The organism is Mesorhizobium sp. B2-4-6 (assembly GCF_006442775.1).
Classification (GTDB): domain Bacteria; phylum Pseudomonadota; class Alphaproteobacteria; order Rhizobiales; family Rhizobiaceae; genus Mesorhizobium.
Genome location: NZ_VFVI01000002.1, coordinates 222981 through 334790, shown reverse-complemented (window position 1 = coordinate 334790; position 111810 = coordinate 222981). Strand labels below are relative to the sequence as shown.

The window sequence follows — 111810 nt, the reverse complement described above, 5'->3', positions numbered from 1 at the left end:
TGCGTCGGCGGCACCAGCACCGGCGGAACCGACGACATCGCAGCGGTGGCCGCGGTCGCGAAGCGGCACGGGCTTTACCTGCATGTCGACGCCGCCTGGGCCGGATCGGCGATGATCTGCCAGGAACACCGGCATTTCTGGACCGGCATCGAGGGCGCCGATTCCATCGTCTTCAATCCGCATAAGTGGCTGGGGGCGCAGTTCGACTGCTCGACCCAGTTCGTGCGCCAACCGGAAGACCTGGTGCGCACGCTGGCGATCAAGCCGGACTATCTGAAAACCCGAGGCCATGACGGCATCATCAACTATTCGGAATGGTCGGTGCCGCTCGGGCGCCGTTTCCGGGCGCTGAAGCTCTGGTTCCTGCTGCGTGCCCACGGCCTCGAAGGGTTGCGCAACATGATAAGAAACCATGTCGCCTGGAGCGAAGGGCTTGCCGCGCGGCTGGCCAGGGAGGCGGATTTCGAGCTCAGCAGCGAACCGATGCTGTCGCTTTTCTCGTTCCGGCATCGCGCGGCACCAGGCATCGATCCGGACGAGCACAATCTTCGCCTCGTCGATGCCATCAACACCGATGGCCGCATTTACCTGACGCAAACGCGGGTCGATGGGCGTGTGGCGATCCGCTTTCAGGCGGGGCAATTCGAGGCGACGGCAGCCGATGTCGACGCGGCGTTCGACGTCATAATCGAGATTGCGCGGCGTCCATCCTGAGGCGGCAGGCGTGTTCCGCACTGGGTTTGCCTTTTGCAACCAGGTGATTTTCGTTAGCCGGCTTATCCCTTTTCTTCGCTTTCGTTTTCCGATATAGACGAAAAAAACGAAAATGGAGGACGCGCGATGTTTCTTTCGCCACGCCATGCCGAGATCATCCAGATGGCGAAAGACCATGGTCGGGTGCTGGTCGACGACCTTGCGACGCATTTCAATGTGACGCCGCAGACCATCCGCAAGGACCTCAACGATCTGTGCGATCAGCGGCTGCTCACCCGCATCCATGGCGGTGCGCTATTCCCGTCCGGCATCGAGAACATGGAGTACGAGGCACGGCGCAAGATTGCCGCCGACGAGAAGGAGGCGATCGGCAGCGCGGCGGCGCGGCTGATTCCCGACAATGCCTCGCTGTTCATCAATATCGGCACCACCACCGAGGCCGTCAGCAAGGCGCTGCTCGACCATAACGGGCTTATGGTCATCACCAATAACATCAACGTTGCCAATAGGATGCGCATCTATCCCACGATCGAGGTTGTGATCGCCGGCGGCGTGGTGCGCGGTTCCGACGGCGGCATCGTCGGCGAGGCGGCCGTCGATTTCATCCGTCAGTTCAAGGTCGATTACGCCGTCATCGGCGCCTCGGCGATCGACCATGACGGCGCTCTGCTCGACTTCGATTTCCGCGAGGTGAAGGTTGCGCAGGCCATCATCGCCAATGCCCGCCACGTTATCCTGGTCTCCGACCGGACGAAATTCGAGCGCACGGCGCCGGTTCGGATCGGCCATCTTTCGCAGGTGAATACCTTCATCACCGATCGTTGTGAAATCCCGTCGATCCGCAAGATTTGCGAGGAGACCGAGGTCCGGCTTATCGAGACGGCGCTCGAATAGCCGCATATTACGGCCGACTCACGCATCTGCGATATTTCGTTTGACATTCGGTTTGAGTTCGAAATAATTCCGCTGCGGTTTCGTAAAACACAAAAATGGTGCAATGCGAAATCGTTGGAGGATTCTTTGGACGCATCTCCGATCCATGACATTTTCGTCATCGGCGGCGGCATCAATGGCTGCGGCATAGCCCGCGACGCCGTTGGTCGTGGGTTTTCGGTATACCTCGCCGAGATGAACGATCTCGCCAGCGGAACCTCGTCGGGCTCGACCAAGCTCATCCATGGCGGTCTTCGCTACCTCGAATTCTACGAATTCCGGCTGGTGCGTGAAGCGCTGATGGAGCGCGAGGTTCTGTGGAAGAACGCGCCGCACATCATCTGGCCGATGCGCTTCGTTCTGCCTTATGCCAAAGGCCTCAGGCCCGCTTGGCTGATCCGGCTGGGATTGTTCCTTTACGATCATATCGGCGGGCGCAAGCTGTTGCCGGCGACGAAGACGCTGGACATGACGCGCGACCCGGCAGGCAAGCCGCTCAAGCCATTGTTCCGCAAGGCTTTCGAATATTCGGACGGTTGGGTCAACGACGCGCGCCTGGTGGCGCTGAACGCCCGCGACGCGGCAGACCGGGGCGCCATTGTCCGCACCCGCACCAAGGTCGTCAGCGCGCGGCGCGACGGTGCGCTTTGGACCCTAAAAGTGCAGAATGTGCTTACCGGTGAAATCGAAGAGGTTCGCGCGCGGCTTCTCGTCAACGCCGCCGGCCCCTGGGTCGACCACGTGCTCTCGACCGCCGTCGGCCAGAACGACGTCCACAATGTCCGCCTCGTGCAAGGCAGCCACATCGTCATCCATAGGAAGTTCGACGATCCGCGCGCCTATTTCTTCCAGAACAAGGATGGCCGCATCATCTTCGCCATCCCTTACGAGGAAGAATTCACGCTGATCGGCACCACCGACCGCGATTATCCGGGCGATCCGCACGACGTGAAGATTTCCGACACCGAGATCGACTATCTGTGCGCCGCGGCAAGCGAATATTTCGCGCAGCCGGTGAAGCGTTCCGACATCGTCTGGACCTATTCGGCGGTGCGCCCGCTCTATGACGACGGCGCCTCCAAGGCGCAGGAGGCGACGCGCGACTATGTGCTGAAGGCCGAGGGCGGGGAGGGCGCAGCGCCCTTGCTCAACGCTTTCGGCGGCAAGATCACGACCTTCCGCCGGCTGGCGGAATCGATGCTTGAGAAGATCGAAGGTTTTCTCGGCAAGCGCGGCAAGCCTTGGACGCATGACGCGCCGCTGCCTGGCGGCGATTTCGCCGCGACCGGCTTCGATGCCCAGGTCGCCAGGCTGAAGAACGCCTATCCGTTCCTCGACCAGCGGCTGGCGCGCCGGTTTACGCGGCTCTACGGCACGCGGGCGGAGAAATTGCTCGGGCTCGCCAAGTCGAATGCCGATCTCGGCCGCAATTTCGGCGCCGACCTTTTCGAGGCCGAGGTGCGCTATCTGGCCGAAAACGAATGGGCGGTCACCGCCGAGGACGTGCTGTGGCGCCGCACCAAGCGCGGCCTGCATTTCAGCCGCGAGCAGACGGCGGCGCTGGAAGAATTCATGCGCGGACTGAGCAACCGTCACGTCGCGGCGGCGGAATGAGGATCGGCCGCTGATGCGCAAGGCCTGGGAGGAGGCGTGATGCTGGAACTGAGGAACGTGACGAAGACCATCGGCGCGCAGGAGCATATCCGCGACGTGTCGCTGACGCTCCAGCACGGCTCGCTGAACGTGCTCCTCGGGCCGACGCTTTCCGGCAAGACCAGCCTGATGCGACTGATGGCGGGCCTCGACGCGCCGACTTCCGGCTCGGTCTGGTTCGACGGCAAGGATGTCACCGGACAGAAGGTGCAGAAGCGAAATGTCGCCATGGTCTACCAGCAGTTCATCAATTACCCGGCGATGACCGTCTACGAGAACATCGCCTCGCCGCTGCGGGTGGCCGGCCTCGATCAGGCGAAGATCGACAAGGAGGTGCGCAATGCGGCGGCGCTTTTGAAGCTCACGCCCTATCTCGACCGCACGCCGCTCAACCTGTCCGGCGGCCAGCAGCAGCGCACCGCGCTTGCCCGCGCCATCGTCAAGGATGCCAGCCTGGTGCTGCTCGACGAGCCTTTGGCCAATCTCGACTACAAGCTGCGCGAGGAATTGCGCGCCGAGCTGCCGAAAATTTTTGCCGCCGCCGGCACCATCTTCGTCTATGCGACGACAGAGCCGCACGAGGCGCTTTTGCTCGGCGGCAACACGGCGACGCTTTCGGAAGGCCGCGTCACGCAATTCGGCCCGACGGTCGAAGTGTTCCGCAAGCCGGTCGATCTGGTGACGGCGCGGACCTTCGCCGATCCGCCGCTCAATACCATCGTGCTCTCCAAGAAGGGATCGGATTTTCTGTTGGAAGGCGGCGTCAAGCTGCCGGTGCCGACGGAACTCAACGGCATTCCCGACGCCAGCTACACGATCGGGTTCCAGCCGCATCATTTGTCGCTGGAGCGGCCGAACGCTTCCGCTGCGCCGGTGCGGGCGAAGGTCACCATCACCGAGATCACCGGCTCGGAAAGCTTCGTCCATCTTGATTTCGCCGATGCGCGCTGGGTCATGCTTGCGCATGGCATTCTCGATTTCGAGACGGACGACGAGGTCGAGGTGTTCATCGATCCGCGCCACATCATGGTGTTCGACCAGAACGGCCGCGCCGTGACGGCGTCGAAGCTGGCGGCGTGAGGAGCAAACGATGGCGCGCATCGAGGTCAATCATATTCGTCATTCCTACCTGCCCAACCCGCAGAAGGATTCCGATTTCGCGCTGAAGGAAGTGCACCACACCTTCGAGGAGGGCGGCGCCTACGCACTGCTCGGGCCGTCGGGCTGCGGCAAGACCACTCTGCTCAACATCATTTCCGGCCTGCTGCATCCCTCGCACGGCAGGCTTTTGTTCGACGGTCGTGACGTCACCAACCTGTCGACGCAGGAACGCAACATTGCGCAGGTGTTCCAGTTCCCGGTCATCTACGACACCATGACCGTCTACGACAATCTGGCTTTCCCGCTGCGCAACCGCCGCGTGCCGGAGACGGATGTCGACCGCAAGGTGCGCGAGACGCTCGACATGATCGATCTCGCTTCGCTGGCGAAAAAGAAAGCGCGCGGGCTCACTGCCGACCAGAAGCAGAAGATCTCGCTTGGACGCGGCCTGGTGCGCTCGGACGTCAACGCCATCCTGTTCGACGAGCCGCTGACGGTGATCGACCCGCATATGAAATGGGTGCTGCGCTCGCAGCTCAAGCAACTGCACCGCCGCTTTGGCTACACAATGGTCTATGTCACGCACGATCAGACCGAAGCGCTGACTTTCGCCGACCGTGTCGTGGTGATGTATGATGGCGAGATCGTCCAGATCGGCACGCCGGCGGAGCTGTTCGAACGGCCGCGCCACACTTTCGTCGGCTATTTCATCGGCTCGCCGGGCATGAACGTGTTGCCGGTCGCATTCGAGGGCAGAACGGCGACGCTCGGCGCGCAGCGCATCGAATTGCCCGGCGTGCCCAAGGCCGAAGCCGGCGCCGTCGAGCTCGGCATCCGTCCCGAATATGTGCGGCTCGGCCGCGAGGGCATGGCGGTGCAGGTCTCCAAGGTCGAGGACGTCGGCCGCCACAAGGTCGTGCGCGCCAATCTGGAAGGCAGGGAGATTGCCGCGGTGATCGGCGAGGACGACGAGGTGCCTGCCGAGCCGAAAGTCCGCTTCGATCCGGCCGGCATCAACATCTATGCCGATTCCTGGCGCGTCGAGATGGGGGCGTAGATGGACAAGACCTGGAACAACAAGGCCTGGTTCCTTGTGCTGCCAATGCTGGTGCTGGTGGCGTTCTCGGCCGTCATCCCGCTGATGACCGTCGTCAACTATTCGGTGCAAGACACGTTCGGCAACAACGTCTTCTTCTGGGCCGGGACCGAATGGTTCGAGGAATTGCTGCACGCCGACCGCTTCTGGGAAGCGATGGTGCGCAACCTGATCTTCTCCTTCATCATCCTGGCGATCGAGGTGCCGCTCGGCATCTTCATCGCGCTCAACATGCCGAAGAAGGGCTGGGGCGTGCCGGTCTGCCTGGTGCTGATGGCGCTGCCGCTGTTGATCCCGTGGAACGTCGTCGGCACGATCTGGCAGGTCTTCGGCCGCAACGACATCGGCCTGCTTGGCTATTACGTCAATGCGCTTGGCATCGACTACAACTACGTTCAGGATCCGATCGACGCCTGGGTCACCGTCATCATCATGGATGTCTGGCACTGGACCAGCCTGGTCGTGCTGCTTTGCTATGCCGGGCTGGTCTCGATTCCCGATGCCTTCTACCAGGCGGCCAAGATCGACGGCGCCTCGCGCTGGGCGGTGTTCCGCTACATCCAGCTGCCCAAGATGCAGCGTGTGCTTCTGATCGCCGTGCTGTTGCGCTTCATGGACAGCTTCATGATCTATACCGAGCCCTTCGTCGTCACCGGCGGCGGCCCCGGCAATTCGACCACTTTCCTGTCGATCGACCTCGTCAAGACTGCCCTCGGTCAGTTCGACCTCGGTCCGGCGGCGGCAATGTCGCTGGTCTACTTCCTGATCATCCTGTTGTTGTCGTGGGTGTTCTACACCGTGATGACCAATTACGACGCGGAGCGCTGAGATGGCGGGCGCCAACGAGACGACGCGCGTGAGCGAGACAGCGGTCACCGAGGTGGGCAGCGCGCTGTCGCAGGACGAGGTGGCGAGGCTGATGCGCCGCCGCGGCGAGGAATCGCGCTGGTGGTGGATCGTGCCGACGGTCTACATCATCGTTATCCTGCTGCCGATCTACTGGCTCATCAACATGAGCTTCAAGACCAACGCGGAGATCGTGTCGTCCCTGACGCTGTTCCCGCATAATCCGACACTGGCGAACTATCGCACCATCTTCACCGACCCGTCCTGGTATTCGGGCTACATCAACTCGATCACCTATGTGGTGATGAACATGGTGATATCGGTGGCGGTGGCGCTGCCGGCGGCCTACGCCTTCTCGCGCTACCGCTTCCTTGGCGACAAGCATTTGTTCTTCTGGCTTTTGACCAACCGCATGGCGCCGCCGGCGGTGTTCGCGCTGCCATTCTTCCAGCTCTATTCGGCGTTCGGCCTGATCGACACCCATATCGCCGTGGCGCTGGCGCACTGCCTGTTCAACGTGCCGCTGGCGGTGTGGATCCTCGAGGGCTTCATGTCCGGCGTGCCGAAGGAGATCGACGAAACCGCCTATATCGACGGCTATTCCTTCCCGCGCTTTTTCGTGAAGATCTTCATGCCGCTGATCGCGAGCGGCATCGGCGTCGCCTGCTTCTTCTGCTTCATGTTCTCGTGGGTGGAGCTCCTGATCGCGCGCACGCTGACCACCACCGACGCCAAGCCGATCGCCGCCACCATGACCCGCACCGTCTCGGCCGCCGGCATGGACTGGGGCCTGCTCGCCGCCGCCGGCGTGCTGACGCTGATCCCCGGCGCTTTGGTCATCTGGTTCGTGCGAAACTATATCGCCAAGGGCTTTGCCCTGGGGAGGGTCTAAGCCATGAACCTCGACTTCTCCTGGATGGCGTGGACGTGGCCGACGGCTGCTTTCTTCATCGTCATCGCGCTGATGCTCTGCGGCATGGGCGTTTGGGAATATGTCTCGCCCGGCGGCAATCCGCGCGTCGGCGTGCTGCGCTTCGAGACGACGCGCGGCGATCGTTTGTTCCTGTCGCTGCTTGGCAGCGCCTTCATCCATCTCGCTTGGCTGGGTCTGGTAGGACCCAACCTGTGGTGGGCTCTCGCTCTCTCCGTGGTCTACGCCGTTGGCGTGTTCCGATACGTATAGAGGGGGAATAGCCGGAGCGGCCGCGTGCTGGCGGCCGCCCCGGAATGCACTTGAAACCTAAGACTGGAGGAGACACATGCGACGGCAACTTCTAACATCGACGACCGCCCTTGTCCTATTGCTCGGCGTGGGCAACGCCTATGCCGGTATGGACGAGGCAAAAGCCTTTCTCGACAAGGAGATAGGCGACCTTTCGACGCTTTCGCGCGCCGATCAGGAAAAGGAAATGCAATGGTTCATCGACGCAGCCAAGCCGTTCGCCGGCATGGACATCAAGGTCGTTTCGGAAACCATCGCCACGCACCAATACGAGTCACAGGTGCTGGCGCCGGCCTTCTCCGCCATCACCGGCATCAAGGTCACGCATGACGTCATCCAGGAAGGCGACGTCGTCGAAAAGATCCAGACCCAGATGCAGACGGGACAGAACCTCTATGACGGCTGGGTCAACGATTCCGACCTGATCGGCACGCACTGGCGCTACCAGCAGGTGCGCAACCTGACCGACTGGATGGCAAATGAAGGCAAGGACGTCACCAATCCGAACCTCGACCTGAAGGACTTCATCGGCACCTCGTTCACGACGGCGCCCGACAAGAAGCTCTATCAGCTCCCCGACCAGCAGTTCGCCAACCTCTACTGGTTCCGCTACGACTGGTTCAATGACGAGAAGAACAAGGCCGACTTCAAGGCCAAATACGGCTACGACCTAGGCGTTCCCGTCAACTGGTCGGCTTATGAGGACATCGCCGAATTCTTCACCGGCCGTGAGATCGACGGCAAGAAGGTCTACGGCCACATGGACTACGGCAAAAAGGACCCGTCGCTCGGCTGGCGGTTCACCGACGCCTGGCTGTCCATGGCCGGCAATGGCGACAAGGGCATTCCAAACGGCCTGCCCGTCGACGAATGGGGCATCAAGGTCGACGAGAATTCGCGCCCAGTCGGCTCCTGCACGGCGCGTGGCGGCGACACCAACGGCCCAGCGGCGGTCTACTCGATCCAGAAATATCTCGACTGGCTGAAGGCCTACGCTCCGGCGGAAGCCCAGGGCATGACCTTCTCTGAATCCGGCCCGGTGCCGGCGCAGGGCGCGGTCGCGCAGCAGATCTTCTGGTACACCGCCTTCACCGCTTCGATGGTCGACGCCGGCGCCAAGGCGGTGCTGAACGACGACGGCACGCCGAAGTGGCGCATGGCGCCGTCGCCGCATGGCGTCTACTGGAAGGACGGCATGAAGCTCGGCTATCAGGACGTGGGTTCCTGGACGCTGATGAAATCGACGCCGGACGATCGCGCCAAGGCCGCCTGGCTCTATGCGCAGTTCGTCACCTCGAAGACGGTCGACGTGAAGAAGAGCCATGTCGGCCTGACCTTCATCCGCGAGAGCACGATCCACGACAAGAGCTTCACCGAGCGCGCTCCGAAGCTCGGCGGCCTGATCGAGTTCTATCGTTCGCCGGCCCGCGTCCAGTGGTCGCCGACGGGTACCAACGTGCCTGACTATCCGAAGCTGGCCCAGCTCTGGTGGCAGGCGATCGGCGATGCCTCGTCCGGCGCCAAGTCGGCTCAGGAAGCGATGGACTCGCTCTGCGCCGAGCAGGAAAAGGTCATGAGCCGCATCGAGAAGTCGGGCGTCCAGGGCGACATCGGCCCGAAGATGGCCGAAGAGCACGACCTAGCCTACTGGAACGCCGACGCGGTCAAGAAAGGCAATCTCGCTCCTCAGTTGAAGATCGAGAACGAGAAGGAAAAGCCGATCACCATCAACTACGACGAACTGGTGAAGAGCTGGCAGCAGCAGTAACTGCATGACGCGGGCGTGTTTGCCCATGTAGGAAGTGCGGGGGAGGCGGCTTTGCCGTCTCCCCTGTTGCATGAGAAGTGGGAGGATGCGGAATGAGCGGTTTTGTGCTGGCCATCGATCAGGGGACGACGTCGACCCGGGCCATCCTGTTCGACGACAAAATGAAGGTCGCTGGCACCGGCCAGCAGGAGTTCATGCAGCATTATCCGGCTTCCGGCTGGGTCGAACATGACCCGGAAGACATCTGGGCGAGCGTTCTCGCCACGGTGAAATCGGCGTTGAAAGCCGCCGGCCGCACGGCATCGGATGTCGCCGCGATCGGCATCACCAACCAGCGTGAGACCGTCGTCATCTGGGACAAGGCGACCGGCAAGCCGATCCACAACGCGATCGTCTGGCAGGACAGGCGCACCGCGCCGCTCTGTCAGAAGCTGAAGAAGCAGGGATTGGAGAAGACATTCATGAAGAAGACCGGCCTGCTGCTCGATCCCTATTTCTCCGGCACCAAGATCGCCTGGATGCTGGACAAGGTGAAGGGCGCCAGGAAGCGCGCCGAGAAGGGTGAGCTGCTCGCCGGCACCATCGACAGTTTCCTGATCTGGCGGCTGACCGGCGGCCAGATGCACGCTACCGATGCGACCAACGCCTCGCGCACTTTGGTCTACAATATCGAGAAGAATGTCTGGGACGACGAGTTGCTTTCCATCCTCAACATACCGGCAGCGATCCTGCCGCGGGTGAAGGATTGCGCCGACGATTTCGGCGTCACCGAGAAGAGCCTCTTCGGAGCCGAGATGCGGATCCTCGGCGTCGCCGGCGACCAGCATGCGGCGACCATCGGCCAGGCCTGCTTCGAGCCCGGCATGATGAAATCCACCTACGGCACCGGCTGCTTCGCGCTGCTCAACACGGGCGCCGACCTGGTGCGTTCGAGGAATCGCCTGCTCACCACTATCGCTTATCGGCTCAACGGCAAAACCACCTACGCGCTGGAAGGCTCGATCTTCATCGCGGGCGCCGCCGTGCAATGGCTGCGCGACGGCATCAAGGTGATCGGCAAGGCCGAGCAAAGCGGCGCCTTGGCGGCGGCCGCGGACCCGGCGCAACAAGTCTATCTGGTGCCGGCCTTTGTCGGCCTCGGCGCGCCGCATTGGGACGCGGACGCGCGCGGCGCTATCTTCGGCCTGACGCGCAACTCCGGCCCGGCCGAGTTCGCGCGCGCCGCACTTGAATCGGTCGCCTTCCAGACCCGCGACCTGCTCGACGCCATGCGCAAGGACTGGAAAGGCGCCTCGGCCAAGACGGTGCTTCGCGTCGACGGCGGCATGGTGGCGTCCGACTGGACCATGCAGCGGCTCGCCGATATTCTCGAGGCGCCGGTCGACCGTCCGACGATCCTGGAGACGACGGCGCTTGGCGCCGCCTGGCTCGCCGGTTCGAAGGCCGGCGTATGGCCGAAGGCAAGGGAATTTGCCAAGAGCTGGGCGCTTGAACGGCGCTTCATGCCGCAGATGGATGCGGCCGTGCGCGGGGCGAAGCTGGCCGGATGGCGCGATGCGGTGCGCAGGACGTTGAGTGGGCAATAAGGAGCTGTCAGTCAGCGTGCAGGGTGAGGGGAATGGACCCAGACTGGTATGCTGCCTGGCGTGAAGAGGCGTTCGAACAACTTCGAGCGAAAAATAGGCGCCTGCAGGATGACTTCCGCCTTGGCAGTTGGTCTCGCTATAATTACGACCTGAAGGCTGGAAAGCTCCTTTTCTCAGAAGAAGGCGTCGTCAAGGTCGTCTCGGACATCCAAATTGCTGGGTCAACGAGCGTTAAAGCTGGCAATTGGCTCTGGGCTTGGGCCAATTCGAATTGGCCTTCGGAATTCATAACTGACGCCCAGTCAGCCCGATCTTTCGGTAAGAAGCACGGCATCGGCGAGTTAACTCGGGACTATGTGACGGACGAAGATCTTGATGCGCTCGGCTGGAAACTGACCTCAGCAGTGACTCGGATTTGCAACGCTTGCGGAGCCTATCGCTCTCCTCCAGATGACGGCGTAGGTCTTTATCTGATTCTCAAAAGCATTAGCTGGGCAAGCTGACCTGTGGGTGCGCTGTTGAAATCCGGCTGACTAACACAACGAGAGAGCCCGTGCCTCGAGAGGCACGGGCTCAGTCAACGACCCTGGGTACTGACTGGAGGCCGTCAGTAGGGCGACATGCACTGCTGACGCGGGCCGTTGTAGGGTTGGAAGGTGTTGTCCGAGGCGCGATACGAACGATAACGGTCGTAGCACCACTGCACGTGCGAGTTGCCGCGATAGACGCGGTTGTTCTCGCTGTTGACGATGGCGCCGGTGATCAGCGCGCCAGTGGCGAAAGCAGCCAACGGGAACCAGTAGTCGCCATGACGACGATAGCCGTGGCGATATTCACGATAGCCGCGATGGCCGTTCCAGTACATGCCGTTATTGCGCGAGAAACGCTGGCCGCCGCGCCAATGACCGCCATGCCTCCATCGGAAGTCGCGTTCTGCTACCTTCTGGACGTCGGACGAGGCCGGCGAAGCCTGCGGCACGAACATCTGCGCGGCATTGGCGGGGACTGCCGCGGCGGCGCCGAACGAAACCGACAAGGCGGCGGCAAGCAAGCCCGACACGATCTTTTTCATTGTTCTTCTCCTTGAGAGGATGGTTTGACGTCCCTGTGCCGGAGAAACGGAAAATGACCGCGATGGTTCCCCTTTGAATCTCAAACCATTGTTATTTCAGGAGCTTCTGAGATACCGAGGCAGATCGAAGCGAGCCATCGGACTCGGCACCCCGGATGCTTGATCGCCAGTCGCCAGAATTCGCCAGACCCGTTGATAACTCCGGCTGGCGGCCATCTTTTTCCGGTTGACCGGCCGCGGCACTCTCCCTATGTTCCGCGCAATTTCGAGGGCGGCGTTTCGAGCCCGCGGGAGCGCGTAGCTCAGCCGGTAGAGCAACTGACTTTTAATCAGTAGGTCATGGGTTCGAATCCCATCGCGCTCACCAAATTTTCAACAACCGAATAGATGCCGGAGCAAACCTACCGACGCTTCCATATCCGGGGCGATCGACGCAGGGAATGTCGTCTGCGCCCCGGCAATCGGAACAAAAACTTATGCGCGGCTGTTTCCCTGTTGAAGGGACTGCAATTCGGGATGCAGAGAGTGGACGTATTAAATCTGGAAATGGATAGAGCCAGGCTGCGTGTCAAGCGCGCAGAGACTTCGCTCAATCATGCAAAAGAAATGCTGGATGAAGAATGTGGCGTCGGGATCAATCTCGCGCTGTGCGACCGCATAAGGTCGGAGAAGAAGCGAGTGGCGGAGGCCAGAAAGCGGCTGATGAAGATCGCTTCGACCGCCTCAGCCTGATGGGGTGACTTCCCCAAGACAAGGGTGATACTGCCGTGTTGCCTTGTCCCTGGATAAGGTCGTGGTTAAACTCGGCGCCTCCGAGGGAGGCTCCAGGATGACACTCGACCTTTCGGTAGACGCTGAGGCCCCCAAGGCGACGACGCCGCCTGGCAAATATCTTTTCGGTCCGGTCGCCGACTTCCTCATGCTGGGCGGCAGCGCGTTTCTGATCCTGCCGGTGCTGTTCTTCGTGCCTCGCGCGTATGAAGGTCCGCTGGCCGCGACGATGGTCGTCGTGGCCTATCTGGTGAACTATCCGCACTTCGCCCACTCCTACCAGATTTTCTACCGCAATTTCGGCCGCAAGGCGCGCGGCGACGGCTACGACAGGAGCCTGCAGCTTCGCTATATTTTCGCCGGCGTCATCGTTCCGGCGATCATGGCGCTGTTCTTTGCCTATGGCGCGGCGACGTCGAACACGCGGCTGCTGGGCTTCGCGGCCAACGCGATGTTCTTCTTCGTCGGCTGGCACTACGTCAAGCAAGGCTACGGCATGCTGATGGTCGACGCCGTCCTGAAACGCAAATTCTTCGATGACCGGGACAAGAAGGTGCTGCTTGTCAACAGCTACGCGGTGTGGATCCTGGCCTGGCTGCAGACGAATACGGCTGTGACGCAGGGACAGTATTACGGCCTTCAATATTACACCTTCGCGGCGCCGTCCTGGATCACCGACATTGCCGTGCTGGCGGCCGTCGGATCGACGGCGGCCACGCTTTTGATGCTGGTCAACCGCTGGCGAAGGAATGGCGGCGGACTGCCTTACAACGGCATCGTGGCCTATGTCGCGTCACTCTATCTCTGGATCCTGATCGCCAGGGTTAACCCGCTCTGGCTGCTCGTGGTGCCGGCGCTTCACTCGCTGCAATATCTGGCCGTGGTGTGGCGCTATCAGACCAATGTCGAGCGTGACGTCTCGGACGCCGCGCGGGATCCGGAGCCGAAGATACTATCCGTGCTTGGGCCCCGCTACAGGTTGCGGGTGCTGGGGTTCATCATCGGCGGTGGCGCTCTCGGCTATCTCGGCTTCTGGCTGATCCCCTTCGTGCTGACCGCCCTGATCCCGTACGACAGCCAGGTCCTCGGTTCCTCGCTGTTCTTCTTCATCGTGCTGATCTTCATCAACGTGCACCACTACTTCCTCGACAATGTGATGTGGCGCCGCGGCAATCCGGAAGTGTCTAAATACCTGTTCCGGTAGCGTGATCGCGCGGTATCCCGATAGGCGAAGCCGAATGCCTGGAAGCCATATTGGATGCGGGCCTGCAGCAGTCTATCGGCGCTTTCCTGGTGGAGACCCATGACAGAATAGCGACCGACATTGCGCGCCGGCTCGATCGCATCAGGCAGCGCATTGCCGAAGACGACATCCGCGACATCAATCTGGAGTGGATTTGACATTCATCTGCGCCGCGGCAATCCGGAAGCGTCGAAGTAACTGTTCCGGTAGAAGCACGGTCAGGTTAGATCTCAGCGGTTCCCTGTGGCGCCAAGCGCTGGTCGCGGTCCATGACTATCGATCCGGCTGTGACATCAGGAGGCGAACGATCGGCTGGACATTGTCCTTGTACGTGATGCAGCGATCATAGATCCCCTTTGACACCCGATCTTGTCCGATCCGCTCCCATTCGGGCGTCTGGGCCGTCCAGTCGGGCTGCTGTGCTATGAGGCGCTCACGATGGAGACAGTCGGGGTCGCGAGCAAGAATCAGGCGCGCTTCATCGGCCAATGGAATGTAGTCCTCGATCGCGGCTTTCTTTCTTGCCTGAGCTGTTCGGTCCAGCTTGATTTCCAGCTGAACCGTGCCGGGCACGTTGGGTACGGCGGCCGAGCAAAGCTGCGGATGCCCCTTGCGTGTCTTTTGCAGCAGCATGTTCACGGCGCTGCCAAACACGAAGGCCAAGTCGTGCACCGGGTTATAGCCGTCAATGGCGTCTGATACGACCTGGACTTCCTCAGCGCTGTCAATGTCCGCGCTGATCCTGGCAAATATATCGAGAAAGAATGTTTGGTCGCCGGCCAAAAGAGCGCTGTACCAAGCTGCATCGGTTATTTCGCCGAAGACCGAGCCCGGCGTTCCCCCGGACGCCTCGACGATCTGGCGGGAATATTCGGTCCTGGCGCTCTGGCGGCCGCCGGACCCGTCGGTCAGAAGATAAACCCTCGGCTTGGCGATTTCGAGCCAGTGATGAATCCTGAGCTCGTGTCCCGGATGCGCGAGGATCAGCACATTTTGGAGTCTGCTACCCATGGAGTTGCTCCAATTTTTTGGTTGCCACATGCAATCGATATCGGCGTTCTGCACCAGTGACACGCCACCGGGGAACTTGTTGGGCCGAATTGTTCTCACTAAGACATTGACCGCATTTGCTGTCATCGACGATGGCGATCAGCCGGCAAGGAGCCTATCTTGCGTGTTCTCATCACCAACCTGTCAGTGGCACAAAATAGCGGAACGGAATCTGTCGTTGAATTGCTTGCCGACGGGTTACGCGCCGCCGGCCACCAAACGATGCTGCTCACTACAAATCTCGGCGATATGGCCGACAGAATGCGGCGGCGAGGCCATCACGTCGTCGATCGGGTTGCCGAGATCGTCGACAAGCCCGACATCATCCACGGTCAGCATCTGACGCCTTGCCTGACGGCCCTGGCAAGATTTCCCGACGTGCCCGCGGTCTTTTCCTGCCACAGCTCGTTCTTCGAAATCGAGGCGCCGATACCTCATCCCCAGATTTGCCATTGGATCGCAGTAGACGAGGCCTGCAGGGCGAAGTGCCTGTCCAGAGGAATTCCAGAAGACAAACTTGACCTCATCTACAACGCTGTTGATCTTGAGCGGTTCAGGCCTCGCCCGCCGCTTCCGGCTAGTCCCAAGCGCGGTCTGCTGTTGACAAAAAACTTTGATCATCAGCAAGCGGTGCGGGTGGCCTGCGCCAGAACAGGTGTCCAACTCGACGAACTAGGCCCCGCCACAAACCGGTATTCCAATCAGATCGAAAAGGACCTTCTCGCCTATGACGTCGTGTTCGCCACCGCGCGCATGGCCATCGAGGCCGCGGCGGTGGGCTGCTCGGTCGTGGTTTGCGATGCACGAGGTTTTGCCGGGATGCTCGATACCGGCAACATGGAAAGGTGGCGGCGGGCCAACCTTGGGGTGAGTCTACTCGACAGGCCGACCACGGCAGAAAATTTGATGGCTGCGATCTGCAGCTACAATGCAGATGATGCTGCGACCGTCTCGGCCTACTTCCGCGACATGGCGGGCTCGCCCCACTTCATTGACGAGCATCTGCGCGTCTATGATCAAGTTTTGCATGCGGGGCTTCGCGCGACGTCCGAAGAGGTGGCTCTGGGAACTGCGTCCTGGATCGAAGAAATTGCCGTGTCCATCCCGCATCGCAAATGGTTGCGAATCGTCAAGGAGATGCATGGCTGGCCGGACGCAATCGACCAACTGACGATGAGGGAGCTGTTGCGTGCAAACACGAAGACGTTGGAAGGCAATTCCGCCTTGTTGACGGCACTGAGCCAATCGACTGCAGACCTGATCCAGGGCGGACCGGGCAATCATGCAATCCTGCGCCAAATAGACGATCGAGTTTTCCGGCTCTCGCGCTTCGTTGACGAAGTGAGCGGTCTCTACAACGGCATGGTGCCACTGTTCATTCGCAAGATGCTCCTCAGAATTCGTATGCGGGGCTGATCACCAAGCGTTCTGTGACAATTATCGCAGCCAGTTCAGTTCCCTCCCGGAACCAGCGAGACATTCCCGCCAGCATGGCGTTCCAACCTTCCGGCGAGGTCGAGCTCCAGAAGCACCATGGCGATCTGCGCGGCGCTCAGTCCGGTATGGCGGATGATGTCATCCACGGCGGTCGGCGTCGGCCCAAGCGCTTCCAGCACATCGGCGCGGTCGTTTTCGCCGGGCGGCGGCATGGCGGATATGTCGGGCGCCTCGGCAATCGGCGCGGTTCTTGGAGCCCGGGTGCCGGCAAGCGGCGCCAGCGCGCCGAGCACATCGGCGGCCTCGGTGACGAGCGTGACGCCGTCCTTGAGCAGCGCGTTGCAGCCGGCGGCGCGCGGGTCGAGCGGCGAGCCCGGCACGGCGAAGACCAGCCGGCCCATTTCATTGGCGAGGCGGGCGCTGATCAGCGAGCCGGAGCGCTGCGCGGCCTCGACCACCACCAGTCCAAGCGCCATGCCTGCGACCAGGCGGTTGCGGCGCGGGAAATCCTGGGCGCGCGGCTGCCAGGCGAACGGCATTTCCGAAACGATGGCGCCGCCACGATCGGCGATCTCGTCGCACAGGCCGGCATTTTCGGGCGGGTAAGGGACATCGAGACCGCCGGCCAGCACGCCGATGGTGCCGGTCGAAACGCTGCCCTTGTGCGCGGCCGTGTCGATGCCGCGCGCCAGGCCGGAAACGATGACGTAGCCTTCGCGGCCGAGATCGGCTGCCAGCATGCGCGCCATCTTGATGCCGGCCAGCGAGGCATTTCGGGCGCCGACGATCGCCACCGCCGGCAGGCGGAAGACCGCGCCTTCGCCTTTCACCGCCAGCAGCGGCGGCGGATTGTCGAGGGTCTTCAGCAAGGGCGGATAATCGGCCTCGCCGATGCCGACGAAGCGGGTGCCGGCGCGCCGGGCGGCGTCCAGCTCGGCTTCGGCCTCGGCGACGGAAGGGATGCGGAGGATACGATTGGCGCCGCCGGATATCATCAGCTCGGGCAGCATTTCAAGCGCGGCTTCGGCCGAGCCGAAGCGGTTGATCAACTCGCGAAACGAGGCCGGGCCGACATTGGGCGTGCGGATCAGGCGAAGCCAGGCAAGCCGCTGCCGGTCGCTGAGGCGCGGGCCGGCGGCCGGCGCGCTCATCCCTTCGCCCCGATTTTGCCTTCGGTGCCGGCCAGCAGCCGCGAGATGTTGGCATGATGCTTGACGATGACGATCAGGCTCATCACGGCGAACAGGCCGGCGATCTGCGGCGTGCTTATGAAATAGAGCGCGATCGGCACAATGACCGCCGCCGCCAGCGCCGCCAGCGAGGAATAGCGAAACAGGAAGGCCATAGCGAGCCAGACGACGGCGAAGACGAGCATGCCTTGCCAGGCAAGGCCGAGCAGCACACCCAGATAAGTGGCGACGCCCTTGCCGCCCTTGAAGCCGAGCCAGACCGGGAAAAGATGGCCGAGGAAGGCGCCGAAGCCGGCCAACAGGCCGAGGTCCGGCGAAAAATGCCCGGCGACCAGCACCGCGGCCGTGCCTTTCAGCGCATCGAGCAGCAGCGTGGCCGCAGCGAGCCCTTTATTGCCTGTCCTCAGCACATTGGTCGCGCCGATATTGCCGGAGCCGATCTTGCGAACGTCGCCGAGCCCGGCCGCGCGGGTGATCAGAAACCCGAACGGGATCGAGCCGAGCAGATAGCCGAAGACGAGCGCGACCGCGTAACCCATTGTTCCCCCTTATTTCCTGTCGCTCCGGTTGCTCGCTCCAGGATTGAGATACTGTGCGTTATGCAACCGTGATTTGCAAGAGCTAGGCCTGCTCAGGCATCAGTTGGTCACAATGGTATAATGGTAGAGTCGGGAGGGTTCGCCAAGCAACTCTGTGCAGGGGCAGGCCAGGCAGGGTTCAAAGCGATGGATGGTCTATGCGGAAAACACCGAGCGTCCCGCAACCATCGTTTGCAAGACCTTGCCCTGCAGGCGCGCGCCTTCGAAACAGGTGTTCTTCGAGCGCGAGCGCAGACCGCTTTCGCTGACGATCCACGGCTCGTCGACGTCGACAAGTACGAGATCGGCCGGCGCGCCCGGCTTCAGCGTGCCGCCCGGCAGGCCGAACAGTCTTGCCGGCGCCGTGGACAGCGTCTCGATCAGCCTCAGCAACGGCACGTCGGCATTGTGGTAGAGCCGAAGTGCTACGCCAAGCAGCGTCTCCAGCCCGATGGCGCCGGCGGCGGCATCGGCAAAGGGCAGGCGCTTGGTGTCGACGTCCTGAGGGTCGTGCGAGGAGACGATGATGTCGATCGTGCCGTCCTTGATCGCCTCGATCATCGCCAGCCGGTCGTCCTCGGCGCGCAAGGGCGGGGTCAGCCGGAAGAAGGTGCGGTATTCGCCGACGTCGTTCTCGTTGAGCGACAGGTTGTGGATGGCGATGCCGGCCGTGACATTGGCGCCGTCGGTCTTGGCCCTGTTCACCGCGCCGGCCGCCATCGCCGACGAGATCTTGGCGGCGTGGTAGGCGCCACCGGTCAGCCGGGCCAGTGCCAGGTCGCGTTCAAGAGGAATGAGCTCGGCCTCGCGCGGGACGCCAGAGAGGCCAAGCCAGCTTGCGTAGAGCCCCTCGTTCATCACACCGGACGAGGCGAGGTCGGCATCCTGGGTTTCATGCGCGATCACACCGCCGAAATCGCGGGCGTAGGTGAGCGCGCGGCGCATCACCAGCGCATTGGCGATCGTGTGGCGGCCGTCGGTGTAGGCAACGGCGCCGGCTGCGCGCAGCAGGCCGAATTCGGTCATTTCGCGGCCTTCGAGGCCCTTGGTGATCGCGGCCGCCGGAAAGATATTGACGCTTGCGGTGTCACGTGCCGTGCGCAGCACGAATTCGACCAGCGCCACATTGTCGATCACCGGATCGGTGTCCGGCATCATGACGATGGAGGTGACGCCGCCGGCGGCGGCCGCCACGCTTGCCGAGGCGATGGTCTCGCGATGTTCGCCGCCTGGTTCGCCGATGAACACGCGCGCGTCGACAAGGCCCGGAATGATCGTCTTGCCGGCGCAGTCGACGACGGCGGCACCTTCCGGCACGCCCTGGTTCAATGCCGCCTTTCCGGCCGCGACGATTCTGCGGCCGTCGACGATGACGCTGCCGATCTCGTCGACGCCGCGCGACGGGTCGACAATATGCGCCTTGCTGAAGACGGTCACGCTCATGCGCCGCGCCCCTCATGGTTGCGGCGCGGGTCGAGCAGGGCTTCCATGACCGCCATGCGTACGGCGACCCCCATCTCCACCTGTTCCTGGATGACGCTTTGCGGCCCATCGGCGATTTCGGAGGCGATTTCCACGCCACGGTTCATCGGACCGGGATGCATGACCAGCGCATCGTCCTTGGCGGCCTTCAGCTTTTCGGCATCCAGGCCGAAATAGTGGAAATATTCGCGGATCGACGGTACGAACGCGCCTTCCATGCGCTCGCGCTGCAGGCGCAGCATCATGACGACGTCGGCATCCTTCAGGCCCTCGGCCATCGAGCGTGCGACGATCACGCCCATCCTGTCGATGCCGGACGGCAGCAATGTCGAGGGCGCGACGACGCGCACCTGCGCGCCAAGCGCGTTCAAAAGCATGATGTTGGAGCGGGCGACGCGCGAATGCAGGATGTCGCCGCAGATCGCCACGATCAGCTTCGACAGCGGCCCCTTGGCGCGGCGGATGGTCAGCGCATCGAGCAGCGCCTGCGTCGGGTGCTCGTGCGCGCCGTCGCCGGCATTGACCACTGAGCAGCCGACCTTCTGCGCCAGGAGCGCCGCCGCGCCGGCCGACTGGTGGCGGATGATGAGGATGTCCGGGCGCATGGCGTTGAGGGTCATCGCCGTATCGATCAGCGTCTCGCCCTTCTTCACCGAAGAGCTTGCCACCGCCATGTTCATGACGTCGGCGCCAAGCCTTTTCCCGGCCAGTTCGAAGGACGATTGCGTGCGGGTCGACGCCTCATAGAACAGGTTGATCTGGGTTCGGCCGCGCAGCGTCGAGGTCTTCTTTTCCGATTGCCGCGAGATCGCCACGGCCTGGTCCGCCCGATCGAGCAGCAGCTCGATATCGGCGGGGGAAAGATCGCGGATGCCCAGAAGATGGCGGTGGGGAAAGAGCGGCAGGGACGAAGCGTCGGTCATCTCAAGGCGCTGCTATAGGGTGCGGTCCGGCCTGCCGCAAGCGCCAGCTTTGGATTGCGAGCGTTCTCCCCGGTATTTTCGTCGCGCGCCTTGCATGGCTTGGGCTATAAGGCCCAGTGGCTTCGGATTCGCGACCGCGGCCTTGAAAATGATAGGACCTCCCTGCCAAACGAAGGATTGGGCTTGACCGACGAGGTGATCAACCAGCCGCCGCCGTTGACGGGCGGCAACGCATGGCGGGGCGATCCGTTGCTCATCCAGCTTGCCGAGCGTTTTTCCGACCCCGTGCGCAAGGATCTCGACGGGCTTGGCCGGTTCGTCATGACGCAGGAGGCGCAGGAACTCGCACGCCTCGCCAACACCGACACGCCGAAATTGCGGACGCATGACCGCCAGGGCCGCCGCCTTGACCTGGTCGAATACCATCCGGCCTATCACGCCTTGATGCGCCGCTCGGTCGCTGGCGGGCTGCATTCTTCCGTGTGGGAAAACGGCGATGCCGAGATCGGCCGTCGCCATCAGGTGAGGGCGGCGCGCTTTTATCTGACCGCCGAGCTCGAGACCGGGCATCTTTGTCCCATCACCATGACCAGCGCCTCGCTGGCGGCCTTGATGGCAAGTCCGAAGCTTTTCCGCGAATGGGCGCCGCGCGTGACGACGCGCAAATATGACCAGGCACAGAAGCCTCCGGTGCAAAAGACCGGACTGACGCTCGGCATGGGCATGACCGAGAAGCAGGGCGGCACCGATGTGCGCGCCAACACCACCAGGGCGGAGCGCACGGGAAGCGGGTTCTACCGGTTGACCGGCCACAAATGGTTCATGTCGGCGCCGATGTCGGATGCCTTCCTGGTGCTCGGTCAGGCGCCGGAGGGACTGTCCTGCTTCCTCGTGCCGCGCATCCTGGGCGACGGCTCCGGCAACGGCTTCCGCTTCCAGCGTCTGAAGGACAAGCTCGGCAACCGCTCGAACGCCTCGTCTGAGGTGGAGTTCGTCAACGCGATCGGGGAGATGGTCGGCGACCCGGGCGCCGGCGTGAAGACGATCATGGACATGGTGACGCTGACCAGGCTCGACTGCGCGGTCGCTTCGTCGGCGCTGATGCGGGCGGGCCTCGCCGAGGCCGTCCATCACACGCGTCATCGCCAGGTGTTCGGCTCCAGCCTGATCGACCAGCCGCTGATGCAGCGGGTTCTGGCCGACATGGCGCTCGATGTCGCCGCGGCCACGGCGCTGTCGTTCCGGCTGGCGCGCTCTTTCGACGAGGCGGCAAGCGATCGCGGCGAAGCGGCCTTTGCCCGCGCCATGACGCCTGTCGTCAAATACTGGGTCTGCAAGATCGCGCCGCAGCTGCTTTATGAGGCGATGGAATGCCTTGGGGGCAACGGCTATGTCGAGGAAGCGCCGCTTGCCCGCTACTACCGGGAGGCGCCGGTCAACGCGATCTGGGAGGGCTCGGGCAATGTCATGGCGCTCGACGTGCTGCGCGTGCTTGGCCGCGCGCCCGGCCTATTCGAGGAGGTGCTAACCGGCATCGACCGCGATCTCGGCACCGGCGGGCGCGGCACCATCGGCGTGCTGAAAGCCGCCATGCAGGTCGCCGCGACCGATCAGGGTTCGGCGCGCCTGCTCACCGAACAGCTGGCGCTTTCGGCCGCCGCGGCGGAGCTTCGCAGGCTGGGGGCAGGGCGGATCGCCGACGCCTTCGTCGAAACCCGGCTCGGCGGCCAGTGGCGCACCACCTACGGTATGCTCGATTCGCGCCACGACGCGCGCATGATCATCGACACGCTTTATCCGCCGGTGACCTGATCCGGCTTTTCGGCATCATGCCCCAAAGCCGGATTGCCGATCTGTGGATAGCTGTTAACCTTAACAAATGGTTTCCGTTGCGGCGAACCGTTGCAAAGCCCAATCTCCGCTTGCTGGAGTAGGGAACGGTTAACCATGACCCCCCGAGCTCCGCCAGCGGGAAGCGTATGCGGCACGTGTTGAGCTCAGTTCTGGCCTTGCATTGGGCGGTGGTTTTCGCCCTGCTTGCCTATATCTGCATGGACGGCAGCCGCGGCATAGCGGCGGCGCTTGGTGTGCTCGGCCTCTCAATCCAGGGGAACCGGTTTCCGCAGTTCGAAAATGCCGTCGTGGTCGCGCCGCTTTCGGTCGCGTTTTTGACCGTCGCGGTGCTGTTCTGCTGGACCTTCGTCGAAACGCTGCTGAACGCGGCGGCAAGGCCGGACGCGGGCGAGAGCGTGGCGCGGATCGCCTTCATCTCGGCATCTTTCCTGCTCTCGGTGATTCTCATCGGCGGCGTGGCGCAAGGCATTGACGGCCTGTTCATGATCGTCGCCATCCAGATGACGGCGCTGCTTGCTTCCTACGTCGCCGTGCTGGCCGAACGGCGCTCCACCTTCGCCGCAATGAATTTGCCGGAGGGCGATGTTCGCGCCGCCTCGCGCATGGCGATGGGCGCCGCGCACAGCTCGCTCCTTTCCCGCATATCCGGCCGCCCGGAGCGCAAGCCAGGGGGCAGCCGCTGATGCGCACGCTGTTCGCACTCTGGGCCGCGCCGATGGCGATCTTCTGGGGATGGTTCTTCCTGTCGCTCAACGACATGAATTTCGGCTATGTGATGCTGAGCCGCCAGCTGCATGATTTCGTCTTCGAGCTCTATGGCCAGATGCTGGGCATCGATCCGGCCATTATCCCGGGCATGGTGGCGCGGACCTGCATTTTCGACTTTTTCCTGCTCATGGGGCTTTGGGCCTTCCGCCGCCGGCGCAACATCGCCGAATGGATCAGGCAGCGCCGGTTGGGCGATATCAGCTCCGATCCGCTCGGCCGAGCGACTGAAGCCGGTCCAACGCTCCCTGCAGAATAAAGGCGGCGGCCGCCGAATCGATCTTGCCGGCGCGCTTCTTGCGCGAGAAATCCATCTCGATCAGTGTGCGTTCGGCAGCGACCGTCGACAGCCGCTCGTCCCACAGCACGAAGGGCAGGTCAGACAGCGGCGCCATGTTGCGGACGAAGGCGCGCGATTTCTGGGCCCGCGGCCCTTCCGAGCCGTCCATGTTGACCGGCAGGCCGAGCACGATGGCGCCGACATTGTCCTTCTCGAACTGAGCGAGCAACTGGGCGGCATCGAGCGAAAACTTCCTGCGTAGGATGACCGGGCGCGGATGGGCGAAGGACAGCCCGCGATCGGAAACCGCCACGCCGATCGTCTTGTCGCCGAGATCGAGCCCGGCGAGCGTCCTGCCGCCGGCAAGCCGTTCCGGCAGTTCCTCGATTGAAATAATGCCCAACGGCTTTTCCTGACATCCGGGCGTCACACATTCTTTTGACGGTGAGAAGCGCCGCGCTACTTTCAATTTGCCGGGAGCGTTCTATCTTCCGGCAACGGAAAAATCGAGGAAGTATTCATGAAACTGACCTGGTACGGACATTCGGCATTCCGCGTCGAGACCAAGGACGCCACCATTCTCATCGACCCCTATCTGGTCGGCAACCCGTCCTGGACGGGCGGCTGGGAAGGGCCGGCTGAGGGCGTGACCCATGTGCTCCTGACCCACGGCCACAACGACCATGTCAGCGGCGCGGTCGAAGTGCTGAAGAAAAGTGGCGCCATGCTGGTCGCCAATTTCGAGATCTGCATGTATCTCGTCGGCCAGGGCGTCAGCGGCGACAAGATCAATCCGGGCAATCTCGGCGGCACGGTCGATTGCGGGCCGTTCACCACCACTTTCGTCCAGGCCCTGCATTCGTCCTCCTTCGGCGGTGAGGGCGGCACGAACACCTATCTCGGCAATCCGGGCGGGCTCGTCCTGCACTTTCCCGAGGACAAGACGCTCTACCACATGGGCGACACCGACATCTTCTCCGACATGGGGCTGATCAACGAACTGCACGAGCCGAAGATCGGCATCGTGCCGATCGGTGACCGCTTCACCATGGGCGGCGCGGTGGCGGCGCTTGCCTGCCGCCGCTTCTTCGGCTTCGACACAGTCGTTCCCTGCCATTTCGGCACTTTCTCGATGATCGACCAGACCGCCGACAAGTTCGTCACCGGCATGGAAGGGTCGGGCGTCAAGGTGGCGTTGCCGGAAATAGGCAAGGCGATCATGATCTAGGTTCCTCCGTCAGGAATCTCGAATAAAATCACGGTCTTGAGACAGACTCTTTGCGTTTCGATGCTGGTCGCGGCAACGCCGGCGCCGGCGGCCGACGATTTCATCGAGGGCGTCTACCTGCAATCCGAGGAACTCTGCTACAAGGCCAAGAACGAGACGCTGCAGACCGTGATCGACGCCGGCAACATCGTGCTGACGGCTGAGGGATTGCGAGGGGTCGAGTACAATTGCGAGTTCCTCCAGCTCTGCAAGGCACAGAGCGCGCCGAGCTAGGCCGTGACCGCGATCTGCCGGGAACCCGACCATGTGTTTCCGGAGGTGCTTTCACCCAGGTAAGCGCAAAACAGATCGACCTTGTCTCGGTCCGGCCGGTCGACGATGAGGGCGGGCGGTCCGGCAACGGCGGCAGCTACTATCGTTGCGAAGGCGTGGCGCTGCCTCGGTAGCCGGGCGGGCGGCCGCGTGCCGATCGCTCCGGCATCATCCATGTTGCGCGCTGAGCGCGGCGCCGCTATAGCCCGCACTGGTTTTCCCGAGGCGAAAAGAACATGTCCGTTGATCTTCAGACCGTGAAGCGCGTCGCGCACCTCGCCCGTATCGCGGTAAGCGAGGAGGACGCCGAGCGCATGACCGGCGAGTTGAACGCCATCCTCGGCTTCGTCGAGCAATTGAACGAGGTCGATGTCTCGGGCGTCGAGCCGATGACCTCGGTCACGCCGATGGAGATGAAGAAGCGCCGGGATGCCGTGACCGACGGCAACAAGGCCGCCGACATCGTCGCCAACGCGCCGGCCACGGAAGAGAACTTCTTCCTCGTTCCGAAGGTGGTGGAGTAGGCTGTGGCTGTCGAGATCGCCATCGAGACGCCTTTGCAGGACGACGTGCGTGCGCTGGTCGCCGAACTCAACGCCGCGCTGCTCGAGCTGACGCCGCCCGAGCATTGCTATCATCCCACTGTCGATCAGATGGCGGGTGAGGATACGACCGTATTCATCGCCCGCGACCACGGCCTTGCCGTCGGCTGCGGCGCGCTCAAGCGCCATGACGATGCCACCGGCGAGGTCAAGCGCATGTATACGCGGCCTTCGCATCGCGGCAGAAAGATCGGCGCCGAGATCGTCGGACGGGTCGAGGCGCTTGCCCGGCAGGAAGGGCTGACGCGCCTGGTTCTCGAAACCGGCGACCGGCATCCTGCCGCCTGGACCGTCTATGAGCGCGCCGGATTCTCGCGTTGCGGACCGGTTCTGGATTATCCCGACTCCGAGTGGTCGGTGTTTTACGAAAAGAGCCTTGCCTGATGAGCGATCTCACACATCTCACCATTTCCGAGGCCCGCTCCAAGCTGCGCGGCAAGGAGATCACCGCGGCCGAGATCACCGAGGCCTATCTCGCGGCGATCGATCGCGCCAATCCCGTGCTCAACGCCTATGTGGCTGTCACCGCCGACAAGGCGCGCGACATGGCAAAGGCTTCCGATGCCAGGCTCGCCACGGGCGAGGGTGGCGCGCTGGAAGGCATTCCGCTCGGCATCAAGGACCTGTTTGCCACCCAAGGCATCCACACCCAGGCCTGCAGCCATGTGCTGGACGGCTTCAAGCCGCGCTACGAATCGACCGTGACCAGCAATCTGTGGGCCGACGGCGCCGTCATGCTTGGCAAGCTCAACATGGACGAGTTCGCCATGGGCTCGTCGAACGAGACCTCCTATTACGGCCCGGTGATCAATCCGTGGCGACGCTCGCGCCTCGACACGGTCGTGATGCCGACGACGCATCAGGGTGACGGTGGCTTTGTTTCCGCCGGCGGCACGAAGACGGCGCGGACCTTGGACAATGCCCAGTTGGTGCCGGGCGGCTCGTCGGGCGGCTCGGCATCGTCCGTGGCCGCCTTCCTCTGCGCGGGCGCCACCGCCACCGACACCGGCGGCTCGATCCGCCAGCCAGCCGCCTTCACGGGCACGGTCGGCATCAAGCCGACTTACGGGCGCTGCTCACGCTGGGGCGTCGTCGCCTTCGCTTCCTCGCTCGACCAGGCCGGACCGATCGCGCGCGACGTGCGCGATGCCGCCATCCTGTTGAAGTCAATGGCTTCCGTCGATCCGAAGGACACGACCTCGGTCGACCGTCCGGTGCCGGACTATGAAGCGGCGGTCGGCAAGCCGGTCAGGGGCATGAAGGTCGGCATTCCGAAGGAGTACCGCGTCGACGGCATGCCGGAAGACATCGAGGCGCTCTGGCAGAAGGGCATCGCCTGGCTGAAGGATGCCGGCGCCGAGATCGTCGATATCTCCCTGCCGCACACCAAATATGCATTGCCGGCTTACTATATCGTGGCGCCCGCCGAGGCTTCGTCGAACCTCGCCCGCTATGACGGCGTGCGCTACGGCCTGCGCGTGCCCGGCAAGGACATCATCGACATGTATGAGAAGACGCGCGCCGCCGGTTTCGGCCGCGAGGTCAAGCGCCGCATCATGATCGGCACCTATGTGCTGTCGGCCGGCTATTACGACGCCTACTATCTGCAGGCGCAGAAGGTGCGCACGCTGATCAAGCGCGACTTCGAGAACGTCTTCGCCGCCGGCGTCGACGTCATCCTGACGCCGGCGACCCCGTCGGCTGCCTTCGGTGTGGCCGACGAGGACATGGCTTCCGATCCGGTCAAGATGTACCTCAACGACATCTTCACCGTGACGGTGAACATGGCGGGCCTTCCCGGCATTTCCGTGCCGGCCGGCCTCGACGGCAAGGGCCTGCCGCTCGGCCTGCAGCTGATCGGTCGCCCGTTCGACGAGGAAACGCTGTTCCAGACAGCGCATGTGATCGAAAAGGCCGCAGGCAGATTCCAGCCGGAGAAATGGTGGTAGGATGTCGGCCCCGTCTCGCATATCCATTGTCGAGACGGCAGGCGAACTGATCATCGGCAACCCGCCGCGGCGTTCGACCATAAGAACAGGCTTTGTTCTGCTTTCTGTCGGGATTGTCGCCGTCACCGCGTATTGGGGGCTCTTCGACCGGTCGCCGGCGACGATCGCGATGGGCCTGGTTGGTCTTCTCTCATTCCTGGCTGTCGTCGGGTTGTTCGCCTATTTCCTCGGCAAGGAATTGCTGTGGCTGGCCTCCGCCGGAGAGGAATTGCGCGTCACAAGAACCGCCGTGCTCCGCGAATCCGGGGGCAGCCCGCTTTCCAACCGCGCTTCCCTGACCTTCAGCGGACCGCTTTCGGTCGAAATCCTGGATCACGCCTATCCGACGGACGAGGCCGGACTGAAGGAAGTTGTCCGTTTGACCGGCGCAACAGGTTCAATCTCCTTTGGCCGGGAACTGAGCCGGCCCGAAGCTGAAGCGGTGGCGGAAGCCGTTAGGCGATTTACCGCCACCAACCATTCCTCTGCGCGGTAGGTGCCAAGCGTGTTCTACTATCTTTCCAAGATTCTCTGGTTCTTCATCCAGCCGATCAATCTGGCCGTCTTCCTGCTGCTCGCCGGCCTGCTTGCGGCGCTGTTCGGGCGCCGGCGGCTGGCTGCAACCGGCAGCGTGCTGGCTTTTCTGATCCTGATGCTTTCGGGCTGGACGTCGATTGGCGCGATGATGTTGACCCCGCTCGAAGAACGCTTCCCCAAGCCGCCACTACCGGAAAAGGTCGACGGCATCGTCGTGCTTGGCGGCGGCTTCGAGGGCGCCATCAACCTGGCGCGCGGTGGCTATGAGTTGAACAGCAGCGGCGACCGCATGGTCGAGACCGCGATCCTGGCGAGGCACTTTCCCCAAGCGAAGATCGTGGTGTCCGGCGGCAACGGTTCGCTTTTCCTCGACGGCGAGGGCGACGCCGACACGGCACCGCGGCTGCTCGGCGCTTTAGGCGTTTCGGCCGATCGCATGATCCTCGAGGACAAATCCCGCAACACTTACGAGAATGCCGTCTTCTCGCGGAATCTCGTCGAGCCGAAACCGGGCGAGACCTGGCTGCTGGTCACCTCGGCTTTCCACATGCCGCGCGCCAAGGCGCTGTTCGACAAGGCGGGTTTTGCGACCATTCCGTGGCCGGTCGATTATCGCACCTCGGGCAGGGAAGGCGTCGGCTTCTACCGCGACAATCCGGTCGACTCGGTGCAAGCGAGCACCATTGCGGTGCGCGAGTGGATCGGGCTTTTCGCCTACAGGCTGTCCGGCAGGATCGATCGGTTCTTCCCCGGGCCGGGCGGCTGACCGAGCACCGCCTGCCGGGCCGCGAAGAAGAACTGACGGCGCACCGGCACGGCAAACAGCACCAGCGTCGACACCACGAACACCACCGGATCGACGAACCAGCCGAGATAGCCGACCGAGAAGAAGACGGCGCGCAGGCCCGAGTTGAAGTGATGTCGCTGGCGGAGCAAACAAGGTCGGCAGCCGCCGCGCCGCGGCATGCAAAACAGCGGAAACATCCCGGGAATTCCTATATGTAGGTTTCAAGCGACCCTCAGGAGACAACGACCCCGTGTTCCTTTCGGTTTTCGACCTGTTCAAGATCGGCATCGGCCCGTCGAGCTCGCACACGATGGGGCCGATGACGGCCGCGCGCCGGTTCCTCGACGAGATACTGGCCGATGACTGGCCGCGCCCCGCCGGCGTCAAGGTCGATCGCATCGGCGCCAGCCTGCACGGCTCGCTTGCCTATACCGGCATCGGCCATGGCTCGGACCGCGCCGTGATCCTGGGCCTGGCAGGCCAGACGCCGCAGACGGTCGATCCGGACGAGGCCGACGGCATAGTCGCCCGCATCGGCGCGGAGAAGCGCATTTCGCCGCCCGGGCATCCGGCATACCGCTTCGACCCCGCCAAGGACCTCGCGCTCGACCGCAAGACGCCGCTGACCGGTCATGCCAACGGTATGGCCTTCTATGCCTATGACGCATCCGACCGGCTGCTGCTCAAGCGCATCTATTATTCGATCGGCGGCGGTTTCGTCGTTTCGGAGGAAGAGCTGCAGCGCATGAAGGCAAAGGGCTCGGTGACGACCGAGGGCAAGAACGTGCCGTACCCCTTCAAGAATGCCGTCGAAATGCTGGCGATGGCAGCCAAGAGCGGGCTTTCGATCGCCGAGATGAAGCGCGCCAACGAGGAAAAGCATATGTCGCGCGAGGAGCTGGACGAAGGCCTCGACGCGATCTGGGGCGCGATGAAGGGCTGCATCGATCGCGGCCTGTCGCAGGACGGCATCATGCCGGGCGGTTTGAAGGTGCGCCGCCGCGCGCGGCAGCTGCACGACAAACTGCAGGAACAGTGGCAGCAGAACAGGCCCAATCCCTTGCTCGCCAACGATTGGCTGTCGATCTACGCGATGGCGGTCAACGAGGAGAACGCCGCCGGCGGGCGCGTGGTGACCGCGCCGACCAATGGCGCCGCCGGCACCTTGCCGGCAGTGCTGCGCTACTGGCTGCATTTCCATCCCGAAGCCGACCAGCCGAGCATCCGCGACTTCCTGCTGACGGCCGCCGCCGTCGGTGGCATCATCAAATCCAATGCCTCGATCTCGGGCGCCGAGGTCGGATGCCAGGGCGAGGTGGGTTCGGCTTCGGCGATGGCCGCCGCCGGCCTGTGCGCCGTCATGGGCGGCACGCCCGAGCAGGTTGAGAACGCCGCCGAGATCGCGCTCGAGCATCATCTCGGCATGACTTGCGATCCAGTCGGCGGCCTGGTGCAGGTGCCCTGCATCGAACGCAACGCGCTGGGCGCGGTGAAGGCGGTGACGGCCGCTTCCTTGGCCATCAAGGGCGACGGCACGCATTTCGTGCCGCTCGACGCCGCGATCGAAACCATGCGCCAGACCGGCCTCGACATGAACGAGAAGTACAAGGAAACCAGCCTCGGCGGCCTGGCGGTCAACGTCGTCGAGTGCTGAGGTCTCATCGAGACTCCCAGGCTGGCCCTGTGGAGAAGTCGCTCAAGGCGTTGACGCGTCGACCCTTGCGGCTAAATCTTGGGGCATGTCACTCAATCTCATCAAACTGTGCGTCGGCTGCGACAGCGTCGAGGACCTCGAGGAGTGGATTGCCTTCCGCCTCGATGAGCGGCGACGCGCCGGCGAGCCGGCCGAGCATTGGCACACCACCCGCATGGTGCCGACGCGCGGCGGCGAGATCACCGACGGCGGCTCGCTCTATTGGGTGATCAAGGGCAGCGTGCAGTGCCGGCAACTGATCACGGAGATCCGGCCCTTCACCGACGATGAAGGTATCGGCCGCTGTCATCTGATGCTCGATCCCGAGGTCGTGCGCACCGACTGGCAGCCGCGCCGCGCCTTCCAGGGCTGGCGCTACCTGAAGCCTGCCGATGCGCCGGCCGATCTCGGCAAGGGCGGGCCGGCGTTGGCCGAGATGCCGCCGAAGCTGAGGCTCGAACTCGCCGAGCTCGGTCTGCTCTAGCGCGGCTTTGTTTACCGCCCGCGGCGCTGGCCCTTCGGCTCGCCCGGTGTGGGACTTGCAAGCGCCGGACCTTGGTCCCATCCTATTTCTATGCTCGGTCGTCCCTATGGCGGTGCTAATCGATGGGCGTGATCCTTGCTTTGGCAGCGATGCTCGTGGTGCTTTTCGGCGCCGCGATGCTATTTGTGCGCGCGGACGCGGCAAGGATGGCCGACGGTCTCAGATCGCTTGGGCCGGCCTTCCTGGGGCTGGTCGGCGCGCCCATGCTGATCTTCGGCCGCAGCCTTATCGGCGGATTGCTTTTGCTCGCGGCGCTGGCCTGGGTCGGATGGATACGCACGAGGCGGCCTCCGGCGCGGGCGGCCGCCTCCAAGCATTCGACGGTGCGCACCGCCGCGCTCGAAATGGACCTCGACCATGACAGCGGCAGGCTCGAGGGGCTTGTCCTGGCCGGGCGTTATGAAGGCAAGATGCTGGGGGCCATGGGACTGACGGACCTGCGCCAACTTCATGGCGAACTCAGTCCCGATCCGGAGAGCCGCCAGCTCCTAGAGACGTATCTTGACGGCCGTTTTTCCGTCTGGCGCAAGGACGCGCAGCCTCACGGTGGCGAAGGGCTGGGTGTTGCGCCAGGTGCGGGCGCCATGACTAAGGAGGAGGCCTACAAGGTCCTTGGTCTTGAAGCGGGGGCTGCCGCGGCGGATATCCGCAAGGCGCACCGCCGCCTGATGCAGCGCCTGAACGCCGATGTCGGCGGCACGTCTGTCCTGGCGGCGCGGATCAATGAAGCCAAGGACGTCTTGCTCTCCAATCACGATTAGTCTCCTTCGACGCCGGTACCTTCCGGGAGATTCAACAGCCGCCTATTGCTCGACGGCGTAGCACGAGATTTTCTTGCGCTTCAGGGCATCGCAGGCCTTCCAGGCGGCGCCCTTCGAGCCGAAGCCGCCGAAGCGGGCGCGGTAGTAGGTGGTGCCGTCCTTGTCGAATGCGACGGTGAAGCCCGATGCGTCGGCAAGGATCCCCGGCGCCTGCTTAGCGGTCTGATCGAGCAGCGCCTGGGCCCCCGTTTTCGTCGGCGAGGAGGCAACCTGGACCACCCAGCCGGACGGCACCGACGACGTCTTTACCGGATCGATCGCGGGCGCTGCCGGCGCGGGTTCGGCATAGGCGGTGACGACCTGGGGCGAGGTCTCTTGGGATTCAGGGGCAGGCGCCATGGCGGCGACGGCAACCGTCTTCACCTTCTTGACCTTGATGACCGGCTTCATCTCCTCGGCCACCTGCTGGGCGTCGTCCTGGACATCATCGCCGGCTGAGGCAACGACAGTGTCATCCGTTACCGGCTTGGCGTCCGGAGTGGGCGCGTCATGCTTGGGCAAAAAGACCTTGGCCAAGGTCTGGATCGGATTGTTGCCGCCCTTGGCGATGAGATCGCCACCGCCGCGCGTCGAGGCGCGCGGCAGATAGGTGTTGATCAGCGCGGCCATCTGGTTGTCGCGGCTGCGGCCGGAAGCGCCGCCCATTACCACCGCGACGAGGCGGCGATCGCCGTCGGCGACGGAGGAGACGAGGTTGTAGCCCGAGGCGCGGGTGTAGCCGGTCTTGATGCCGTCGACACCCTTGATGCGGCCAAGCAGGCGATTGTGGCCGTTGATGCGCTGGCGGCCATACAGGAACGAGCGCTGCGAGAAATAGCCGTAATATTGCGGGTAGTGCTCGCGCAGCGCGATGCCAAGCATGGCCATGTCGTGCGCCGTGGTGAACTGGCCGGGATCGGGCAAGCCGTTGGCGTTGCGGAAGACGGTGCCGTTCATGCCGAGCTGGCGTGCCTTGGCCGTCATCATGCGGGCGAAATTGTCTTCGCTGCCGCCGAGCATTTCGCCGAGCGCGGTTGCCGAGTCATTCGCCGATTTCGTTACGATCGAGAGAATAGCGGTCTCGACCGGAACCGAGCCGCCGGGCCGAACGCCGAGCTTGGTCGGCGCCTCGGCGGAGGCATGCGCGGAAAACGGAACCGGCGTGTTCTTGCTGATCCTGCCTTTCGCCAACGCCTCGAAGGTCAAATAGAGCGTCATCATCTTGGTGAGCGAAGCCGGATAGCGCCGGCCATTGGCATCGGCCGAATAAAGCACCTTGCCGGTCTTGGCGTCGACGACGATGGCCGCGGACCTTGCCGCAAGAGCCGAAGCGACATCGGCGGCGACAATCGTCACCGCGAGCGCGGCAACCATGATTGCCTTGAAGGAGAGAGAAGATTTGGAGACGAAGCCCGACAACGCCTGACGCACCGTTACTTACCCTGAATTTTCGTTGCCCCGGAGGCGGCAAAGGGAGTGCCTGCCTCGCTTCCGGCCAAGCTATCGCGCCCAGCGTTACCAATCCGTTTATGGTAACCGCAGCGTTCACCATTTTTCGGCAAATCGAGCTTCTCTTTAATCGAATTTTACCGGCCGCCGGCGCTGGACCCTTGTTTACCCAAGGGATTCTTGACCTTTTGTGCATTGCACAATATATTGAGGTGCATTGCACAAGGGCGCCCGGGGCCAAAAGGGCGTTTCAACCAAAGGGAAGCATGAAATGACCCAGACCTATGAGGACTTCTCGAAATACGGCAAGGAATTTGCCGACACCGGGCTGAAGAGCTTTGCCTCGCTCACCAAGGGCGCTCAGGCGATCGCCACCGAAGCCGGCGAATACACCAAGAAGAGCTTCGAAGCCGGCAGCGCTGCCTTCGAGAAGCTGTTCGCGGCCAAGTCGATCGAGAAGGCCGTCGAGATCCAGACCGACTATGCCAAGCAGAGCTATGAGAGCTTCGTGGCCGAGGCCAGCAAGATCGGCAATCTCTATGCCGAACTCGCCAAGGAAGCTTACAAGCCCTTCGAATCGGTGGTCGCCAAGGCGAAGTAATTTCGCCCGATCACACCCGACAAGGCCAGCCGGCCAGTCGAAAAGGCCCGGTCGCGGAAACGCGGCCGGGTTTTTTCATGCGCGATCGCAACTCGATGCACATTAACCGCATTCACGATTGAGAAATTCGCTGAGGTTTGCCCACCTAGCCATATTGTCAGCTAAACAGAAGGGCTTAAAATCGTTCATCGAGAACCTACATGTTGAACTCGCATGAGGATTCGAAAAGGCTGGACTACGTGACGATCGGTTTGACTGCCACGGCAGGCGTGGTGCGAATGCAAGGTGACGGAGACCGCAACGATCCCGGTCGCGGCACCGCTGTCATCACGCGCACCAAAACCAAGACCAAGAAGCCCAGTCTCTACCGGGTCCTCATTCTGAACGACGACTACACGCCGATGGAGTTCGTCGTTCACGTCCTGGAGCGGTTTTTCCAAAAGGACCGCGAGGCCGCCACACGCATCATGCTTCATGTTCACAATCATGGAGTGGGCGAGTGCGGTGTCTACACATTCGAGGTGGCCGAGACCAAAGTGTCCCAGGTCATGGATTTCGCCCGACAGAATCAGCATCCGCTGCAATGCGTGATGGAGAAGAAGTGAGGTAACATGCCGGCTTTCTCCCAAGGCCTGGAAAAGGCGCTACATCAGGCGCTGACATTCGCCAACGAGCGGCATCATGAATATGCGACGCTCGAACATTTGCTGCTCGCCCTGATCGACGACACCGAGGCGGCCGCCGTCATGCGTGCCTGCAACGTCGATCTCGACGAGCTCAAGCATACGGTTCTCACCTATATCGACACCGAGCTCGACAACCTCGTCACCGGTTACGACGAGGATTCGAAGCCGACGGCAGGTTTCCAGCGCGTCATCCAGCGCGCCGTGATCCATGTGCAGTCGTCCGGCCGCGAGGAAGTGTCCGGCGCCAACGTGCTCGTCGCCATCTTCGCCGAACGCGAGAGCCATGCCGCCTATTTCCTGCAGGAACAGCAGATGACCCGCTACGACGCGGTCAATTACATCTCGCATGGCATCGCCAAGCGCCCGGGCGCTTCGGAGTCGCGCACGCCGCGCGGCGCCGAGGACGAGCAGGGCGGCCAGAATGGCGCCGAGCCGCAGGAAGAGGGCGGCAAGAAGAAGCAGCAGGACGCGCTGACGGCCTACTGCGTCAATCTCAACAACAAGGCGCGGGCCGGCAAGATCGACCCGCTGATCGGCCGCGACAGCGAGATCAACCGCACCATCCAGGTGCTGTGCCGCCGTTCCAAGAACAACCCGCTCTATGTCGGCGACCCCGGCGTCGGCAAGACGGCGATCGCCGAAGGCCTGGCCAAGCGCATCGTCGAAGGCGACGTGCCTGAAGTGCTGCAGGATGCCACCATCTTCGCGCTCGACATGGGCACGCTCTTGGCCGGCACCCGCTATCGCGGCGACTTCGAGGAGCGGCTGAAGCAGGTCGTCAAGGAGCTCGAGGATTATCCGGGCGCTGTGCTGTTCATCGACGAGATCCACACGGTGATCGGGGCGGGCGCCACTTCGGGCGGCGCCATGGATGCATCGAACCTTCTGAAGCCGGCGCTGTCGTCCGGCGCCATCCGCTGCATCGGCTCTACCACCTACAAGGAATTCCGCCAGTTCTTCGAGAAGGACCGCGCGCTGGTGCGGCGCTTCCAGAAGATCGACGTCAACGAGCCGACCATCGAGGACGCCATCGAGATCATGAAGGGCCTGAAGCCCTATTTCGAGGAGTTCCACAAGGTCCGCTACACGAGCGAAGCCATCAAGGCCTCGGTCGAGCTGTCGGCGCGCTACATCAACGACCGCAAGCTGCCGGACAAGGCGATCGACGTGATCGACGAGACCGGCGCCTCGCAGATGCTGGTGCCGGAAGCCAAGCGCAAGAAGACGATCGGCATCAGGGAGATCGAGGCGACGATCGCCACCATGGCGCGCATCCCGCCGAAGACGGTCTCGGCAGATGACGAGAAGGTGCTGCAGGGGCTCGATATCGAGCTGAAGCGCGTCGTCTACGGCCAGGATACGGCCATCACCGCGCTGACCTCGGCGATCAAGCTGGCGCGCGCCGGCCTGCGCGAACCGGAGAAGCCTATCGGCTCCTACCTGTTCTCAGGGCCAACCGGCGTCGGCAAGACGGAAGTCGCCAAGCAGCTTGCCGCCTCGCTTGGCGTCGAGCTGATCCGCTTCGACATGTCGGAATATATGGAACGCCACACCGTCTCGCGGCTGATCGGCGCGCCTCCCGGCTATGTCGGCTTCGACCAGGGCGGCTTGCTGACCGACGGCGTCGACCAGCATCCGCACTGCGTGCTTTTGCTTGACGAGGTCGAGAAGGCGCATCCGGACCTGTTCAACATCCTGCTGCAGGTGATGGACCACGGCAAGCTGACCGACCACAACGGCAAGCAGATCGACTTCCGCAATGTGATCCTGATCATGACGACGAATGCGGGCGCGTCGGATGCGCAACGCGCGGCGATCGGTTTCGGTTCGACCAAGCGCGAAGGCGACGACGTCGAGGCGATCAACCGGCTGTTCACGCCGGAGTTCCGTAATCGCCTCGATGCCATCATCCCGTTCGGCTCGTTGCCGGTGCCGGTCATCCATCAGGTGGTGCAGAAGTTCGTCATGCAGCTCGAGGCGCAGCTGTCCGAGCGTGGCGTCACCTTCGACCTGTCGCCGGACGCGATCGCCTGGCTGGCCGACAAGGGTTACGACGAGCGCATGGGCGCACGTCCGCTCGGCCGCGTCATCCAGGAGCACATCAAGAAGCCCCTGGCCGACGAGGTGCTGTTCGGCAAGCTCAAGAAGGGCGGCACGGTGCGCGTCACTGTCGAGAAGAAGGAAACCGGCGAGTCCGGCCTGAAGCTCGAATCGCTCGCCGACGAGTCGCCGGTGCAGCCAAAGAAGGAAGAGCCGGAAGACGCGCCGAAGCCGAAGAAGGCGGTCGCCAAGAAGCCTGCGCCCAAGAAGGCGGTGGCGCAGAAGCAGGAGCCGAAAGGCAAGGACGGCAACAAGCGCAGCCTTGTGCCGCAACTGCCGCGCAAGGGCTGACAGGCCCTCGCTTGAAATACAAAAGGCCCCGGAAACGGGGCCTTTTTCGTTGAAAGGAGCACCGCTTGGAAGCCGGACAGATCATCATCCTCAATGGCGCGCCACGCTCGGGAAAATCGAGCGTCGCCGCGGCGATCCAGGAGACATTCGAGGGTGTGTGGATCAATCTCGGCGTCGACGCCTGCGCCCAAGCGACGCCGCCTCGGCTGCGCCCGAGAGGCTCATCGCGGGACCGGCGCCAATGACTTTCCACACATTGGCGAATTTGCCGACCGCCTGAGCGTCGGTCCGTTCAGCTTCCCAGCGCTGCCCGGATCTTGCCGGCGTTCTCGGCCAGCACCTCCGGCTTCTCCATCTGGCCCGAATGCGGCTTCAACGGTACGCCCTCGAAGCGCGGGACGACGTGGACATGGAGATGGTAGACGGTCTGCCCGGAAGCCGGTTCGTTGAATTGCATCAGGGTGACGCCGTCGGCGTTGAAGGCCTTTTTCACCGCGACCGCAACTTTCTGCGCCACGCCGAACAATGGGCCGAGCGTTGCCGGATCGGCGTCGAGCATGTTGCGCGACGGCGCCTTGGGCACCACCAGCGTGTGGCCCATGCCTTGCGGCATCACATCCATGAAGGCGACGACCGCGTCGTCCTCGTAGACGCGGTGCGAGGGAATCTCGCCGCGCAGGATTTTCGCGAAGATGTTGCCGGGATCATAGGCTTCGGCCATGGGGTGACACTCCCAATTGCATTCTCCATCCGGTGTAGCGAAGCCGCCGATGGGCGGCAAGGCGCTCAGGCGAGATGCCGATGATGGCCGTCAGCATGAGCGTCATCCAGAGCGCGACGATCGCGCCTGGAAAAAACAGGTGCAGGAAAGCAAAGAGAAGGAGGAAGGTGGAGAAGCCGAGAGGCCAGGTTCCCGGCTTGCCTTCGAGCCGGACGGTCAACAGCAGCGCGCCCGCAAGCCCCGCCACATCGAGCCATTGCCCGACGCCCCAAGATGCCCAAAACAGCATGCCAACCTCAAGGTGCTCGCGCACCAATGCCCCTGGCGATGACTTAGCGGATTCCACCAATTCGGTAAACGGCAGGCGTTGAGCCGGCTTCGTTGCTTGGCCAATATTATAGGCAGCTCTCGACGGCAGGCTCTGCTATTGCTTGAGAACCGACATTTGTCGTCTGATGCGGCAATCTAGGACGGAGCAATCATGAAGTGGGTCGTCGCCGGTTGGCTGCTGTTCATCGTATCGGCAATGTTTTTCATCGCCGCAGCATGGCGCGCCGGCGATTTGCTGGCGCTTGCCGGCGCGGTGCTGTTCCTGGTCGCCTGCTTTTCGTTCCTGGTTCCGATCGCCGCCCGAAAGCCGCACTGACCGCGAGACCTTATTCTGCGAGGTCCTTGCGGAAGGGTGTGTGCTCTTCGAGATATTCGCCCATGCGCTCGACTTCGCGCCGCTCCCGCCTAAGATAGTCGGCGACGGCATTGCGCAAACCGGGATGCGAAATGTAGTGCGCCGAATGCATGGTCACGGGCCGGTAGCCGCGCGCCAGCTTGTGCTCGCCCTGCGCGCCGGCCTCCACCACCTTGAGCTTGCGCTCGATGGCGAAGTCGATTGCCTGATGATAGCAGACCTCGAAATGCAGGAAGGGGTGGTCCTCGATGCAGCCCCAGTTGCGCCCATAAAGCGCGTCGGAACCGATGAAGTTGATGGCGCCGGCAATGTAGCGGCCGTTGCGCTTGGCCATCACCAGAAGAATGTCATCGGCCATGCGCTCGCCGATCAGGGAGAAGAACTGCCGGTTGAGATAGGGCCGGCCCCATTTCCTGCCCCCGGTATCCGTGTAGAAGGCGAAGAAATCGTCCCAGGCGCTTTCGGTGATGTCCTTCCCGGTCAACCAGTCGATCGAGATGCCGTCGGCAAGCGCCTCGCGACGCTCCTTCTTCATCGCCTTGCGCTTGCGCGAGGCAAGCGTGGCGAGGAAGTCGTCATAGTTCGAAAAACCTTCGTTGAAGAAATGGAACTGCTGGTCGGTGCGATGCAGGAAGCCTGCCGCTTCCAGCGTCGCGACATCAGGCTCGTTGGCGAAGGTGACATGCGCGGAAGAGACGCCGAGCTTGTCGGTCACGAGTTTCAGGCCTTCCGCCAGTCCGGCTCTCACGGCACCTACATTCTCGCCTTTGCCGACCAGAAGGCGAGGGCCGGTGACCGGCGTGAACGGCACCGAGCATTGCAGTTTGGGATAGTAGCGGCCACCGGCGCGCTCGAAGGCGTCCGACCAGCCATGGTCGAAGACATATTCGCCCTGGCTGTGCGACTTGAGATAACAAGGGACGGCGCCGAGAAGCCTGCCTTGCGCGGTTTCGAGTCGCAGATGGTGGCCTTGCCAGCCGGTGCGCCGCACGGCGCAGCCGGAATCTTCCAGTGCGCTCAGAAAAGCGAAAGAAACCAGCGGGTTGTAGCCGTTTTCTTTGTCGCCGCGCGTGGTTCCGGCAAAGCTGTCCCACTCGTTGCAGGTGAAGGCGCCGATGCCCGCCGCGACGCGGATCGCATAATCCGCGTTCGCTGCCCGTCCATCGTCGTTGTCGCCTTGATCCATGCGGCTTATTTAAGCGTCCTCAAGGCTGCTACAAGTCACGTTTCAGGCACCGCCTCATGCGACCTTGACCAGATCGGGTTCGAAGCCCTCGAAGGTCATCTGGTCGGCATATCTGAAAGTGAGGTCGACCGCCGGCTGGTCGTGCACGGTCCAGGTGATGACCGGCATTTTCAGCTTTTCGCGCACGAAGCTGACAAAGGGGTTGGGCAGGTCGCCAGCGGCGTAAGAGGTGAAGGCGAGGCCGTGCGCGAGCATGGCGAAATGCGCCTCGATCGACTGATTGTCCCTGCCATAGGCGGTCAGCCCGCCGGGGATGCCCGGCGCGTCCTTGGCGAAGTCGCGGATCAGCCAGTGATCGAACGACATGATCGCCACCTTGCCCTTGTAGCGCTCGAGCAGCCGACCGACGGTCGCCACCAGCCCGGCATCGTGGCCGGGAACGCCTTTCAGCTCTACCACCAGCGGCACGCGGCCGTCGATCAGGTCGAGCGCTTCCTTGAGTGTCGGCACGTGGTCCTTGGTGCCGCCGATCTTGAGCGTCGCCAGTTCGGCCGCGGTGCGCTGCCAGACGAAGCCGTCCTGGCCGGTCAGGCGTTTCAGATCGCCGTCATGGATGATGACCGGAACGCCGTCCGAAGAGATATGCACGTCGCATTCGATGGCATAGCCGCGCTCGGCCGCCGCGGCGAAGGCCGACAGCGTGTTTTCCCAGCGCGTCTTGTTCATGTCGTGGAAGCCGCGATGTGCGACAGGCTGCGCGATCAGCCAGGAAAGATCGGTCATCTCGAACCTCACGCGACTTCGAAGATCGCTTCGATCTCGACCGCGGCGTTGAGCGGCAGCGAGGCGGTGCCGACGGCGGAACGGGCGTGCTTGCCGCGCTCCCCGAGTGCCGCGACCAGGAAGTCGGAGGCGCCGTTGGCGACAAGATGCTGTTCGACGAAATCCGGGGCGGAGGCGACGAAGACGGTGATCTTGACCAGGCGGCTAATTTTTTCGAGGTCGCCGAGTGCTGCCTTGGCCTGCGCCAGGATGTTGATGGCGCAGAATTTCGCGCCTTCCTTGCCGGCGGCCGTGTCGATGTCGCGGCCGAGCAGTCCGCTTGCCTGCAACTTGCCGTCCTTCAGCGGCAGCTGGCCGGCGGTGAACAGCGTGTTGCCGGTGCGGCAATAGGGCACGTAGTTGGCGGCGGGCGCGGCGGCGGCCGGAAGGGTGACGCCAAGATCGCTTAGCCGCTTTTCGATTGTTTCGCTCATTGGTTTTCCCTATTGCTGGAAGACGCCGCGTTGGCGGGGCCGAAATTGCTATTTTTGCCTCGCTTCCGCCACGACTTTTTTTAAGCTGGACCATCTTTCCCTGCGGCCTGCCCCCCGGCCGCGACGATCGGAGCAACGCATGCGCGCAACGCGCCTTTTCCTCGCCGCCGCCTGTTTCTCGGCGGCGCTTCCGATGGCGCCGGCCTTTGCGGTGCCCGCGCTGCAGGCGCATCGCGCCGTCTACGATCTCACGCTCAGCAAGGCCTCCGACCGTTCAGGCATTACCGGCATCACCGGCCGCATGGTCTACGAGTTCAACGGCTCGGCCTGCGAAGGTTATACGGTCAAGTTCCGCTTCGTCACGCAGATCGTCACCAGCGACAACACCAGGCTGACCGACCAGCAGACGACGACTTTCGAGGACGCCGAAGGCAAGACCTTTTCCTTCGTGACGAAATCCTTTGTCGACCAGAACCTCGACAAGGAAGTCAAGGGCACGGCGACCAGGGAAGCGAAGGGCCTGAAGGTCGATATCGACAAGCCGGAGAAGAGCAGCCTCGATCTCGCGGCGACGCAGTTTCCGACTCAGCATCTGGTCGAGCTGATCGGCAAGGCCGAGAAGGGCGAGAATTTCTACCAGACCAATCTGTTCGACGGCTCAGAGGATGCCAACAAGGTGATGACCACCACCGTCATCGTCGGCAAGAAGACGGACGCAGAAAAGACGGATCCGGAAGCGCCGGCGCTGGCCAAGCTCGCCTCCGACAAATACTGGCCGGTCGACATCGCCTATTTCGACGATACCGACAAAAGCGGCGAGGAGGTGCCGGAGTACCGGATCAGCTTCAAGCTGCACGAGAACGGCATTACTCGCGACCTCGTCATGGACTATGGCGACTTCTCGATGACCGGCAAGCTGGTGAACCTGTCGTTGTTCGACCAGACCAAGCCTTGCCCGGCGTCGAAATAGCAGCGCTTCGACGGTGGCCGACCCGGCTTGCACGCCTGGCCTGCGAACGCCATGTGTGAGGCTCACCGAATGCGGCGAGCATGATGGCGGTCTATGTCGATGCGGCGATCTGGAAATGGGCCGGCCACCGCTGGTGCCATCTCCTTGCCGACGACACGGACGAGCTGCATCGCTTCGCCACCGAACTCGGCCTCAAGCTTTCCTCCTATCAAGGGCCGCCCAAGACGTCGGCGCCGCATTACGACATCACCGGCTTCGAGCGCGATCGCGCGGTTCGGCTTGGCGCCATCGAATGCAGCCGCGAGGAAATCGTCGCGATCTTTCGCCGCGTCAGGGTGCCGAACGGCAAGCTAAAACGCTGAGATTTGGGCGGATCGCCGCAGGTAAGGGCGTTTTCCCGGCTTGCGTTTATGAGACTTCCCCTCTATATGCGCGCTCATTCCACACACGGACTTTGGTGTCTGCCCGGGAAAAATCCGGCTGAAACCTCCGGTGGCATCAGGACATACGTCCGAAATGCCTGTGTCCGTGGAGGCCAACCGGAAAGGAACTAAAGAATGGCTCTGCCAGATTTCAGCATGCGCCAGCTTTTGGAAGCTGGCGTTCACTTCGGCCACCAGACCCACCGCTGGAACCCGAAGATGGCGCCTTACATCTATGGCGCCCGCAACAACATTCACATTATCGACCTGTCGCAGACGGTGCCGCTGCTGCATCAGGCTCTGAAGCAGGTGTCCGACACTGTCGCCAAGGGCGGCCGCGTGCTGTTCGTCGGCACCAAGCGCCAGGCGTCCGACATCGTTGCCGACGCCGCGCAGCGTTCGGCCCAGTACTATGTCAACTCGCGTTGGCTGGGCGGCATGCTCACCAACTGGAAGACGATCTCGAATTCGATCCAGCGCCTGCGCAAGCTCGACGAGACGCTCGCCGGCGAGGCCCAGGGCCTCACCAAGAAGGAGCGCCTGAACCTCGATCGCGAGCGCGAGAAGCTCAACAAGGCTCTCGGCGGCATCAAGGACATGGGCTCGACGCCGGACCTGATGTTCGTCATCGACACCAACAAGGAAGCGATCGCGATCCTCGAGGCCAAGCGCCTGGGCATTCCGGTCGTGGCCATCATCGATTCGAACTGCGACCCGGACAAGATCGACTTCCCGATCCCCGGCAATGATGACGCGGCCCGCGCCATCCAGTTCTATTGCGACCTGATCGCCAAGGCCGCCATCGACGGCATCGCGCGCCAGCAGGGCGCGCTCGGCGTCGACATCGGCGCTTCGGCCGAGGCTCCGGTCGAGCCCGCGCTCGACACTCCGGCCGCCCAAGCTCCGGAAGCTTGATAAGGAAGGCCGGGTCCCGGCCTTCATCTTTCCAATAAATTGGCGCGCTAAAGCGCTTTTGCCGAGCGCATCATCGAGTCCCGATGGTGCGTCGGCGCATTTGAAACAAAGAGGCGACAATGACGATTTCGGCTGCACAGGTCAAAGAACTCCGCGACTTGACCGGCGCGGGCATGATGGACTGCAAGGCGGCGTTGAACGAGACCAACGGCGACATGGAAGCGGCCGTCGACTGGCTGCGCAAGAAGGGTATCTCGAAGGCCGACAAGAAGGCCGGGCGCACCGCCGCCGAGGGCCTGATCGGCGTCGATGCCGGCGTGCGTGAGGCCGCGGTTGTCGAAGTCAATTCCGAGACCGATTTCGTCGCCCGCAACGAGCAGTTCCAGGAACTGGTCCGCAATGTCGCGAAGGTCGCGCTCGCCTATGGTGCGACCGAGGCGGTTGCCGCGGCCAAGTATCCGGGCTCGGACAAGACGGTCACCGAGACCGTCAAGGACGCGGTCGGCACCATCGGCGAGAACATCAATTTCCGCCGCTCGGCGAAGCTCACCGTGCCGCATGGCGCGGTGGCGACCTATGTGCACAACGCGGTTGCCGATGGGCTGGGCAAGCTCGGCGTGCTGGTCGCGATCGAGACCACCGGCAACGAGCATGCGGCCAACGCCTTTGCCCGCCAGGTGGCGATGCATGTCGCCGCCAGCAACCCGGTCGCGCTGAGCGCCGAGGAAGTCGACCCGGCGCTGGTCGAGCGCGAGAAGGCGATCTTCTCCGATCAGGCGCGCCAGTCGGGCAAGCCGGAAGCGATCATCGAGAAGATGGTCGAGGGCCGCTTGCGCAAGTTCTATGAAGAGGTCGTGCTTTTGAAGCAGGCCTTCGTGCTCAATCCCGACATCACCGTCGAGAAGGCGTTGAAGGATGCCGAAAACGAGATCGGCGCTCCGGCGAAGATCACCGCCTATTTGCGTTACGCGCTGGGCGAAGGCATCGAGAAGGAAACGACCGACTTCGCGGCGGAAGTCGCGGCGGCGGTCAAGAAATAGCTCCGATCCGAGGGGAGCGCTCGGCGTTTCCCTTAAGGTGAAGAGCTCACGAGCTCAGGCAACTCGGCCGGGTGTCCGCATGGATGCTCGGCCGATTTCTTGTGCGGTGTCGATAAAGGCCCTGAGCTTCGGCGCCATCGATGCGCGACGCGGGAAGTAAAGGAAAAGGCCGGGCTCCTCGATCGCCGTCTGCGGCAGGATCTGGACGAGACGACCGGCTGCCAGGTCGGCGCGCACCAGCGGCTCGAAGACGTAGGCGAGCCCGAGGCCGGCCAGCGCCAGATCGATGGCGCCAAGCGAATCCGTGACGACGGCCGTGCCGCGCGTTTCGACGACGACATCCTTGCCGCTGTCGTTCAAATCCCAGCGGTAAAGCGCGCCCGATCGGACCAGCCGGTAGCCGACGCAGTTGTGATTGGCGAGATCGGCCATGTCGCGTGGACGGCCGTGCTTGCCGACATAGGCGGGAGAGGCGACGATCACGGCCTTGAACGGCGGCGTCATCCTGACGGTGACCATGTCCTGTGCGATCATCTCGCCCAACCGGATGCCGGCGTCGAAACCTTTGCCGACGATATCGATAAGTCCCTGGTCGGCAACGATCTCGACCGTCACGTCGGGATAGCGTTCGGCCATGGCCGCGACCACCGGCGTCACCGCCAGGGGGATCGCTATGTTGGAAGCGTTGATCCTGAGCAGGCCGGCCGGCCTTCCCTTCACGCCGCGGATCCGGTCCATCCGCTCGGCGATGTCCTGCAGGGCGGGGGCCGCCGTCTCCACCAGCGCCTTGCCTGCCTCGGTCAGCGAAACGCTGCGCGTCGTACGCGCAAACAGCGGTTGGCCGATGCGCTCTTCCACCAGCCGCACCGCGTGGCTCACCGCCGAAGCGCTCATGCCGAGCTCGGCCGCGGCAAGCGCAAAGCCGCCGCGTCGCGCGACAGCGACGATGACCGGAAGATGGCTAAGCAGGTCGCGATCCATTCATGAATGACATCGCACAGTCTTTGCGAACAATGCAATCTTATCGATGCTCCCGAGCCGGCTCATATTGGCGTCAACACATCGGCGGCGGGCTGATTGGCCAAGGAGAGACGAAATGAACCTGTTGAGACATGTAGCTTTTGCTGCAGGAATAGTGCTGGCGCCGGTGGATGCTGGCGGTGCCGAACCGGCCGGCTGGCAGGCCCTGGCCGACGAGCGTGCCGTCATCCGCATCGCCGACGCCATCGACCGCGCGGTGGATGCGCAGGACTGGAAGCTGGCGCGCAGCTATTTCGCCGAGCGTGTCACCGCCGATTTCAGCACTCTGTCTGGACAGCCCGCGGCCAACATCGCCTCGGACGACCTGATCGGCGCCTGGGCGGGCAACCTCAAGGGCAGCAAGACCAGCCTGCATCTGCGCACCAACCATCAGGTGTCCTTCGACGCCGGTGCGGCGACGGTTCGCTCCAACGGCTATGCCTGGAACCGGATGGAAGGCAACGGCGACCCGCTCTGGGAAGTTTGGGGCACCTACGAGCACCACCTGACGCGTTCCGGCACCGGCTGGAAAGTCGACGGCTTCGCGTTCCGGATAACGCATGAGCGCGGCAATCCCTGGGTCAAGGCGACCCCCGGCTCATAACGCGCCGTCAATCGGACCCGGATTGGAGAGACGTCCATGACAATGACCTATTACACGCTCGGCAACAGTGGCCTGAGAGCGAGCCGGCTGGCGCTGGGCACGATGACTTTCGGCACCGAATTGGGCTGGGGCGCTGACAAGGATACCGCCCGCGCCATGTTCGACGCCTATGTCGAAGCGGGCGGCAATTTCTTCGATACGGCCGACCTCTATACGGGCGGCACCGCCGAGACCTGGCTCGGCGAGTTCGTCGCCGAGCGCGGCCTGCGCGACAAGGCGGTGATCGCCACCAAATTCACCATGAGTTCGGATCCCGGCAATCCGAATGCAGGCGGCAATGGCCGCAAGAACATCTTGCGCGCCGTGGACGCCTCGCTGAAACGGCTCGGGACCGACTATATCGACCTTTATCTCCTGCATGTGTGGGACAGGCTGACGCCGGCCGAGGAAGTCCTGCGCACGCTGGACGACCTGGTGCGTGCGGGCAAGGTGCGCCACATCGGCCTGTCGAACGTGCCGGGCTGGTATGCCGGCCGGGCGCAGGTGATCGCCGAACTGCGCGGCTATGAGCCGATCTGCGCCCTGCAGCTCGAATATTCGCTGGCCCAACGCGACATCGAGCACGAATTCGTGCCCTTCGCCATGCGTCACGGCGCCGGCATCATGGTGTGGAGCCCGATGGCGAGCGGGCTGCTCAGCGGCAAATACCGTCCGACACAAGCGGGCAATGCCGGACGGCTTGACGGCTTTCGCAACACCACCCATCCGAGTTTCCAGAAATTCAGCGAACGCAACTGGGCGATCGTGGCCGAACTCGAAAAGGTGGCCGCCGAGCTCGGCCGCAGCATGGCTCAAATTGCGCTGAACTGGGTGGCGACACAGCCCGGCGTCGCCACGGTCATCCTCGGAGCGACGAAGGTCGCTCAGCTGCGGGACAATCTAGCGGCGCTGGATTTTTCTATTCCCGTTGAGCTTCGCCAGCGGCTCGATAAGGTGAGCCGCGTTCGGGCGCCGTACCCGTACTCCTATTTCGGTCCCGAGATACAGGTCAGGGTGGCCGGCGGGGGGGTGATCGGCGACAAGCCTTCCGGCTTTGCACCACCGGTGACGATCGAGGGCGAGGCCGTCAGCATCAGCAGCAGCTGACCGAAAAGCCCGGGATTTTGCACGAGGGCGCGGCGTGACATCGCCGCGCCCTTCGTGTATCGGGTCAACCCGTCATGACCGCATCGCCGGATGAAGCGGGGCGGTTTTGCCTCCAAAATTGCCGCGCCGAAATATTCGAGGAATGAGATGACGGTGAAGCCCCTCTATCGACGTGTCGTGCTGAAAGCTTCCGGCGAAGCGTTGATGGGCGAGCAGCATTTCGGCATCGATGTCTCCGTGGTCGACCGTATCGCCGCCGACATTGCCGAGGCGCGCGCGCTGGGCGTGGAAGTGGGTGTCGTCATCGGCGGCGGCAACATCTTCCGTGGTGTCGCCGTGGCCTCGAAGGGTGGCGACCGCGTCACCGGAGATCACATGGGCATGCTCGCCACTGTCATCAACTCGCTGGCGCTGCGCACCTCGCTCAACAAGATCGGCGTCGACGCCGTCGTGCTTTCGGCGATCGCCATGCCGGAACTCTGCGAGAGCTTTTCGCAGCGCCAGGCAACCGCCTATATGAACCAGGGCAAGGTCGTCATCTTCGCCGGCGGCACCGGCAATCCGTTCTTCACCACCGATTCGGCCGCGGCCCTTCGCGCCGCCGAGATCGGCGCCGATGCGCTGTTCAAGGGCACGCAGGTCGACGGGGTCTATTCGGCCGATCCCAAGAAGGACCCGAACGCGGTCCGTTTCGACCGCATCAGCCACGCGGAAGTCATCAAACGCGGGCTTGCGATCATGGATACCGCCGCGATTGCACTTGCGCGCGAAAACAACATTCCGATAATCGTCTATTCGATCCACGAAAAAGGTGGTTTCGGCGATATTCTGAGGGGCGGCGGCCATTGCACGGTCGTCGCGGACAAATAACCGAGGCCGGGATCCGTCAGACGGAACCGCGGACGGGACGACGGCACAAGCAGTGAACCCGGCGAACGGGTCGAGGAGATGATCATGAATGGCGAGTTCGAAGACCTGAAGCGACGCATGGACGGGGCGATCGCCGCCTTCAAGCACGACCTGGCCTCGCTGCGCACCGGCCGCGCGTCCAGCAACCTGCTCGACGCCGTCCAGGTCCAGGCCTACGGCACGACGATGCCGATCAACCAGGTGGCCAATGTGACGGTGCCGGAGCCGCGCATGATTTCGGTCTCGGTCTGGGACAAATCGATGGTCAGCGCCGTCGACCGCGCCATCCGCGAAGCCAATCTCGGCTTCAACCCGATCGTCGACGGCACCAATCTCAGGATTCCGCTGCCGGAACTCAACGAGCAGCGCCGCAAGGAACTGGTCAAGATTTCGCATGGCTACGCCGAGAACGCCCGCGTCGCGGCGCGCCATGTGCGGCGCGACGGCATGGATTTCTTCAAGAAGGCGGAGAAGGACGGCACCATCAGCGAGGACGATCAGCGCAAGCGCTCCGACCAGGTGCAGAAGCTGACCGACGAGACGATCAGCACCATCGATCACCTGCTTTCCGATAAGGAAGCTGAAATCATGCAGGTTTAGGGTCAGGTTTTCCGGCCCGAAAGCGAGACCATGGCAACGCCCGCGCATGTCGCGATCATCATGGATGGAAACGGACGCTGGGCCAAGGCGCGCGGCCTGCCGCGCCTTGCCGGGCACCGCGCCGGCGTCGAGGCGCTGCGCAAGACGGTCCGCGCCGCGCCCGGGCTCGGCATATCCTACCTGACCGTCTACGCCTTTTCCTCGGAGAACTGGTCGCGGCCGAAATCCGAGGTCAGCGACCTCATGGGGCTTTTGAAGCTGTTCATCCGCCGCGATCTCGCGGAACTGCATCAGAACGGCGTGCGGGTGAGGGTGATCGGCGACAAAGAGGGGCTGCAGCCCGATATCAGGGGGCTGCTGCAGGAGGCCGAATCGCTGACCGCCGGCAACGAGTCGCTGACGCTGGTGATCGCCTTCAACTATGGCGGCCGCGACGAGATCGTGCGCACTGCGCGCAAGCTGGCGGATGCCGTCGCGCGCGGCGACATGGCGAGCGACGCGATCACGGCGGAAAGTTTTGCCGCGTCGCTCGACACAAAGGGCATTCCCGATCCTGAGCTGGTGATCCGAACCAGCGGCGAGCTCAGGCTGTCGAACTTCCTTCTCTGGCAGGCTGCCTATAGCGAGCTCATCTTCCTGCCTTGCTATTGGCCGGACTTCAGCCGCGAGCATCTGGCCGACGCCTTGCGCGACTTTGCCGGGCGCGAACGACGCTTCGGCGGGCTTGCCGCCCGCGACGTCGCGCTTTAGACGCCGCCACGCATGAGCAATCTCAAGCAGCGCGTCATCTCGGCAATCGTGATGGCGGCGCTGACGCTTGCGCTCACCTGGCTCGGCGGATTGCCGTTTCGGCTGTTCTGCGCGGGAATAGCGGCGCTGATCTTCTATGAATGGACGCGCATGGCGCGCCCCGCGAGCGGGGCGGCTCTCGGCTTCCTGCCGGAAGCACTGATTCTGGTTTTCATCGGCGCGCTGATCGCCGGCGTGCCGGCTTTGTGGCTGCTCTTGCTTGTCGCGATTCTTGTGGCGGTCGCGGCCATTGCCGCCCGCGTCGGAGGGCCTGCGCCGTGGGAAGCCCCTGGACTGGCCTATGCGGCTCTTTCCGGCTTTTCGCTCGCCTATGTCCGTGACGACAGTCATTCCGGGGTGATTGCGATTCTCTTCCTGTTCGCCGTGGTCTGGGCGACCGACATTGCGGCCTATTTCGTCGGCCGCGCGGTCGGCGGCCCGAAGCTCGCGCCGTCGATCTCGCCCGGCAAGACGCAGAGCGGCGCGCTGGGCGGCGCGGCCGGCGGCGTTGTCGCCGGATTGCTGCTGGCGGTTGCGGCCGGGGCCGGCAATCTCGTCCAGCTTGGGCTTGTCGCCCTGGTGCTTTCGATCGTTTCGCAGATCGGCGATCTTTTCGAATCATGGGTCAAGCGCCGGCACGGCGCCAAGGATTCCAGCAATCTCATTCCCGGCCATGGCGGCGTCATGGACAGGGTGGACGGGCTTGTCGCGGCCGCGTTCGCGCTGTACGTCATGGGCTGGATCGCGGCGGGCGCCGAGCATCCGGCACTGGGGCTGTTTCCGAACTGAACGACGCAGCAGTAAGGCGAAAAATGGCGCGCGCCACGGATTCGCCCGGATTGATGCCACAGTCGCGGTGGAGTGTCGCGTGCGGGCGAACTTGAGGGCATGACTTGAACGACATCTTTCACGCGGTGTTCAGCACACAAGGCTTCGTCCTTGGCACGCTGGTGCCGTTCCTGTTCGTGCTGACCGTGGTCGTGTTCGTCCACGAGATGGGCCACTATCTGATCGGCCGCTGGTGCGGCATCGGCGTGAAGGCTTTTTCCATCGGCTTCGGCCCTGAGATCTTCGGTTTCTACGACCGCCGCGGCACGCGCTGGAAGCTCTGCGCCATTCCGCTTGGCGGCTACGTCAAATTCGTCGGCGACATGAACGCGACATCGAGCCAGCCGAGCACGGAAGAGCTCGAATCGCTGACGGAAGCCGAGCGCGAGGTCGCCTTCCACACGCAACCCATCTGGAAGCGCGCCGCTACCGTCGTTGCGGGGCCGCTGTTCAATTTCCTGCTGACGATCGTCGTGTTCGCGGTGCTGTTTTCGCTCTATGGCCGTCCGGTCCTGGAGCCGACAGTCGCCGAAGTCACCAAGGGCAGCCCAGCGGAAAAGGCTGGAATCCAGCCAGGCGACCGATTCGTCAAAGTCGACGGCAGCAAGGTGGAGACCTTCGCCGACGTGCAACGGCTGGTTTCGGGCCGGGCGGGCGACGCCATCGCCTTCACCATGCTGCGCGACGGCAAGGAAATCGACGTTACGGCCACGCCGGAGCCCATGGAGCAGCAGGACGCGCTGGGCAACAAGATCAAGGTCGCGGTGATCGGCGTCGTCAACAACGCCGAGCTCGGCCAGCCGCGCCTGATCTCCTATACGCCGGCCGGCGCCGTGGTGGCGGCAGTGCAGGAAACCGGGCATGTGATCGAGCGCACCGGCCAGTTCCTGCAACGTTTTGCGCTTGGACGCGAGGACAAATGCCAGCTGGGCGGTCCGATCAAGATCGCGAAAATGTCGGGTCAGGCGGCCAAGCTCGGCTTCGAGTGGCTGGTGCAGCTTGTTGCATTTCTGTCAGTCGGGATAGGATTCCTCAATCTCCTGCCGATTCCCCCTCTCGACGGCGGCCATCTCTTGTTCTACGGCGTGGAGGCCGTCATACGGCGGCCCGTTTCGGAGCGAACGATGGAGATGGCCTACCGGACCGGGCTGTTCCTGGTGCTCGGCTTCATGGGCTTCGTGTTTTGGAACGATCTGTTTGGGTGCTGAAATCATGAAGAAATTTGGCTTCAGCTCCGGTCATATTGAGATGCCGTTTACCATGCGTGGGGATATGCGTGACGCGAAAGCCACGCGATACGGTTAAGTAAATACAAATTAACCGGGAGCCTTGCGTGTAGGGAAAATCCGGTTAATACGGTAAGGGAAATACCGCACGTCCGGTTTTCTCGCCGTGGGGACTACGAGAAAAAGGTACAAAAGCCCGATGAAGGCAGCATCCAAGTTTCTGAGCGCCGCTTCCGCGGCGGCTTTGTCCGCCGCTCTGGTCGTGCCAGGCGCGCTCGCAGTGCAGTTCGCCGCCACGTCGGTGGCCGAGGCCGCGGTCATTTCGCGTGTCGAGGTCAGCGGCAACCAGCGCGTCGATGCGGAAACCATCCGCAATTACATCTCAATCAAGCCGGGCAAGCCTTTCTCCAGCTCCGATATCGACGACGCCGTCAAGGCGCTGTTCGGCACGGGCCTGTTCTCGGACGTTCAGATCAACCAGGTCGGTTCGAGCCTGGTCGTCAAGGTTTCGGAATACAAGGTCGTCAACCAGGTCCTGTTCCAGGGCAACAAGAAGCTGAAGGACAACGCGCTCCAGGCCGCCATCCAGCTGAAGCCGCGCGCGACCTTCTCGCAGCAGGCGCTCGATGCCGATGTCGAATCGGTCAAAGCCGCCTACAAGCGTATCGGCCGTGACGACGCCGCGGTGACCACGCAGATCATGGATCTCGGCGACAACCGCGTGAACGTGGTCTTCAACATCAACGAAGGCGGCCGCACCCAGATCGCGGCGATCAATTTCGTTGGCAATCACGCCTATTCCAGCCGCCGCCTGTCGGACGTCATCAACACCAAGCGCTCGTCGTGGCTCTCCTTCGTGCTGCGCGACGACGTCTATGACGAGGACAAGCTGCGCGCCGACCAGGAGTTGCTGCGCCGCTTCTACTACAATCACGGCTATGCCGACTTCCAGGTCGTCTCGGCCGTCGGCGAGCTCGACGATACCACCAACAAATACACGGTCACCATCACCGTGCAGGAAGGCGATCGCTATACGTTCGGCGACGTCAGCGTTGAAAGCACCATCCCCGAGGTCGACTCGAAGTCGCTGGAATCCGCGGTCGAGACCCGCAAGGGCGACGTCTACAATGCCAAGGACGTCGAGGATTCGATCGTCGCCTTGACCGAGAAGGTCGCGGGCTCGGGCTATGCCTTCGCCCAGGTGACGCCGCGCGGCGACCGTAATTTCGAGAACCACACCATTTCGGTCGTCTACACCATCGACCAGGGCACCAAGGCCTATGTCGAGCGCATCGAGATCCGCGGCAACGACCGTACGCGCGACTATGTCATCCGTCGCGAATTCGATGTCAGCGAAGGCGACGCCTTCAACCAGGTTCTCATCCAGCGCGCGAAGAAGCGCTTGGAAAACCTTGATTACTTCCAGTCCGTGGACATTTCGACGGTTCCGGGCTCTGCCCCTGACCAGGTCGTGCTCGTGGTCACCGTGGTCGAGAAGTCGACCGGCGAGTTCTCGGTCGGCGCCGGCTATTCGACCGGCGGCGACACGCCCGGCCCGTCCATCGAAGGTTCGATCACCGAGCGCAACTTCCTCGGCCGCGGCCAGTACATCAAGCTGTCGGCCGGCGGCGGTAAGAATTCGCGCGACTTCGCCCTTTCCTTCACCGAGCCCTACTTCCTCGGCCGGCGCATCGCGGCAGGCTTCGACATCTACAAGTCGACCCGCGAGTATGATCACTACGATACGGACACCACCGGCGCGACCGTTCGGTTTGGCCTGCCGATCACCGACAACATTTCGACGCAGCTGGCCTACAATATCTCGCAAGAGAAGTATGATTACCCAGACAATTGCTTGACCAGCGGTGTGCTAGACCCTGGGAAGTGTAATGTTTCGCCGGCAATCCAAGCTGGCATCGCGGAGAGCCCCTGGCTGAAATCATCTGTCAGTCTGGGTTTGGTGTACAATACCATCGACGATATGAAGAACCCGCATGAGGGCCTTTATATCACCGGTACGACCGAGTTCGCCGGTTTGGGTGGCGACGCCAAATGGGTCAAGTTTACGGGTCGCGCAAGCGTCTACCAGACTTTGTCCGAGCAGCTTGATATCGTCGGCCTGGTTTCCGGCGGCGCAGGCTACCTTGCGGGCTACGGCAGTGGCGATCTCCGTATCTTCGATCTCTTCCAGAGCAATGATCGCATGATCCGCGGCTTTGAGTATGGCGGCATCGGTCCCGTGGCTAGTGGAAGTAGCGGTGACCATCTCGGCGGCACGACGTATTTCAACGCCTCCGCAGAAGCCCAGTTCCCGCTTCCGGTCATTCCTGAGAGCTTCGGCCTGCGCGGCGCCGTCTTTGCGGATGCGGCCACGCTTTATGGCAACAAGCTTGTCGGTGTCGACACGGATTCGGCTGGTATGAAGCTGCGCGCCTCGGTCGGTGTCGGCCTGATGTGGGCCTCTCCGTTCGGCCCGATCCGCATCGACTATGCGATCCCGGTCAAGAAAGAGTCGACCGACAACGTGCAGGAATTCAACTTCGGTATCGCCACCCGCTTCTAATTTCGTGGTTGCGATGGTTCCGGGCCGGCTGACGGCCCGGGGGTGGACCGATCCGACCCAGCTGGATATAGCTTCTGGAATGACCGATCCGGTGTTCTTCGCGCCTTCACGCCGGTATACGGCCGGCGAGGTCGCGAATCTGACCGGTGCCAGCCTGCTCGATTCCGATCAGGCTGAAATTGCCATCGAGGCGCTGGCTCCCGCCAACGAGGGTGGCAGCGGCGCGCTCGTCTTTGTCGACGGCAAGCGCAATTTCGCCTTGATGCAGTCGCTCAGGGCAGCCGCGGTGCTGTGCCCTGCCGATTTTGCCAGCAAGGCGCCGCCGGGTATCGCCGTGCTCATGCATCCGCGTCCGCAGCAGGCTTTCGCAATGGTCGGGCGCCTGTTGTTTCCGCAGGCCGCGACTCCAGGGCCAATGACCGGAGAAATCGGCATATCGCCCCATGCGTTCATCGATCCATCCGCGCATATCGAGGGCGGGGCGATCGTAGAGGCCGGCGCCGTGATCGGTCCCGGCGTATCCATCGGCAGCGGCACGGTCGTTGCGCCCCACGCGGTTGTCGGCCGTTCCTGCCAGATCGGCCGCGACGGTTTCATCGGCCCCGGCGCCAGCATTCAATATGCGCTTGTCGGCAATCGCGTCATCATCCATGGCGGCGCGCGGATCGGCCAGGATGGTTTCGGTTTCGTCGGCGGCGCCAAAGGACCCGAACGTGTGCCGCAGATCGGCCGCGTCATCATCCAGGACGATGTCGAGATCGGCTCCAATTCGACCGTCGACCGTGGCGCGATGTCCGACACCATCATCGGCCAAGGCACCAAGATCGACAATCTGGTGCAGATCGCCCACAATGTTCGCATCGGCCGCAATTGCATTATAGCAGGGCTTTCGGGTATTTCCGGTTCCGTCGTCGTCGGCGACAACGTCACCATGGGTGGCGGTGTCGGCCTCGCCGATCATCTGACCATCGGGCCAGGGGCCAAGCTTGCCGCGAGAAGTGGATTCATGAACAACGTGCCGGCAGGCGAGATCTGGGGAGGTTACCCGGCGCAGCCCATGGCGGAAGCCATGCGCGAGATAGCGATGCTGCGCAAGATGGCCAGGACGCGCAAGCAAGGCGACGGAAATGGCTGATATGGTAGCAACGACACTCGACGCGGTCGATATCATGGGGCTTATGAAGCTCCTGCCGCATCGCTATCCATTCCTGCTGATCGATCGCATCATCGACATAGACGGCGACGAGTCCGCTGTCGGCATCAAGAACGTGACCATCAACGAGCCGCATTTCCAGGGCCATTTTCCCCAGCAGCCGGTCATGCCCGGTGTGCTCATCATCGAGGCCATGGCCCAGACCGCGGGCGCGATCTGCATTCGCAGCCTCAACACCGAGAAGCCGTCGCTGGTTTATTTCATGACCATCGACAACGCGAAATTCCGCAAGCCGGTCGTTCCGGGCGATCAGCTCAGGATCCACGTCAAAAAGATCAAGAAACGCGGCAACCTGCTGAAATTCGCCTGCGAGGCGATGGTTGACGGCGCGAAAGCCGCCGAAGCCGAGGTTTCGGCCATGATGGTTACCGGCTGACGGTTCGAAATGCTCATGAAAGTCGAGACATCCATCCATCCTTCCTCAGTCGTCGAAGAAGGAGCCCGGCTCGGCGAAGGCGTCCGCATCGGACCCTTCTGCCATATCAGCGCCGATTCGATCATCGGCGACCACGTCGAACTGGCCAGCCATGTGTCGGTGATGGGCGCCACGACCATCGGGGCCGGGACAAAGGTCTATCCAATGGCGACGCTCGGCGGGCCGCCGCAAAACACCAAGCACAAGGGCGGTCGCACCACCCTGGTCATCGGAGCGAACTGCACCATTCGTGAAGGCGTCACAATGCATGTCGGCACCGACATCAGCCGTGGCGAGACAACTGTCGGCGACAACGGCAACTTCCTCGCCTACGCCCACATCGCCCATGATTGCGTCGTCGGCAAGAACGCCACCTTCGCCAATGGCGCGACGCTCGGCGGACATTGCGAGATCGGCGACAACGTCTATATCGGCGGCCTAAGTGCGGTTCACCAATTCGTGCGCGTCGGCGACAACGCCTTTCTCGGCGGCTGCTCGGCTTTTGTCGGCGATGTCATTCCCTACGCCATTGCCGTCGGCAACCGCGCCAGCCTGCGCGGCTTGAACATCATTGGTCTCAAGCGCTCCGGTCTGCCGCGTTCCGAGATCTACCTGCTGCGCAAGGCTTATAGGACGATTTTCGATCGTTCCCGCACCGTCGGTGAGAATGTGGAACTCGCCAAGGCCGAGTTCGCCGGGTCGCCAACGGCCATGAAGATCATCGATTTCATCACCAGTCGCGACAAGCGACACTTTGCCGTCCCATCGCTCAGAGGTGGCGGCGACGATGACAGCGGCGATGACGAGGACTGAGCCCGCCGCTTCAGGGTTCCAACTCGCGCCGGGCTCGAAGGTCGGCATTATTGCCGGCGGCGGCAGCCTGCCCGTCGAAGTCGCCGATGGCCTGGTCAAGCACGGTTTTGTGCCCTTCATCATCATCGCCGCCGGTGAGGTCGACCGCGAGGCGGACTTCGCGGCCTACGATCAGGAAAAACTCGCGCTGGAAGATATCGGGCTGCTGCTTCCGTTGCTGAAGCGCCGGGGCATCACGCACCTTGTCCTGGCCGGCGAGATCAAGCGCAGGCCCCGGCTGAGCAGGATAAAGCCGACATTTGGTCTGCTGGCGATAATTCCCTCCGTGGTCAGAGCGTTGCGACGCGGCGACGACGGCCTGCTGAAGGTGTTGACCCGAGGCCTGGAAAAGCGAGGCGTCAAGGTCGTCGGCGCGCACGAAGTCGTTCCGGAACTGACGGCTGGCGAAGGTCCATTGACGGCGATCGGGCCAAACCAGTCCGACTGGCGTGACATCGAAGCCGCCCGTAAGGCGGCCAAGGCCATCGGCGCACTCGATATCGGCCAGGCTGCGATTGCGATCGGAGGCCGAGCTGTCGCGCTGGAAGGCATTGAGGGCACCGCCGGCCTGCTCGACAGAACGCGGGAATTGCGCGGCCACGGCAGGCTGGCCGGCAAGGCGCGCGGCGTGCTGGTCAAATGCGCCAAGCCGGGCCAGGAATTGCGCGCCGACTTGCCCACGATCGGCCCGCAGACCATCGAGGCTGCGCATGCGGCAGGCCTTGCCGGCATAGCCGTAGAAGCCGGCCGTTCGCTCATTCTCGAGGGCCCGGAAACGCTGGCACGCGCCAATGCGCTCGGCCTGTTCATTGTCGGCCTGCCCGCGACGCAGATGGCCAATGGGGAGCCGGCTAATGGTCTCTGACAAGCCGCTCAAGATCGCCGTCGTTGCCGGCGAGGAATCCGGCGATCTGCTCGGCGCCGACATCGTGCGGGCGCTCGAACGCACGACCGGCCGCAAGGTGCAACTCGTGGGCATCGGCGGCAGGCACTTGCAGCAGCTGGGACTGAACCCGCTCTTCGACGGTGGCGAAATCGCGCTGATGGGTTTTAGCGCGGTGCTGCGCGACCTGCCGCGGCTGATGCGCCGTATCAGCCAGACGGCGGCGATGATCGCGGCCGAGCGGCCCGATTGCCTGGTCACCATCGACAGTCCGGACTTTTCGCTGCGCGTCGCGAAGAAGGTCCGCGCAACGGCGCCGGCCATCCCGATCGTCCACTATGTCTGCCCGAGCGTATGGGCCTGGCGGCCGGGCAGGGCGGTGGCGATGAAGCCCTATGTCGATCACATCCTGTGCATCCTGCCGTTCGAGGTGAAGGCGCTTGCCCGTCTTGGCGGGCCGCCGGGCACTTATGTCGGCCACCGGCTGACGCAGGATCCGGGCATCCTCGGCGCCGCCAAGGCGCAGAGCCAGCCGCGCGACCTCGCCGAGGGCCGCGTCAAGACGGTGCTGGTGCTGCCCGGCTCGCGCCGCGGCGAAGTTCGCCGGCTGATAGAGCCCTTCGGCAAGGCGATGTCGGCGCTGCGCCAACGCGGCCACCGCCTGCGCTTGCTGTTGCCGACGGTGCCGCATGTCGCCGAACTGGTGAAGGCCTCGGTCGCGAGCTGGGACGACAAGCCGGAAATCATCACCGAGCCGGAGCGCAAATGGCAAGCCTTCGGCAAGGCCGATGCGGCGTTGATCGCGTCTGGAACGGTTTCGCTGGAACTGGCGCTCGCAGGCGTTCCGATGGTTTCCTGCTACAAGCTCGACCCGATCGCGCGCCAGATTCTGCAGCATATGGTGACGACGTGGTCGGCACTGCTGCCCAATTTGATATCCGACCGCGCGCTGGTGCCGGAATTCTACGATCAGTATGTCAGGCCGGAAAACCTGGCCCGGCAGCTGGAAGCCCTGTTTGCCGACACCGGCATGCGCGCTTGGCAAAAGGCGGGCTTTGCAGAGATCGCCCGGCGCATGACGACCGAGCGGCCCTCGGGCGAGATCGCCGCCGAAGTGGTGATGGGGTGTATCAGGAAGGCAGTAGGCAGTAGGCAGTAGGCAGTAGGCAGTAGGGGCTCTCTTTCTACTGCCTACTGCCTACTCACTATTCCCTATCTCTTAGCAATCGGCACGTAATCGCGTTCCGTGGCGCCGGTGTAGAGCTGGCGCGGGCGGCCGATCTTCTGGTGCGGATCCTCGATCATTTCCTTCCACTGCGCGATCCAGCCGACGGTGCGGGCAACGGCGAACAGCACGGTGAACATGGTGGTGGGGAAGCCCAACGCCTTTAGCGTGATGCCGGAGTAGAAGTCGACATTCGGGTAGAGCTTCTTTTCGATGAAGTAGGCGTCGGTCAGCGCGATCTTCTCCAGCTCCATGGCGATGTCGAGCAACGGATCGTCCTTGATGCCGAGTTCGCCCAGCACTTCATGCGCCGTCTTCTGCATGATCTTGGCGCGCGGATCGTAGTTCTTGTAGACGCGGTGGCCAAAGCCCATCAGCCGGAACGGATCGTTCTTGTCCTTGGCGCGTGCGATGAATTCCGGGATGTGGTCGACATGGCCGATCTCGCCCAGCATGTTGAGGGCTGCTTCGTTGGCCCCGCCATGCGCCGGACCCCACAGGCAGGCAATGCCGGCGGCGATGCAGGCGAACGGGTTGGCGCCCGAGGAGCCGGCGAGGCGGACGGTCGAGGTCGAGGCGTTCTGCTCATGGTCGGCATGCAAGATGAAGATGCGCTCCATGGCGCGCGCCAGCACCGGATTGATCTTGTATTCCTCGCACGGCACGGCAAAGCACATGTGCAGGAAGTTGGCGGCGAAGTTCAGCTCGTTCTTCGGGTAAATGAATGGCTGGCCGATGTGGTATTTGTAGGCCATCGCCGCGATCGTCGGCATCTTGGCGATCAGGCGCATCGAAGCGACCATACGCTGGTAGGGATCCGAGATGTCGGTGGAGTCGTGATAGAAGGCCGATAGCGCGCCGACCACGCCGCACATGACGGCCATCGGATGCGCGTCGCGGCGGAAGCCGGTGAAGAAGCGCGACATCTGCTCGTGCACCATCGTGTGGCGCGTCACGCGATAGTCGAAATCCTCCTTCTGCGCCTTGGTCGGGAGTTCACCGTAGAGCAGGAGGTAGCAGACCTCGAGGAAGTCGCCATGTTCGGCAAGCTGGTCGATCGGATAGCCGCGATGCAGCAGGATGCCGGCATCGCCGTCGATGAAGGTGATTGCCGACTCGCAGCTTGCCGTGGAGGTGAAGCCGGGGTCGTAGGTGAAGACGCCGGTCGTGCTGTAGAGCGCGCCGATATCGATCACGTCAGGTCCGGTCGACCCGCTTCGCACCTTGAATTCATGGGTCTTGCCGGCAAGTTCGAGCCTGGCGGTCGACTCATGCGCCTTGCCGCTCGGTTCCAGTTTTGTCGCAGCTTCGCTCATTGCAAACTCCTTTATGTTCTCATGCCGGCAAGGCAATTCCTGCAGACGACACGTCGAAATCACCGGAATGCGCGAACTTGCCATCGCATTTTAGGAGGTGCGTGCCAGATTGGGCCAAGGCCTAATGTTGCACTGCGAAACACACCTTTCAATGCCAATCTTCTTGGGCCAGTTCGCTCCTAATCGATTTGATCTCCAATCCTCGCCAGGCTTTCCTGGCGACCCAACACGGCAAGCACGTCGAACACGCCGGGCGAGGTGCTGCGGCCGGTCAGCGCGGCCCGAAGCGGCTGTGCCACGGCGCCGAGCTTGTGCCCACCGGCCTGCGCAAAGTCGCGGATCGAAGCCTCGGCCGAGGCGGCGCTCCAGTCGCCCTCGACGGCAGACAATGCGCCATGCGCGCCGCGCAGAATCGCGCGCGCATCCGCGTTGAGCAAGCCGGCCGCCTTCTCATCCAGCGGCAACGGCCGCTCGGCGAACAGAAACGCCGCTCCGTCGACCAGCTCGACCAGGGTCTTGGCCCGCTCCTTGAGACCGGGCATGGCGGCAAGCAGTTGCGCCTTGCGCCTGTCGTCGAGCTTTGCCGCGAGCATCGGGCCGCCTTCGAGATAGGGCAAGGTGGCGACGAAGATGTCGAACAGCGCCTGGTCATCCATCTTGCGCATATGGACGCCGTTCAGCGCCTCGAGCTTGGCGAAGTCGAAGCGCGCCGCGCCCTTGTTGACGTCGCCGATGTCGAACCACGCGATCATGTCCTTGACCGACATCACCTCGTCGTCGCCATGGCTCCAGCCGAGCCTGGCCAGGTAGTTGAGCAGAGCCTCGGGCAGATAACCCATGGCGCGATAGGCCTCGACACCGAGCGCGCCGTGCCGCTTTGACAGCTTGGCGCCGTCGGCGCCGTGGATCAGCGGGATGTGCGACATCGACGGCACATCCCAGCCCATGGCATTGTAAATCACCGTCTGGCGCGCGGCGTTGGTCAGGTGATCGTCGCCGCGGATGATGTGGGTGACACCCATGTCGTGATCGTCGACGACGACGGCATGCATGTAGGTTGGGACGCCGTCGGAACGCAAGATGATGAAGTCGTCGAGATCCTTGTTCGGGAAGCGCACCTCGCCCTGCACGCGGTCGTTGACGATCGTCACGCCTTCGGTCGGCGCCTTGATGCGGATCGCACCCTTGACGCCTGCCGGCGCCTCGGAGGGGCCGCGGTCGCGCCACTGGCCGTTGTAGCGCGGCGGCAGACCCTTGGCCCGGGCCGCCTCGCGCATCGCCTCGAGCTCGGCCGGCGTCTCGTAGGCGTAATAGGCCTTGCCCATGCGCACCAGCTCCTCGGCCACCTCGCGATGACGCGGCGCGCGCTCGAACTGCGAGACCGCCTCGCCGTCCCAGGAGAGGCCAAGCCAGGTCAGCCCGTCGAGAATGGCGGCGGTGGCAGCTTCGGTGGAGCGCTCGCGATCGGTATCCTCGATGCGCAGCAGCATCGTGCCGCCGGTGTGCCTGGCATAGAGCCAGTTGAACAGCGCCGTACGCGCCCCGCCAATATGCAGGTAGCCTGTGGGCGAGGGGGCAAAACGGGTGACGACCTTGTCGGACATGGAACTCTCGAGGAAGCACTGAAAAAATGCATGTTTCGCGCGGACTTCCACGCGACCGGCGTTCATGTAGCATAGGCGGTCTGGGGCGCAAGGGGCAGACCCGATGGCTGGACGTGGCCGGGGCGCGGAGGAGGGCGGGGGAACGACAGCTGGCGTCAGCGAACGCCTGATGTTTGCCCATGCCACGCCCGAAGAGACAGCGCCGGTTTCGTTCCCGGAGCCGCGGTCATCTACCGAGCTTATGCCGCTCGGTGACGGCGCAATACGGCCGGTCTCGCCAACGGCGAGCGTCGGCCGTATCCGCAAACAGCTTGGCCGCGCCTCGCTTCCCGCACTGCGCCGGAGCATCGGCACTGCTGCCGCCACCGAGCTCGACCGCGGCATCGGCTTCCTGCTGGTGCCGGTGTTTCTGGCCGCCGGCGTCATCTGTTACTTCTCGCTGAGCGCTGAGCCGGATCTCTACAGGCCGCTTGCGGCGGTGGCCCTGGTGGCTGTCTGCGCGACGGCCTCGCGTTCTCGGCACAGAACGCACCTTGTCTTCATGGCGGCGTTTTTCTGCGCCTTGGGTTTTCTCGCGGCCAAGGTCGAGACATGGCGAATGGCGACCCCGATGCTGGGCTCGGAAATCCAGACACGGCTGACGGGCCGCCTCGTCACCGCCGAGGCGATGGCCAATGGCCGTGTCCGGCTGACCATCGACTTGATTTCCACGGAGCATCCGAAGCTGCGCTACGCGCCGGACCGCGTCAGGCTTTCGGCGCGCAGGATCCCGCCCGACATGACAGCCGGGTCGATGCTGACCGGCTATGCCAAGCTGTTGCCGCCGACCGGCCCGGTTCGGCCGGACAGCTACGACTTTTCATTCGACAGCTATTTTGCCGGGATCGGCGGCAGCGGCTTTTTCCTGGGTGATCCAAAGCTGATTGCGCCAGCGGAAGCGCCCTTTGGCGCGCGCGTCGCATCGGCAGTGGAAAACGCGCGCGAAGGGATCGCCGATCACATCAGGAGCGCCATCGGCGGATCCGAAGGCGAGATCGCAGCCGCACTGATCGTCGGCGTCCGCGCCGGCATTCCGGAAACCATCAACGAGTCGATGCGACGGACCGGCATCTACCACATCATCTCGATCTCCGGGCTGCATATGGCGCTGGTCGCCGGCACGATCATGGTCCTTTTGCGCGGCGCCTTCGCGCTGTTTCCGGATTTCTCGTCGCGCCGGCCGGTGAAGAAATATGCCGCTGCAATCGCGCTGTTCTCGATCGCCGCCTACCTCGTGATCTCCGGCATCGTGGTGGCGGCCGAGCGGAGCTTCATCATGCTGGCCGTGATGCTCGCCGCCGTGCTCTTCGACCGCGCGGCGCTCACCATGCGCAACCTGGCGATCTCGGCCATCGCCGTCATCCTTGTCTCGCCGCACGAAGTGGTCGGCCCGAGCTTCCAGATGTCCTTCGCCGCCACCGCCGCGCTGGTCGGCGCCTATGCCGGTTTTGCCGACTATCGCGCCGGCAAAACGACCGCGCCGCCGGCAAAGCGTTCGTTTCTCGGCTTCGTGTCGCGAAAAGTGGCGGTTGGAGTGGGCGGCGCCGCTATAACGTCGCTCATCGCGGGCAGCGCGACATTGTTGTTTGCGATCTGGCACTTCCAGCGGGTGTCGCCGCTCAGCCTGCTGGCCAATCTGGCGGTCATGCCGATCGTCTCACTGATCGTCATGCCGTTCGCCGTGTTGAGCGCGCTGGCCATGCCCTTCGGCTTCGACGGTCCATTCCTTTATGTGATGGGCCAGGGCCTGACGGCGATGATCGCCATCTCGGCGTGGATCTCCGAGCGCTCACCGGTCGATGCCGTCGGGCTGATCTCGATCCAGTCGGTGCTGCTGGCCACGGTCGCGCTGGTCATCGCGACGATGGCCACCACCTGGCTGAGGCTTGCCGCCGTACCCTTCGCGCTCGCCGCGCTGCTGGCCATTCCTCATGCCCGCGCCCCGGATGTGCTTGTCTCGGAGGATGCGCATCTGGTGGCGATGCCGATCGGCGGCGGTGAGCTTGCCATCAACCGCACGCGCTCCAACGAGTTCACCACCGACAACTGGAAACGGGCGCTGAAAGCCGAGGAAATCGTACCGCCGGAGACGTTCGCTAAAGACGCCATGGACATCGCCGATCCCGTCGACCTGCCGCCCGGCTCGCCGTTCTACTGCACCGGCGACCTCTGCATCGGCCGGCATCCTTCCGGCGCCATCGTCGCGCTCGCCGAGAATCGCGCCAGCGCCCGGCCTGCTTGCGGTTTCGCCGACCTCATCGTCATCGACGACGCCACAGCCTACAACCCATGCCGCGATGCGCGCGTGCTTGTCGTCACCAAGCGGCAACTGGCACGCGACGGCAGCGCCGCCATCTTCTTCGATTCGCGATCGGCAACGGCGCGGCCGACCGTTCGCTACGCGGTCGAAGAACCATACCGACCCTGGCACGAGCAGCGGAAATACGCGCGTGAGGCGAGGGGGCTGCCGCCCTATCAACGACCGGAAAAGCCGGCGGTCGCGCCGCAGTTGACAGAGTAGATGGCACGCAATCCCGGCGGAGACCGCCGTGCGGTTCTGCTCAGTAACGGCGGATGAGTCCGACGAGCTTACCCTGAACCTTGACCCGGTCCGGTCCGAAGATACGGGTCTCATAGGCCGGGTTGGCGGCCTCGAGCGCGATCGAGGCACCCTTGCGACGAAACCGCTTCAGGGTCGCTTCCTCGTCGTCGACCAGCGCCACCACGATCTCGCCCGGACTTGCCGTATTGGCATTGCGGATAATGACGGTATCGCCGTCGAAGATACCGGCCTCGATCATCGAGTCGCCCTTGACCTCCAGCGCATAATGCTCGCCGCCCATGATCATGTCCGGCGGCACCGAGATCGAATGCGTCTGGTGTTGGATGGCGTCTATCGGCACGCCGGCGGCGATGCGGCCCATCACCGGAATGGATACGGCCGAAACAGCGTCGTCGTCATTGCTGGGTGTCGGCGTGCGCGAGGGCGTGGCCGGCTTGACCTGGCGGCCGAGATTGCCCTGGCCGCCCTGGATGACGCTCGGCGAAAACTTTCTCGCTGCATTCAGGCCGGGCGCGATCGAGTCGGGCAGCCGCAGCACTTCAAGCGCGCGCGCACGGTTCGGCAGCCGGCGAATGAAGCCGCGTTCTTCCAGCGCCGTGATCAGCCGATGGATGCCCGATTTGGAGGCGAGGTCGAGCGCTTCCTTCATCTCGTCGAAAGACGGCGGAATCCCGCTCTCCTTGAGGCGTTCATGGATGAACATCAGCAGTTCATGTTGTTTGCGCGTCAGCATGGCGGCCCCCTTGGGTTCTGAAACCAGAATCAGAAAAACAAACCCAGAACAAACACTATCTGTTCCAGTTGTGTTCCGCAACCGTTTAAAGTTTAGTGAATTTGTTGAGACTTCGGAAACAATGTTGCATCCAAGCGATACTCGGCCGAGCCAGGTCGGCGGTGTCATTGATTCCGCTCGATTTTGCAGCCCTCCTCAAGCTGCAGCGCGGTCCACCACCGTCACAAAGGCGGGGGCGGGATCGCTTCGGCTCTTGCGCGAACGTGCTTCACCGTGAACGAAACGGACCCAAAATGCCAACCTCGGCAATGATTCCGATCCATGGTCTTCGCCGTCTATGGACCAGCTAACATGGCGCAGAAGGTTCTTGCCGTGGCACGGACGGTGGTGAGACAACCACCCTTGGCCAACCATGAGGGGCGCCATGCCGAAATGGAGGCGGCAGCATGATGGGGGGAATTCCTGATCTCGCCGAGATCGAGGCGATGGATGCCGCGGATCCGCTGCGCGCGCTGCGCGATCGCTTCGTCCTGCCGGAGGGGGTGATCTATCTCGATGGGAATTCGTTGGGAGCGGCCTCGCACGCCGCATTCGACGAGTTGCGCAAGGCAGCCGCCGAGGAGTGGGCGCATGACCTCATTCGTGCCTGGAACAAGGATGGATGGTTCGACATGCCGGTCGAGCTGGGCGACCGGCTCGGGCGCCTGATCGGCGCGGCGCCGGGCCAGACCGTGGTCTGCGACACCACGTCGATCAACATCTACAAAGTGCTGCACGCGGCGATGGCGATGCGGCCGGGCCGAACCGTGATCGTTGCCGAGGGCGACAGTTTTCCGACCGATATCTATATGGCCGAAGGGGTGGCCTCGGCCGGAAAGAACGCTGTCCTGCGCCTGGCTGGCGTGGACGCGCCGACCATCGAGGAACTGATCGACGAACGCGTGGCGGTGGTGTTGGTCAACCACGTCAATTACAAGTCCGGCGAGTTGCGCGACATGGCGGCGCTTACGCGCATGGCGCATGACGCCGGTGCGCTGATCGTATGGGATCTCTGCCACAGCGCGGGCGCCATGCCGGTTGAGCTTGACAGGGCAAGCGCCGATTTCGCCGTCGGCTGCACCTATAAATATCTCAATGGCGGGCCGGGTTCTCCTGCCTTCATCTATGCGGCCGAGCGGCATCTTGCCGATGTGCGGCAGCCGCTCAGCGGGTGGTGGAGCCATGCACGGCCGTTCGCCTTCGAGCAAGCCTATGCGCCAGGCACCGGCATCCGCCGATTTCTGTGCGGCACGCAGCCGGTCCTGTCGATGCGGACGCTGAAAGGCGCGCTCGACATCTGGAACGGCGTTGACCTGGCGACGGTGCGGAGGAAGAGCATTGCGCTGGCCGATCTATTCATCGAACTCGTCGAGGTACGGTGCGGCGGTTGCGATCTTACGCTGGAAAGCACCCGCGACGGCGCCAAACGCGGCAGCCAGATTTCCTTCATTCACCAGCATGGCTACCAGATCATGCGGGCCCTGATCGAACGCGGCGTGATCGGTGATTTTCGGGCGCCGTCGACCATGCGCTTCGGTTTTACCCCGCTCTATGTCGGCTACAGGGATGTCTGGAATGCCGTCGAAGTGCTCGAAGACATCTTGCGGACCGGCGTCTGGCGAGAAGCCCGCTTCGCGGTCAAGACAACCGTTACCTGACCGCGGCGATGCCAATTAAACTCCGCTCAACATCGACCTGATCGCGGAGGGGCCGTGTTCGAAAACCGTATTGCCGACTGGGACAACGCCTATGCCAACGGCGCGAACATCGCCGGCGGCGACCGCTGGCCCGCGGCTTGGGATCACCCGGCGCGGGCCTTTCGGGAAAAGCTGCTGGCGCAAGGCAGGGCGCGGTTCGATATCGTGTACGGCGAAGCGCCGCGCAACCGGTTCGATCTGTTTCTCCCACCTGCTGCGCCAAAGGGGCTCGTCGTGTTCATCCATGGCGGTTACTGGATGGAGTCAGACAAGACCTCCTGGTCGCATCTGGCTGGAGGTGCGCTCGGCCACGGTTTTGCCGTCGCCATGCCGTCTTACACGCTTTGCCCGCGAACCAGGATCAGCGGCATCGTCAACGAGGTTGCGGCAGCGATCGAGAAGGCGGCAGCGATGATCGATGGTCCGCTGGTGCTGACCGGGCACTCGGCCGGCGGGCATCTCGCCAGCCGGATGGTGACCGCGGCCTCGCCGCTGTCGTCCGATGTGTCGCGGCGCATATGCCAGGTTGTTTCGATCTCAGGCCTGCACGACCTTCGGCCGCTGATGTTCACCGCACTGAACGAGACCCTGAACATCGACGAGAAGGAAGCGTTGAGCGAAAGCCCGGCTTTGCTGCGGCCTCGGCAGGGAGCTCGCGTCACCTGTTGGGTCGGCGGCGGCGAGCGTTCGGAATTCCTGCGCCAGAGCGCGTTGCTTGCTAACATCTGGACCGGGCTCGGCGCCGCCACCGGTTCAGTGGTCGAGCCGGACCGGCATCATTTCAACGTTGTCGATGGGCTCGGAGATCCGGATCATCCCCTCACTCGCGCACTGATCGCCGAATAGAGCAATTCGGCGGTGTGAACGGTTTCGGTCGAGAATTGCGTTTAAAACGGCGGGATAGACCGGCTCAGCGCAGCATCAGCACGCTGCACTCGGCGCCGACCTGCGCGGCGGGCGCGAAGGGCTGGCGCACGATCAGGCCGTTGGCGTCGGCAAGCATGCGCAGCATCGAGGAATCCTGGATGCCGAAAGGCGTCGCGACCAGGGTGCCGGAGTCCTCGCGCACGACGGCGCGCACGTAGTCCTGCCTGAGATCGTTGGCCTGCATCGCGGCGCCCAGCCGGGCCGTTCGCACGTCCTGCCGGTGATCGCGGCCGCCGAGCCTGGCAAGCAGCGGCTTCAGGAAGAGTTGCGAGCAGACGATGCTTGCCACCGGATTGCCGGGCAGGCCGATGCAACGGACATTGCCAAGCCGGCCAAACATCAGCGGTTTGCCGGGGCGCATGGCGATCTTCCAGAAGTCGAGCTGCATGCCTTCGCCGGTCAGCACGTCATGGATGAGGTCGTGGTCGCCGACCGAGGCGCCGCCGAGCGTGACGATGACATCGGCGTTCGCCTCGACCGCTTTCCTGACCAGCGCGGCGATCGCCTCCTGGCGGTCGGCGGCGATGCCGAGATCGAGCGCGCGCGCGCCGACCGACTGGGCGGCGGCGACGACGCCATAGGCGTTGGACGAAATGATCTGGTCGGGGCCGAGCGCGCTGCCCGGCGGCAGCAATTCGTCGCCGGTGGCGATGATGGCGACCAGCGGCCGCCGCACGACGTTCAAGGCAGGATGGTTGGCTGAGGCCGCCAGCGAAAGGGCCGCCGCGTCGAGCGCGCGGCCTTTTTCGAGCAGCACGTCGCCCTGGCCGAAGTCGAGCCCGCGGCGACGGACGTTGCGTCCTTCGGCGGTCGGCTCCGTCACTTCGATCTGGCGGTTGCCAAGGTCGCTGACGTTTTCCTGGATGACGATGGTGTCGGCGCCTTCAGGCAGCGGCGCGCCGGTAAAGATGCGCACGGCCTGGCCTTTGCCGACGGTTCCGGAGAAACCGCGCCCGGCGGGCGCCATGCCTATGACCTCAAGTTCAGCCGGCGCTGAAGCGACATCGGCGGATCTTGCGGCATAGCCGTCCATGGCCGAGGCGTTGAATGGCGGCTGCGTGCGTAGCGCCACGACCGGCTCCGCCAGGACCCGCCCAGCCGCTTCGGCGAGCGGAATGCTTTCGCCAGGCAATGGCGCGGCGCCGTCGAGCAGGCGTTCGAGCGCTTCGGCGACCGGAACCAAGGCCATCAGGCATCCACCTTGTAGTCGCCGGACTTGCCGCCTGTCTTCTCGACGAGCCGGATGCCGGAAACCACCATGCCGCGGTCCGCCGCCTTGGCCATGTCGTAGATGGTGAGGCAGGCGACCGACGCCGCGGTCAGCGCCTCCATCTCCACGCCGGTCTTGCCTGTGACGCGGGCAAGCGCGGTGACCCTGAGGCCAGGCAGCGTGCGGTCCGGCTCGATCTCGACGGCGACTTTGGTGAGAAGAAGCGGATGGCAAAGTGGGATCAGCTCATGCGTCTTCTTTGCCGCCATGATGCCGGCGATGCGTGCGGTGCCCAGCACGTCGCCCTTCTTGGCATCGCCGGCGAGAATCATCTCCAGCGTTTCCGGCTGCATCGAGACAAAACCTTCGGCGATCGCCGTGCGGGTCGTCTCGGCCTTGTCGCCGACATCGACCATATTGGCATCGCCCTTGGCGCCAAGATGGGTGAGGGCCATCTCAGATGGCCTCGGCCGCTGCCTTGCCTGTCAGCAGAAGCTCGGTCGCCGCGGCCACGTTCGCCTGCCGCATCAGGCTCTCGCCGACGAGGAAGGTGCTGATGCCGGTCTTCTGCATCCTGAGGCAGTCGTCGTGGGTGAAGATGCCGCTCTCGCTGACCAGCAGGTAGCCGCCCGGCACCATTCGCGCCAGCCGCTCGGAAGTCTCAAGGCTGGTCTCGAAGGTCCGCAGATCACGGTTGTTGATACCGATCAGTTGCGACGACAATTTTAGCGCGCGCTCCGTTTCGGCCTCGTCATGCACCTCGATCAGCGCGTCCATCCCGAGTTCGAAGGCGATAGCTTCCAATTCGCTCGCCAGAGCATCGTCCACGCTTGCCATAATGATCAGGATGGCGTCTGCGCCCCAGGCTCGTGCTTCGTAGACCTGGTAAGGGTCGAATAGGAAATCCTTACGCAATGCCGGCAGCGACACCGCCTTGCGCGCCTTGGTGAGAAATTCCGGCGCGCCCTGGAAGGATGGCGCGTCCGTCAGCACCGAAAGGCAGGTCGCGCCACCTTTCTGATAGGCCTGCGCCAATGTCGGCGGGTCGAAATCGGCGCGGATCAGGCCCTTGGAGGGGCTGGCCTTCTTGATTTCGGCAATCAACGCGAAGCCGCCGCCCCGGCGCTTGGCCTCGAGCGCAGCAAGGAAGCCGCGCGGCGGCTCGGCGTCCCTGGCCTTCGCCTTGACCTCGGCGAGCGGCATGGCGAGCTTGGCTGCCGCGATCTCGTCGCGCTTGTAGGCTTCGATCTTGCGCAGGATGTCCGACAAGGCCTTATCCGTTCGAAATCTCGACGAGCTTGTCCAGCACGCCAAGCGCGCGGCCGCTGTCGATCGCTTGTGCCGCCGCCGCGATGCCGTCGGCAAGCGTCGTCGCCTTGCCGGCCACGACCAGCCCGGCGCCGGCATTCATCAGCACCGTATCGCGATAGGCGCCGGCGGCGCCGCCCAGCATATCGCGCAGTTCCTTGGCGTTGTAGGCGGCGTCGCCGCCGCGCAGCTCTTCCCTGGTGTGCCGCTTCAGTCCGACAGCTTCCGGCGTCAGGGTGAAGCTGCGGATCTCGCCGCCGGCGAGCTCCGCCACCTGGGTTTCGCCCGTCGTGGTGATCTCGTCATAGCCGTCGCCATGGACGACCCAGGCGTGGTCGGCGCCCAGCGCCTTCAACGTCTCGGCCACCGGCATGATCCACTCCGGCAGGAAGACGCCGACCATCTGGCGGCTGACGCCGGCGGGATTCGACAAAGGCCCGAGCAGGTTGAAGATGGTGCGCGTGCCGAGCTCGACGCGGGTCGGCCCGACATGCTTCATCGCCGGATGATGCGCCGGCGCGAACATGAAGCCAACGCCGGTCTCATGGATGCAGCGGCCGATCATCTCCGGCGGGATGTCTATTCTGACGCCCAGCGCCGTCAGCACGTCGGCGGAGCCGGTCAGCGAGGACAGGCCGCGATTGCCATGCTTGGCGACCGGCACCCCGGCGGCGGCAATGACGAAGGCCGAAGCGGTCGAGATGTTGACCGAATGCGAATTGTCGCCGCCGGTGCCGACGATGTCGATGGCGCCTTGCGGCGCCTCGACGCGCAGCATCTTGGCGCGCATCGTGGCGACCGCGCCGGAAATTTCGCCTACCGTCTCGCCGCGCACGCGCAGCGCCATCAGGAAGCCGCCGATCTGGCCCGGCGTTGCGTCGCCCGACATGATGATGTCGAACGCCTCGCGCGCTTCCTCGAAGGAAAGCGCGGTGCCTGTGGCGACCTTGGCTAGGTGTATCTTCAGAGCGCTCATCGTGTCTGTGCTTGCGAAACGGCGTTCGGATCGATGCGAACGTCATATTGCGACTGCAACTGCGCCACCAACTGGTCGAGCAGATCATCGGACATGCCGGCGCCGAAGGACTTCTGCGCGTCGTCCGGTACCGCGCTGCCATCGGCGCCTGCCGGCTCGAAGACCTCGGCGACCTTGAACAGGATCTGGCCGTCGCCGGTGGGCGAGGGGATCAAACCGGTGCCGCCTTCGCCGACGCCGAACATGGCGGCGGCACCTTCCTTGCCGAAATCGGCATCGTCGGCTTCGCGCTTCAGGCCGCGCTTGGTCTGTTTGTCGAGTTTGAGCTCGCCGGCGATGACGTCGAGCGTGGTGCCTGCCTTGAGGCGTTTTTTCAGCTCCTGAGCCTTGGCGTCGAGGCGCTTGTCGGTCTCGGCCTCGGTCCAGTCGGCCGCGACCTTCTTGCGGACTTCATCCAGCGTGCGGTCGCGCGCCGGCGTGATCGACTGCACTTCGTAGAAGACGAAACCGTTGTCGGCAGTCGTCAGGCCCTCGTTCTCGGTGTTGGGCTCGGCCGCGAACACCGATTTGATCAGCTCGGCCGATTCCGGCAGGTCGTTGACGATCGTGCCGTCCGGACGCTGGCCGGTACGGTCGACGGCGTCGATGGTGAGGACCTTGAGCTTCAGTTTGTCGGCGGCCTGGGCAAGCGAGGCGCCCGAGGCGCGGGTGTCCTCGTAGCTGTCATGCACGTCGAGCAGGATGCGGTTCGCTTCGCCGAGCGCCAGGTCTTTGCGGATCTGGTCGGACACTTCCGAGAGCGGCTTCACCACCTGCGGCTTGATCTCGGTCACGCGCAAGAGCACGGGACCGAAGGCGCCCTGGACGACGTGGCTCACCTCGTTGGCATTGAGCGAGAAGGCGGCATCGGCGACCGCCTTGTCGGCGATCTTGTCCCTGGCCAGCGTGCCGAGCAGCGTGTCGGCCTGCGTCTTGCCTTCGGCGGTGACGAGCTTGTCGAAGGTAGCGCCAGCCTTCAGCGAATCCAAAGCAGCCTTGGCCGCATCCGGCGTCTTGAACACCAGCTGCTCGATGGTGCGCATCTCGGGCGTCGTGTAGCGCGCGACGTTCTTGTTGTAGTCCTCGCTGACCTGCTGGTCGGTCACCGCGGACGGATCGGCTATGTCCTGCGGTTCCAACCGGACATAGGAGAATTTGCGATATTCCGGCGCGGCGTAGCTCTTCTTGTTGGCGTCGAAATAGGCGTTGAGGGCGCTGTCCGACGGCGCCTCGATCGGCTGCACGAGCGTCTTCGGCAGCACGAGATAGTCGATCGTGCGATCCTCGCCGCGATAGAGAGAGACCGCCTTCAGGAAGGTCTGCGGAACCTTGAGGCCGTCGGAGATCGCCTCGACGATCTGCTGGCGCACGGCCACCTGCGAGCGGTTCCTGAGGTAGTCCTCAGGCCGCATGCCAAGCTCGCGCAGCAGATACTCGAAGGTACGGCGATCGAACTGGCCGCCGGGGCCTTTGAAAGCCGGATCCTCGCGCGTCAGTTCGGCAAGCCGATCCTTGGAGAGGCCGAGCCCCAGCTTGCGCGCCTGTTCGTCGAGCACGGCGCCCGAAACGAGCTGCGCCAGCACCTGGTTGTCGACACCGAGCAGCTTGGCCTGGTCGTGGGTGATGCGCTGGCCATATTGCTGCGACAGTAGGCTGAGTTGGCGGTCGTAAGCGAGGCGGTACTCGTTGATCGAGACCTCCGTGCCACCGGCCGTGATGACCGCGTGATGACCGCCCAGCACACCGCCCACCATGCGGGTGGTGATGCCCCAGGCGGCGAAACTGATCACCAGCAAGGACAGCAACGCCTTCGCGACCCAGGTGCCCGCCGCGCTTCTCAATATACCAAGCATGCATACTTCCGATTTTTGCGCATTTTCGCATGCGCCGAGTCTGAAACAAGCGCAATAGCGCCCTTCCGGTCCACTGTCGATTGCTTTGTGACCTGATTTTGGTAGTGAGGGCGCTGCTTAATGTCGCTCGGAGAACGCGCCCCATGACCCCTGGAATCCGCCCGCTTGTCGCCGGCAACTGGAAAATGAACGGCACCAGCGCCTCGCTCAACGAACTGCGGTCGATCGGCAACGGGTTCATGAGCGGGCTCGACGCGGAGACGGAAGCGCTCGTGTGCGTGCCGGCGACGTTGCTCCAGCGCGCCGCCGAGATCCTGTCGCGGACGCCGGTGCGGGCCGGTGGAGAGGATTGCCATCCCAAGGAGAGCGGCGCCTTCACGGGCGAGATTTCGGCCGAGATGCTCAAGGATGCCGGCGCGAGCCACGTCATCGTCGGACATTCCGAGCGCCGCGAACTGTTCGGCGACGACGATGCAATGGTCCATGCCAAGGCATCGGCGGCCTGGCGGGTGGGACTGGTGGCCATCATCTGCATCGGCGAGACGCGCGCCGAGCGAGAGGCGGGCGCCACGCTCGATGTCCTATCGCGCCAGCTTGACGGTTCCGTGCCGGCGAGCGCCACCCCCGCCAACACCATCATCGCCTACGAGCCGGTCTGGGCCATCGGCACCGGCCTGACGCCGACCGCCGCCGACGTCGCCGACGCGCATGCGCATATCCGGGGCAAGCTGACGGCGCTGCTCGGCGATGCCGCGGCCAGGATGCGCATTCTTTATGGCGGCTCGGTCAAGCCCTCCAACGCGGTGGAACTGCTCGGCGTCGAGAATGTCGATGGCGCGCTGGTCGGCGGCGCCAGCCTGAAGGCGGCCGACTTCCTGGCTATCGCGGAAGCATACATGAACATGGCTTAGGCTCATGCAGCATAAATCGTTGTAATGGCCGCATTGCTTCCCATATTCCCGGCCACGGGCTTGGAAATGCCGCCAAAGCATTGTAAGGAGCCGCCTCCAAATCATCGGTCGTATGCGCGGTCGCGCAAGGCCTCGCCAGGATAAATTATGGAAACCGTACTGATCGTCGTCCACCTCATGGTCGTGCTTGCCCTTGTCGGCGTGGTGCTGCTGCAGCGCTCCGAAGGCGGCGGCCTGGGCATCGGCGGCGGTTCCGGTTTCATGACCGCGCGGGGCGCCGCCAACGCGTTGACCCGCGCCACCGCGATCCTGGCGGCGGCCTTCTTCGTGACGTCGTTGGCGCTGTCGATCATTGCCCGCTACGGCGAAAAGCCGATCGACATCCTCGACCGTCCAGCAACGTCGAGCCAGGGTAACGGCGTGCTCAACCAACTGCCGGGTTCCAATGGACCGGTGGGCAGCTCGCAACCCGCAGCCCCGGCCGGCGGCTCTGCTCCCGCGGCTCCGGCTGGCGGTGCGACGACCACCACGCCGCTTGCCAATGGCACCACCGCGCCTGCTCCGGCCACAACGCCTGCTCCGGCGCCCGCGAATCCGACCACCGCGCCGGCGGCCAACGGCGTCACCTTGCCGGTCACCCCTCAGGTTCCGAACCAGTAGCCGGACAAGCTCCGGGCCGCGATCTGTTGTTCTTTGAACACAGTCGCGGCAAATGCGCGCCCGATCACGAAGATTCAACCGGGCGTGGCGCCTGCCTCAGCTTGAGGCGATGACGGCTAATCGATTATAGATTGCCCGCGGCACTTTTCGGCGTCCTTGGGGGGCGCCGGGCGACGCCGTGGGCAACTTGCATTTGAACGATCGGATCTTCGCCATGCAGCTTCGCAGCTTCATCATTTTGGGAGTCTGTGCCGTCCTCGGCATGGGTTCCGCGGCCATCGCCGGACCGGCAAACATGGTCTCTTCACCGTCGGTAGAGAAGACCGACGCAATTCCTGTCGCCGCCAAGAGCGACGCATCGCAGTTGAAGCTTCTCAAGAAGAAGAAAAATCCGACCTCTGACGATCTCGCGCAGATCGGCAAGCTCGAAGCCAAGATCGCCGCCGACAAGCAGGAGGCAAAGGATAAGGCGCTCGAGGCTCGCAAGATGGCAATGCGCGAGGCCGCCAAGGCCAAGGCTGACGCGGCGCGCCAAGAATGGCTCGCCAAGAAGGGTACGGCCGCGCCGGCTGAAGTCGCCGACGCCAAGCCTGCCAAGAAGACCACCAAGATCATCGCGCCGCTGGAGCCGGTCGGGCCGATCATCCCGGTCAAGGCCGAGGAGCCTGTCCCGGCTGAGGTCATGAACATCGCCGCCACTGGCAACAACGGTGAACTGCGCAGTGAGCAGCCCGGCCAGAAACAGGCGAGCAGCGGCGGTCTGTTCGACGGCCTCTTCGGCGGCAGCGCCCAGACGTCTTCGATCAACTATCTGCCCGAGACCCGCGCGCTCGATTCGGCGCTGGCCAAGAAGGACGCCAAGCGACCCTTCAAGGTGAAGCCGGAATTCGTGCCGCAGGACGTCGCGTTCTCGGGCTATGAGCCGGGCACGATCGTCATCGATACCACTGCTCGTCGCCTTTACCTCGTCGAGAGCTTTTCGACGGCGCGGCGCTATGCCATCGCGGTCGGTCGCGAAGGGCTGCAGTTCAAGGGCACCGTGGCTGTCGGCGACAAGCAGGAATGGCCGCGCTGGATCCCAACGCTCGACATGCAGAAGCGCGAGCCGAAGCACTACGGCCAGTACAAGGACGGCATGAACGGCGGCGGCCAGAACCCACTCGGCGCGCGCGCCATCTACCTCTATGACGGCAAGAAGGACACGCATCTGCGCATCCATGGCACGATCGCGCCGCAGTCGATCGGAACCAGCGCCTCGAACGGCTGCTTCCGCATGATCAACGAGCACGTCATGGACCTCTACAGCCGCGTCAGGATCGGCACCAAGGTCGTTATCATCTAACGATCTCCATCAAACTGCCAAAAGGGCCGGCGACGCCGGCCCTTTTGTTTTGAATCTTTGCCTTGAAGCATGTCGTTCCCCCAAACCGTTCCATGCTTTTGGGCGACATGCTTCGGGAACGGCTCTTTGCGAGCACCCGCGCCATTAGGGAAAAAGCCTTTGCGGCGGTTTTTTCTCTGGCGGAATCAATCAGGCCGCGTTAAGCGATGACTCCCATGGCGCGATATGTATTCATCACAGGCGGCGTGGTTTCCTCACTCGGAAAAGGCATCGCCGCAGCAGCTCTTGGGGCTCTTCTGCAAGCGCGAGGCTATCGCGCGCGAATCAAAAAGCTCGATCCTTATCTCAATGTCGATCCCGGGACGATGTCGCCGTACCAGCATGGCGAAGTGTTCGTGACCGATGACGGCGCCGAGACCGACCTCGATCTCGGCCATTACGAGCGCTTCACCGGGCGCTCGGCGAACCAGCAGGACAACATCACCACCGGCCGCATCTACAAGAACATCATCGAGCGCGAGCGGCGAGGCGACTATCTCGGCGCGACTGTCCAGGTCATCCCGCACGTCACCGACGAGATCAAGCATTTCGTGCTGGACGGCAATGACGACTACGACTTCGTGCTGTGCGAAATCGGCGGCACGGTCGGCGATATCGAGGCGATGCCGTTCCTGGAAGCGATTCGCCAGCTCGGCAACGACCTGCCGCGCAACAACGCAGTCTATGTGCATCTGACGCTGATGCCCTACATCCCGACCGCCGGCGAATTGAAGACCAAGCCGACGCAGCATTCGGTCAAGGAACTGCGCGGCATCGGTATCGCGCCGGACATCCTTCTGGTGCGCGCCGACCGGCCGATCCCGAAGGAAGAGCGCCGGAAACTTTCGCTGTTCTGCAACGTGCGCGAAAGCGCCGTCATCCAGGCGCTGGACGTGCCGCATATCTACGACGTGCCTCTGGCCTATCACCAGGAAGGCCTCGATTCGGAAGTGCTGGCGGCCTTCGGCATCGACCCGGCGCCGAAGCCGCGCATGGAGCCGTGGCAAAAGCTTTCCAACCACATCCACAATCCGGAAGGCGAGGTGACGATCGCCATCGTCGGCAAGTACACCGGCCTCAAGGACGCCTATAAATCGCTGATCGAGGCGTTGTCGCATGGCGGCCTCGCCAATCGCGTCAAGGTCAAGCTCGATTGGATCGAAAGCGAGATTTTCGAGAAGGAAGATCCGGCGCCGTGGCTGGAGAAGGTGCACGGCATCCTTGTTCCCGGCGGCTTCGGCGAGCGCGGTTCGGAAGGCAAGATCCTGGCGGCAAAGTTCGCGCGCGAACGCAAGGTGCCTTACTTCGGCATCTGTTTCGGCATGCAGATGGCTTGCATCGAGGCGGCCCGCTCGCTGGCGGGTGTCGACCATGCATCGTCGACCGAGTTCGGCCCGACCGACGAGCCCGTCGTCGGCCTTATGACCGAGTGGCTGAAGGGCAACATGCTTGAGAAGCGCAGGATTACAGGTGATCTCGGCGGCACGATGCGGCTTGGCGCTTATCAGGCCGAACTCGCCAAGGGCTCGAAAATAGCAGATATCTATGGCGACACGCAGATTTCCGAGCGCCATCGGCACCGCTACGAAGTCAACATCGACTACAAGCAGCGGCTCGAGGATTGCGGCCTGGTGTTTGCCGGCATGTCGCCCGACGGCGTGCTGCCGGAGACGGTCGAATATCCCGACCATCCCTGGTTCATCGGCGTGCAGTATCACCCCGAGTTGAAGAGCCGCCCGCTCGACCCGCATCCGCTGTTCGCGAGCTTCATCTCGGCTGCGGTGGATCAGTCGCGGCTGGTCTGAGCGATCGGTTGGCGAACCGTGCCATGCGGACTTACGTCGCGCTGCTCTACAGCATCGTCCTCGGCGAGGGGCGGCGGGTCGTCATGTCGGACCTCAAGGCGATGGCCGAAAGGATCGGCCTGAAGAATGTCCGAACGCTGGTGGCGACGGGCAATCTGGTCTTCGAGGCGCGGACGGCCAAAATTTCCGATCTCGAGCATCGGCTGGAAAAGGCCTTCGAAGAAACTTTCGGCCGCCATGTCGATATTATCGTGCGCGGCGCGGAGGATTGGTTGAAGCTCGCGGCCGGCAATCCATTCCCGGACGATTCCGCGGACGCCGCCGACCAGGTGGCGGTGCGCGTCATGCGCAGGCCGGCGCCCGTCGAGGCCGCCGCAGCGCTCCATGCCTACGCCGCCGAGGACGAGAAGGTGCTTTTGGTCGACGGCGATATCTGGGTGGTCTTTTCCCGTGAAAGACCGAGCTCGCGCCTGCTCACGGCAGCAAGCCACAAGCGCATGGGCATCGGCACGTCGCGTAACTGGAACACGGTGCGGCGCTTGGCGGAGATGGTAGGCAGTAGGCAGTAGGCAGTAGGCAGTAGGCAGTAGGAGAGTGTTCTCTATTGCCTAAGCCCTGCTGCCTACGGCCTCATTTTCAAGCCTTCGCCACCTTCGCACCCGCACCGAGCGCCATGGTGCGCAGCACGTAGTAGACGGCGCCCGCGATGGCCACGCCGAAGAACCAGCCATAGACGCCCCACCAGGACGGCAGCCAGTTGGTGAAGTTGGGCAGGATCGAGGAGAAGATGGCGCCGATGCCGGCGGCGATGAAGGCGTTGACATGCCAGCCGCTCTGGAAACGGAACTCGCCGTCCTCGCGATAGAGCGCATCGACGTCGACTTCGCTTTTGCGGATCAGGTAGTAGTCGACCATCATCACGCCGAAGATCGGTCCCATCGTCGCGCCGATGACGTTGACGAAGGAAGCGGCACTGCCTTCCCATGGCGCGAAGGGATAGAGCACCAGGGCGATCAGTGCCGCGATGTAGCCGCCCTTCTTGAAGTCGATCTGGCGCGGGAAGACGTTGGAGAAGTCGAACGCCGGCGAGACGAAATTCGCCACGACGTTGATGCCCAGCGTCGCCACCGCGAAGGTCAACGCGGCGAGAGCGGCCAGGAACCAGCTGTCGAACTTGGCCGAGATCTGGTCGGGATGGAGCAGCACTTCATGGTAGACGTCATAAGCGGCGATCGTGGTGACGCCGGCCACCAGCGAGAACAGGATGAGGTTGACCGGTAGGCCCCATATGTTGCCCTTGCGCAACGCCGCCTTGTCCGGCGCGTAGCGGGCGAAATCGCAGAAGTTGAGGTAGAGCGCCGAGAAATAGGTCACCCAGATCGCCGCCACCGCGAACAGCGCGGTCCAGGAACCGGGCTCGCCCGGAACGCCGGCGTCCTTGGTCTTGTCCAGCAGCACATCCATCGGGATGTCGCTGGTGAAGGCGAAAGTGCCCGACTTGACGCAAAGATAGATGGCCAGGATTAGCATCATGATCCACACGGCCGGGCCGGCCCAGTCCTGGAAGCGGCGAACGGTTTCCATGCCCTTCTGGATGATCAGCAGCTGCAGCGCCCAGATGATGACGAAGCAGATCACCTCCAGGGTCGAATGTCCCAGAAGGTGCGAACTCTTGTTGAACTCGTCGAACCATTGCAGGCGCGTCAGCAGCGCCACGATGGCGCCCGAAGCCGCGGCCGTCTGGGCGCCGTACCAGAAGCAGGCGACGATCGCGCGCACCAGAGCCGGAACGTTGGCGCCCCAGATGCCGAAGGAGGCGCGGGCAAGCACGGGGTAGGGCACGCCGGTCTTCACGCCGGCATAGCCGACCATGTTCATCAGCGCGTAGATGATCAGCGAGCCGATGCCGATGGCGATGACGAAGTTGACGAAGCCGCCGCAGAACAGAAACAGGCTGGCCGCCAGGTAGTAGCCCCAGAGGCTGTGGACGTCCGAGGTCCAGACGTTGAAGATCGAAAACGGTCCCCAGTTCCTGACCGTTGCCGGAGCCAGATCCTCGTTGTAGAGGTCAGGCGATGCGCCTTGAATGGTCATTGCAGGTGTTCCCCTTGTTGCAAAACGCGCCCTCACGCGTTTGACCGCAGAGGTTAAGCCTGAGACCGGGGAACCGGCAAGCAACCCATTTGCCGGCTTTCGCCTTAAAGATATTCAATGAGAATCGCCGTATTCGACGGCTTCGGACCGAACCGAGCTGAGTCGCCAAGCGGTTTTCGCGCAGGCCGGCCGGTTCCGAATTTTTTCCGACAGCAACCAAATTTGTTTGGAACCGATCCATAAGACGTGCGTTTAATGAAGTTCGGCTGCTCTGCGGCGGACCGGGAGGATAACGATGGATCGCTTGCATTTCTTTACCCCAGTGCGAATCGCGCGTGGGCAGGGACATCCTGTGGAGGAAGTCGATAGCGTCTCCGAGGCGATGGTGTTCCTGCGGAAATGGCCAACGGGCAGACGTGGCCCAGTCTATCAATGCGCGCTGAATTGCTGCGCGGCGGCTGTGTCGGGCAAGATGTCGGCCGAGGAAGCGCGCAAAGCCTTTGTCGGCTTTGCCCGCATCACCCGGCTGCTCGACGACGACATGGCGCTGCCGCTGGGTGGCGCGTCGATGGACAATGTCTACGCCTTGAGGCGTTAGGCTAAGCCGATTTTTGGCAAATCGAGAACGCCGCGCCTGACCGGCGCGGCGTGTAGTTTATTGTTTTGCATCCTGACACGGTCGAGATGCCTTCGGCTTCGTCTGTTGCGCAGTTCCTGGGGCACCCGGTAGGAAATCGCTGCGAAATCGCTTATGTGAGCGGGTGCCTCGTTGATGGAGGCTCTCGGAACCGCCGGACGCGATGGAAAAGAGCAGCGATTACAAAAAGGTGCGGCTCGCCATAGCACCAATGATGGACTGGACGGATCGGCACTGCCGGTTCTTCCATCGCCAGTTGACGCGCCGGGCTCTGCTTTACACCGAGATGGTTGTGGCCGATGCCGTCATCCATGGCGCTCGCGAGCGGCTGCTCGGCTTCGACGACGCTGAGCATCCGGTGGCTCTGCAGCTTGGCGGGTCGGATCCGCAAAAACTCGCCGAGGCGGCGCGGATCGGCGAGGCCTTCGGCTATGACGAGATCAACCTCAATGTCGGCTGCCCGTCGGACCGCGTCCAGTCGGGGACGTTCGGCGCCTGCCTGATGAAGACGCCGGCCCTAGTCGCCGAGTGCGTCGCGGCGATGAAGGTAACGGTGAAAGTCCCCGTCACGGTCAAATGCCGCATCGGCGTCGACGACCAGGATCCCGAACCCGCTCTCGATACGCTTGCCGATGGCGTGCTCGCCGCGGGCGCCGACGCGCTCTGGGTGCATGCCCGCAAGGCCTGGCTCGAGGGGCTGAGTCCCAAGGAGAACCGTGAAATCCCGCCGCTCGACTATCCGCGCGTCTACCGGCTGAAGGCCAGAAAGCCGAACGAATTCATCGGCATCAATGGCGGTATTCAATCGCTCGCCGAGGCGTCGGCTCATCTCGGGCATGTCGACGGCGCGATGCTCGGCCGCGCGGCCTATCACACGCCCGGCATCCTTGCCGGCGTCGATGCCGCCTTCTACGGCGAGGCGCCCGCCGCCTTCGACCATGCGGCGCTGATCGACGCCATGGCCGGCTACGCGGCTCGCCATATCGAGCGGGGCGGGCGGCTCGGCCACATTACGCGCCACATGGTCGGACTGTTCCACGGCTTGCCTGGCGCGCGCCGCTTCCGGCAAATCCTGTCGACGGATGCGAACAGGCCTGGCGCCGGGGCGCAGGTGTTGAAGACCGCGTTTTCCGCAATCGATTTCGCGGCGGCGGAAGCCGAGGCGGCCTGATCTTAGGTCAGTCCCGCAAAATCATGCGGTCGCCGCGCACGTCGAAACCCGACAATGAGCCGATGAAGTTCATGCCGAGCAGGCTTTGATCCAGCATGCCGGGCGCGGCGACCATCACCGACATGTCCTTGCGCACGATGCCGCCGATCGCCACCTGGTCGGTCCTGACGGTCGCCGCGCGCGCCATGCCGTTGGCGGTCGAGACGTCCACGCTGTAGCTGAGCGCCGCCGGGTTGAAACCCGCGGCCTGAGCATCTTCGGACGTCAGCACCGTGCTGGTCGCGCCGGTGTCGACCACCGCCCGCACCGGCGTGCCGTTGACCAGGATGCGGGCCTCGAAATGGCCATTGTCGGCCTTGTCGAGCGTGACGGTCGGGCGGCCATTCTCCACGCCTAAAGCCAACGGGCTGCCCGGGACAAGGCCGGCGGTGACGCGACTCGCGACGTCCTGCAGTTCGTAGCGATACTGATAGCCGGCGATCAGCACGAGGATCAGTGCGGCCCAGACACCGATATTGCGCGCCATGTCGCCCACCGGCCGGCCGGAGCGGAGCAGGCTCGCCCCGATCACCATCACCAGCACGCCGACCCAGATCAGCCGGCCGAAATCGTTGTTGGCCATGCCGAAGGTGTGGCCGGCCGAATTGTTGAGCATCAGCAGCACGACCCCGGCGCCGATCACCGCCATGACGATCCAGAACAGCCGGTTCATCGGTTTCTTCTCACAAAACGCCGCGCTCGCGCGCCATGCGGCTACGCCGGGTTTCACGACGCGGCCGCCGCTCGACCGTTTCGAGACGCGCCGGCAATTCGGACATCACCGTCCGGCGCGTTTCGGGTGTCATCGTCAGCCAGCCGGAAATCTCGTCGCGCGTGCGGCCGCAACCGAAACAGAAGCCGGTTTTCATATCGATCGAACAGACCAGGATGCAGGGGGATTCGATAGCGGACATGCTGTTCTCTTGGCTTTATTCCACATGGTGCAACCGCCGGGGCAATGCAAGCCCTTCGCAATACGCCGCAAGGCGACGCGTTCGCGGCATCGTCAGGCGGTTGTGCCGGCTGGAGAAGGGGGCTATGCCGCTTGCGATTTCCGCAACGGACCGCGACCGACATAAATGACCGCAACGCCTTTCGACGATTTCCGAAGCCTCCTGGCAGGGTTGCCGCCTGCCGATGACGCGGCGGCGGCCCGTGTCCGCGCGCTGTTTGCCAAAGCGGAAAAGCCGAAGGAATCGCTCGGCCGCATCGAGGACATCGCGGCCTGGATTGCCGCCTGGAGCGGACGCGCGCCACCGGCGATCAACCGGCCGCTGATGGCGATCTTCGCCGGCAATCACGGCGCCGTCAGGTACGGCATTTCGCCGCGTCCGGTGTCGGCGACAGCCAATGAGGTCGAACTCTGCGCCGCCGGCGGCGCCGCGATCAACCAGGTCTGCGTTGCCAACGATCTCGGCCTGAAAGTCTTCGACCTCGCCTTGGACATTCCCACGGGCGACGTCACCGAGGAAGCCGCGCTCGACGAACGCGGCTGCGCCGCGACCATGGCCTTCGGCATGGAGGCGGTGGCGGGCGGCGCCGATCTTCTGTGCCTGGGCGATCTCGGAGTCGGCAATTCGACGATCGCCGCCGCTCTTTGCGCCGCGCTGTTCGGCGGCAACGGGGCCGATTGGGTTGGGCCGGGGTCGGGCGCCGACGCTGCGATGACCGCGCGCAAGGCTGAGGTCGTCGATCAGGCGCTGGCATTCCACGGTCTGGGTCTGGGCGATCCGCTTGAGGCCTTGCGCAGGGTCGGCGGGCGCGAGTTCGCGGCGATCTGCGGCGCCATTCTGGCGGCGCGCATGGAGAAGATTCCTGTCCTGCTCGACGGGTTCGCGGCGACCGCGGCGGCCGCTGCCCTTTACGCGACCAATCCTGGCGCGCTCGATCACTGCCTGCTTGCCAGCCTGTCGCCGGAGCCCGGCCACGCCAAGGCTGCCGAACGGCTCGGACTGCGGCCGCTGCTCGATTTCGGCATCAGCCATGGCGAAGGGGTAGGGGCCGCTCTCGCCGCCGGAATCGTCAAGGCCGCGGCGTTGACCAGTTCCGGCATGGCGATGGCTATCCGGCTTTAGAGCCACAGGGGTTGCCTCAGCGGCGCCCCCGCGCCGCAACGGTCTTGGTCGGCAAAGCCGGCAATTCTTCCATCACCCGGCTCAACGGGAAAATGGCGATCGCCTCGGTGCCCTCACGCAGCTTGGAATGCAGTTCGAACTCGCCGCCATGCATGGCGAGCAGGCCCTGCACGATCGGCAGGCCGAGGCCGGTTCCCTGTTCGGCGCTCTTGATGGCGATGGAGCCCTGGCCGAAAGCGGAAAGCACTATCGGGATTTCCTCCTCCGGTATGCCTGGGCCGTTGTCCCTGACCGAGATGTACTGACCGCCGCCGGCGGTCCAGCCGACACGTACGCGCACTTCGCCGCCGGACGGGGTGAACTTGATCGAATTGGACAGGAGGTTGAGCGTGATCTGCCTGACTGCGCGCTCATCGGCGAAGAGCCGCGGCAAGGTCTCCTCGAATTCCTGGATGACGCGGATGTCCTTGTTGCGGGCGCGCAGCTCCATCATGTGGCAGCAATCCTCGACGATCGTCAGCAGCACCACCGGCTCCTCGTTGAGCTGGTAGCGGCCGGCCTCGATGCGCGACAAATCGAGGATCTCGTTGATCAGGTCGAGCAGGTGCTGTCCGGACTCGTGCACGTCATGGGCATAGTCGCGATAGGTCGGATTGTTCATCGGCCCCAGCACTTCATTGGCCATCACTTCGGAGAAGCCAAGGATGGCGTTGAGCGGCGTTCTGAGTTCGTGGCTCATGGAGGCGAGAAAACGCGATTTCGCCAGATTGGCGTCCTCGGCGCGCCGCCTTGCCTCGTCCGACATCGATTTCGCCGTTTCCACCTCGGCAATCAGCGCGTCCTTCTCCGAGCGGAAGGACAGCACCATCAACGAGGCTTGGTTGAGGTGTCGCGCGATATAGCCGAAGAAGGGGAGCGCGGCGATGAGCAAGGCCGCCATCGTGGCTTCGATCGGTGTCCAAAGGCGCATGACGGTGTAGACATAAACGGCAACGGGAATGGCGAAGGTCGCGAACAGGGCGCCGCCAAGCGAGGAGGCCATCACGGCGGTGGTCGCCATGGCGATCAGCAGCACCATGGCCTTGGCCACATGGAACTGGTCGATCTGGCAGGTGGCGCAGCCGAACCAGGCGAACCACGCCCAGCCGAGCCCGCAGAGGAAATGGCCGATCAGGAAGTCGCGGCGAGTCTGCACCGGGTCGAGTTCGGCCGCCTCGGTCCGCTCCACGCGACGCGCCATGAAAGCGACGATGGTGTAGCAAAGCAGCGTCGACAGGGCCCAGATTGCGATCTGGCTGTCCAGGCCGGCCAGCCGACCGACGGCCGCTACGGCGAGCACGAGCAAGGGGATCGCGGCCGCGCCGACCACCATGGCGCGCGCATGCAGTTTCAGCAGTTCACGGTCGAAGTCGAGGCTGCCCGCCTGCTGCGAAAGGCGGTCGCGCGTCTTGCGCACCGCGCGCGCCACATCGCTGTTGCGGTGCGGTTTACGGCGGTCCACAATAAATTTATCCGCTGTGTTCGAGCGTTGCAAAGGCATACAGACTTCAATTTCTGCGCGCAGCGACTGTCAGTTCGTTAAGCTACGTTCGAATGATTAAGAGACTGTTTGCCATATGAGCCGTTTCGTGCCGCGAGAACCGCGCCGACGCTACGCGGCCAGCTCGCCGCGAAGTCTCTGGCGCAAGCTGCTGGACTATGGGCTGGCCATCCTCTTGCTCGGGTTGCTTATCCTGGTGGCGGCGCGCCTCGACCGGTTCGAGACACGCAAGGAGCAAGGCACGGCGATCGTCAATGACGGCGATTCGATCACGCTCGGGACCGAGCGCATTCGCATGCGCGGCATCGACGCTCCGGAGTATCAGCAGACCTGCCAGAAGGCCGGCGCCGACTATCCCTGCGGCAAGCTGGCGCGGCAATCGCTGGTACGGCTGATCTCCGGCAGGCCGGTTTCCTGCAGCGGCTGGCAGCGCGACCGTTACGGCCGGCTGCTCGGCGACTGCAGGGCAGGTGACACCGACCTGAACCGGAGCCAGGTGCAGGCCGGATGGGCGGTTGCCTTCGGCGACTTCGAGACCGAGGAAGCGGTGGCGAGAGCGGCCAAGGCCGGCATCTGGGCTGGCACCTTCGAGGGGCCGCGGCAGTGGCGCGACAGCCATCGCGATGCGCCGGTCGAGAGAAAGCACGGCGTGCTCGTCTCGTTCGGCGACGCGTTGCGCGAATTTGTTCGCTTCTGGTGATGGGCGAAGCCGCCTATGATCCGGTGGAGAAGCTGGAGGATGGAATGAAGTTGTTCGATGGTGGCCGCGCGCCCAACCCCCGGCGCGTGCGCGTCTTCCTTGCCGAGAAGGGGCTGACGGTCCCGCTGGTGCCCGTCGACATGGGCGCGCTGGAGCATCGCGGCGAGCAGGTGGCGCAGCGCAATCCGCTGCGGCGCCTGCCTGTGCTCGAGCTCGACGACGGCACCATCATCACCGAATCGATCGCCATTTGCCGCTATTTCGAGGAGTTGCATCCCAAGCCCGCGCTGTTCGGCACGGGCGCGCTCGGCAAGGCCATGGTGGAGATGTGGCAAAGGCGCATGGAACTGAACCTGATGGCCAGCGTCGCTGCCGCGTTCCGGCACATCCATCCTGCGATGAAGGAGTGGGAAGTGCCGCAAATCCCGGAATGGGGCGAGGCCAACAAACCGAAAGCGATCGAATTCCTGCATCTCTTCGACCACGAATTGGCGGAGCGCGAATTTGCCGCCGGCGATGACTATTCGGTCGCCGACATCACTGGCATGATCGCCATCGATTTCATGAAGCCGGCCCGCATCAGGGTGCCGGAGGCGTGTACGAACGTGCTTCGCTGGTACGCGGCGCTTACAAGCCGGCCGAGCGCAGCGGCCTGAGCGACAACAATTGGATAGTCAGCCTGATATGGGAGAAGCGCTGGAGCGCCTCACCGCCAGGGTGCGGACCTGCCGCATCTGCGTCGAGGAGCCGCGTGGGCGGCCTTTGTCGCATGAGCCGCGGCCGGTGCTGCAGCCCTCCTCCACCGCGCGGGTCCTGCTTGCCGGCCAGGCGCCGGGCACAAAAGTGCATTTGTCGGGCGTGCCGTTCACCGACGCCTCCGGAGACCGGCTGAGAAGCTGGCTCGATGTGAGCAGCGATGAGTTCTACGACACCGAAAAATTCGCCATCGTTCCGATGGGCTTTTGTTTTCCCGGACAGGACGCCAAGGGCAGCGACTTGCCGCCGCGCCGCGAATGCGCGCCAGCCTGGCGCGCTCAATTGATGGCGCTGATGCCGCAGATCGACCTGGTTCTGACCATCGGCGGCTATGCGCAGGCCTGGCATATGGGCACGGCACGCCTGCCGTCGCTGACCGAGACAGTCAGGAACTGGCGCGCCATATGGGATGGACCGGCCGTCCCGAAAGTGCTGCCGCTGCCGCATCCATCCTGGCGAAACACCGGCTGGCTGAAGAAGAATCCCTGGTTTGAAATGGATTTGCTGCCCTTCCTGAGGTCGGAAATCCGCTATCGCATCGATTAGGCATCCCGCAAGAAATCACTCGCTTTTGCCGTCATCGGCAGAATTTCTTTCTTGTGAAAGGCCTGGATAAAAGGGATTATAGCCAAACTATTCCCCTGGAGCTCCCCATGGATCGTCTCGACAGAAAAATTCTCCGCCTCCTGCAGGAGGACGCGACGCTCGCGGTCGCCGATGTCGCCAAGAAAGTAGGCCTGTCGACCACGCCGTGCTGGCGGCGCATCCAGAAGCTCGAGGAGGAGGGCGTCATCCAGCGGCGCGTTGCCATTCTCGACCATGTGAAGGTCAATGTGCGCGTCACCGTCTTCGTGTCGATCCGCACCAATTCGCACAGCCATGAATGGCTGCGGCGCTTCTCCGAGGTCATCCAGGAATTCCCGGAAGTGGTCGAGTTCTATCGCATGAGCGGCGATGTCGATTACCTGCTGCGCGTGGTGGTTCCGGATATCGCCGCCTATGACGCTTTCTACAAGCGGTTGATCGCCAAGATCGAGATCCGTGACGTCTCCTCGTCCTTCGCCATGGAGCAGATCAAATACACGACCGAAATCCCGCTCGACTACATGGTTCTGGACAAGGAATCGGGCGCGAACGCCGCCTGATCATAGGGTGCTCGCCGATTCCCGCACTTGAGTGGCGCGGCGAGCTTAGTTCTTCTTTTTGTTGAGGAAATTCCACGGCGAGTTGACCGGCAGCGTGACCGTGTCCGGCACGCTGTCGACGCTCACCACCTCGGCCTTGCGCACCGTGTAGCCCGACTGGACGATCGAGACGCCGTCGAGGATGAAGAGCTGGCTCTTTTCCATGCCGGGTTTCAGCACGCCGGTGACGGCGACCGGCTCGTAGGTCTCTTTCATCTTATAGGGATGCGCCGGCGTCACCAACACGATCTGGTTCGGCGGTGGCGTCGGCATGTGGCTGCAGGCGCCGGTCCACGGCACCAGCAGGAGCTGATAGACGAGGTCGCCATCGCGATCGACCGGCAATGCATAGCCGGCTAATTGTATCGTCTTGTCCTGCAGATTGAGCGACAAGGTCTCACCGTGGTCTGGCAGTTTCGCGGCTATCATCGGCAGGTTCGCGTCCTCGGCAACGGCTTGCGTGGCTGGGCGCAGGTCCTTCCACAGGATATGCGCGACATCGGCCGCGGCATCGGCTCCCGAGGCAGCGAAGAGCAGCACGGCCGCCAACATCGCGCACGATCTGAAACGCTTGTTCATGGTGCTCCATCCTCCGCCCGTCCATTGGCGGAATCGAGTAAAAGCGTCGTGACCGGTCGGGCTCAACGGCTCAGTTGCATCACATGCCGGCGCGTGCCGGCGGTGCCGATTTCATGGAAGCCTCGCGCGACGAACATGTCGTGAAAGCCCATGAAGCGATAGCTGGGCGCTGCCTTGTCGACGGGATAGGCCTCGATGATACGTGCGCCTTTGCGGAAGGCATGGTCGATCGCCGCATCGAGCAGGGCGGAAGCCAGCCCGTCGCCGCGCAAAGCCCTCGGCACATAGAAGCAGACGATCGACCATATGCCTGTTTCGGTGTCGTCCTGCTGCTTCGAAAGTTTCCGGTAGGTCTCGCGCGGCGCGACCGAGCACCAGCCGACTGGTCTGCCGTCCAACTCGGCGACGATGCCGACCGGGGTGCCGGCATCGATGAGCGCCATCATCATGCGCTTCTTCTCATCGTTCTCACCGTGCTCGCGACTGGAATGGCGCCAGGCCATGCACCAGCAATATTTCGGCGCGCCTGGCTGCTCGAACAGGCTCTCGAAGCCGGCGCGTGTCTCCGGCGTCACCTCGACGAAGCGAATCCCGGCAAGGTCAGGTCTTTGCGGCTGCGAGCCTTTCGATCTGTCTGGCATCCGTCAGTTCCTTCACCGCATCCTTGCCGATCCAGCGCGCCGTCTTGTCCGACGATGCCGCCAGTTTTTCCGCCAGCGCAAGGGCAGGGGCGTGCAGGCTCATCGACCGCTTGCCGATCTGCCGCAGCGCCCAATTGACCGCCTTGCGGACGAAATTGCGTGGATCGCCGGCATGTTTCTCGATCAGCGGCAGATAGGCAAGGAAGGTCGCGTCCGGCTCTTTCTTGAGATGCACCGCGCTCCAGGCCAGCATGGCAAAGGCGGTGCGGCGGACGAATTCGCGTTCGTCTTCGGCGAACTCATCGATCAGCTCGCGCCAGAATGGCGTTACAGCGAACAGGTCGGCGACGGTGTCGACGATCTCCCAGCTGTCGAAATCCGCCGCCCAGCGCCGGCATTGATCGATGCCGACCTTCTTCGGCTCGCCGGTGAAGGCCGCCATCAGCCGCGCTTCGCGGACACCGCTGTCCCACAGCAGAAGCGATCGCTCGTGGTTCTTCTTCAGTTTGCGCGCCAGCGGCCGCAATTCGGAATTGCCGACGCCGAGGGCGCTCGTGGTGTTGATGCCGAAGCGCGCCATGCCCGCCCGGTTCGCCTCGGTGCCGATCGCGCGCAAATGAGCGACGATGTCGTCGGCGCTCCAGCTCGGATCGGGCAGGGGCATTGCGTTGCCTATTTTTCGAGGCGTGCAAGCAGCGAGGACGTGTCCCAGCGCTTGCCGCCCATGTCCTGCACATCCTTGTAGAACTGGTCGACAAGCGCCGTCACCGGCAGCTTGGCGCCGTTGCGGTTGGCCTCTGCCAGGCAGATGCCGAGGTCCTTGCGCATCCAGTCGACGGCGAAGCCGAAATCATATTTGCCGGCATTCATCGTCTTGTGGCGGTTCTCCATCTGCCAGGAGCCGGCCGCTCCCTTGGAGATCACCTCGATCACCTTCTCGATGTCGAGCCCCGCCTTCTTGCCGAAATGGATGCCTTCGGCCAGCCCCTGGACAAGGCCGGCAATGGCGATCTGGTTGATCATTTTCGTCAGCTGGCCGGCACCCGCCGACCCCATCAGGCCGACCATGCGGGCGTAGGCGTCGATGACGGGCCGCGCCTTGTCGAAGGCGGCCTCATCGCCGCCGACCATGACGGTCAGCACGCCGTTCTCGGCGCCGGCCTGGCCGCCGGAGACCGGCGCGTCGAGGAAGGAGAAGCCCGCTTTGCGCGCGGCTTCGTCAAGCTCTCGCGCGACCTCGGCCGAGGCAGTGGTGTTGTCGATGAAGATGGCGCCTTTCTTCATCGCGGCGAAGGCGCCATTCGCACCTGTGGTGACCGAACGCAGATCATCGTCATTGCCGACGCAGGAGAAGACGAAGTCCTTGCCTTCGGCCGCCTCGGCCGGCGTCAGCGCCAGTTTGCCGCCATGCTGGGCCACCCACTGCTCGGCCTTTGCCTTGGTGCGGTTGTAGACGGTGACGTCATGGCCGCCTTTGTTCGTGAGGTGCCCGGCCATCGGATAGCCCATGACGCCAAGACCGAGAAATGCCACCGATGCCATAAGCCACCTTTCGCAAACGAAATTTCAGTTGCGGAAGCTCTAGGCCCTGCGGCGGATTCGTCAAGGCGCGGGTAGCCGCATCGACTGGCCCAGGCCGACGCGATTTCGGCCTAGCGGTGCAGGTGGACGGTGATGCGCCGCTCGATCCATTCGACGCCGTGGCGCAGGATCTCGACCATCGCCAGATAGACGATCGCCACCCAGATATAGGCCTGGATGTCGAAGGATTTCGCGTAGGCGAGCTTGGCGTTGCCCATCAGGTCGTAGACCGTGATGATGGCGACAATTGCCGAAGCCTTGATCATCAGGATGAGTTCGTTGCCGTAGGGTCTCAGCGCGACGATGATCGCCTGGGGCAGGACCACTTTGCGCAACGTTTGCAATTTGTGGAGGCCGAGCGAAGCCGCGCCCTCCCATTGGCCGCGCGGTACGCTTTCTATGGCGCCACGCAGGATTTCGGCCTGGTAGGCGGCGGTGTTGAGCGAGAAGGCAAAGACGCCGCAATAGAAAGCTTCGCGGAAGAACCACCACAGCCCGACCGTCTCAAGCTCCGGCCGGAACGAGCCGACGCCGTAATAGACCAGGTAGGTCTGCACGAGCAGCGGCGTGCCGCGGAAGAAGTAGACATAGCAATAGGCAAGCCCGGACAGAATCCTGTTCTTCGACATGCGGCCATAGGCGACGGGAAGCGACAGGATTGCGCCAAGGACCATCGAGATGGCGACCAGCGACAGCGTGGTGCCCAGGCCCTGCAGATAGGCTGGGGCGTATCTGGCGAAGAACGCGGCGTTCCATGCGTAGACCAGATAGGCAACGATACCGACGCCGAAGAGAATCCAGAAGCCAACCAGCGCGTAGCCGAGGATACGGGCTCGCGACCAGCCTCGCGCTTGCGGGGGCGGCCTGTCGATCGCAACGGCCTGGCTGACGCTCATCGCGCCTCCCTCCGTCCGAGGTGGCGCAGGATGTAGCTCGTGGCGATCGACGACAGGACGGCCAGCGCCAGGAAGATCAACGCCGCAGCGCTGTAGAACAGGAAGGAATGTTTGGTGACCCGCGCCGCGACGCCGGATTGGCGCAAGGTTTCGGCCAGATTGACTACCGAGACCAGCGAGGTGTCCTTGAGCAGGCTCAGCCAGCAATTCTCGAGGCCCGGAAAAGCGATGCGTATCAGCTGCGGCAGGACGATGAGCCGCATCGTCTGCCATTTCGACAGGCCAATGGCGTAGCCGCCCTCATACTGGCCTTTCGGAATGGCACGAAACGCGGAGAGAAAGACCTCGCTGGCGTAGGAGGAGAAGATCAGCGACAGCACGATCATGCCGGCGATGAAGCTGTTGACGTCGATCGTCGCGTCGGGATCGAACAGCCGCACGACATATTGCAGGAGAAGCGGCATGCCGAAGAAGAACAGGAACAGCGTCACCAGTTCGGGCAGACCGCGAAAGACGGTGGTGTAGATGTTGCCGGCCAGGCGCAGCGACGGCTCTTCGTGCTGCTTGGCGAAGGCGACGAAAAAGCCGATCACCAGGCCGATCGGCAGTGTGGCAAGCGCCAGCGCAATGGTGACCAGAACGCCAGACGCAATGTCGTCACTCCAGCCATCCGGTCCCCAGCTGAGAAGTGTCCAAATGCTTTGGGCCGGCATTGACGGGTTGTGTCTCCGTGGCGATCCCGGAAGGATTTAAGGGCGGCAAGGAATGCCTCACCGCCCTTGGCTTGTCGATCAGGATTCGGCGCCGTAGACGTCGAACTTGAAGTACTTGTCGTTGATTTCCTTGTACTTTCCGTTCTTGCGGATGGCGTCGATCGCGGCATTCAGCTTGTTGACCAGATCGGTCTCGCCCTTGCGCACGGCGATGCCGGCGCCCGGTCCGAAGATATCGACCGGCTGCGGCGAAGGCTGACCGAGGATCTTGCAGCAGGCGCCGTCCGGCGAATCCAGCCACTGCTGCAACACGACGATGTCGTCCTCGATGGCGTCGAGACGGCCATTGGCGAGGTCGGCCTGTTCCTCGGGGCTGCTCGGATAGCCCTTGATGGTGCTGTCGGTGTAGGTCTTCGAAGCATAGTTGTAATGCGTGGTCGTGGTGGCGACGCCGATGTTCTTGCCGGCGAGGTCTTCCTTGGTCACGCCCTTGAGCGGCGAATCCTTCGGTACGGCGATGGCCGACGGGGTGTTGTAGTATTTGTGGGTGAAGTCGACCTTCTCGGCGCGCTCGGGCGTGATCGACATCGAGGCGACGATGGCGTCGAACTTGCCGGCCTGGAGCGCCGGGATGATGCCGTCCCAGTCCTGCGCGACGAAGGTGCACTTCACCTTCATCTCGTCGCAGAGCGCCTTGGCGATATCGATGTCGAAGCCGACCAACTGGCCGTCCGAGGTCAGGTTGTTGAAGGGCGGATACGCGCCTTCGGTGCCGATCCTCAGGGTCTTTTCCTGAGCCTGGGCGACGCCAAGTGTCAGCAGCGCGGCCGAAGCGGCAAGCGCGATACGCAGTGCAATACGCATGATAATCCTCTCATATTGTCATGGCCGCTGTCCCGTGCGGCTCTTGTGGGCGGAGCTTCTTTACCGCCCGCTGAGGCGGATACTCCCACTCTTTCCAAGAAAAAAGCAACTGCAAATCAACGCCAAACGACAATCAGAATGTGCCGCTGCGTTACTTGGTTTGAGCCACGAGACCTGTGCTGCGCTCGACAAAGTCGGCTATCGATTTCGTGTCATCGAGATCGAAAACCGGCAACGTTTCGCCTTCGACTGTAAAGTCGGCGGCAATGGCGACAATGTTGGGATCGTTGGCCGAAAGCGGTGTCCGGTCCCTGGCCTCGAGCCGCCTTGCCTCGATCTTCTTATGCGCTTCGCGCTTATAGCCTTCGACCAGCACGATATCCGAGGGCGCCAGGCGCGCCAGGATGTCGTCCAGCGTCGGTTCGTTCTCTCCGCGCAATTCGTGCATCAGCGCCCAGCGCCGGCCGGAGACGATCGCGACCTCCGTGGCGCCCGCCTGCCGATGGCGGAAGCTGTCGGCGCCCGGCTTGTCGATGTCAAAGTCATGGTGGGCGTGCTTCACCGTCGAAACCGTCCAGCCGCGCGCTACCAGTTCGGTGACCAGCTTTTCCGTCAGGGTCGTCTTGCCGGAGTTCTTCCAGCCGGTGATGCCGAATACGCGTCTCATGGCCCGAGGCTTTGCAACAGACGCTCCGCCGCCGCAAGGTCGTCCGGCGTATTGACGTTGAAGAATGGATCGATCTTCTGGTTGCCGGCCTCGATCATGGGGAATTCGACCTCGACATAGCCTTGGCGCTCCATGAAGGCCGAAACCCGCCGGTTGTCCTCGTCGACCATGAAATGGCGCAAGGCGTCGCGCAGGCCGAGCGGCCAAAGCGCGAAGGTCGGGTGCCGTCTGCCGCCCGAACTGGTGACGGCGATCGCGCCAGGCCAGTCGTGAACTGCCGCGACCAGGCGCTCGACGAGGTCGTCGGGGAAGAACGGCGTGTCGCCGGCGGCACTCATCAGCCATCGGCAGCTCGTTTGCGTGGTCGCCCATTCGAGGCCGGTGAGAATGCCAGCCAGCGGCCCGGCATGGCCCGGCACCGTATCCTCCAGCACCGGCAGGTCCAGGGCGGCAAACCGCGCCGGATCGCCGTTCGCATTGAGCCCCAGGGTCGCGACCTGCGACTTCAATCGGCGGGCGACATGATCGATCAGTCTGTCATCGCCAAGCGAAAGCAACGGCTTGTCGCCGCCGCCCATCCGACGCGACTGGCCTCCCGCCAGAATGATCCCCGCAACATGTCGGTCCATCGGCCTATATGCCGTCCGGCGCCATGTCGGGTCCAGCGCTTTCGGCGGCAGGTTGCCGCCTGCCGACGACGCGCTCGCGGTAGAGCGCATAGAGGCCGGAGCCGATGATGATGACTGCGCCGACGATCATGGGCAGGTCCGGGACGTCGCCGAAGATGACGAGGCCGAGCAGGATCGACCAGAGCAGGGCGGTGTAGCGGTAGGGTGCGATGAAGGAGATGTCGCCCGAGCGCATCGCCATGATGATGAACTGATAGCCGATGAGCACCAGCACCGCCGCCAATGCCAACAGAGCTGTCGCCTTGCCGCTCATCGGCGTCCAACCGCCCATCGGTGACAAAAGCAGCGCACCCAGCACCGTCATGGCAAGCGCGGTCGCCGTCGACACCAGCATGGTCGGGATCGCCTCGGGGATGCGCTTGGTGGAGAGGTCGCGCACGGCGCAGCAGGCGACGCTGGCCAATGCCACCAGCGAATAGACGCTAAATCCTTCGAAACCCGGCCGTACGATGATGAGCACGCCGACGAAACCGGCGGCAATGGCGGTCCAACGTCGCCAGCCGACACTTTCGCCGAAGACCAATGCCGCGCCCATGGTGACCGCCAGCGGCAGAGCCTGCATGACGGCCGAGACATTGCCGATCGGCAGATGCGCAAGCGCGATGAGGAACGACACGGTGGCGCCCGCTTCGCCGGCGACGCGCATGGCCACCATCGGCTGCAACATGGCGGCCGGATTGGCGAGCGCGCCGCGCCGCCAGGCGAGCAGGCCGACGAACACGGATGCGAAGGCGCCGCGCACCAGCATGACCTGCGCCATGTTCATCGATTCGGACGAGAATTTGGTGATCGCGTCGTTCAAGGTGAAGCCGACCATGGCCACGATCATGAACAGCGCGCCGCGCAGATTTGGCGAGAGAGGCAAAGGCGTTTCCGGATTCTATTTTAATCCAGCCGTCTAGCAGGCGGCCGGAAAACAGCAACGGCAAAGAAATGGGCCACGAATTTCTGCGTCGCCCATGAGATCGATTTGCCGAGATTCCGACGACTTACTTCGGCGTCAGAACTTCGGTGCCGTTGCCGTTCTGGCCGGCAATGGTCCACAGCCCGTGCAGGGAGCCGTCCTTCTCGATCTTGTAAACGACGAGACCGATCTCCTTGCCCATCGCATAGCCGGCGGAAAATGCATTGTCGTTACGCATGCAGATGCCGTCCGAGGTCGAGCCGCCGGTTTCCCAGTGGATCGTGCAGGTCGTGTCGCTGGTCAGCGTGATGGTTGCCTCGCCGCCATATTTCGAGCCGTCGAAATTGGTGCCGGCGACGGTGTAGGTGCCGCCGATCGACTGAGCCGCGGCCGGTACGGAAGCAACCCCAAGCATTGCAAGTGAAAGCATGAATGTGCGCATGTGCACTCCCCCTAGAGCGAAAATCGCGCCTCGAAGGCTAGGCCGGAAAAGGCCGGCGGTAAATCAAGCGGAAGATGGCGCGAGCGCTTATTTTCAGTGCAGCCAGGCTGGCCTCAGGGGCCGCGCAGGCTGTTGGCAACGGAGGCAACCAGCGGGTCGTATTTAGTCTTGAGCGCGGCGGGATACTCGATCCAGACGGTACGGATGACGTCGTCCTTCCCGAACAGGCGCCGCTCGTAGAAGATCCTGCCCTCCTTGGTGCCGGAAAGCAGCGCCCAGTTCTTGCCGGTCTTGCTGCAGGTGATCTTGTAACCCGGTTCGGTGCTGGCTTTCTCCTGGGCGACGAAACCTTGCGGCGTGTCGTTGTCGACATTGTAGATGCCGGAGCAGGTCAGGCTGGCGCCGTCGGCGCTAAGCCATTGCTGACCATCGCCGTTTTCCGGCTCAGGCATCGGCCTGTCGAAGATTTCGTCGGGAAATGTGCATGACTGGCCGAAACGCGCATTCACGTAGGTGAACGGCTTGGCCGTTGCGGCCGTCGTCATGATTGTCGACAGCGACAAGATAGCCGCCAGTGACGACCAGCCGAAGCGCCGCGGACGTTGCATGATCCCCCCTTCGGTCGATGACCAGAAGAGATCATGCACCAATCAGTGGAAAAAATCAGCCGCCGGTGACGCTCATATGGCGCGATACGGACGGACGGCTGGTGCGGCGGTCGATGATGAAATCATGGCCCTTGGGCTTGCGGCCGATGGCCTCGTCGATTGCCGCGCCGAGCAGTTCGTTGCCCTCGGAGGCGCGCAGGGGCGCCCTGAGATCGGCGGCGTCCTCCTGGCCGAGGCACATGTAGAGCGTGCCGGTGCAGGTGAGCCGCACGCGGTTGCAGCTTTCGCAGAAATTGTGCGTCATCGGCGTGATGAAGCCGAGCCGGCCGTCGGTCTCGGCGACATGGACATAGCGGGCGGGGCCGCCGGTCTTGAAAGGAATATCGGAAAGCGTGAACTGGCGTTCCAGCGAGGCGCGCAACAGCGACAGCGGCAAATACTGGTCGGTGCGGTCGGCCTCGATCTCGCCCATCGGCATCGTCTCGATGAGAGTGAGGTCCATGCCGCGGCCATGCGCCCAGCGCATCAGCTCGGGAATCTCGGCGTCGTTGAAGTCGCGCAGCGCAACCGCGTTGAGCTTGATCTTCAGCCCGGCCTTCTGCGCGGCATCGATGCCCTCCATCACCTTGCCGAGATTGCCCCAGCGCGTGATCTGGTGGAATTTCCCGGCATCGAGCGTATCGAGCGAGACGTTGATGCGCTTGACGCCGCAATCGGCGAGCTCTGCGGCGAAGCGCGAAAGCTGCGAGCCATTGGTGGTCAGCGTCAGCTCTTGCAGGGCGCCGCTCGCAAGATGCCGCGACAGCTGGCGCACCAGATGCATGATGTTCTTGCGCACCAGCGGCTCGCCGCCGGTCAGCCGCAGCTTCTTCACGCCCTTTTCGATGAAAACGGTGCAGAGCCGGTCAAGCTCTTCCAACGACAGCAGATCCTTCTTCGGCAGGAAGGTCATGTCCTCGGCCATGCAATAGGTACAGCGGAAATCGCAGCGGTCGGTGACCGACACGCGCAGATAGCTGATGGTGCGACCGAAGGGGTCGATCATGTCCATTTGCAAGCGTTTCCCATGGCCTGAGCGGCGTCGTTATATATAGCTATGTGATACGATCCAATGCCGCATTCAAGATAGAATGTCTCGATCTTTGGTAACATTCCCCGACCGACATCGCGTGTCGGCTGCTTCCTAATGATCCTTTTCGGATCGCGCGAAGCGGCGTAGGGAAGGGCGCAACCCAGACAGGACAGCCATGACCGCGCCAAAGGAACTCAGGGTCTCGAAGGACCGCAAGCTCTTGACCGTGACTTTCCCCGGCCACCAACCGTTCGAGTTGCCGGCGGAGTTCCTGCGCGTGGCCTCGCCATCGGCGGAGGTGCAGGGCCATTCGCCGGAGCAGCGGGTGACGGTTCCCGGCAAACGCGATGTCGCGATCCTCAAGATCGACCCGGTCGGCAATTATGCTGTGCGCATCACCTTCGACGATTTCCACGACACCGGCATCTTCACCTGGAACTATCTGCATACGCTCGGCCACGAAAAGGACGAGCGCTGGAACGCTTACCTTGCCGAGCTGGCCGAGAAGGGGCTGAGCCGAGATCGCTAGCCTGGCGCAGGCATCCAATTTCGGCAGCCGGCTGTCGTCAAGGCGTCATGGACATGGGGTAGCGCCGGCAAAAGGTCAGGAGGCGAAAAAAGATGTCGCTCATCACATCCGTCGAACAGCTCGAGGCACTTTACGGATTGCCGGGCGAGGCTTCGGTCGTCAAGGAGCTCGACCATGTGATTCCCGAATATGCCGCCTTCATCGAGGCGTCACCCTTTGTGGCGCTGGCGACCAGCGGACCGGAGGGGCTCGACTGTTCGCCGCGTGGCGATTTCGGGGGCTTCGTACGCATCGTCGACGACAAGACGCTGATGATGCCGGATAGGCGCGGCAACAACCGCGCCGATTCGCTGAAGAACATCATTCGCGACCCACGCGTCGGGCTGCTCTTTCTGGTGCCGGGCTCGGGCACCACGCTGCGCGTCAACGGCCGCGCTCACATCACAACCGATGCCGGGCTTTGCGCGTCCTTCATGGTCGACGGCAAGCCGGCGCGCTCGGTCACCGTCATCGATGTCGACACGGTCTATTTCCAATGCGCCCGCGCTATCGTGCGCTCCGAACTGTGGAACCCGGCCAGGCATGTCGATCCGAAGTCGCTGCCAACGCCCGGCCAGATCCTCGAGCTCACAAGCCGCAAGAACATCGATGCCGAGGCCTATGACAGGGAATGGCCGGAGCGGGCGAAGAAAACCATGTGGTAATCGGAAGCCGGCTCAGGCTTCCTTCAGCACGTCGGCGATCTTGCGCATCTGCTCGCCGATCATGTCGCACTGTTCCGGCGTCGACTGGCTCATCGCCTTCTCGATCAGCGCCATGTGAACCTTCAGAGCCTTCATCAGCAGGGCTTCGCCCGTCTCGGTCAGGTTCAGCCGCAGCACCCGCTTGTCCTTCTCGTCGCCCTCGCGGCGAAGCAGGCCGCGCGCCTCGAGCTGCGGCAACAGCATGGTGATGTTGGAGCGGCCGACCAGCAGCTTGCGGGCAAGATCGTGCTGCGACATGCCTGGGTGGCGATAGAGGTTCATCAGCACGTCGAGCTGCGCCGGCTTGAGGTCGAGCGGGGCGAGCTTCACCGCCAGCGTGCGCTCCAGCACATGGCAGGCGCGCGCCACCGCAACCCAGTTGCGGAAGCGAGGATTGTCCCAGGGCAGCTCTTGTTTAATGTTCATGTTTGAACTATTATGTTCATGCTTGAACGAATGGATGGATCGCCAATATGGCATCATTTGGATTGAAGGTCATCCGCGGCGTCTTTGGCGCGGCCGAGCATGTCATGCCGCGTCTCGGCGGCCGCGCCGCATTCGAATTGTTTTGCCGCACACCCAATGTCAAATCCTTGAGCGACGGTGAGCGTCGCGCTGTCGAACGCGCCTCGGACTTCATGGCCGAGGCGCGCCACCACCGGCTGAAGACCAGGACGGACTGCGTGGCGGTGCATGAATTCCGCCCGGAGCCGGGCAGGGAGTCGCGCGGAACGGTGCTCGTCATCCATGGCTGGCGTTCGCGCACCGAATATATGCGCGCCCTGATCGAAGGGTTTCGCGGCGCCGGCTACAAGGTCGTCTCGCTCGACCTGCCCGGACATGGCCATTCGCTCGGCCGGCATCTCAACATGGTGACTGCCGTGGACGCGGCGCGGGTCGCCGGCGAATGGTTCGGCCCCTTTGCCGCCGTCGTCGGCCATTCCTTCGGCGGCGCGATTGCCGCCAATGCCGTCGCGGCATCGGTCAAGGGCATGCCGCCGCTTAAGGCGCAGAAACTGGTGCTGATTGCCGCGCCGAGCTCGCTGCCGGCAATCTTCGACGATTTCAGCGACATGATGAATGTCGGGCCGCGCTCCCGCGTCGCCATGGCGGATCGGGTAAAACATCTGTCGGGCCGGCCGCTCAGCGAATTCACCGGCGACCGCCAACTTGCGGAGGCGCCGGTGCCGACGCTGATCATCCACGCGCCGGACGACCGCGAAGTCCATGCCGACCATGCGAAGCGTTACGCGGGCGCCGGCGAGCATGTCCACTTGCATTGGGCCAATGGACTTGGCCATCGCCGCATCCTCGCCGACAGGGAGGTCGTTGCGCGCGCGGTCGGTTTCGTGACCGGGCAACGCGAAACGACACTGCACTAGATCGTGATGGCGTTTCGTTGAAATCGCCGTCACGATCTAACTTTTTGTTGGAGCATGATCTTTCCCCGAAAACCGGTTCCCACTTTTCGGGATCATGCTCTAGGAGATTTGCGAGCCTGCGTTCGGTCCCGGGCCGCCGCCGCCAAGGCGTGGCTCTGTTCCCGCCAGCAGCCGCTGAATGTTGGCGCGGTGGCGCAGGATCACGTAGAGGCTGCCCGCGATCACCAGCAACCGATAGGGCAATGGTTGCTCCAAGCCGCAGACAAGCGCGACCGCCGTCAGCGCCGCCAGCATCGAGCTCAGCGAAACGATCCGGAAAAGAGCGAGTGTGGCCGCAAATGCCGTGGCAGCACCCAATCCTACTGGCCATGACATCGCCAGCAGCACGCCAAGTCCCGTCGCGGCGGATTTTCCGCCCGTGAAATTCAGCCAGATCGACCGGCCGTGCCCCAGCAGCACGGCAAGTCCGGCCAGGCAAACGAGCCACGGCGCCAACGTCTGCAATTCAAGCGCCGTCGGTGGCGTGGCGGACGATATCGCGTAGCACCAGGGATAAAACCAGCGAACAAAGACGATCGCCGCCACGCCTTTCAGCACATCGACAAGCAGAACCGCCAATGCCGGCCATTTGCCCAAGGTTCTGAGCACGTTGGTCGCGCCGGTGGATCTGGAGCCGTGCTCGCGTATGTCGATGTCCTTGAGAAGTCTGCCGGCCAGGTAGCCGGTGGGCGTGGAACCAAGCAGATAGGCGACCGCCAATCCAACCGCACTTGCTATCCAGAAAACCATTGGGTCGATTGATCCCAGACGTTGCGGAAAACTGTGATCAGTCGGCCTTTTTCTTCTGGCCGGGCTCGATAGGCAGGCCGGCCGCCTTCCAGGCGGTGTAGCCGCCGAGGATATGCCTGACCGGTGTCAGGCCCATGTCCTGCGCCGTCTTGGTGGCCAAAGCCGAGCGCCAGCCGCCGGCGCAGAAGAAGACGAAGGTCTTTCCGCTGGCGAAGAACGGCTTGTGATAGGGGCTTTCGGGATCGATCCAGAATTCCAGCATGCCGCGCGTCACATGCTTGGCGCCGGGGATCTTGCCGTCACGCTCGACCTCGCGCGGATCGCGCAGATCGACGAAGATCGTGTCGTCGTCCTCCAGCAGCCCCGCTGCCTCCTCCGGCGAAACCACTTCGATCTCGGCATTCGCCTCGTCGAGCAACTGGCGATAACCTTTCTTCACGGCAAATCCTCCGACTGCTCAAGTTGCCCGATTTTCAGCATAACGGCCGGAGCTTATCACGTTCGGGCCAGTTTCCGCCGATGTCCGGCGCAATGCCGCAAGCATGGCGCGAACCGAGGCAGGTCACACCGTCTCACAATGATGTGAAACTGTTCTGCAACACGGCTGCGAAAATTTATGGAAGCTTAACGAAATCGGTATGAATCGGTATAGTCACGTCATACATCCGCCATGCGGAGGGCGGGACCGTCCAGCGGCGCGGAACGGGAACCGGTTGCAACCGGTGCGGGTGAAGCATGAAAATCCTCGGGAACAAGAAAACCGTCCTGCCGATCGCCATCGCGGCAACGCTGGCCTTCGGACAGCAGCCGGCAAGCGCTCAAGGGCTGTTCGACATGCTGTTCGGCGGCGGTATCCGGCATAACCCGCAAGGTGAATTTCCGCCGCCGCCGAAGCCACGCAAGATACGGCCGGCAGCATCAGCGGGAGAGGGCGGCGGCAGCGTCAGAATCAGCAGCCCGACGTACAACACCTACAGGGCCGACAAGCTCGTTCGCGTCGATTTCAAATCGCTGCTGCCGGCGCCGCAGCCGGCGACCGCGCAGGACGCCGCCTATGTGCCGTCGGTGACGGGCAACAGCTTCCGCGACGCCGTCGCAGGCTTGAGCGATTACGAGCTGTTCGCCGAGCCGGATATCGCCAAGGCACTGATCGCCTATTATTCGGCCAACCCGGATTTCATCTGGGTGAGCGACAACGTCCCCAACAGCCGAGCTCAGGATGCGGTGCGCGTCCTGGGCGAGGCGGCAAGCTACGGCCTGACGCCGGCCGACTATTCCGTCGATGTTCCGGCTGCCGCGACTGCCGCTACGCCCGAAGAGCGGACCAAGGAACTGGTCCGCTTCGAGATGGCGCTGTCGGCGCGCGTGCTGCGCTATGCGCAAGATGCCCAGAGTGGCCGCGTCGACCCCAACCGGATGACCGGTTACTACGATTTCCCGGCCAAGCCGTTCGATCTCGAAGGCGCGCTGAAAACGCTGGCGCATACCCAGGAGATCAGTACCTACCTCGAATCGCGCCACCCGCAGAATGCCGAGTACCAGGCGCTGCGCGTCGAATTGGAAGCGCTCGAGGCGAGCGAGGAAAACGAGATCGTCGTCGATCCCAAGTTGTTGCTCAAGCCCGGCGAAAGCAGCCCGGAACTGCCGAAGCTGCTGACGCTGATTTCCCGCAATCTCGACGATGAGATGGGCGGCAACTATGGCGAGGTGCTCGCCAGGCTGGGCAAGAGCGAGCTCTACGATCCCGAGCTGGTGCCGGTGATCAAGGCCGTACAGCAGCGCGCCGGCATGAAGGGCGACGGCGTCATCGGCCCGCGTACCGTGGCCTCGCTGGCCGGCGCCTCGAAGGCCGACAAGATCGAGAAGGTCAAGGTGGCGCTCGAGGAACTGCGCTGGATGCCGTCGGATCTCGGCAGCCCGCGCGTCTTCATCAACCAGCCGGCCTTTACCGCCAGCTATATCGACAATGGTGAGGAGAAGCTGAAGACCCGCGCGGTCATCGGCCGGGTCACCAACCAGACCGCCTTTTTCTACAACCAGATCAAGCAGGTCGACTTCCACCCCTATTGGGGTGTGCCGCAGTCGATCATCGTCAACGAGATGCTGCCGAGGCTGCGCAGCGATCCGGGCTATCTCGACCGCGCTGGCTATGAGGTGACGGATTCGCGCGGCAAGCGCATCCCGTCCTCGGCGGTCAATTGGGGTGCGTATGGCGCCAACATCCCCTTCAGCGTGCGGCAGCAGCCGAGCGAAGCGAATGCCTTGGGCGAATTGAAGATCCTGTTCCCCAACAAGCATGCCATCTACATGCACGACACGCCGCAGAAGTCGTTCTTCGCACGCGACATGCGCGCGCTCAGCCATGGCTGCGTGCGGTTGCAGGATCCGCGCGGCATGGCCGCCGCCGTGCTCGGCACCTCCGTCGACGATATCGCCGAGAAGCTGAAGCATGGGCATTCGACCGAGAATGTCACGCGTGTCATTCCGGTCTATGTCGCCTATTTCACCGCATGGCCGGACATGTCCGGCAAGGTCGAGTATTTCGACGACGTCTACGACCGCGATTCCAAGCTGATGCAGGCACTCGACGCGACCGAAGCGGTGCGCACGCCGTCAAGCTGAGCGCTGTCTACTTTCAAGCAATTCCGGACGTAAGGCCACGGCGAAGCCGCCGAACCTGACCGCTTCACACGTTTCTTGGAAGTGCCTTGATGAGCGGCCGGCGGAAGCCGGCGTCGCGCCCGGCGATAAGCCAGTAGACCAGCCCGGCCACGAGGCCAGCGGCGGCGATGATGCCCATGTCGGCCCAGCGTTCCGGATCATCGGCGGCGTCCGGCCAGATCAACATGAAACCGGCAGCCGCGGCAGCGGCGCCGAACAGCATATGCAGCCAAAAGCTTCGCAACGAAAAGAACTCGGCGATCAGGGCGAAAACCAGCGTCTGCATTCCGGTCAGGATGATCGTCAGGAAGTAGATGAACATGCCGAGCGGCGGCACCACCAGCACGGCGACGGGCGTGAACTCCATGAGCTCGAAGTAGCCCGGCGCGTTGGGCAGCGAACTCAATATCGCGTAGATCACCGCCACTGCGATCAACCCGACAAGCACCGCGACCAGATAGCCGACAAGCACCATCAGGATGCGCTTCAGGACGTAGCCGATCATTGCCATGCACCCCCGTGCCCGCAATCATGGCGCAGTCAGCCACCAAAGGTTTGCCGATGCAAGGGGCGTCCATAGCGCTGGTTTCGCGACGCGGCGTCAGGGTTCGCAGGCGCCGCCGCACAGAAGCTGGGAGTCGGGCAGGGCCCATGTGCCTTTGGCGGCGAGATCCATGGCGTAGTAGACCCTGCCGCGCAGATCGTCTTTCGGACAGTCGCGCGGGATCGCGATCAGGCACATGACGACCGGATCGCCGACCTTGGAACTCGCCAGTCCCGGGTCGCGGCCATAGGAGACCGCCGTGCCGCCGTTGGTGAATCGCGCCGCGCTGCCGGCTTCCGGGCTGGCGGTTTCCAGCGGGTCGTCACCCAGCCTCGTCGTCAGCGCCGTGATATGGGTGAAGCCGCATTTTCCGATCGACACGGCCAAGGGCTGATCGGTCGGCTTCGGCGCCCTTGCCCCAAGGTCGAGCGCCTTCTTGCCGATGAGCGCGATATTGTAGTCCTGCACCCATTGCGGTGCATTGCCGTAAGTCTGCAGCGCATTGTTCTGCGCGCTGACGATGCAGGCAGCGTCCGTCTTGCAGGCATTCCGATCGGCGACCAGTTTCCTGGCGATCCGGCGTTTGTCGCCGCCGAAAGCGGGCTCGAAACCGGCATAGGCTTTGGTGACCAAAGCATCGATGGCCGACATTTGCGGGTCGGCGCAGATCGCCTTCTCGGCTGGCAACTGCGCCTTTCGGCAATCGAAGGACGGGCCGTTCGCGAGCGCCGGGCGTGATGTCACAAGCGCCGATGCGGCCACAAGCAAGGCGGTTGCACTGATGTGAAGCCGCATCTTGGTCCTCCGTCCGGCCTGTTTCGACGAGCAAATCTATGCCGAACGCAGGCCTTGCGGAATGGCGGAGGCAACCGAACCAGGCCTATTTGGGTTCGCCGGTCACGGGATCGTAGGTGATTTGGACCTTGGCCTTGTCCGTGGTGTAATAGGTGATGGTATAGCCGTCGCTGTCCCAATCGACCTCCTTCACGTAGCGGAAGTCGGTGCGGTGCTCGACCTTGGCGACAATCTCGGACAGTTTCTTTGCATTTTGCGGCGGCAGCGGCTGGTCGTCTGCTGCGAAGGCTTGTCCACTGACAAGCAGGAAAGCGATACAGGTTGCTAAAACAACAGTGCGCATGAGAGCCCTCAAATCTCGTCGGCGTAAGTGCCGTCAGAAACTCGCACGCAGGCGGGTTGGTTCCGCAGCGCCGCAATAGCGGGTTTTTGCAGCGCATCCCTCGATGCGACCGATCCTTGCCGGTGGAAACAGGATCAGTATTGTTTGACGGAGAAAATATAATAATTTCAAATGGTAAAGCCGCGGTTCGGATGTGTCTCCTGACGTAACGAACGACTAACCATGCGCCGGACGGTGAATTCGTCACATTAGCTGTTCGTGGTAGAGCTTTCGGCAAGACCCTGATAGAATTCTGGTCATAACAGGGTGGCAACAGTGCGCCGGGCCTGCCGAGGATTTCCGTCGGCAGACGGCGACGCGTTTTTTTGAGCGCAGGTCACCTGTTCTGGACTGAAACGGGGACTGGGGGCTCGATCATGGCTGAACGGAATTATACCCGTCAGCTTGCGACAATCATTTCGATCGACGCCGTAGGATTCTCGAGGCTTATGGGCATCGACGACGAGTCGGCTGTCGCCGCCTTCGAGGAAAGGCGCGACATCATCGCCGGCAGTTGCGGCGCATTTGGCGGGCGCACGTTCGGCGATGCAGGCGACAGCATCATGGCCGAATTCGGCAACCCGATCGAAGCCTTGCGGGCGGCCTTCGATTTCCAGGCCCGGATCGTAGCGCTGAATGCCGCGGCCGCCGAAGGCATGCGCATGCCGTTTCGCGCCGGGATCAACACCGGCGACGTCATCGTCCGGGAGGGCCGTCTTTACGGCGACGACGTGAATATCGCAGCCCGGCTTCAGGAATTCGCGCCGCATGACGGCGTCGCCATCTCGGCGACGACGTGGCATCACGTGAAGGACAAGACGGCGGCGGTCTTCACCGATCTCGGCGAGTTCAGCCTGAAGAACATCGCCCTGCCGGTGCAGGTCCTGATCGCCGGTCGTGGCGGCAACGGCCCTGTCGCGACGGCTTCCTTCGCTACCATTCCCGCCACGCCCGGTCTTTCCAGGCCGATTGCCAAGGGGCCCCCTGCAATCGCCGTGCTGCCGTTCCAGGGCAACGGAAGCGAACCCGATGTCGGCTATATGGCCGACGGTATCGCCGAGGACATCATCTACGGTCTTTCCAACACGCGCTGGCTCTCGGTCATTGCCAAGGGGTCCAGTTTCCAATTTCGCGACGACAGCCTCGGCACAAGGCTCATCGGCAACGCGCTGGGCGCCCGCTACATCGTCAGCGGCACGTTGGCGCGCTCCGACAGGCAGATTCGTCTCAACGCGTCGCTCACCGACACCTCGAACGGGCGCCTGGTCTGGTCGCAACGCTTCGACCGCGACCTCGTCGATATCTTCAGCCTGCGCGACCAGATCGGCAGCGAGATCGTTTCCATCCTCGACAAGGAGGTCGACCGCGCCGAGCAGGCACGTACGTTCCAGGTGCCGTGGGAAAGCCTCGAAACTTGGCAACTGGTCAGGCGCGGTCGTTGGCACATGAACAGGCGGACACGTCGCGATACCGAAATCGCGCTCGACTTCTTCGACAAGGCCTACCAGGAAGATCCGAACTCGAGCGCCGTGCTCAATGAGCTCGCATGGTGGTATTTCTGGCGGGCCTGGCTGCGTTTCGGCGACAGCGACGATCTGGAGAAAGTCGAGACGCTTGCGCGCAAGGCGCTTCTGATGGACAGTCTCGATGCGCGTCCGCATGCCTATCTCGGCGCGGCCGACATCATGCGCGGCCTTCCGGCGTTGGCGGCCGAGCATCTTGCCGAAGCGATCCACATCAATCCGAGCTTCGCCTTCGCCCGCTCGGCCATGGGCAGCGCGTACCTTCTGCTTGGCGACGCGACCGGCGCGATACCGTTCTTCCTCGACACCGAGCGGTTGAGCCCGTTCGACCTCTATCGCTTCCACAATCTGGGGGAACTGGCCGCGGCCTATTGCTTCGTCGAGGACTGGCAGGCTGCGATCGCCAACGCCGAGCGCTCGCTCAACCTGTCGCCAAGTTACTTCTACGCGAGGTTCCTGAAGATAGGCGCCCTGACGAGAAGCGGGCGGCGCGACGAGGCGGCGCATGAGCTTGCGATTTTCATGACCAGGCATCCCGATTTTTCCGAGCAGAGGATACGCTGGATACCGTTCGTGGACCCGGCCAAGAACAATTTCCTGATCGGCAATTTCGATCGAGCCAAGTCTGCCGCATGATCGCCGGGGCCGACAATAAATGACTGTGAGCGAATTCACATACGCCGGACCGATGCAAACCTAGGCCAGACAATGCCGGCATCGCATTGACGTGGATAGCCGGGGGGCTTGAACGCGATGATCACTTTGAAGTACTTCGCCGCCGTCCGCGCCGCTCAGAAGAGCCAGCGTCCGGTCGCCGAAATGCCGCCGTTCGATATCGACCGGCTGCGTTCCAAGGGTGGCTTTGCTTCCCGCATCGCCGGTTTTCTTCTGGGCGATCCGCGCTGGCTTCTGGCGCTGCTGCGCCGTTTCTGGCCGAATCTCGGCTTCGGCAATTTCCTGCTCGTCACCAAGGGCGCGGACGTTCGCGACATATTGGAGCGGGGCGACGAGTTCGAAACGCCTTACGGGCCGGAAATGGCCGAACTCGCCCGCGGCTCGAATTTCATTCTCGGCATGCAGGACGGCGCCGCGTACCGGCAGATGAAATCGGCGGTGCTGAGCGCTTTCCCGCCGGCGGAGGTCGAGGCCGCCGTCAGGCCGATCGCCGAGCGCCATTCGCGCGACATCATGACCCGCGCCAGTCCCGGCTTCGATGCCATCGCCGGATTGATGAAGATCGTGCCGGTGCGTATCTGCCGCGATTATTTCGGCCTCGAGATCGACGACGAAACCGAGTTCGCCGACCGGTCGATCGCGCTCAGCGCGCTGTTCTTTTCCGACCCGACGGCAAATCCCGCCACGCGCCAGCTTGCCGTGGTCGGCGGCGATCGGCTGATCAAGATCATAGACCGCTCGATCGCGGCGGTCAGGGAAAAAGCGGACAAGGACGACCGGCCGCTTGCCCGCCTCGTAGCGCTGATGGATCAGGGGCGCCTGTCGCTGCCCGACATCCATTCCATCATGCTCGGCATGGTCGCCGGTTTCGTGCCGACCAATGTGCTTGCCGGCAGCAACTGCCTGGATGTGATCCTGTCGCGAACGGACGCACGGCAAGCCGTCGATCAGGCAATTGCCGCCGGCGATACCGGCAAACTGGACCGGGCGATCATGGAAGCCATGCGGTTCAAACCGATCTGGATCGGGCCATGGCGCTATACCAGACGTGACGCGGTCATCGGCAAGGGCACGCGCCGCGAGCGGCTGGTGAAGGCCGGAACCGTGGTGATGCCGGCGACGCTTTCGGCGATGTTCGATCCAGAGATCGTGCAGCGGCCGAACGAGTTCGATACGTCGCGCCCGCATCGCGACTACATGGTTTTCGGCTACGGCATCCATTTGTGCATCGGTGCCGAGATCGCCCGCATCCAGATCGGCGAATGCATCCGCGCCCTGTTCAGCAAACCGAGGCTTGGCCGCGCGCGCGGCAGGGCCGGCAAGATGGTCAATGTCGGCGCCTATCCGGCAAGCCTCAAGGTCGATTTCGAACGTTCGCCGCTTTGCCGTACAGCCGACCAGTCGATGGTGACGGTTGTCTGCCCGATCACCCGCTCCATGCCGCTCGATGCGGTGCGCGACAAGGTCGCCGACCTTGGCAATCCCGCGATCGGCGAGCTGCGCGGCGCGCTCGACAAGGTCGGCACCATACATTTCACCAGCCTAGCCGTCGCTCCCACCGGCAAGGATGAAAAGACGGGAATGGAGGCCGGCGCGCTGGTGTTCGAAATCTCCGGCGACGGCAGCACCGACGATGTCATAACCGCCATCGCGCAATCGATCGGGCACAGGCTGCGGCCGATCTTCAGGGATGTCTGCGGCCTGCCGGACGGCGGCTCGCTGGAGGATTTCCTGAAGAGGAACCACATAGAGATATCGCCGTCCTTCGGCAGCGCCGCGGGCCTGGTTTTTTCCGGCACGCCAGGTCATTCCGTACGCCGCATCCTTGCCGAGGCGCGGCTCGCCGACAGCGTGCGCGAGATCGTCGAAAAGCCGCGCGCGGGCGCCGGCAACGCGATGGATGTGCTGGCCGAGGCACGCCGGCATGTCCGTTGCCTCGGGCAATTCGGCTGGGCGTTCGAGCCCGCCGAAAGCCAGCTGGAAAGGCCGCCCGGCCATTGGTCGCGCGCGCTGACGACGACGCTGCTGACGCCGGCGATGTTCGTCACTGTTGCGATCGTCGTCCTGGCCTTTTGGCGCATGACTTATGTGCTGGTGTTCGGGAACCCGCATGGCGTCACCTTTGCCAACATCGCTATCGCCGGCGCCGCGCTTCTGCTCACGGTGCTGGGCCTGCTGGCCATTCTCGCCCTGTTCGTGGGTCTTTGCTTCCTGGCGTTGCGGCGGCTGGAGGACAAGGACCGGCCGGCGAACACGCCGGTCGACATCGGCGCGCTGGAAAAGATCCTCGCCAATGAGGACCACTGCGCGCAGAACAACCTGACGGCGATCTCGACGATGAAGCCGGGCATCTTGCGGCGGCTGGCGCTGCGGCTCTCCTTCTATCTCATCTCGATATCGGCACAGAAAGTGTTCAGGCCGGGCTTCCTCGCCACCATCAACACCATTCATTTCGCCCGCTGGGTGCTTTTGCCCGGCACCGACAGGCTGGTGTTCTTCTCCAATTACGGCGGCAGCTGGGAAAGTTACCTGGAGGATTTCATCGCCAAGGCCTCGGCCGGCCTGACCGGCGTGTGGAGCAACACCGAGGGCTATCCGCGCACGCGCTGGCTGTTCCTGGACGGCGCGCGCGACGGCGATCGTTTCAAGCGCTGGGCGCGGCGCCAGCAGGTGCCGACGCTGTTCTGGTACAGCGCCTATCCGCACCTCAACACACCGCGCATCCGGATCAACTCCAGGATCAGGCGCGGCATCGCATCGGCCACCGGCAACGAGGCGCGCGACTGGCTGAGCCTGTTCGGTTCGCTGCCGCGCCCGCCAGCGCGGCCGGCGGACGCGACCAGCCTGTCCGAATCGCCGCCCGCGCCGCTCGAAGAGCTGGAATCCGGGGAAATTCAATCCATTTTCTTCGGGCCCTTCGGCGCGCTCGGTCATGCGCATATGCTTGCGATCCAGGTGCCGGAAGGGTTGCCGGCGGCGAAGCGCAAGTCGTGGCTCGACTTCGTGATCGACAAAACCAGTTTCGGCGACGGAGTGCCGGCCGGCCGCGCCATGACCGTGGCGTTCGGCCCCAACGGGCTGCGCCGGCTCGGGCTGCGGGGCGGTGTCGACGACGAGCCGTTGGACACGTTTCCTGTCGCCTTCCGGCAAGGCATGGGAACGCCCGAGCGCAGCCGCATTCTCAACGACACCGGTCCCGACGCTCCCGACAAATGGCAGTGGGGGTCGTCCGCCAAGCCCGTCGACGTCGTCATCGTCTGCTATGCCGGGACGCCGGCCGCGTTGAAGGCAGAAATCACCGCCATGAAGCGACAGACGACAGGCGCAGGGATGTCCGTGGCCGCCGAACTGCCGCTGATGGTGCGGCGCGATGGCAAGCGGGCGGTCGAGCATTTCGGCTTCGTCGACGGCGTCTCGCAACCGATCGTCCGGGGCACGCAGCGCGCCGCCAAAGGAGCGGCGCCCATGCATCTGCTGGCGCCCGGCGAGTTCCTGTTCGGCTATCGCGACGAGCATGGCTTCTATCCGGCTTCGCCGTCGGTCGAGGCGGCGCTGGATCGCACCGGCATCCTGTCGCAGGTGCGGCGTAACCGTCAGATTCCGGGGCAGCCGCCTCCGCCGCGCGATTTCGGCCGCAACGGCACCTTTCTCGTCCTGCGCCAGTTCGAGCAGCATGTCGAATTGTTCGACGATTATTGCAGGAAGGCCGCGACGCAGGCAGCAAATGAGACCGGCGATTCCGCCATCACACCGCATTGGGTGGCGGCAAAGATGCTCGGCCGCTGGCAGGACGGCAGCTCGCTGGTGCGCAATCCGAACGGGCGCCCGGGCCGCGGCGTCGACAATGATTTCGCGCTCGGCGCCGAGGATCCGCAGGGACATGCCTGTCCGCTCGGCTCGCACATACGCCGGTCCAACCCGCGCGATTCGCTGGGCGAGGACCGCGAGACGCAGATCAGGATCGGCAAGCGCCACCGGATCCTGCGCGTCGGCCGCACCTACGAGAAGAAGGACAGGGGCGGAAAGACGGAGAAGGGCCTGCTCTTCATGTGCCTCAACGCCGATATCGAACGCCAATACGAATTCATCCAGCAGACCTGGGTCTCGTCGAACTCGTTCCAGGGCCTTGTAGGCGAGACCGATCCGACGATCGGCGCGCGGGGCGGCGGCGGCCGGTTCTCGATCCCTTCCTGGGAAAAGGTCACCGTGCTCAAGGAGGTGCCG

The 111810-nt window shown here is 63.4% G+C and carries 113 protein-coding genes, 1 tRNA gene and 4 pseudogenes (2 of these 118 running past the window's edge); 72 read left to right on the top strand and 46 right to left on the bottom strand.

What is annotated here, in order from left to right; all coding sequences use genetic code 11:
* The 11 genes from FJ957_RS07510 to FJ957_RS07460 form a co-directional block, all read left to right on the top strand.
* Nucleotides 1-714, top strand: partial view of an aspartate aminotransferase family protein gene (locus FJ957_RS07510; RefSeq protein WP_140830127.1) — the 3' portion only. Its footprint begins 699 nt before the window's first position; 714 of the gene's 1413 nt are visible here — the last part of the coding sequence; its start codon lies beyond the left edge, outside the window; the stop codon is at nt 712-714.
* A gap of 126 nt (nt 715-840) precedes the next feature.
* Nucleotides 841-1608, top strand: a complete 768-nt coding sequence (locus FJ957_RS07505; protein WP_140653029.1) for a DeoR/GlpR family DNA-binding transcription regulator — start codon at nt 841-843, stop codon at nt 1606-1608.
* Nucleotides 1609-1734: 126 nt separating this feature from the next.
* On the top strand, nt 1735-3261 hold the full coding sequence (gene glpD / locus FJ957_RS07500; protein WP_140830125.1) for a glycerol-3-phosphate dehydrogenase: 1527 nt from the start codon (nt 1735-1737) through the stop codon (nt 3259-3261).
* A 39-nt stretch (nt 3262-3300) separates the two neighbouring features.
* Nucleotides 3301-4380 carry an ABC transporter ATP-binding protein gene (locus FJ957_RS07495; protein WP_140830124.1) on the top strand — a complete coding sequence of 360 codons (1080 nt, stop codon included), beginning with the start codon at nt 3301-3303 and terminating at the stop codon, nt 4378-4380.
* 10 nt (nt 4381-4390) lie between these two features.
* Nucleotides 4391-5458 carry an ABC transporter ATP-binding protein gene (locus tag FJ957_RS07490; protein WP_140830122.1) on the top strand — a complete coding sequence of 356 codons (1068 nt, stop codon included), beginning with the start codon at nt 4391-4393 and terminating at the stop codon, nt 5456-5458.
* Nucleotides 5459-6325, top strand: coding sequence for a sugar ABC transporter permease (locus FJ957_RS07485; protein WP_140830120.1), 867 nt, complete (start codon nt 5459-5461; stop codon nt 6323-6325).
* Nucleotide 6326: 1 nt separating this feature from the next.
* Complete coding sequence (locus FJ957_RS07480; protein ID WP_140642818.1) at nt 6327-7235, top strand: carbohydrate ABC transporter permease; 909 nt, start codon at nt 6327-6329, stop codon at nt 7233-7235.
* 3 nt (nt 7236-7238) lie between these two features.
* Entirely contained in the window at nt 7239-7526 is a 288-nt protein-coding gene (locus FJ957_RS07475) for a DUF2160 domain-containing protein (RefSeq protein WP_140653040.1), read from the top strand.
* Nucleotides 7527-7602: 76 nt separating this feature from the next.
* Nucleotides 7603-9333 carry an ABC transporter substrate-binding protein gene (locus tag FJ957_RS07470; protein WP_140830118.1) on the top strand — a complete coding sequence of 577 codons (1731 nt, stop codon included), beginning with the start codon at nt 7603-7605 and terminating at the stop codon, nt 9331-9333.
* A gap of 92 nt (nt 9334-9425) precedes the next feature.
* Entirely contained in the window at nt 9426-10919 is a 1494-nt protein-coding gene (glpK, locus tag FJ957_RS07465) for a glycerol kinase GlpK (RefSeq protein WP_140830116.1), read from the top strand.
* Between the two features lie 32 nt (nt 10920-10951).
* Nucleotides 10952-11422 carry a DUF6882 domain-containing protein gene (locus FJ957_RS07460; protein WP_140830114.1) on the top strand — a complete coding sequence of 157 codons (471 nt, stop codon included), beginning with the start codon at nt 10952-10954 and terminating at the stop codon, nt 11420-11422.
* Between the two features lie 104 nt (nt 11423-11526).
* Here the strand turns inward: FJ957_RS07460 and FJ957_RS07455 are convergent, their stop codons facing one another.
* Nucleotides 11527-11991: a BA14K family protein gene (locus tag FJ957_RS07455; RefSeq protein ID WP_140830112.1), complete on the bottom strand. Its 465-nt coding sequence runs from the start codon at nt 11989-11991 to the stop codon at nt 11527-11529.
* Nucleotides 11992-12282: 291 nt separating this feature from the next.
* Here FJ957_RS07455 and FJ957_RS07450 point away from each other — a divergent pair.
* The 4 genes from FJ957_RS07450 to FJ957_RS31760 all read left to right on the top strand — a co-directional run bounded on the left by FJ957_RS07450 (nt 12283) and on the right by FJ957_RS31760 (nt 14163).
* Nucleotides 12283-12358 (top strand) — tRNA-Lys (locus FJ957_RS07450).
* Nucleotides 12359-12378: 20 nt separating this feature from the next.
* Nucleotides 12379-12723 carry a hypothetical protein gene (locus tag FJ957_RS32150; RefSeq protein ID WP_246685783.1) on the top strand — a complete coding sequence of 115 codons (345 nt, stop codon included), beginning with the start codon at nt 12379-12381 and terminating at the stop codon, nt 12721-12723.
* A gap of 97 nt (nt 12724-12820) precedes the next feature.
* Nucleotides 12821-13966: a hypothetical protein gene (locus tag FJ957_RS07440; protein WP_140830110.1), complete on the top strand. Its 1146-nt coding sequence runs from the start codon at nt 12821-12823 to the stop codon at nt 13964-13966.
* 50 nt (nt 13967-14016) lie between these two features.
* Complete coding sequence (locus tag FJ957_RS31760) at nt 14017-14163, top strand: hypothetical protein (RefSeq protein ID WP_181177360.1); 147 nt, start codon at nt 14017-14019, stop codon at nt 14161-14163.
* 115 nt (nt 14164-14278) lie between these two features.
* Here FJ957_RS31760 and FJ957_RS07435 read toward each other — a convergent pair whose 3' ends face one another.
* Nucleotides 14279-15016, bottom strand: a complete 738-nt coding sequence (locus FJ957_RS07435) for a hypothetical protein (protein WP_246685782.1) — start codon at nt 15014-15016, stop codon at nt 14279-14281.
* Nucleotides 15017-15175: 159 nt separating this feature from the next.
* Here FJ957_RS07435 and FJ957_RS07430 point away from each other — a divergent pair, with 159 nt between their 5' ends.
* A complete protein-coding gene (locus FJ957_RS07430; protein WP_140830109.1) occupies nt 15176-16471 on the top strand; it encodes a glycosyltransferase in 1296 nt (431 codons plus the stop codon).
* 35 nt (nt 16472-16506) lie between these two features.
* On the opposite strand, the gene dprA is transcribed toward FJ957_RS07430, so the two are convergent.
* The 4 genes from dprA to FJ957_RS07410 all read right to left on the bottom strand — a co-directional run bounded on the left by dprA (nt 16507) and on the right by FJ957_RS07410 (nt 20665).
* Nucleotides 16507-17643 carry a DNA-processing protein DprA gene (gene dprA, locus FJ957_RS07425; protein ID WP_140830107.1) on the bottom strand — a complete coding sequence of 379 codons (1137 nt, stop codon included), beginning with the start codon at nt 17641-17643 and terminating at the stop codon, nt 16507-16509.
* Entirely contained in the window at nt 17640-18221 is a 582-nt protein-coding gene (plsY, locus tag FJ957_RS07420; protein ID WP_140830105.1) for a glycerol-3-phosphate 1-O-acyltransferase PlsY, read from the bottom strand. The genes dprA and plsY (FJ957_RS07420) overlap by 4 nt, the downstream gene beginning before the upstream one ends.
* A 195-nt stretch (nt 18222-18416) precedes the next feature.
* The gene (locus FJ957_RS07415; protein ID WP_140830104.1) at nt 18417-19703 is read right to left on the bottom strand and encodes a dihydroorotase; all 1287 of its coding nucleotides are present in this window, start codon (nt 19701-19703) and stop codon (nt 18417-18419) included.
* Nucleotides 19700-20665: an aspartate carbamoyltransferase catalytic subunit gene (locus FJ957_RS07410; RefSeq protein ID WP_140830102.1), complete on the bottom strand. Its 966-nt coding sequence runs from the start codon at nt 20663-20665 to the stop codon at nt 19700-19702. Before FJ957_RS07410 ends, FJ957_RS07415 begins: the two co-directional genes overlap by 4 nt.
* Before the next feature lie 183 nt (nt 20666-20848).
* On the opposite strand from FJ957_RS07410, the gene FJ957_RS07405 reads away from it, so the two are divergent.
* The 3 genes from FJ957_RS07405 (at nt 20849) to FJ957_RS07395 (ending at nt 23543) form a co-directional block, all read left to right on the top strand.
* Complete coding sequence (locus FJ957_RS07405; protein WP_140830100.1) at nt 20849-22477, top strand: DNA alkylation response protein; 1629 nt, start codon at nt 20849-20851, stop codon at nt 22475-22477.
* 167 nt (nt 22478-22644) lie between these two features.
* Nucleotides 22645-23202: a hypothetical protein gene (locus FJ957_RS07400; protein ID WP_140830099.1), complete on the top strand. Its 558-nt coding sequence runs from the start codon at nt 22645-22647 to the stop codon at nt 23200-23202.
* On the top strand, nt 23202-23543 hold the full coding sequence (locus FJ957_RS07395) for a DUF6105 family protein (protein ID WP_140830098.1): 342 nt from the start codon (nt 23202-23204) through the stop codon (nt 23541-23543). Before FJ957_RS07400 ends, FJ957_RS07395 begins: the two co-directional genes overlap by 1 nt.
* Here the strand turns inward: FJ957_RS07395 and ruvX are convergent.
* On the bottom strand, nt 23485-23967 hold the full coding sequence (gene ruvX / locus FJ957_RS07390) for a Holliday junction resolvase RuvX (protein ID WP_140830097.1): 483 nt from the start codon (nt 23965-23967) through the stop codon (nt 23485-23487). The two genes, FJ957_RS07395 and ruvX, sit on opposite strands and share 59 nt — an antisense overlap.
* 117 nt (nt 23968-24084) lie before the next feature.
* On the opposite strand from ruvX, the gene FJ957_RS07385 reads away from it, so the two are divergent.
* From FJ957_RS07385 to FJ957_RS07355, 7 genes and pseudogenes are all read left to right on the top strand, one after another.
* Nucleotides 24085-24792, top strand: a complete 708-nt coding sequence (locus FJ957_RS07385; protein WP_140830096.1) for a metal-dependent hydrolase — start codon at nt 24085-24087, stop codon at nt 24790-24792.
* Between the two features lie 60 nt (nt 24793-24852).
* Nucleotides 24853-25238 (top strand): annotated as a pseudogene (locus FJ957_RS07380) (hypothetical protein).
* A 102-nt stretch (nt 25239-25340) separates the two neighbouring features.
* Complete coding sequence (gatC, locus tag FJ957_RS07375) at nt 25341-25628, top strand: Asp-tRNA(Asn)/Glu-tRNA(Gln) amidotransferase subunit GatC (RefSeq protein WP_140830094.1); 288 nt, start codon at nt 25341-25343, stop codon at nt 25626-25628.
* 3 nt (nt 25629-25631) lie between these two features.
* On the top strand, nt 25632-26090 hold the full coding sequence (locus FJ957_RS07370; RefSeq protein ID WP_140830092.1) for a GNAT family N-acetyltransferase: 459 nt from the start codon (nt 25632-25634) through the stop codon (nt 26088-26090).
* Nucleotides 26090-27655, top strand: coding sequence for an amidase family protein (locus FJ957_RS07365; RefSeq protein ID WP_140830091.1), 1566 nt, complete (start codon nt 26090-26092; stop codon nt 27653-27655). The genes FJ957_RS07370 and FJ957_RS07365 overlap by 1 nt, the downstream gene beginning before the upstream one ends.
* 211 nt (nt 27656-27866) lie before the next feature.
* Nucleotides 27867-28190 carry a hypothetical protein gene (locus FJ957_RS32145; protein WP_246685781.1) on the top strand — a complete coding sequence of 108 codons (324 nt, stop codon included), beginning with the start codon at nt 27867-27869 and terminating at the stop codon, nt 28188-28190.
* Nucleotides 28191-28199: 9 nt separating this feature from the next.
* Nucleotides 28200-28997 (top strand): YdcF family protein, encoded by a 798-nt coding sequence (locus FJ957_RS07355; protein ID WP_140830087.1) that lies wholly within the window; start codon nt 28200-28202, stop codon nt 28995-28997.
* Here the strand turns inward: FJ957_RS07355 and FJ957_RS07350 are convergent.
* Nucleotides 28946-29149 (bottom strand): annotated as a pseudogene (locus tag FJ957_RS07350) (DUF599 family protein); the annotation flags it as partial. The gene FJ957_RS07355 and the pseudogene FJ957_RS07350 sit on opposite strands and share 52 nt — an antisense overlap.
* A gap of 119 nt (nt 29150-29268) precedes the next feature.
* Between FJ957_RS07350 and FJ957_RS07345 the strand changes: the two are divergent.
* The 3 genes from FJ957_RS07345 to FJ957_RS07335 all read left to right on the top strand — a co-directional run bounded on the left by FJ957_RS07345 (nt 29269) and on the right by FJ957_RS07335 (nt 32016).
* Complete coding sequence (locus FJ957_RS07345) at nt 29269-30672, top strand: L-serine ammonia-lyase (protein ID WP_140830086.1); 1404 nt, start codon at nt 29269-29271, stop codon at nt 30670-30672.
* Between the two features lie 85 nt (nt 30673-30757).
* A complete protein-coding gene (locus FJ957_RS07340; protein ID WP_140830084.1) occupies nt 30758-31195 on the top strand; it encodes a DUF1489 family protein in 438 nt (145 codons plus the stop codon).
* Between the two features lie 122 nt (nt 31196-31317).
* Nucleotides 31318-32016, top strand: coding sequence for a molecular chaperone DnaJ (locus FJ957_RS07335; RefSeq protein WP_140830082.1), 699 nt, complete (start codon nt 31318-31320; stop codon nt 32014-32016).
* Between the two features lie 42 nt (nt 32017-32058).
* On the opposite strand, the gene FJ957_RS07330 is transcribed toward FJ957_RS07335, so the two are convergent.
* Complete coding sequence (locus FJ957_RS07330; protein WP_140830080.1) at nt 32059-33486, bottom strand: D-alanyl-D-alanine carboxypeptidase; 1428 nt, start codon at nt 33484-33486, stop codon at nt 32059-32061.
* Between the two features lie 289 nt (nt 33487-33775).
* Between FJ957_RS07330 and FJ957_RS07325 the strand changes: the two genes are divergently transcribed.
* The 4 genes and pseudogenes from FJ957_RS07325 to FJ957_RS07310 form a co-directional block, all read left to right on the top strand.
* Complete coding sequence (locus tag FJ957_RS07325; protein WP_140830079.1) at nt 33776-34105, top strand: phasin family protein; 330 nt, start codon at nt 33776-33778, stop codon at nt 34103-34105.
* A gap of 278 nt (nt 34106-34383) precedes the next feature.
* Nucleotides 34384-34710 carry an ATP-dependent Clp protease adapter ClpS gene (gene clpS / locus FJ957_RS07320; protein ID WP_041000825.1) on the top strand — a complete coding sequence of 109 codons (327 nt, stop codon included), beginning with the start codon at nt 34384-34386 and terminating at the stop codon, nt 34708-34710.
* Between the two features lie 6 nt (nt 34711-34716).
* Nucleotides 34717-37182 (top strand): ATP-dependent Clp protease ATP-binding subunit ClpA, encoded by a 2466-nt coding sequence (gene clpA, locus FJ957_RS07315; protein ID WP_140642742.1) that lies wholly within the window; start codon nt 34717-34719, stop codon nt 37180-37182.
* A 65-nt stretch (nt 37183-37247) separates the two neighbouring features.
* Nucleotides 37248-37397 (top strand): annotated as a pseudogene (locus FJ957_RS07310) (chloramphenicol phosphotransferase); the annotation flags it as partial.
* 77 nt (nt 37398-37474) lie between these two features.
* Here FJ957_RS07310 and FJ957_RS07305 read toward each other — a convergent pair.
* Together FJ957_RS07305 and FJ957_RS07300 are read right to left on the bottom strand one after the other, a co-directional pair.
* Nucleotides 37475-37903 carry an HIT family protein gene (locus FJ957_RS07305; protein ID WP_140642737.1) on the bottom strand — a complete coding sequence of 143 codons (429 nt, stop codon included), beginning with the start codon at nt 37901-37903 and terminating at the stop codon, nt 37475-37477.
* The gene (locus tag FJ957_RS07300) at nt 37887-38216 is read right to left on the bottom strand and encodes a hypothetical protein (RefSeq protein ID WP_140830077.1); all 330 of its coding nucleotides are present in this window, start codon (nt 38214-38216) and stop codon (nt 37887-37889) included. The genes FJ957_RS07305 and FJ957_RS07300 overlap by 17 nt, the downstream gene beginning before the upstream one ends.
* 168 nt (nt 38217-38384) lie before the next feature.
* On the opposite strand from FJ957_RS07300, the gene FJ957_RS07295 reads away from it, so the two are divergent.
* The gene (locus tag FJ957_RS07295) at nt 38385-38549 is read left to right on the top strand and encodes a cytochrome oxidase subunit III (protein ID WP_140830075.1); all 165 of its coding nucleotides are present in this window, start codon (nt 38385-38387) and stop codon (nt 38547-38549) included.
* A 10-nt stretch (nt 38550-38559) separates the two neighbouring features.
* Here the strand turns inward: FJ957_RS07295 and FJ957_RS07290 are convergent, their stop codons facing one another.
* From FJ957_RS07290 to FJ957_RS07280, 3 genes are read right to left on the bottom strand one after another with little or no spacing between them, the layout of a single operon-like run.
* The gene (locus tag FJ957_RS07290; protein ID WP_140830074.1) at nt 38560-39774 is read right to left on the bottom strand and encodes a GNAT family N-acetyltransferase; all 1215 of its coding nucleotides are present in this window, start codon (nt 39772-39774) and stop codon (nt 38560-38562) included.
* 54 nt (nt 39775-39828) lie between these two features.
* Nucleotides 39829-40557: a glycerophosphodiester phosphodiesterase gene (locus tag FJ957_RS07285; RefSeq protein ID WP_140830072.1), complete on the bottom strand. Its 729-nt coding sequence runs from the start codon at nt 40555-40557 to the stop codon at nt 39829-39831.
* An 8-nt stretch (nt 40558-40565) separates the two neighbouring features.
* A complete protein-coding gene (locus tag FJ957_RS07280; RefSeq protein WP_140830071.1) occupies nt 40566-41030 on the bottom strand; it encodes a RidA family protein in 465 nt (154 codons plus the stop codon).
* A 139-nt stretch (nt 41031-41169) separates the two neighbouring features.
* On the opposite strand from FJ957_RS07280, the gene FJ957_RS07275 reads away from it, so the two are divergent.
* The 4 genes from FJ957_RS07275 (at nt 41170) to tsf (ending at nt 44377) form a co-directional block, all read left to right on the top strand.
* Nucleotides 41170-42000 (top strand): cell envelope integrity EipB family protein, encoded by an 831-nt coding sequence (locus tag FJ957_RS07275; RefSeq protein WP_140830069.1) that lies wholly within the window; start codon nt 41170-41172, stop codon nt 41998-42000.
* A gap of 83 nt (nt 42001-42083) precedes the next feature.
* Entirely contained in the window at nt 42084-42362 is a 279-nt protein-coding gene (locus tag FJ957_RS07270; RefSeq protein WP_140830856.1) for a DUF4031 domain-containing protein, read from the top strand.
* Nucleotides 42363-42557: 195 nt separating this feature from the next.
* Nucleotides 42558-43337, top strand: coding sequence for a 30S ribosomal protein S2 (gene rpsB / locus FJ957_RS07265; RefSeq protein ID WP_140642707.1), 780 nt, complete (start codon nt 42558-42560; stop codon nt 43335-43337).
* A gap of 119 nt (nt 43338-43456) precedes the next feature.
* Nucleotides 43457-44377, top strand: coding sequence for a translation elongation factor Ts (tsf, locus tag FJ957_RS07260; protein WP_140830067.1), 921 nt, complete (start codon nt 43457-43459; stop codon nt 44375-44377).
* A gap of 54 nt (nt 44378-44431) precedes the next feature.
* On the opposite strand, the gene FJ957_RS07255 is transcribed toward tsf, so the two are convergent.
* Nucleotides 44432-45358 (bottom strand): LysR family transcriptional regulator, encoded by a 927-nt coding sequence (locus tag FJ957_RS07255; protein ID WP_140830066.1) that lies wholly within the window; start codon nt 45356-45358, stop codon nt 44432-44434.
* A 115-nt stretch (nt 45359-45473) separates the two neighbouring features.
* Between FJ957_RS07255 and FJ957_RS07250 the strand changes: the two genes are divergently transcribed.
* From FJ957_RS07250 to lpxB, 13 genes and pseudogenes are all read left to right on the top strand, one after another.
* The gene (locus tag FJ957_RS07250; protein ID WP_140830064.1) at nt 45474-46001 is read left to right on the top strand and encodes a nuclear transport factor 2 family protein; all 528 of its coding nucleotides are present in this window, start codon (nt 45474-45476) and stop codon (nt 45999-46001) included.
* 36 nt (nt 46002-46037) lie between these two features.
* Nucleotides 46038-47147: an aldo/keto reductase gene (locus tag FJ957_RS07245; protein WP_140830062.1), complete on the top strand. Its 1110-nt coding sequence runs from the start codon at nt 46038-46040 to the stop codon at nt 47145-47147.
* A gap of 147 nt (nt 47148-47294) precedes the next feature.
* The gene (pyrH, locus tag FJ957_RS07240; protein ID WP_095765617.1) at nt 47295-48017 is read left to right on the top strand and encodes a UMP kinase; all 723 of its coding nucleotides are present in this window, start codon (nt 47295-47297) and stop codon (nt 48015-48017) included.
* Nucleotides 48018-48101: 84 nt separating this feature from the next.
* Nucleotides 48102-48656, top strand: a complete 555-nt coding sequence (gene frr / locus FJ957_RS07235; RefSeq protein ID WP_140830060.1) for a ribosome recycling factor — start codon at nt 48102-48104, stop codon at nt 48654-48656.
* An 18-nt stretch (nt 48657-48674) separates the two neighbouring features.
* Nucleotides 48675-49406 (top strand): annotated as a pseudogene (locus tag FJ957_RS07230) (isoprenyl transferase); the annotation flags it as partial.
* A 12-nt stretch (nt 49407-49418) separates the two neighbouring features.
* Complete coding sequence (locus tag FJ957_RS07225; protein WP_140830056.1) at nt 49419-50234, top strand: phosphatidate cytidylyltransferase; 816 nt, start codon at nt 49419-49421, stop codon at nt 50232-50234.
* 104 nt (nt 50235-50338) lie between these two features.
* Nucleotides 50339-51481 carry an RIP metalloprotease RseP gene (rseP, locus tag FJ957_RS07220; RefSeq protein WP_140830053.1) on the top strand — a complete coding sequence of 381 codons (1143 nt, stop codon included), beginning with the start codon at nt 50339-50341 and terminating at the stop codon, nt 51479-51481.
* 217 nt (nt 51482-51698) lie between these two features.
* Nucleotides 51699-54062: an outer membrane protein assembly factor BamA gene (gene bamA, locus FJ957_RS07215; protein ID WP_140830051.1), complete on the top strand. Its 2364-nt coding sequence runs from the start codon at nt 51699-51701 to the stop codon at nt 54060-54062.
* 79 nt (nt 54063-54141) lie between these two features.
* Entirely contained in the window at nt 54142-55197 is a 1056-nt protein-coding gene (gene lpxD / locus FJ957_RS07210; protein ID WP_140830050.1) for a UDP-3-O-(3-hydroxymyristoyl)glucosamine N-acyltransferase, read from the top strand.
* Entirely contained in the window at nt 55190-55651 is a 462-nt protein-coding gene (gene fabZ, locus FJ957_RS07205; RefSeq protein ID WP_140802405.1) for a 3-hydroxyacyl-ACP dehydratase FabZ, read from the top strand. The genes lpxD and fabZ overlap by 8 nt, the downstream gene beginning before the upstream one ends.
* Nucleotides 55652-55666: 15 nt before the next feature.
* On the top strand, nt 55667-56503 hold the full coding sequence (gene lpxA, locus FJ957_RS07200; RefSeq protein WP_140830048.1) for an acyl-ACP--UDP-N-acetylglucosamine O-acyltransferase: 837 nt from the start codon (nt 55667-55669) through the stop codon (nt 56501-56503).
* A complete protein-coding gene (lpxI, locus tag FJ957_RS07195) occupies nt 56490-57407 on the top strand; it encodes a UDP-2,3-diacylglucosamine diphosphatase LpxI (protein WP_140830046.1) in 918 nt (305 codons plus the stop codon). Before lpxA ends, lpxI begins: the two co-directional genes overlap by 14 nt.
* Nucleotides 57397-58584, top strand: a complete 1188-nt coding sequence (lpxB, locus tag FJ957_RS07190) for a lipid-A-disaccharide synthase (protein ID WP_140830045.1) — start codon at nt 57397-57399, stop codon at nt 58582-58584. The genes lpxI and lpxB overlap by 11 nt, the downstream gene beginning before the upstream one ends.
* Nucleotides 58585-58637: 53 nt before the next feature.
* Here the strand turns inward: lpxB and gltA are convergent, their stop codons facing one another.
* Together gltA and gltX are read right to left on the bottom strand one after the other, a co-directional pair.
* Nucleotides 58638-59966, bottom strand: a complete 1329-nt coding sequence (gene gltA, locus FJ957_RS07185) for a citrate synthase (RefSeq protein ID WP_140653109.1) — start codon at nt 59964-59966, stop codon at nt 58638-58640.
* 179 nt (nt 59967-60145) lie between these two features.
* On the bottom strand, nt 60146-61570 hold the full coding sequence (gltX, locus tag FJ957_RS07180; RefSeq protein WP_140830043.1) for a glutamate--tRNA ligase: 1425 nt from the start codon (nt 61568-61570) through the stop codon (nt 60146-60148).
* Nucleotides 61571-61673: 103 nt separating this feature from the next.
* On the opposite strand from gltX, the gene FJ957_RS07175 reads away from it, so the two are divergent.
* Complete coding sequence (locus FJ957_RS07175; RefSeq protein WP_140830041.1) at nt 61674-64130, top strand: ComEC/Rec2 family competence protein; 2457 nt, start codon at nt 61674-61676, stop codon at nt 64128-64130.
* A gap of 40 nt (nt 64131-64170) precedes the next feature.
* On the opposite strand, the gene lexA is transcribed toward FJ957_RS07175, so the two are convergent.
* Nucleotides 64171-64905 carry a transcriptional repressor LexA gene (lexA, locus tag FJ957_RS07170; protein WP_140672883.1) on the bottom strand — a complete coding sequence of 245 codons (735 nt, stop codon included), beginning with the start codon at nt 64903-64905 and terminating at the stop codon, nt 64171-64173.
* A gap of 449 nt (nt 64906-65354) precedes the next feature.
* Here lexA and kynU point away from each other — a divergent pair, with 449 nt between their 5' ends.
* Nucleotides 65355-66602: a kynureninase gene (gene kynU / locus FJ957_RS07165; RefSeq protein WP_140830855.1), complete on the top strand. Its 1248-nt coding sequence runs from the start codon at nt 65355-65357 to the stop codon at nt 66600-66602.
* Nucleotides 66603-66656: 54 nt separating this feature from the next.
* Nucleotides 66657-67487, top strand: coding sequence for an alpha/beta hydrolase (locus FJ957_RS07160; RefSeq protein WP_140830039.1), 831 nt, complete (start codon nt 66657-66659; stop codon nt 67485-67487).
* A gap of 64 nt (nt 67488-67551) precedes the next feature.
* On the opposite strand, the gene glp is transcribed toward FJ957_RS07160, so the two are convergent.
* The 5 genes from glp to FJ957_RS07135 are packed head-to-tail and all read right to left on the bottom strand — an operon-like array spanning nt 67552 to nt 72954.
* On the bottom strand, nt 67552-68757 hold the full coding sequence (gene glp, locus FJ957_RS07155; protein WP_140830038.1) for a gephyrin-like molybdotransferase Glp: 1206 nt from the start codon (nt 68755-68757) through the stop codon (nt 67552-67554).
* Entirely contained in the window at nt 68757-69233 is a 477-nt protein-coding gene (gene moaC, locus FJ957_RS07150) for a cyclic pyranopterin monophosphate synthase MoaC (RefSeq protein WP_140830036.1), read from the bottom strand. Before moaC ends, glp begins: the two co-directional genes overlap by 1 nt.
* A gap of 1 nt (nt 69234) precedes the next feature.
* A complete protein-coding gene (trpC, locus tag FJ957_RS07145; RefSeq protein ID WP_140830034.1) occupies nt 69235-70047 on the bottom strand; it encodes an indole-3-glycerol phosphate synthase TrpC in 813 nt (270 codons plus the stop codon).
* Nucleotides 70048-70051: 4 nt separating this feature from the next.
* Nucleotides 70052-71062 (bottom strand): anthranilate phosphoribosyltransferase, encoded by a 1011-nt coding sequence (gene trpD, locus FJ957_RS07140; RefSeq protein WP_140830032.1) that lies wholly within the window; start codon nt 71060-71062, stop codon nt 70052-70054.
* Nucleotides 71059-72954 (bottom strand): peptidyl-prolyl cis-trans isomerase, encoded by a 1896-nt coding sequence (locus FJ957_RS07135; RefSeq protein WP_140830030.1) that lies wholly within the window; start codon nt 72952-72954, stop codon nt 71059-71061. The genes trpD and FJ957_RS07135 overlap by 4 nt, the downstream gene beginning before the upstream one ends.
* 143 nt (nt 72955-73097) lie before the next feature.
* On the opposite strand from FJ957_RS07135, the gene tpiA reads away from it, so the two are divergent.
* The 5 genes from tpiA (at nt 73098) to FJ957_RS07110 (ending at nt 78280) form a co-directional block, all read left to right on the top strand.
* Nucleotides 73098-73865, top strand: a complete 768-nt coding sequence (gene tpiA, locus FJ957_RS07130; RefSeq protein WP_140830028.1) for a triose-phosphate isomerase — start codon at nt 73098-73100, stop codon at nt 73863-73865.
* Nucleotides 73866-74012: 147 nt separating this feature from the next.
* Complete coding sequence (gene secG / locus FJ957_RS07125; RefSeq protein ID WP_140830026.1) at nt 74013-74525, top strand: preprotein translocase subunit SecG; 513 nt, start codon at nt 74013-74015, stop codon at nt 74523-74525.
* A gap of 214 nt (nt 74526-74739) precedes the next feature.
* Nucleotides 74740-75867, top strand: coding sequence for a L,D-transpeptidase (locus FJ957_RS07120; RefSeq protein ID WP_140830024.1), 1128 nt, complete (start codon nt 74740-74742; stop codon nt 75865-75867).
* Between the two features lie 206 nt (nt 75868-76073).
* Nucleotides 76074-77711, top strand: coding sequence for a CTP synthase (locus FJ957_RS07115; RefSeq protein WP_140830022.1), 1638 nt, complete (start codon nt 76074-76076; stop codon nt 77709-77711).
* A 23-nt stretch (nt 77712-77734) separates the two neighbouring features.
* A complete protein-coding gene (locus tag FJ957_RS07110; protein WP_140830020.1) occupies nt 77735-78280 on the top strand; it encodes a DUF1697 domain-containing protein in 546 nt (181 codons plus the stop codon).
* Nucleotides 78281-78347: 67 nt separating this feature from the next.
* Here FJ957_RS07110 and FJ957_RS07105 read toward each other — a convergent pair whose 3' ends face one another.
* A complete protein-coding gene (locus FJ957_RS07105; protein WP_140830017.1) occupies nt 78348-79805 on the bottom strand; it encodes an NCS1 family nucleobase:cation symporter-1 in 1458 nt (485 codons plus the stop codon).
* Between the two features lie 295 nt (nt 79806-80100).
* Between FJ957_RS07105 and FJ957_RS07100 the strand changes: the two genes are divergently transcribed.
* Together FJ957_RS07100 and dusA are read left to right on the top strand one after the other, a co-directional pair.
* The gene (locus FJ957_RS07100; protein ID WP_140830015.1) at nt 80101-80403 is read left to right on the top strand and encodes a DUF982 domain-containing protein; all 303 of its coding nucleotides are present in this window, start codon (nt 80101-80103) and stop codon (nt 80401-80403) included.
* Nucleotides 80404-80605: 202 nt separating this feature from the next.
* A complete protein-coding gene (dusA, locus tag FJ957_RS07095; protein ID WP_140830011.1) occupies nt 80606-81613 on the top strand; it encodes a tRNA dihydrouridine(20/20a) synthase DusA in 1008 nt (335 codons plus the stop codon).
* Between the two features lie 7 nt (nt 81614-81620).
* Here dusA and FJ957_RS07090 read toward each other — a convergent pair whose 3' ends face one another.
* Entirely contained in the window at nt 81621-82325 is a 705-nt protein-coding gene (locus FJ957_RS07090) for a TIGR02281 family clan AA aspartic protease (RefSeq protein WP_140830009.1), read from the bottom strand.
* Between the two features lie 10 nt (nt 82326-82335).
* A complete protein-coding gene (locus FJ957_RS07085) occupies nt 82336-82566 on the bottom strand; it encodes a DUF1289 domain-containing protein (protein ID WP_140830006.1) in 231 nt (76 codons plus the stop codon).
* A 165-nt stretch (nt 82567-82731) separates the two neighbouring features.
* Here FJ957_RS07085 and FJ957_RS07080 point away from each other — a divergent pair, with 165 nt between their 5' ends.
* The gene (locus tag FJ957_RS07080) at nt 82732-83727 is read left to right on the top strand and encodes a nicotinate-nucleotide--dimethylbenzimidazole phosphoribosyltransferase (RefSeq protein WP_140830004.1); all 996 of its coding nucleotides are present in this window, start codon (nt 82732-82734) and stop codon (nt 83725-83727) included.
* Nucleotides 83728-83743: 16 nt separating this feature from the next.
* Here the strand turns inward: FJ957_RS07080 and FJ957_RS07075 are convergent, their stop codons facing one another.
* Nucleotides 83744-85267 carry an ATP-binding protein gene (locus FJ957_RS07075; protein ID WP_140830002.1) on the bottom strand — a complete coding sequence of 508 codons (1524 nt, stop codon included), beginning with the start codon at nt 85265-85267 and terminating at the stop codon, nt 83744-83746.
* Between the two features lie 76 nt (nt 85268-85343).
* Here FJ957_RS07075 and FJ957_RS07070 point away from each other — a divergent pair, with 76 nt between their 5' ends.
* The 4 genes from FJ957_RS07070 (at nt 85344) to FJ957_RS07055 (ending at nt 87868) form a co-directional block, all read left to right on the top strand.
* Entirely contained in the window at nt 85344-85967 is a 624-nt protein-coding gene (locus tag FJ957_RS07070; protein ID WP_140830000.1) for a thermonuclease family protein, read from the top strand.
* Between the two features lie 44 nt (nt 85968-86011).
* Complete coding sequence (locus FJ957_RS07065; protein ID WP_140829998.1) at nt 86012-86623, top strand: glutathione S-transferase; 612 nt, start codon at nt 86012-86014, stop codon at nt 86621-86623.
* A 28-nt stretch (nt 86624-86651) separates the two neighbouring features.
* A complete protein-coding gene (locus FJ957_RS07060) occupies nt 86652-87269 on the top strand; it encodes a uracil-DNA glycosylase family protein (RefSeq protein ID WP_140829996.1) in 618 nt (205 codons plus the stop codon).
* A gap of 107 nt (nt 87270-87376) precedes the next feature.
* A complete protein-coding gene (locus tag FJ957_RS07055) occupies nt 87377-87868 on the top strand; it encodes an Lrp/AsnC family transcriptional regulator (RefSeq protein WP_140642616.1) in 492 nt (163 codons plus the stop codon).
* Nucleotides 87869-87913: 45 nt separating this feature from the next.
* Here the strand turns inward: FJ957_RS07055 and FJ957_RS07050 are convergent, their stop codons facing one another.
* The 13 genes from FJ957_RS07050 to moaA all read right to left on the bottom strand — a co-directional run bounded on the left by FJ957_RS07050 (nt 87914) and on the right by moaA (nt 97542).
* Nucleotides 87914-88486, bottom strand: a complete 573-nt coding sequence (locus FJ957_RS07050; protein WP_140829995.1) for a DUF3299 domain-containing protein — start codon at nt 88484-88486, stop codon at nt 87914-87916.
* A 62-nt stretch (nt 88487-88548) separates the two neighbouring features.
* Nucleotides 88549-89127 (bottom strand): GNAT family N-acetyltransferase, encoded by a 579-nt coding sequence (locus tag FJ957_RS07045; RefSeq protein ID WP_140829993.1) that lies wholly within the window; start codon nt 89125-89127, stop codon nt 88549-88551.
* Complete coding sequence (locus FJ957_RS07040; protein ID WP_140829991.1) at nt 89087-89791, bottom strand: DNA alkylation repair protein; 705 nt, start codon at nt 89789-89791, stop codon at nt 89087-89089. The genes FJ957_RS07045 and FJ957_RS07040 overlap by 41 nt, the downstream gene beginning before the upstream one ends.
* Before the next feature lie 8 nt (nt 89792-89799).
* Nucleotides 89800-90669 (bottom strand): NAD(P)-dependent oxidoreductase, encoded by an 870-nt coding sequence (locus FJ957_RS07035; protein ID WP_140829989.1) that lies wholly within the window; start codon nt 90667-90669, stop codon nt 89800-89802.
* Between the two features lie 110 nt (nt 90670-90779).
* Complete coding sequence (locus tag FJ957_RS07030) at nt 90780-91604, bottom strand: ABC transporter permease (protein WP_140829987.1); 825 nt, start codon at nt 91602-91604, stop codon at nt 90780-90782.
* A complete protein-coding gene (locus FJ957_RS07025; protein WP_140829985.1) occupies nt 91601-92317 on the bottom strand; it encodes an ABC transporter permease in 717 nt (238 codons plus the stop codon). Before FJ957_RS07025 ends, FJ957_RS07030 begins: the two co-directional genes overlap by 4 nt.
* Before the next feature lie 78 nt (nt 92318-92395).
* Nucleotides 92396-93181 carry an ABC transporter substrate-binding protein gene (locus tag FJ957_RS07020; protein WP_140657866.1) on the bottom strand — a complete coding sequence of 262 codons (786 nt, stop codon included), beginning with the start codon at nt 93179-93181 and terminating at the stop codon, nt 92396-92398.
* Nucleotides 93182-93332: 151 nt separating this feature from the next.
* Nucleotides 93333-93848 carry a molybdopterin-guanine dinucleotide biosynthesis protein B gene (gene mobB, locus FJ957_RS07015; protein ID WP_140829983.1) on the bottom strand — a complete coding sequence of 172 codons (516 nt, stop codon included), beginning with the start codon at nt 93846-93848 and terminating at the stop codon, nt 93333-93335.
* Nucleotides 93845-94477 (bottom strand): molybdenum cofactor guanylyltransferase MobA, encoded by a 633-nt coding sequence (mobA, locus tag FJ957_RS07010; RefSeq protein ID WP_140829982.1) that lies wholly within the window; start codon nt 94475-94477, stop codon nt 93845-93847. The genes mobB and mobA overlap by 4 nt, the downstream gene beginning before the upstream one ends.
* Nucleotides 94478-94481: 4 nt before the next feature.
* Nucleotides 94482-95402, bottom strand: a complete 921-nt coding sequence (locus FJ957_RS07005) for a DMT family transporter (RefSeq protein WP_140829980.1) — start codon at nt 95400-95402, stop codon at nt 94482-94484.
* A gap of 124 nt (nt 95403-95526) precedes the next feature.
* The gene (locus FJ957_RS07000; protein ID WP_140829978.1) at nt 95527-95883 is read right to left on the bottom strand and encodes a hypothetical protein; all 357 of its coding nucleotides are present in this window, start codon (nt 95881-95883) and stop codon (nt 95527-95529) included.
* A gap of 113 nt (nt 95884-95996) precedes the next feature.
* Complete coding sequence (locus FJ957_RS06995; RefSeq protein WP_140829976.1) at nt 95997-96491, bottom strand: hypothetical protein; 495 nt, start codon at nt 96489-96491, stop codon at nt 95997-95999.
* A 55-nt stretch (nt 96492-96546) separates the two neighbouring features.
* Nucleotides 96547-97542, bottom strand: a complete 996-nt coding sequence (moaA, locus tag FJ957_RS06990; RefSeq protein ID WP_140829972.1) for a GTP 3',8-cyclase MoaA — start codon at nt 97540-97542, stop codon at nt 96547-96549.
* Between the two features lie 196 nt (nt 97543-97738).
* On the opposite strand from moaA, the gene FJ957_RS06985 reads away from it, so the two are divergent.
* Both FJ957_RS06985 and FJ957_RS06980 read left to right on the top strand, forming a co-directional pair.
* Nucleotides 97739-98092 carry a DUF971 domain-containing protein gene (locus tag FJ957_RS06985; RefSeq protein WP_140829968.1) on the top strand — a complete coding sequence of 118 codons (354 nt, stop codon included), beginning with the start codon at nt 97739-97741 and terminating at the stop codon, nt 98090-98092.
* Nucleotides 98093-98184: 92 nt separating this feature from the next.
* Nucleotides 98185-98796, top strand: a complete 612-nt coding sequence (locus FJ957_RS06980; protein WP_140829966.1) for a pyridoxamine 5'-phosphate oxidase family protein — start codon at nt 98185-98187, stop codon at nt 98794-98796.
* A gap of 12 nt (nt 98797-98808) precedes the next feature.
* Here FJ957_RS06980 and FJ957_RS06975 read toward each other — a convergent pair whose 3' ends face one another.
* On the bottom strand, nt 98809-99261 hold the full coding sequence (locus FJ957_RS06975; RefSeq protein ID WP_140829964.1) for a MarR family transcriptional regulator: 453 nt from the start codon (nt 99259-99261) through the stop codon (nt 98809-98811).
* 47 nt (nt 99262-99308) lie between these two features.
* Between FJ957_RS06975 and FJ957_RS06970 the strand changes: the two genes are divergently transcribed.
* Nucleotides 99309-100217: an alpha/beta hydrolase gene (locus FJ957_RS06970; RefSeq protein WP_140829962.1), complete on the top strand. Its 909-nt coding sequence runs from the start codon at nt 99309-99311 to the stop codon at nt 100215-100217.
* A 99-nt stretch (nt 100218-100316) separates the two neighbouring features.
* On the opposite strand, the gene plsY (FJ957_RS06965) is transcribed toward FJ957_RS06970, so the two are convergent.
* Together plsY (FJ957_RS06965) and FJ957_RS06960 are read right to left on the bottom strand one after the other, a co-directional pair.
* Nucleotides 100317-101006, bottom strand: coding sequence for a glycerol-3-phosphate 1-O-acyltransferase PlsY (gene plsY, locus FJ957_RS06965; protein WP_140829960.1), 690 nt, complete (start codon nt 101004-101006; stop codon nt 100317-100319).
* Between the two features lie 37 nt (nt 101007-101043).
* Nucleotides 101044-101445 carry a rhodanese-like domain-containing protein gene (locus FJ957_RS06960; protein WP_140829958.1) on the bottom strand — a complete coding sequence of 134 codons (402 nt, stop codon included), beginning with the start codon at nt 101443-101445 and terminating at the stop codon, nt 101044-101046.
* A 296-nt stretch (nt 101446-101741) separates the two neighbouring features.
* Here FJ957_RS06960 and FJ957_RS06955 point away from each other — a divergent pair, with 296 nt between their 5' ends.
* Nucleotides 101742-103628: a murein L,D-transpeptidase gene (locus FJ957_RS06955; protein ID WP_140829956.1), complete on the top strand. Its 1887-nt coding sequence runs from the start codon at nt 101742-101744 to the stop codon at nt 103626-103628.
* A 64-nt stretch (nt 103629-103692) separates the two neighbouring features.
* Here the strand turns inward: FJ957_RS06955 and FJ957_RS06950 are convergent, their stop codons facing one another.
* The 3 genes from FJ957_RS06950 to FJ957_RS06940 form a co-directional block, all read right to left on the bottom strand.
* A complete protein-coding gene (locus tag FJ957_RS06950; protein ID WP_140829954.1) occupies nt 103693-104178 on the bottom strand; it encodes a hypothetical protein in 486 nt (161 codons plus the stop codon).
* Between the two features lie 90 nt (nt 104179-104268).
* Nucleotides 104269-105006: a lysozyme inhibitor LprI family protein gene (locus FJ957_RS06945; RefSeq protein ID WP_140829952.1), complete on the bottom strand. Its 738-nt coding sequence runs from the start codon at nt 105004-105006 to the stop codon at nt 104269-104271.
* 85 nt (nt 105007-105091) lie between these two features.
* Nucleotides 105092-105349 (bottom strand): PepSY domain-containing protein, encoded by a 258-nt coding sequence (locus FJ957_RS06940; protein ID WP_140829950.1) that lies wholly within the window; start codon nt 105347-105349, stop codon nt 105092-105094.
* A 416-nt stretch (nt 105350-105765) separates the two neighbouring features.
* On the opposite strand from FJ957_RS06940, the gene FJ957_RS06935 reads away from it, so the two are divergent.
* Both FJ957_RS06935 and FJ957_RS06930 read left to right on the top strand, forming a co-directional pair.
* A complete protein-coding gene (locus tag FJ957_RS06935; RefSeq protein WP_140829948.1) occupies nt 105766-107547 on the top strand; it encodes an adenylate/guanylate cyclase domain-containing protein in 1782 nt (593 codons plus the stop codon).
* A gap of 117 nt (nt 107548-107664) precedes the next feature.
* Nucleotides 107665-111810, top strand: the 5' portion of a protein-coding gene (locus FJ957_RS06930; RefSeq protein ID WP_140829944.1) for a cytochrome P450. Its footprint extends 81 nt past the window's final position; 4146 of the gene's 4227 nt are visible here — the first part of the coding sequence; it begins with the start codon at nt 107665-107667; its stop codon lies beyond the right edge, outside the window.

Bases quoted from the DNA above. Each gene is read 5' to 3' on its own strand.
- FJ957_RS07250 (WP_140830064.1), top strand. From the start codon at position 45,474: ATGAACCTGTTGAGACATGTAGCTTTTGCTGCAGGAATAGTGCTGGCG.
- FJ957_RS07225 (WP_140830056.1), top strand. From the start codon at position 49,419: ATGAGCAATCTCAAGCAGCGCGTCATCTCGGCAATCGTGATGGCGGCG.
- FJ957_RS07495 (WP_140830124.1), top strand. From the start codon at position 3,301: ATGCTGGAACTGAGGAACGTGACGAAGACCATCGGCGCGCAGGAGCAT.
- mobB (WP_140829983.1), bottom strand. From the start codon at position 93,848: ATGAGACGCGTATTCGGCATCACCGGCTGGAAGAACTCCGGCAAGACG.
- kynU (WP_140830855.1), top strand. From the start codon at position 65,355: ATGGGGGGAATTCCTGATCTCGCCGAGATCGAGGCGATGGATGCCGCG.
- FJ957_RS07280 (WP_140830071.1), bottom strand. From the start codon at position 41,030: ATGAGCGAAACAATCGAAAAGCGGCTAAGCGATCTTGGCGTCACCCTT.
- FJ957_RS07055 (WP_140642616.1), top strand. From the start codon at position 87,377: ATGGATCGTCTCGACAGAAAAATTCTCCGCCTCCTGCAGGAGGACGCG.
- clpS (WP_041000825.1), top strand. From the start codon at position 34,384: ATGCAAGGTGACGGAGACCGCAACGATCCCGGTCGCGGCACCGCTGTC.
- FJ957_RS06945 (WP_140829952.1), bottom strand. From the start codon at position 105,006: ATGCGGCTTCACATCAGTGCAACCGCCTTGCTTGTGGCCGCATCGGCG.
- moaC (WP_140830036.1), bottom strand. From the start codon at position 69,233: ATGGCCCTCACCCATCTTGGCGCCAAGGGCGATGCCAATATGGTCGAT.
- FJ957_RS07475 (WP_140653040.1), top strand. From the start codon at position 7,239: ATGAACCTCGACTTCTCCTGGATGGCGTGGACGTGGCCGACGGCTGCT.
- FJ957_RS07480 (WP_140642818.1), top strand. From the start codon at position 6,327: ATGGCGGGCGCCAACGAGACGACGCGCGTGAGCGAGACAGCGGTCACC.
- FJ957_RS07090 (WP_140830009.1), bottom strand. From the start codon at position 82,325: ATGAACCGGCTGTTCTGGATCGTCATGGCGGTGATCGGCGCCGGGGTC.
- FJ957_RS06970 (WP_140829962.1), top strand. From the start codon at position 99,309: ATGGCATCATTTGGATTGAAGGTCATCCGCGGCGTCTTTGGCGCGGCC.
- FJ957_RS07335 (WP_140830082.1), top strand. From the start codon at position 31,318: ATGGGCGTGATCCTTGCTTTGGCAGCGATGCTCGTGGTGCTTTTCGGC.
- trpD (WP_140830032.1), bottom strand. From the start codon at position 71,062: ATGAGCGCTCTGAAGATACACCTAGCCAAGGTCGCCACAGGCACCGCG.
- tpiA (WP_140830028.1), top strand. From the start codon at position 73,098: ATGACCCCTGGAATCCGCCCGCTTGTCGCCGGCAACTGGAAAATGAAC.
- FJ957_RS07075 (WP_140830002.1), bottom strand. From the start codon at position 85,267: ATGCCTTTGCAACGCTCGAACACAGCGGATAAATTTATTGTGGACCGC.
- FJ957_RS07440 (WP_140830110.1), top strand. From the start codon at position 12,821: ATGACACTCGACCTTTCGGTAGACGCTGAGGCCCCCAAGGCGACGACG.
- FJ957_RS07290 (WP_140830074.1), bottom strand. From the start codon at position 39,774: ATGGATCAAGGCGACAACGACGATGGACGGGCAGCGAACGCGGATTAT.
- FJ957_RS06995 (WP_140829976.1), bottom strand. From the start codon at position 96,491: ATGCAACGTCCGCGGCGCTTCGGCTGGTCGTCACTGGCGGCTATCTTG.
- FJ957_RS06935 (WP_140829948.1), top strand. From the start codon at position 105,766: ATGGCTGAACGGAATTATACCCGTCAGCTTGCGACAATCATTTCGATC.
- FJ957_RS07365 (WP_140830091.1), top strand. From the start codon at position 26,090: ATGAGCGATCTCACACATCTCACCATTTCCGAGGCCCGCTCCAAGCTG.
- FJ957_RS07025 (WP_140829985.1), bottom strand. From the start codon at position 92,317: ATGCCGGCCCAAAGCATTTGGACACTTCTCAGCTGGGGACCGGATGGC.
- FJ957_RS07035 (WP_140829989.1), bottom strand. From the start codon at position 90,669: ATGGCATCGGTGGCATTTCTCGGTCTTGGCGTCATGGGCTATCCGATG.
- FJ957_RS07305 (WP_140642737.1), bottom strand. From the start codon at position 37,903: ATGGCCGAAGCCTATGATCCCGGCAACATCTTCGCGAAAATCCTGCGC.
- moaA (WP_140829972.1), bottom strand. From the start codon at position 97,542: ATGGACATGATCGACCCCTTCGGTCGCACCATCAGCTATCTGCGCGTG.
- FJ957_RS07295 (WP_140830075.1), top strand. From the start codon at position 38,385: ATGAAGTGGGTCGTCGCCGGTTGGCTGCTGTTCATCGTATCGGCAATG.
- plsY (WP_140830105.1), bottom strand. From the start codon at position 18,221: ATGGGTTACGCGGTCGCGCTCGTCTTCGGCTATCTGCTCGGCTCGATC.
- FJ957_RS07085 (WP_140830006.1), bottom strand. From the start codon at position 82,566: ATGTCCGCTATCGAATCCCCCTGCATCCTGGTCTGTTCGATCGATATG.
- FJ957_RS07045 (WP_140829993.1), bottom strand. From the start codon at position 89,127: ATGCCAGACAGATCGAAAGGCTCGCAGCCGCAAAGACCTGACCTTGCC.
- FJ957_RS07040 (WP_140829991.1), bottom strand. From the start codon at position 89,791: ATGCCCCTGCCCGATCCGAGCTGGAGCGCCGACGACATCGTCGCTCAT.
- lexA (WP_140672883.1), bottom strand. From the start codon at position 64,905: ATGCTGACGCGCAAACAACATGAACTGCTGATGTTCATCCATGAACGC.
- FJ957_RS06980 (WP_140829966.1), top strand. From the start codon at position 98,185: ATGTCGCTCATCACATCCGTCGAACAGCTCGAGGCACTTTACGGATTG.
- FJ957_RS07415 (WP_140830104.1), bottom strand. From the start codon at position 19,703: ATGAGCGTGACCGTCTTCAGCAAGGCGCATATTGTCGACCCGTCGCGC.
- FJ957_RS07400 (WP_140830099.1), top strand. From the start codon at position 22,645: ATGCGGCACGTGTTGAGCTCAGTTCTGGCCTTGCATTGGGCGGTGGTT.
- FJ957_RS07395 (WP_140830098.1), top strand. From the start codon at position 23,202: ATGCGCACGCTGTTCGCACTCTGGGCCGCGCCGATGGCGATCTTCTGG.
- frr (WP_140830060.1), top strand. From the start codon at position 48,102: ATGAATGGCGAGTTCGAAGACCTGAAGCGACGCATGGACGGGGCGATC.
- FJ957_RS07110 (WP_140830020.1), top strand. From the start codon at position 77,735: ATGCGGACTTACGTCGCGCTGCTCTACAGCATCGTCCTCGGCGAGGGG.
- FJ957_RS07135 (WP_140830030.1), bottom strand. From the start codon at position 72,954: ATGCTTGGTATATTGAGAAGCGCGGCGGGCACCTGGGTCGCGAAGGCG.
- FJ957_RS07485 (WP_140830120.1), top strand. From the start codon at position 5,459: ATGGACAAGACCTGGAACAACAAGGCCTGGTTCCTTGTGCTGCCAATG.
- FJ957_RS07435 (WP_246685782.1), bottom strand. From the start codon at position 15,016: ATGGGTAGCAGACTCCAAAATGTGCTGATCCTCGCGCATCCGGGACAC.
- FJ957_RS06940 (WP_140829950.1), bottom strand. From the start codon at position 105,349: ATGCGCACTGTTGTTTTAGCAACCTGTATCGCTTTCCTGCTTGTCAGT.
- bamA (WP_140830051.1), top strand. From the start codon at position 51,699: ATGAAGGCAGCATCCAAGTTTCTGAGCGCCGCTTCCGCGGCGGCTTTG.
- FJ957_RS07505 (WP_140653029.1), top strand. From the start codon at position 841: ATGTTTCTTTCGCCACGCCATGCCGAGATCATCCAGATGGCGAAAGAC.
- FJ957_RS06950 (WP_140829954.1), bottom strand. From the start codon at position 104,178: ATGGCAATGATCGGCTACGTCCTGAAGCGCATCCTGATGGTGCTTGTC.
- FJ957_RS07245 (WP_140830062.1), top strand. From the start codon at position 46,038: ATGACAATGACCTATTACACGCTCGGCAACAGTGGCCTGAGAGCGAGC.
- fabZ (WP_140802405.1), top strand. From the start codon at position 55,190: ATGGCTGATATGGTAGCAACGACACTCGACGCGGTCGATATCATGGGG.
- pyrH (WP_095765617.1), top strand. From the start codon at position 47,295: ATGACGGTGAAGCCCCTCTATCGACGTGTCGTGCTGAAAGCTTCCGGC.
- FJ957_RS07070 (WP_140830000.1), top strand. From the start codon at position 85,344: ATGAGCCGTTTCGTGCCGCGAGAACCGCGCCGACGCTACGCGGCCAGC.
- plsY (WP_140829960.1), bottom strand. From the start codon at position 101,006: ATGGTTTTCTGGATAGCAAGTGCGGTTGGATTGGCGGTCGCCTATCTG.
- tsf (WP_140830067.1), top strand. From the start codon at position 43,457: ATGACGATTTCGGCTGCACAGGTCAAAGAACTCCGCGACTTGACCGGC.
- FJ957_RS07325 (WP_140830079.1), top strand. From the start codon at position 33,776: ATGACCCAGACCTATGAGGACTTCTCGAAATACGGCAAGGAATTTGCC.
- gatC (WP_140830094.1), top strand. From the start codon at position 25,341: ATGTCCGTTGATCTTCAGACCGTGAAGCGCGTCGCGCACCTCGCCCGT.
- lpxD (WP_140830050.1), top strand. From the start codon at position 54,142: ATGACCGATCCGGTGTTCTTCGCGCCTTCACGCCGGTATACGGCCGGC.
- lpxB (WP_140830045.1), top strand. From the start codon at position 57,397: ATGGTCTCTGACAAGCCGCTCAAGATCGCCGTCGTTGCCGGCGAGGAA.
- FJ957_RS07340 (WP_140830084.1), top strand. From the start codon at position 30,758: ATGTCACTCAATCTCATCAAACTGTGCGTCGGCTGCGACAGCGTCGAG.
- FJ957_RS07385 (WP_140830096.1), top strand. From the start codon at position 24,085: ATGAAACTGACCTGGTACGGACATTCGGCATTCCGCGTCGAGACCAAG.
- clpA (WP_140642742.1), top strand. From the start codon at position 34,717: ATGCCGGCTTTCTCCCAAGGCCTGGAAAAGGCGCTACATCAGGCGCTG.
- gltX (WP_140830043.1), bottom strand. From the start codon at position 61,570: ATGTCCGACAAGGTCGTCACCCGTTTTGCCCCCTCGCCCACAGGCTAC.
- mobA (WP_140829982.1), bottom strand. From the start codon at position 94,477: ATGGACCGACATGTTGCGGGGATCATTCTGGCGGGAGGCCAGTCGCGT.
- FJ957_RS06975 (WP_140829964.1), bottom strand. From the start codon at position 99,261: ATGAACATTAAACAAGAGCTGCCCTGGGACAATCCTCGCTTCCGCAAC.
- glpK (WP_140830116.1), top strand. From the start codon at position 9,426: ATGAGCGGTTTTGTGCTGGCCATCGATCAGGGGACGACGTCGACCCGG.
- FJ957_RS06955 (WP_140829956.1), top strand. From the start codon at position 101,742: ATGAAAATCCTCGGGAACAAGAAAACCGTCCTGCCGATCGCCATCGCG.
- FJ957_RS07105 (WP_140830017.1), bottom strand. From the start codon at position 79,805: ATGACCATTCAAGGCGCATCGCCTGACCTCTACAACGAGGATCTGGCT.
- FJ957_RS07050 (WP_140829995.1), bottom strand. From the start codon at position 88,486: ATGAACAAGCGTTTCAGATCGTGCGCGATGTTGGCGGCCGTGCTGCTC.
- FJ957_RS07030 (WP_140829987.1), bottom strand. From the start codon at position 91,604: ATGAGCGTCAGCCAGGCCGTTGCGATCGACAGGCCGCCCCCGCAAGCG.
- dprA (WP_140830107.1), bottom strand. From the start codon at position 17,643: ATGAGCGCGCCGGCCGCCGGCCCGCGCCTCAGCGACCGGCAGCGGCTT.
- FJ957_RS07490 (WP_140830122.1), top strand. From the start codon at position 4,391: ATGGCGCGCATCGAGGTCAATCATATTCGTCATTCCTACCTGCCCAAC.
- FJ957_RS07410 (WP_140830102.1), bottom strand. From the start codon at position 20,665: ATGACCGACGCTTCGTCCCTGCCGCTCTTTCCCCACCGCCATCTTCTG.
- FJ957_RS07255 (WP_140830066.1), bottom strand. From the start codon at position 45,358: ATGGATCGCGACCTGCTTAGCCATCTTCCGGTCATCGTCGCTGTCGCG.
- lpxI (WP_140830046.1), top strand. From the start codon at position 56,490: ATGACGAGGACTGAGCCCGCCGCTTCAGGGTTCCAACTCGCGCCGGGC.
- FJ957_RS06985 (WP_140829968.1), top strand. From the start codon at position 97,739: ATGACCGCGCCAAAGGAACTCAGGGTCTCGAAGGACCGCAAGCTCTTG.
- secG (WP_140830026.1), top strand. From the start codon at position 74,013: ATGGAAACCGTACTGATCGTCGTCCACCTCATGGTCGTGCTTGCCCTT.
- FJ957_RS07100 (WP_140830015.1), top strand. From the start codon at position 80,101: ATGGATCGCTTGCATTTCTTTACCCCAGTGCGAATCGCGCGTGGGCAG.
- FJ957_RS07120 (WP_140830024.1), top strand. From the start codon at position 74,740: ATGCAGCTTCGCAGCTTCATCATTTTGGGAGTCTGTGCCGTCCTCGGC.
- FJ957_RS07115 (WP_140830022.1), top strand. From the start codon at position 76,074: ATGACTCCCATGGCGCGATATGTATTCATCACAGGCGGCGTGGTTTCC.
- glp (WP_140830038.1), bottom strand. From the start codon at position 68,757: ATGGCCTTGGTTCCGGTCGCCGAAGCGCTCGAACGCCTGCTCGACGGC.
- FJ957_RS07000 (WP_140829978.1), bottom strand. From the start codon at position 95,883: ATGCGCACATTCATGCTTTCACTTGCAATGCTTGGGGTTGCTTCCGTA.
- FJ957_RS32150 (WP_246685783.1), top strand. From the start codon at position 12,379: ATGCCGGAGCAAACCTACCGACGCTTCCATATCCGGGGCGATCGACGC.
- FJ957_RS07275 (WP_140830069.1), top strand. From the start codon at position 41,170: ATGCGCGCAACGCGCCTTTTCCTCGCCGCCGCCTGTTTCTCGGCGGCG.
- FJ957_RS07470 (WP_140830118.1), top strand. From the start codon at position 7,603: ATGCGACGGCAACTTCTAACATCGACGACCGCCCTTGTCCTATTGCTC.
- FJ957_RS07020 (WP_140657866.1), bottom strand. From the start codon at position 93,181: ATGCGTATTGCACTGCGTATCGCGCTTGCCGCTTCGGCCGCGCTGCTG.
- FJ957_RS07285 (WP_140830072.1), bottom strand. From the start codon at position 40,557: ATGACCGATCTTTCCTGGCTGATCGCGCAGCCTGTCGCACATCGCGGC.
- FJ957_RS07455 (WP_140830112.1), bottom strand. From the start codon at position 11,991: ATGAAAAAGATCGTGTCGGGCTTGCTTGCCGCCGCCTTGTCGGTTTCG.
- FJ957_RS07175 (WP_140830041.1), top strand. From the start codon at position 61,674: ATGGCTGGACGTGGCCGGGGCGCGGAGGAGGGCGGGGGAACGACAGCT.
- rpsB (WP_140642707.1), top strand. From the start codon at position 42,558: ATGGCTCTGCCAGATTTCAGCATGCGCCAGCTTTTGGAAGCTGGCGTT.
- FJ957_RS07460 (WP_140830114.1), top strand. From the start codon at position 10,952: ATGGACCCAGACTGGTATGCTGCCTGGCGTGAAGAGGCGTTCGAACAA.
- FJ957_RS07270 (WP_140830856.1), top strand. From the start codon at position 42,084: ATGGCGGTCTATGTCGATGCGGCGATCTGGAAATGGGCCGGCCACCGC.
- lpxA (WP_140830048.1), top strand. From the start codon at position 55,667: ATGAAAGTCGAGACATCCATCCATCCTTCCTCAGTCGTCGAAGAAGGA.
- FJ957_RS07080 (WP_140830004.1), top strand. From the start codon at position 82,732: ATGACCGCAACGCCTTTCGACGATTTCCGAAGCCTCCTGGCAGGGTTG.
- dusA (WP_140830011.1), top strand. From the start codon at position 80,606: ATGGAAAAGAGCAGCGATTACAAAAAGGTGCGGCTCGCCATAGCACCA.
- FJ957_RS07065 (WP_140829998.1), top strand. From the start codon at position 86,012: ATGAAGTTGTTCGATGGTGGCCGCGCGCCCAACCCCCGGCGCGTGCGC.
- gltA (WP_140653109.1), bottom strand. From the start codon at position 59,966: ATGAGCGAAGCTGCGACAAAACTGGAACCGAGCGGCAAGGCGCATGAG.
- FJ957_RS07060 (WP_140829996.1), top strand. From the start codon at position 86,652: ATGGGAGAAGCGCTGGAGCGCCTCACCGCCAGGGTGCGGACCTGCCGC.